The organism is Streptomyces mabaensis, from assembly GCF_053763515.1.
The window spans coordinates 57672-170498 of the sequence record NZ_JBSOPZ010000011.1 but is presented as its reverse complement, the minus strand read 5'-3'; the positions used below and the strand labels follow the sequence as shown (position 1 = coordinate 170498).

Genomic DNA, 112827 nt, shown 5'->3' with positions numbered 1-112827 from the left:
AGGCATCGCAGGACCGAGGCCGCAGTAAACCCCTCCCCTTCTCATCGCCCTCACCACTTCCACGCCGGGACGTTCCAATGCGCCTGAGAAATCGCCCAACGAGGGCCGTCACCACAGCTTTCTCGGTGGTCTTCCTGACGGCCGCTTCGCTCACGCCCGCCGCCGGCTCGGCGGCCAACGGCGAAGAGACCCTGACCGCCGACCCGTTGAAGACCTGGCAGACGGACGGCACCGTCTGGTCGGTCGAGTACGTACGCGGTGTCGTCTACGTGGGCGGTACGTTCGCCAACGTCCGCCCCCCTGGCGCGAAGCCCGGCAAGAAGGAGGTCGCGCGCAGGAACTTCGCCGCGTTCGACGCCGTCACCGGTGAACTGCTGCCGTGCACCCATTCCTTCTCGGGCGCCGGTGGCACCGTACGGGCGCTGAAGGCGTCGCGCGACGGCCAAGTGCTGTTCGTGGGAGGTTCCTTCAGCAAGGTGGGTCGGGCCCGCGTGGCCAGTGCGGTCGCGCTCAACACGGCCGACTGCTCGCTGCGCAAGGACTTCCGGCCCGCCATGTCGGCCACCGTCCGCGCCATCGAGACCACCGATGGCGCGGTGTACCTCGGCGGCGACTTCACGTTCGTCAACGGCCAGGCCAGGAACCGCATCGCGGCGTTCACTCGCACCGGCTCGCTACTGCCGTTCAAGGCGGTCATCGACAAGACGGTCCGGGCCATTATGGCGGCACCCGAGCACGGAAAGATCCTCGTCGGCGGCGACTTCCACCAGGTCAACGGAGCGAAGACGTACGCGCTGACCGCACTGGATCCCTCGACCGGCTCGACGGTGTCCTCCTACCGCCACTGGCTCCCGAAGAACACGGCGGTGAAGTCACTGGCACGTGACGCCACCAACTTCTATGTGGGAGCCGAGGGGACGGGGTTGGGCATCTTCGACGGTCGCGTCGCCGGCCGTCTCTCCGATGACAAGATGCTGTGGAAGGACAACTGCCTGGGCGCCACCCAGGCCGTCGTCCCCTACAAGGGCGTTCTGTACAGCGCATCACACGCCCACAACTGCGGCTCCACACCGGGGGGCTTCCCCGAACACCACGACCGCCAGCATTTCCTGGCCAACTCGATCCGTGACAAGCGCATCCTGCACTGGTTCCCCGACACGGACGGAGGGCCCGGTGAAGGTGTGGGACCGCGGGCGCTGGAGATGGCCGGGGGAATCCTCTGGGCAGGTGGCGAGTTCACCACGGTCAACGACAAACCGCAGCAGAGCCTGACGCGCTTCGCGGCCGCCCCCGACACCGGGGCCCCGAAGGCAGCTCCCCGCCTCACGGTCACCGATTCGGGCGGCGGCAGGGTCACGCTCGACTGGCAGGCCGCCTGGGACCGGGACGACGCGGTGCTGACGTACCTGATCTACCGTGACGGCGTCCTCGTGGCCTCACGGACACAGCGGTCCACCTCGTGGGACCGCCCGGGCATGACGTACACGGATTCCGTCACCCCCGGCTCCCGCCATCAGTACACGATCGCCGTGACCGACGGCGAGAACACGTCGCGCGCGTCCGTTCCGCTCGAAGTGACCGCGGCCGATGGCAAGCGGTCGAACCTGAAGAAGCGGAACAAATAGGGCGTAGGCTGACCAGAACGTCGTACCGCACCGCGGGTGAACGAGGGAGGCGGCGCATGACCGACCCCCACGGCTTCCTCAAGATCCCCCGTCGGCCCGTCCCGGCGCGCTCCGTCGAGGAACGACTGAGCGACTGGAACGAGGTCTACGCGGGGCAGGCGCTGCTGCCGCTGGTGTCCGAACAGGCGGGGCGCTGCATGGACTGCGGCATACCGTTCTGCCACAGCGGCTGTCCGCTGGGGAATCTCATCCCCGAGTGGAACGCGTACGCGGCGCGGGGCGACTGGTCGGCCGCAGCCGAGCGGCTGCACGCGACGAACAACTTTCCGGAGTTCACCGGGCGGCTGTGTCCGGCACCCTGCGAGGACGCCTGTGTGCTGGCCATCAATGCCGATCCGGTGACGATCAAGAACGTCGAGCAGGCCATCGCCGACCAGGCCTGGGAGCGCGGGTACGCGTCACCGAAACCGCCCGAGCGGCTCAGCGGGAGGACCGTCGCCGTCATCGGCTCCGGGCCCGCTGGGCTGGCGGCGGCTCAGCAGCTCACCCGTATCGGTCACACCGTCGCCGTCTACGAGCGCGCCGACCGCATCGGCGGACTGCTGCGTTACGGCATCCCCGCGTTCAAGTTGGAGAAGCGGCAGCTGGACCGCCGCATCGAGCAGATGCGGGCGGAGGGCACCAAGTTCCGCACGGGCATGGACGTCGGCGGCGATCTGGACGCCACCGAGCTGGCACGGCGGCACGACGCGGTGATCGTCGCCGTCGGGGCCATGGAGCGGCGGGAGCTCGACGTCCCCGGCCGCCGGCTGGACGGCATCCACCAGGCCATGGACTACCTGACCCTCGCCAACCGGGTCGGCGAGGGCGACCACGCCTCGCCGCAGGTCACCGCCGAGGGCAAGCACGTAGTGATCGTCGGTGGCGGGGACACCGGCTCGGACTGTCTGGGCACCGCCCTGCGCCAGGGCGCGGCCTCCGTGATCCAGCTGGACATCAACCCGGAGCCGGGCGACACCCGGCCGGACACCGAGCCCTGGCCCACGTACCCGAAGGTGTACCGGATCTCCCACGCACATGACGAGGCCCGGGGGCGGGAGGGCTCCGATCCGAGGCTCTTCTCCTGTGCCACCCTCCGCTTCGAAGGGGACCCGGCCGGTCACGTGTACGCCCTGCGCCTGACGGAAGTGGAACGGGAGGGAAGAAGGCCCCGGCCGGACACCGAGCGGATGATCCCCGCGGATCTGGTCCTGCTGGCCCTCGGCTTCTCCGGTCCCCAGCGGGGCACCGGTCTGATCAGGCAGCTCGGGCTCGCGCTGGACGACCGGGGGAACTTCGCCCGGGACGCCGGCTTCATGGCCGAAACGGTGGAGCAGGCCCCCGGAACGACGGATCAGGCCGCGCGGACCGTCCGCAGGAGGGCCGAGGGGATCTTCGTCGCCGGCGACGCGGGACGCGGCCAGTCCCTTGTGGTGTGGGCCATCGCCGAGGGACGCGCCGCCGCGGCGGCCACGGACCGCTATCTGACCGGCTCCACCGCGCTCCCGTCCCCCATCACCGCGAGGGACCGTCCCTTCGCGGCGTGACGCCCGGGCCGGGCAGCGTGCATGGCGTCCACGACGCCCGAACCGCGTAGGGGTACGACGACGGGGCGCCGGGCGATCGGGCAGGGGGGGTGACGCGTCACAGGCCGGTGTCGCGGTGGGTGGGGCGGCCGTCGAGGACCGTGAGGAGCACCGGCAGGTCCGGCAGGTCGGTGGCGGCCGTGGTGAGCGGGCTGTCGGCGAACACGGTCAGATCGGCGCGGTAACCGACCGCGAGCCGGCCCGCCTCGTGCTCCTCGCCCGCCGCGTGCGCGGCGTTGACCGTCATGCCCTGAAGAGCCTCCAGGGCGGTGAGCGCCTGCTCGGGGCCGTGCGGGGCCTGGCTGAGATCGCGGCTCGGCCGGCGGTGGCGGGCGCCCGCCATGACGGCCAGCGGCGGGTACGGGGCGATGGGCCAGTCGGAGCCCAGGACGACGGTGGCACCGGAGTCCCACAGGTCGCGGCAGCGCCAGGCGCGCGAGGCGCGCTCCTCACCCAGGCGGCGCGACCAGTTGTCGGTGTGGTCGGCCCGTGTGAAGTCGCAGCAGTGGGTGGGCTGCATGGACGCGACGACGCCGAGCCCGGCGAAGCGGTGCAGGGTGTCGTCGGGCACGGTCTCGATGTGCTCGATCCGGTGCCGTACCCGGCCGCCCCCGCCGGCCAGGGCCCTCTCGACGGCGTCGAGCGCATGCCGTACTGCCGCGTCACCGATGGCGTGGGTTGCGGTGGCCACCCCGGCCCGGTGGAGTGCGCCGACGATGTGGGTGTACGCCTCGGGGTCGGGCCAGAAAGCGTGCGTGGACTCGCCGTGGCAGTCGGGGCGCTCCAGCCAGGCGGTGCCGTTGTCGATGGTGCCGTCCATGAAGAGCTTGACGCCCGCGGTCCGCCACAACGTGCCGCCGGTGCCCTGCTGCTCGATGAGCGCGTGCAGCGCGTCGGCGTCCGTGCCGGGCTGGCACCAGGGCGCGACCCGCAGCCGCACCGGCAGCTCACCGGCCTCGTCGAGCGCGGCGTAGAGCGCGAGGCTGTCCCCGTTGGCATCCATGGCGTGACCGCCGGTGAGTCCCGCGGCGGCCATGCCGCGCAGGGCGGCGGTGAGCCGGTCGCGGCGCTCCCCGGACGTGGGCCGGGGGGCGGCACGCTCGACGAGTTCGCAGGCGGCGTCCTCCAGCAGCAGGCCGGTGGGCCGGCCGGCGTCGTCGCAGACGACCTCGGCGGCCTGGGCGAAGGTCCGGGGCCCGTCGACACCGGCGAGTTCGAGCGCGCGCGGACTTCTCCCGGTACCTGCCGCGTACGACGTCCCCGAGGGCGATCGTGGGCTGGACCGCGCTCGGCGGCTTCCTGCCCAGCGTCATCGCCTGCTCCCTGGGCGCGTTCGCCGCGACCGCGGTCGACATGACCGACCCGCAGACCGCGCTGGAATGGCTCCTGCCCGGCTGGTTCAACCCCGTCTTCCTGCTCGCCGTGGTGCTCGGCGCGATCTCCATCAACGCCATCACCGCCTACAGCGCGGGCCTGGCCCTCCAAGCCGTCGGCATCCGCATCCGCCGCTCCCTCAGCGTGATCGTCGACGCAATCGTCGCCGTCTCCCTGACTCTGCACGCGCTGCTCGTGTCCAACTTCCTCGACACCGTCAGCAACGTCCCCCAGCCGACCCGTCGTCCTGCTCGGCCGCGGCGTGGCCGTCTACCTCTGATCTTGGCCAGCGCTCCGCCCTTCAGGGCGGGGGTGAAGGCCATCCTTGGCCAGGAGACGCGGAGCCGGAGTGCTCTGCGTCTCCGGGGTGACGGTCAGCCCGGACGCTGCTGGTTTTCGATGTACTGCTTGACGACGGTCAGGGGTGCCCCGCCGCATGATCCTGCGAAGTAGGAGCCGGACCAGAAGTGTCCGCCCCACAGGTACTGGCGGACGTGGCTGTCGTACTCCTGGCGGAGCCTGCGGGAGCTGACGCCCTTGAGGGAGTTGACCAGCTTGGAGAGCTGGACCTTGGGCGGGTAATGCACGAGCAGGTGGACGTGGTCCTGTTCGCCGTTGAACTGTTTCAGCTCGGCTTCGAAGTCGGCGCAGACCTCCCGCATGATCTCTTCGGTGCGGGTCAGCATGGCGTCGGTGAACGCATTCCGCCGGTACTTCGTGACAAAAACCAAGTGAACCTGCAGGTTGTAGACAACATGACGTCCTGTGCGTACATCGGGATTAGGATTCCAGCGAGGTGACATAAACCAATGCTATGCTCTCGGTCGTGAGTCAAGGCACCCTAATCAAGCGTCAGTTCGGACACCGTGCCCGGCTTTCGCTGTCTCCTGCCGAGGCTCGCACGGCGGATGATCAGGCGCACGCGGCCCGCACGATGTGGAATCTTCTGCACGCGTGGTGGCGGATGATGCCGAAGGAAATGCAGACTCTCGCGAACGCGGACGCCGCGATCCGCCAGGCCCGCAAAGAGATCGACTTCCTAGCCGTCCTCCCCGCCCAGGCCGCGCAGGCGGTACTCAAGACGTACGTCCGGGCGTGGAAGAACTGCTGGGACGGCCGCGCCGATGCCCCGACCTTCAAGGGCCGGTTCCGCACGGTGATGTCCGTCGACATCCCGCAGGGCCGGGACCTGAACATCGTCCGCGTTCACCGCCGCTGGGGCATGGTCAACATTCCCAAGGTTGGCCGGGTCCGCTTCCGGTGGACCAAAGACCTTCCGGTGGGCAAGCGTGCCAACGCGGAGAACCGGATCACCGGCGCGCGCCTCGTCAAGGACGCGCTCGGCTGGCACATTGCCTTCCGTGTTCAGGCCTTGGAGGTCAAGCCCGAGCTCCACCAGGGGCCGGACGTCGGCATCGACGTGGGCGTCACCGTGCCCATAGCCCTCTCGGACGGCAAGACGTACGAGCACGGCGAATGGCTGTCTGACAAGGAGAAGGCCAGGCTTCTGTACCTGGAGCAGCGCGCCGCGCAGCGTAAGCAGCACCGCAAGCCCGGCGAGCGCACCAGCCGCCGGCTGCGCCGCACCTACGACCAGATCGCAGGACTCCGCGCGAAAGCCAAGCGCAGGGCCTTGGACTGGCAGCATCAGACGACCACCGCCATTGCCCGCACATACGGCACGGAAGCACTCACCATCACGAACATGGTCAAGTCCGCCAAGGGAACGGTCGAGGAGCCGGGGAAGAACGTTGCCCAGAAATCTGGGCTGAACCGCTCCATCAGCGGGGAGGCATGGGGTCGCACGGTCACCATGCTGACGTACAAGACCGCCCGGCTCGGCGGCACCCTGTACAAGGTCCCCGCCCCCGGCACCTCCCAACGCTGCTCCGCGTGCGGCTTCACCACGCCCGGCAGCCGGGAGTCCCAGGCCGTGTTCGTGTGCAAAAACCCGGACTGCGGCTGGTCGGGCAACGCCGACCACAACGCGGCCCGGAACGTCTTGCACCTGTACTGGATGGGCCTCGCGCTCATCCCGGCTGCCGGGAGGGCAGTCGTCAGGCGCGCGAAGCGCGTCAAGCCCGCTGCCGCAAGGTAAGCAGGAATCTCCCGGCTTCAGCCGGGAGAGCACTTCAAGCCACGGACATCCTGCTGCGCCGGGGCCGCTACGACGGCCTCGCGCTCACGGACGAGACCCCTGGCAGCGCCTTCTGGTACACCGCGGGCGTCAACTGGGCGGGCGCCCTCGCGCTCGGCGCGGGCGTCGCCGCGGCCGCCCTCTGCGTCAACACCGTGTACACGGGCCCGATCGCCGAGGCCCTCGGCGGCGTGGACCTCGCCCTGCCCGTCGGCATCGTCGTGGCGTCGGCCGCCTACGCGATCCTCATGGGGTCACCGAAGACGCACCGGCCGCCGACGTAGGTGGCCTCGACGCGTAGCGAGGCGAGTTCGGCGGAGGCCACCGCGTACGGGTCGCGGTCGATGATGATCAGGTCGGCGAGGTGGCCGGGCCGCAGGACGCCGGTGTCCTCAAGGCCGTTGACGTACGCCGAGCCTGACGTATAGGCGGCGAGGGCGGTCGTCAGGTCGAGGCGCTGACCGGGCAGGAAGGGCGGCCTCTCGGCGCCGGGCAGGATCCGGTTGACCGCGACGTGGATGCCTTCCAGCGGGTTGGCGGAGCTGACGGGCCAGTCGCTGCCGGCTGCCAGCGGGGCGCCGGCACGGTGGAGGTCGCCGAAGGGGTACTGCCGGATCGCGAGGCCGTCGCCGAGGAAGGGCGTGGTGAGTTCGTCCAGCTGCGGTTCGTGGGCTGCCCACAGCGGCTGGATGTTGGCGATCGCCCCCAGCTGCGCGAAGCGCGGCACATCGGTGGGGTGGACGACCTGGAGGTGGGCCAGGTGGTGGCGGTTGCCGCGCGGCCCGTTGGCCGCGCGCGCGGCCTGGACGGCGTCGAGTGCTTCGCGGACCGCGCGGTCGCCCAGCGCGTGGAAGTGGACCTGGAAGTCGAGCGCGTCCAGCTCGGTGACGTAGCCGGTCAGCTTGTGGGGGTCGACGAAACTCAGGCCGGTGTTGGCCGTGGCGCAGCCGCAGCCGTCCTTGTAGGGGGCGGTCATGGCCGCGGTGTGGTTCTCGGCGATACCGTCCTGCATGATCTTGACGGTGTCGGCGCGGAACCGGCCGGCCCGCAAGGCCTTGCGGCGCTCGACGAGTTGGGGGATCTGTTCGGCGCCGGCGTCCCGGTCCCACCACAGAGCGCCGTTGACCCGGGCGGTCAGCACGCCGCGCTCGGCTGCGGTGAGGTAGGTGCCGGAGACGTCGGGGTGCCCGCCGTACTCGCCGAGCAGGGCGTCCTGCCAGGCGGTGATGCCGAAGGAGTGCAGCAGCCGCTGGGCGCGCAGCAGACCGGCCAGCAGATCCTCGCCGGTGGGCGCGGGGACGGCCCGGCCGACGAGTGCGACCGCGCCTTCCTGCAGCATGCCGGACGGGGTGCCGTCGGCTTCGCGTTCGATGCGCCCATCGGCCGGATCGGGGGTCGCGGCGCTCACGCCGGCCAGTTCCAGGGCCCGGGTGTTGACCCAGGCGCCGTGGTGGTCCCGGTTGACCAGCAGCGCGGGCCGGTCCGGCACGAGCTCGTCGAGCAGGTGCCGGGTCGGCAGGCCGCCGGGGAAGCTTTCCATCGACCAGCCGCCGCCGGTGATCCACGGCCGCTCCGGGTGGGCGGCCGCGTAGGCCGCGATCCGGCTGCGGTACTCGGCCAGGTCGGTCGTACCCGTCAGGTCGCAGGCCCCCAGCTCCAGGCCGCCGAACACGGCATGGACGTGGGCGTCCTGGAAGCCCGGCAGCAGCGCCCGCCCTGCCAGGTCTACCACCTGTGTGTCCGGTCCGATCAGTTCATGTACGTCCTCACCCCCGACCGCGGTGATCCGCTCCCCCGTCACCGCCAGCGCGGTGGCGCCGGTACGCGAGCCGGTACCCGAAGGGTCCATGGTGATCACGGTGCCCGAGGTGAAGACGAGGTCTGCGTGGTTCATCAGGGGTGCTCCTTGATTGGTCGGCGGACGTCACAGGCGACTGTGGCCGCAGCGTGGCAGGACCGCAGCTGCAGAGTCAACACTGTTGACAACCTTGTTGACCTGCGGATCGCCGGACATGGCGTGCCAGGGTGGATCTGGCGGCACAATGGAGCCGACCAGCGAGGGGAGTGCGCAAGTGGCGTCACGGACGGGGAAGCAGACCGCGGCAGCGAAGGGAAAGGCCGCCGCGTCGCGCCGTCCGCGGCCGTCGCTCAGCCCCCGGCTGGTCGTCGAGGCCTGCCTCGAACTGCTGGACGCCGAAGGCGCCGATGCCCTGACGTTCCGTCGGATCGGCGCCCAGCTGGGCGCCGATCCGACGGCGCTCTACCGGCACTTCCGCAGCAAGGACGAACTGCTGCTGGCGGTGGCCGACCGACTGCTCGAAGAGAGCCTGGAGGGATTCGAGCCGTCCGACGACTGGCGTCGGACCCTGCGCAGGCTGTGCGTCCGCAGCCGCAAGGTCTACCTCTCGCACCCGCGGGCCGCCGTGCTGGCCACGGTGCGCATCACCCGACGGCCGGCCGAGATGCGGGTGATCGAGATGATCCTCGCCGCGCTGGCCGACGCGGGCTTCCCGCCCGATCAGGCCGTACGGCACTACCGGGCCCTGGTCGACTTCATGCTGGGCTGGTCCTGCATGGAGGCCACATACTGCACCCTCGACGCCGGCACGCGCCGGAAGGACGAGTCCGCCTGGACCGGCGAGTACGCGGCCGTACCCGCCGGCACCCACCCCCATCTCGCGGCGGCGGCACCGCATCTGGCCTCGGTGGACGACGAGGCCAACTTCCACTTCGCACTGGACCTGATGCTGGACGCCATCGCCGCCCGCGCCCCCGCACAGCGGTGACACGCGGCGGAGCAGGCGGGAACACCGACTGTCACAGTTCGGGCACGAAGAGGTTGTGTAGCGTTCAACAGACGTACCGTGGGTCTCTCTGATCCACACGCGCCTCTGGGGGGCCCATGTCGCACAACCAACCGCCGGGACAGCAACCGCCGCAGGGCTGGGGCCAGCCCCAGCAGCAACCCGGTCAGCAATGGGGCCAGCAGCCGACCGGCCCCGGATGGGGCGGACCGCCACCGCAGCCGCGGAAGAGCAATACCGGCAAGGTGATCGGCTTCTCCTGCCTCGGCGTGGTCGGCCTGGTGGTGGTACTCGGCATCGTCGGCGCCCTCGTCTCGGGCGGTGACGGTGACAAGCCGGAGAGCAGCAGCGTCGCCACCAGCCCGGGCGGCGGGGCGCAGGAGGAGGCGCCGGCCGCGCCCGAGCAGAAGGAGCCCGAGGGCCCGGAGGGTGACGTCAAGATCACGTCATGCGATGTCGAGCCGACACTGAAGTGGCCTTCCGCATCGGTGACGATCACGAACCGGTCCAGCGACACGTCGAACTACATCGTCACCGTGGAGTTCCTGGACGCGCAGGGCGTACGGATCGGCGAGGGCCTGGCCGCGACGAACAACCTGGCCTCGGGCAAGGTCGCGAAGGAGAAGGCGCAGGGCACGGCGGACGCCACGGGCAAGATCACGTGCAAGGTCACGGACGTCACCCGCTACGCCTCGTAGCTCGCGTCGCACGGCCCCAGCTGCGGGAGCGGCGCCCGGAGGGAGAGGATGGGGGAGGCAGAACCACCAGCCGAGCCGCTGGCTCGGGTCGGCGCCGTGACACCTCTGGGTGCGGCGCTTGCGGTGAGGAGGTACCGGGATGTGTGCAGCCGAGTACTCCCCGGCCGGCCTCGAGACCGCGGCAGTCACTCCGAGCGCGTCCGGTGGCCTCCTCGATGTGCTGAGCGTGGCGGCCGTTCTCGTCGACGCCGAGGGCAGGATCGACCTCTGGAGCCCCCAGGCCGAGGACCTGTTCGGCTACAGCGCCGAGGAGGCCCTCGGCGAGTTCGCGGTGCGCCTGCTGGTCCATGAGGAGCACCACGAAGCAGTGCTCGACCTGTTCGCCCAGGTCATGCAGGGCCGCGGCAGCTGGGCCGGAGTCTTCCCCGTCCGGCACAAGGACGGCAGCACCCGGCTGGTGGAGTTCCGCAACATGCTGCTGCAGGACGACCAGCGGGACTACTACGCCCTGGGGCTGGCCACGGATCAGGCGACGCTGCGGCAGGTCGAACGAGATCTGGCGTTGTCCGCCCGTCTGGTGTCCCAGTCACCGATCGGCCTGGGTGTACTGGGCACCGACCTCCGGTACGTCTCGGTCAACCCGGCGGAGGAGCGGATGAACGGCGTGCCCGCCACCGAGCATGTGGGCCGGCACGTCCATGAGGTGCTGCCCTTCCTGGACGCGTCCTTCGAAGCGACCATGCGCGAGGTCCTGGCCACCGGCATCCCGGTCCTGGACCAGTACACCGTGGGCCGCACCCCGGCCGACCCGGACAACGAGCACGCCTGGTCGATCTCCTTCCACCGGCTCGAAGCCCCGAGCGGCAAGGTGCTGGGGGTGGTGACCTCCAGCGTGGACGTCACCGAGCGGCACCGCGCCGTCCAGGAACAACGCCGCACCGTGCTCACCCTCCAGCGCAGCCTGCTCCCCCACCCGCCCCCGCAGCGGCCGGGGCTGGCCGTCGCCTCCCGGTACCAGCCCGCCCAGGCGGCCAGCGAGATCGGCGGCGACTGGTTCGACGTCATCCCGCTCGGTGGCGACCACACCGCCCTCGTCGTCGGAGACGTCATGGGCAGCGGCGTCGGCGCCGCCGCCACCATGGGCCAGCTCCGCACCGCCACCCGCACCCTGGCCGGCCTCGATCTCGCCCCCGCCCAGGTCCTCCAGCACCTCGACCACATCACCGAGGACCTGGAGCAGGACATCATCGCCACCTGCGTCTACGCCGTCTACGACCCGCACGGCGCGCAGTGCCACATCTCCCTCGCCGGCCACCTGCCCCCGGCGCTCCTCCGGTTCGACGGAAAGCACCAGCTGCTCAACCTGCCCACCGGAACCCCGCTGGGCGTCGGCAAGTCCGACTTCCACACCACCACGCTCGCCCTGCACCCGGGCGACCAGCTCGTCCTGTACACCGATGGGCTGGTGGAGAGGCGCGATCAGCCCATCGACGTATGCCTGGACGCCCTGCTCACCCTCCTGGACGACCCCCACCGCTCCCTGGACGAGACCTGCGAGCTGCTCCTGCGCACCCTGCGCCACCCCGCCGGCCACGACGACGTCGCGCTGCTCATCGCCCGAGCCCTCCACTCCACGCCCAGCGACGACGCCCCCCGGCCGCCCCCGTGCGGCCGGCCCGTGCCCGCGTGATTCCGCCTCGTCCCATGCGCGCACGCCTGCAGTTCGACGGCTGGATCGCCGGGATCGGGACCGCCTCCGGTACCCGCATCGTGCTCGGGCACTGGACCCGGTCCTCGTTCGGGCCGTTCAGCGACGTGATGCTCGAGCGAATGAACGGCGAGCGTCTCCTGCTCGCACCAAGCCGGTCGATCGGTGACTTCGTCGCCGGCATTTACAGTTTCGATCACATGCGGGTCGTACCGGTGACGGTGGGCGTCGAGGGCAGGTCCTGGGCCGTCGAGGCCGGGCCGCTGGAGCTGCGTTTCACGGTTGGCCGGCGCGGCCCCCTGGGGCTGCTGCTGTGCGGCGTGCCCCATGCGCTCGCCGCCCGGCCGGCCTGGATCACCCTCGTGGACCTCCCCGCCCGACTGTTGCCCGGTGTACGAACCCGGGGCAGTGCCGGCCATACCCGCCGGGAGTGGTACGGCGCGCTGGACCTCTGGCCGGTCACCGCTGCCTCCGCCGCCTTCGAGGGGCATAGCCTCGGCCCCCTCGCCCCGGTCGATCCCCCCGTACGGTTCGGGTTCGGTTCGGTGCCCCGGCGTCCCGCCCTCGTACGCGTCACCTCCACGGTCGACCCGGGCAGCGGCCGGCCTCCTGGTTGAGAGGCAGGCCGGGCGTGTGGAGATCCGGGCCGGGGGTTGCCGCTGCGGCGGGAGGGCACCTGCCGGGTGTGACGTCGTTTTCGGCGGAGCAGCCGGTCGCGGTTCCCATGCTGACGGCGTGGTGGCTCAGCCAGACCTTCGTGCACTGGCCGTATCCCCCGGAGGAGATACAGGCCCTGCTGCCTGGCGGCCTTCAGGTGGATGTATTCCGCAACACCGCGTGGGTGAGCGTGACACCGTTCCTGATGGCGTCGGTGCGGACTTTCGGCATGGTCCCGGTACCGGGCCGGACTTTCCCTGAAACCAATGTGCGCACGTACGTGCGCCTTCCGGACGGCAGGGACGGCGTGTGGTTCCTCTCCCTTGAGGTCGGTAATCCCCTGATGCTGGCCGCCCGCGTGATCGGGGCCCCGTACCACCTGGCAAGCCTGAAGCTGAGGAAGGACGGCCCGGTCCTCCTCCACTACACGGGCGAACGGCGGGGTGGCGGAGCCGGCTACCGACTGACGGTGCGCACCGGCGCCGCGATCGACATGAGTGAACACGACGTCTGGCTGGTCTCACGTTGGCGCGCCTTCACCCGGAGCGCCGGCACCCTCTGGGAGACACCGGTCGAGCACGAGCCGTGGCCGTTGGCACGGGCCACCCTCGTCGATCTCCGGGAGACCCTGACCGCCCGGGCCGGTCTCTCCGCTCCCGCCGGCGAACCCGTCGTTCACTACTCCCCCGGGATCGGACCCGTACGGCTCGGAGCCACACGTCCCGCACAAGCCGCCGCGGCCATGGGGGCCCGCCGGCAACGAAAATCCGGGAGCCCACCGCTCCGGCACCCCTGACACGCCGCCGTGCTCCGAGTTACGAGCTCAACGCTGGGTAGGCGAACTGCGACACAGGATCCAAGAGGAGTACCGAGTTGACGGGGTGAATCGCATGTACGAGCCGAGCGTGACCGGCACTCCTGTTTCTTGCCGGACTCAGTTCACTTGCCGACCGCGGTATGCGGCCCAAGCCCGTGACACAGCAGCCGCCTTCCTCGCCAGCCTGCACCCCTCTCCGTCGGCAGACGCCGCGCAGGGCTTGCTGCTGGTGGTCTCCGAACTCGTCACCAATGCGCTGCGGCACGCGGGCGCTGTGTCGGCATTGCGCCTCGTCGCAGATCGCCGGAGTCTTCAGGTCCGTGTCGAGGACCCCAGTCCCGCTTGTCCTCAGGACCGCACTCCCGACCTGACGGGTCGCACGGGAGGTTTCGGCTGGCCCATGGTTCAGCGCTTGGCTCGCAGCGTGACCGTCCACACCGGGCCCCGCGGCGGCAAAGTCATCCTTGCCACCCTCCCTCGCTGACACCGAGCGCCTCGCCTTGGCCCTCGGCCCCGGCAGTGACAACGGACTCACGGCCCAGCAACACACGGAGCTGATGCGCAAAGCGGGCTTCGAGGCGGTCGGGTGCGTGTGGCAGTACGGGCACAGCTGCGTCCTGGTGGCCGTGCGCACGTGATGTCCCGTGGTGTCCCGCCGCACCATGGCAGGCGTGGCAGCGGGGTCATTCCTCGGGCGGCAGCAGGGTTCCCAGCGGACCGAGGTCCAGGTTGAGATCGCTCAGTGTCAGGTCGTACCGGGCGCAGAGGTCGCTCATTCGGTCGTGGAGGGCCATGAGGGTGGCCCCCAGACGCTCCTCCTGGGCCTCGGTGAGGTCTCCGGCGTCGACGCGGTGCAGGGCCTGGCGTTCCATGAGCTGCCGCAGGAGTTCGATGACGGTGAGGACGAGCTTCATCAGATCCCGTTCCACGGTCTCCGGGTCGGAGGTGATCCTGCGTGCCGGTGCTCGGGCCTGACCGGCGGGCGGGATGTCCTGGGGGGCGGCGGGGAGCAGGCGAAAAGCGCGTTCGGCGGTGGCGAGGGCTTCCTCGACATCGTTGACGAGGCGGCGGTCTTCCTTGCTCATGGCTCTCTCCGGGGTGGTGCTCCGGTGTTCCACGGAGAGGGGTTCTGTTCGCTGATGGAGACGATGAGCGCGCGCAGCGAGACTCGGACGAGGTCGATGTCGGCGATGGACAGCACCACGTCCCCGGTGAGGACCACGCCGGAACCGAGCAGCCGATCGAGCAGGTCGATCAGGGCCACCTGCCGGTCGGGCAGGGCCCGGTCCGGCAGGGCCCGGTCAGCCTCGGCCGGCAGTTCGTCCGCAGTCCTCATGGCGTGCCCTGCTCGGCCGCTTCGGGCTGGGGAGGTGTGGCGAAGGAGTAGGGGGCCCATGGGCCGGTGACTTCGACGCGTACCCCCGGCAGTCCTTCGGCTGCGTGAAGGACCTGGGCGCGGAAGTCCTCCGCATGCTCCAGCGGTACGAGGTACGCGTCGTTCGCGATGTTCTGCCCTTCTTCGTGGGCGAGTTCCCCCTGCTGGATTCGATGGCGGACCCGATCCACCGCGCGGCCGCGAGCGACTGCGTGGATACGTTCGGCTGCTCGCTCGGCCGCCCGGTAGGTGTCTTCTCGCGAGTGCTGCTGTGCTCTGCGGTGACGCAGGTAGGCCCGGCCGGGACTGAGGTCCGGGGGTGCGGCGGCCGGCTGCGCGTCGTCCTGTCCTTGTTGCGGGGCGACGTAGATCTTGACCCCCCATTCCACGTGGGAGTCCAGCCGGGACAGGCGGTCGGCGAATGCTTCCCTGCGGGCGTTGAGCATGCTCCGCACCCGGTCGTCATCGAGGTAGACGGTCGCCAGGCGCAGCGGCAGAACAGTGGTGTGTTCGGCCAGCGCCTCCACCACGCCGTGGTGGGCACGGGCGACCGACTCCAGCCAGTCCAGGTCCTCCAGGTGCGCTCGGAGAGCGTCCTCACAGAAGTCCTGCGAGGGTACGGCGCTCACTGCCGCCACCACGTCGTCGCCCTCGCCGGCCCGGACCAGGTGCACAGGCGTCCGCGCCACTCCGTGCAGGTCGGCCAGTACCTCGCTCAGTCCCGCGGCATCCCGTGCCACGGCGTAGGCGTAGGTGACCGGCTCGGTCATGACTCATCTCGCTTCTTGGGGCGGGCCCGAGACGCGGTTCCCTTGGCGCGTGGGCGCCGGGCGGGGGCGGGGCGGCGTTCTTCGGTCTCCTCGGGCTCTTCGGGCTCTTCGGTCTCCTCGGGCTCCTCGGCCGACGCCGTGAGGGAGGGCTGCTCGCGCAGTGCCTCGATCTCCGCGCGGAGGCGTTTGTTCTCTTCGGCCAGCGAACGGCCGTCGCCAGCCCGAGAGGACAACGAGGGGTCGTGTTCCCACCAGTCGATACCCATCTCCTTGGCCTTGTCGACCGACGCGACCAGCAGGCGCAGCTTGATGGTGAGGAGTTCGATGTCCAGCAGGTTGATCTGGATGTCGCCGGCGATGACGATGCCTTTGTCGAGTACTCGCTCCAGAATGTCGGCGAGATTGGCCGACGACCCCTGGCCGTAGGAGGGGGCCGGTCTGGAGGGGAAGGAGCCAAGCCTGTTGGCGACGGGTTCTGTCACGGCCTTCGACCTCCTCCGTCCCTCTCAGGTACCGCTGCGCCGCTGTGCGCGGGCCTGTGCGCGGGCCTTGATCTCCTCCAGCCGGTCGAGGAGCTCGTCTTCACGCCGGTCGAAGGCTTCCTCGTCGATGTCTCCTGCCAGCAGTGCCTTCTCGAGCTCGGCGAGTTCCCGTTCAACGGGTCCGGGGTCGTAGTACTCAGCCTCGGCGGCCTCCATGACACGTTCCACCACCCAGGCCACGCCGCGCACGGGAGCCAGGGGCAGGGTGGCTATCTGGCTGAGCAGACCCATGGGATCCCCCTAGACGAAGCTGTAGGCGGGCAGTGGCCCGTGCAGGCGGAAATCGAAGTCCTCGCCCAGTTCACCGACCAGACTCTTGTGCGCGGCAGTGAACCCTTCCTCGTTGTCGCGGTCCACCAGGAAGGACACCTTCAGAAAGTCGTTTCCACTTGCCTCTGACAAGCGCTCGTCGCGGGCGAAGGGGCGCAGGATGCCGAGAACCTCGACCGCCAGCGCGTCTTGGCGGAGCTGGACTTCACGAGCGACCAACTCGCCCAGGGCGAACTTCAGGTCGGGGGTGCCGCGGCCGCTCCTGATCTCGTCGTTGAGCCTGCGGGCCTCGTCCGATTCCGCGAGGATCTGCCGCAGCAGGGCGTCCTCGTCCTGGGCCGCGTTCAAGCGGTACTCCGCGCAGCCCTCCAGCTCGCTCAGCCGTTCGGCGTACTGTTCCGTGCGGTCATCCAGGGCCGCGCGCACCGCGTCGTCGTCCGGCGCCGTCATGCCGAACCGGAAGGGGAGGACCGAGCCGTCGGCCAGCAGACGTTCCTGCACGGCCTGGTGAGCACTGAGATCCCGGCGTTTGGGCCGGAGTTCTTCGGGTGCGTCACTGACGACGGCACACACCGCCCCGTTGGTCACGACCCGGACCACGGAGGGCGGGTCTCCCACACCCTCCAGGTCATCCAGACGCTGGGGATGCTCGGCCGAGATGATCGAGTAGACGTAGAGAGTCATGATCTGTCTACTCCTCCCGCCGCCGGGCAGGACGACGAGTCGCCCGCTCACGCTTCGGCTCGGGCTCCTTGTCATCTTCTCGTGTCCCATGGAGGGAGTCGGTCACGGCCTCCACGGCGCCGGTCAGAGCGCCCTTGCTCTTGCCGTGAGATCCCCCTTCGGTCACCTCGCCGACGAGGTCCGTCAGCTTGGAGGGCGCCTTTCGCCCGGCCTCCAGGTCCAGACGGTTGCACGCTTCGGCAAAGCGCAGATAGGTGTCCACACTCGCCACGACGACCCGGGCGTCGATCTTGAGGATCTCAATACCCACCAGCGACACCCTGACGAAGGCGTCGATGACGAGACCCCGATCCAAGATCAGTTCGAGAACGTCGTACAGATTGCCCGAACCCCCGCCGGTGGCGACACCGCCTCCGCCTCCGCTTTGCGGCACCACAGTCATGGTGCCTCCCTTCCTGGCCTGCCTGGGCCACCGCCCGGCGACGCGGACCGCCGCGTTTCGCCGTGCGAACTCGCCCGCGACCGCTCAGGTGCGCCGGTCGATCTGCCCCCGGGTGTAGCGGCGCGTCTGTTCGTACGCCACCAGCTCACCCTCGCCGTCCAACGTCACCCGGTAGCTCGCCATCACGCTCGTGGTCTCCGGAACCCGCTCCACCTCCACAACCTCGACATCTGCCAGCCAGCCGTCCTGGGTGGGCTTCACCGCCGAGACCGACTCCGGTACCCGCCCCAGGAGCTCCCCCAGCTGCTCAGCGGCATAACGCATGGCCCGTGGCGCCGAGACGCGGCGGACCTGCTTGGGCCGGCCCTCGCTCCGCCCGCTCACGCGCCGCACGTCGGCATGCTTGTCCGACTGGCCGGGGGACGGGCGCCGGGGACGCTTGATGTCATCGTCTTTCCCAACCACCGCTCACCATCCATATAGCCTACTTAATGACGATATAGGCTTACGTCGCAGCTGTGCCAGGAGGGCCTCGCGGTTTGCCCCGGCGTGGTGATCAAGGAAGCCTGGAGGCATGGACTGGGGCGACTTCCAGCAGGTGGCACCGGACATCGCCGCACGGGCACATGCCTCCTTTGAACGTTTCGGCTTCGCCCTGGTCGGAACCATCCGGCGGGACGGGACGCCCCGGATCAGCCCGGTTGAAGTCCATGTGGTCCGGCACCAGCTGATGCTCGTCATGATCGCCGGATCGCACAAGGCACGTGACCTTGCCCGCGACCCCCGTCTGGTGCTGCAAACTCCGGTCACCAACGCCGGCAACCCCGAGTGTGAGATCAAGCTGCACGGCCACGTGACGGAGGTGGATGAAACGCAACGCGAGGCGACCGCTGATGCCATCGAGGAAACGAGCGGGTGGCGGCCTCAAGGCACCTGGCACTTCTTCACCCTCACCCTCGACAGCGCAAGCTGCATCGAGTGGAACGAGGACGAAATGACCTTGAAGCGTTGGGACCAGGCGCACGGACTGCGACCGCCCGAGCGACGCCGCCTGGACATGGAAGCAAGCCGCTACCTGCCGATTGATGACTGAGGCGGGCCTTTGTCAAGCCCCGCGTTTTCCGGACATGACAGCCGCCCGCAGGTTCATGTCTGCTGGTCCGTAGGGGGGTGGATCGGTGGACCTTCACGAGCAGGACGGGACGGATCATGAATGAGACGCCAGGATCTGGGCTGCCGGAAGTGCTCACGGTGGAGAACGAACGCTTTGGTCCGGTGACGATCACCCTCCCGGTCAGGGGTGCGGGCATGGCACGCGTGGACGGCCCTCGGCTGCCGCAGGCCATGATGCTGCGCACCGGTATGGAACAGGACCATCCGCAGGCCCCCATCGGCACGCGCGACGCCGCCCGGCTGACCATGACGGTCGGCGGTGACGTGGCCGGGTTGACGCTCGGACCGGGACGGCTGACACGGTCCTCGTACAGCGCCGCCGTGGACCTCGCGGGCCGCTCCTACACGTTCGAACCGACGGATGCGAACACCAGCGTGCTGCGCTGCGAAGGGCACCCGGTGGCCTCGTTCACCTGGATCGGCGACAGCGAACCGGAGGCCCGCCGGCTGTCCGAGGAGGCCGCGTCTCCGACGCCCGAGGAGGCGGCCGCGGGGTACCTGCTGGCGACGGCGTTCGGTACGGGCGCCGCGAGCACCGGCTCGCTCGTCGTCGACGCCATCCTGCAGATGATCCCAGGAGTGTGAGGCATTGTGGACATACCAGCCACACCGTCAGAAGACGCCCTGATCACTCCGACGAGACCCAGCACACTGTCATCGCCGATGCCCTGCAGGGTGACCAGGTGTTTCGGTTGCGAGCAGGCGCAGGACCGTGCGGCGTGGCAGGGTTCGTGCAGCCGTGGCGAACAGGGCGTTCGACGTAGACGCCGCGCGCCTTCTGCTCGTGCCAGAGGGATTCGGAGAACGAGGTCACGAACGCTTTGGTGGCGCTGTAGACGCTCAGCTGCGGCATGGGGCGAAGGCGAGGGTGGAGGAGACGTTGACCAGGGCGTCGCCCGGGCGGGCGCCGGCGAGGAAGGCCTGGGCGAGGGTGACCAATGCGTGGCAGTTGAGGTCCAGCATGGCTGCGGCGGTGTCCAGCGGGAGCTGGGAGAACGGCCCGGCGGTCGCGGTCCCTGCGTTGTTGACCAGGACGTCGAACGGGGTCCGTTGCACGGCCTGGACCACGCGCTTGCGGCCTTCCTCGGTCGCCAGGTCCGCAACGAGAGCCGTGTGTCCTGGGCCCAACGCGTCGATGACCGCGCGCAACCGGTCCTCGCTGCGCGCCACACCGGTTACGGCGTAGCCGGCGGCGGCGAACTCGCGGGCGATTGCGCGGCCTATGCCTTCGCTCGCGCCGGTCACCAGGGCCCGTGGCGGGTTGGCGGACGCGGTCACTTCTCGGCCTCGGGCCTGGTGTCCGGCGAGAGGATGAACGAGATGCGCTCCATCACGGACTGGCGCTGGGTGTTGTGGAAGGCGGCGATGCGCCACTGCCCGTCTGCTTCGCGTACGAGGGTGGTCGTCTGCACCTTGGAGAGCTCTGATGCCGCCGGCTGGTCTGTGCCGGTGTAGGTGTCGCCGCGGCCGGTGACGACGGCGGTGTCCGCGGACAGGAAGCGGATGCCGAGGTAGGTTCCGGCCAGCCTGCTGTCTTCGAGGAACCCGTCGAGCAGGGCCTTGTGGGAGTTGACGATGTCGTCGCGGCCTTCGTAGTGGCTGCCGACGAAGGTGGTGTAGGTGGCGTCCTTGGTGAACAGGGCGCCGTAGGCAACGGCGTCTCCTCGCGACCAGGCTTCGGCCAGCAACGTCATGATCCCGCACACCGCGTCACGGTCACCGGACCGGGTCTCGGCGCCGGCACCGGTCGGGGTGACACTGGTGCACTGCGCCTCGCCGGTGTTGCTCACGTCGGAGGTGGCGTCGAGCCACAGGTACCCGCCACCACCCACGGCAGCGAGCGCGACAGCTGATATACCGAGCGCGGGCTTGAGCCGCCGACGGGGGCGACGGGGGCGACGGGGGCGACGGGCCGGTGACTGCTCATGGCCCGGATCGGTTGCGGCGTTGTGAGATGCGGATGTCCGGCCGGTGGTGCTGGTCATGTCGGTGAGAGTCCTTCGATAGGTGGATCAATGCGCCGCGGAGGGCGGCTGGGTCACTTCTGGGCGGCCGGGACTCATCCCTCTGGTCCCATGTGTCATGCCGTCCCCCTGTTCGCTAAACTGAAGCAGAACCTGCTTCAAAGCATTATCTGCTTGCTTGCAGATATAACGTTAAGGGGAACCCGGGACGATGGCAAACGAGACGCCCGACGATCCGCACGTGATCTTTCGCGAGTATCTGGACGCCGTGGGTCTGCACGGGATGGCAGGTGCCGAGGCGGCCGGGCTGCAGCCCACCGAGTGGTACGCGATCAGCCTCATCACCCTGGCGAGCCGCATCACCTCCGGCGACTTGGCCACCCGCACCGGACTCACCACCGGCGCCACCACACGGCTCATCGACCGCCTCGAGAAGGCGGGCTACGTACGCCGCACCACCGATCCGGCCGACCGCAGGCGGGTCCTGGTCGAAGCCTCGGCCGACACCTTCCCCGACATCGAGGACGTGGTCGCCCCAGCTCGACGCCGCATCGCCGAGGTCCTCGACCACTACACACCCGAAGAGCGCGAGATCCTTTTCGACTACTTCACCCGCGCCGCGCCCGCCTACCGAGCGGCCGCCGAAGAGATCCGCTCCGCCGCCGCACACCACCGCCGCCCCGGCCGGAAACCCAAGACCGATGCCGCGCGCCCGGCACCGCCGTCGAGCGAGTAACCGCGGCCGTCCGTTGCATGGCGGCGCCGATCGGCATCCGGCTGAAGTACTCCAACCCCATGCTGGTCGACGACGTCGCGGTGGACTTCCCGCAGCTGCGGATCGTCCTGGCGCACCCGTCGTTCCCCTGGCAGGACGAGGCGCTGGCCGTGGCCACGCACAAGGCATCGGCTCCTGGCCGGTGCGCCGGGCCCCGCAAGACCCCGGACCGGATCGCCGTTGTCCACGAGGACCGCACCTGGACCTATCGGGACCCCACCAGCGGGTGCTGCGCCTGGCTCACGCTCTGCGCGCCCTGGGCACCGGCCGCGGCGAACGGGTCGCGTATCTGGGGCCCAATCACCCGGTCTTCCTGGAAACGCTGTTCGCCGCCGGAGCGCTCGGTGCGGTCTTCGTGCCGCTCAACATCCGGCTGGCCGCCCCGGAGCTGGCTTACAACCTCCCCGGCCGGGGCCGGTGTCATCGGCTCCCACGCCAACATCGTCTGGAACAGCGTCAACGTCCTCGTCGCCACCGATCTGGCCGCCGACGAGGTGACCCTGGTCGTCGCCCCGCTGTTCCACACCGCCGGTCTCAACATGACCTGCCTGCCCACGCTCCTCAAAGGCGGCCGCGTGGTGCTGCTAGACGCGGGCTACGGTATGACCGATGCCTCGCCGGGGATCCTGGACATCACCGGTGTCTCCATGAGCGTCAACTACGGCCTGAGCAAGGTCCGCTGCCCCAGCCCCGTGCCGGTCGGCGCGAAGTTCCGCCTGCACGGCGCGGTCGGCTCCGTGGAGGAAGTCAGGGGCAACGGCGTGCAGATGCGGCTGACCTTCACCGTGGAGGTCGAGGGAAGCGACGAGCCCGCCTGCGTGGCCCAGGCGGTCTACCGGCACTACGCCTGAGCCCGGATGGCTCACCTCGCGACCGAGGTGGCGCGGGCCTAGGCTGGTGGTGCTGTTGCCTTGGTCGTCGTACGACAGGAGGCCATGCCGTGAGACCGACCCGCATTCGGCTGCGCCGGGCCTGCGTGGCCGTCGCCGCCGCAGGTGTGCTGATCGCCCCCGCTGTTGCGGGCTCCGCGTCCGGGGCGACCATCCTGGCGCAGCCCGTCCCCGCCGCTCCCTCCCCGGATACCGACACGGACTTCCCGCAACTCACCCCGGCAGTCGCGGCGAAACTGGACGCGGCCGTGCGCCAGGCCATGCGCGAGGCGCAGGTGCCGGGCGTGATCGTGGGGCTGTGGGCCCCCGGCAAGGGAAGCTACGTGAAGGCCTTCGGTGTGGCGGACAAGGCGACCGGCGCACCCATGGAGGCCGGTCTCAACATGCGCATCGGCAGCGAGACCAAGACGTTCACGGTCACCGCCCTCCTGCGGCTGGTCGACCAGGGAAAGGTCGGCCTGGACGACACCATAGGGACGTACATCACCGGCGTTCCGAACGGGGACCGCATCACCCTGCGCGAACTGGCGGGCATGCGCAGCGGACTCTTCAACTACAGCGAGGACGAAGGCTTCGACAAGGAGCTCACCTCTCACCCCAAACGCCCCTTCACGCCACAGCAATTGCTCGACTACTCCTTCAAGCACCCGGTGCAGTTCGCGCCGGGCGAGAAGTTCGAGTACTCCAACACCAACCTGATCCTGCTCGGTCTGGTGGTGGAGAAGGTCACCGGCCGGCCGCTCCACGAGGTCATCGAACAGGACGTCCTGGAGCCGGCCGGTCTGCGCCGCACCCTCTTCCCGACCGGGGCGGAGTTCCCCGACCCGCACGCACACGGCTACACCGACCAGTCGGCCTCGGGCAAGATCGTGGACTCGACCGGCTGGAACCCGTCCTGGGCCTGGGCCGCGGGAGCGATGATCTCCGACCTGCAGGACCTGCGCAGCTGGGCCCGCACCCTCGCCACCGGGACGCTGCTGACGCCCGCGACCCAGGCCGAGCGCCTGAAGACCACTCCGATAGGCATTCCCGGTGCCGGCTACGGGCTGGGCATCTTCAACGTCCAGGGCTGGATCGGCCACAACGGCTCGCTGCCCGGGTACGAGAGCCTGACCGTCTACCTGCCAGAGGCGCGGGCGACGATGGTCGTCCTCCTCAACACCGACGTCCTGCACAAGGGCCAGGAACCCAGCACGCTCTTCGGCGAGGCGATCACCAGCATCGTGACCCCCGACCACGTGTACCCCGGCCACAAACCATCCGTACCGCGTAGTGGCCCGACGGGCCGTAGCGGTCGAGCCACTACGCAACGGGACGGGTGTTCACCGCATCTGATGGGACGTGGGCTGTTTCAGCAACGGCCCCACCGATGAGATGAGTAGTCGTTGTCGTTCATGATCGCGTCGAAGTACTCGCCGCGCCTGACGCACTGCCAGCGATTGACGTAGTTGACGTCTCTGTAGAGCGAGACGTCTTGGGCCGTTGGGTGGGAATAGCCGTTGTTGTAGACGGACTCGGCACGATCTCCCCACCCGTCGTCGTGCCAGTTGGAGTCGTTTCCTGACCAGCCCTTCCAGGGGCCGCTGTAGCCGTCGTAGTCCCAGACGCACACATATCCCTGGGGGCAGTCGGCCATGGCGGCCGATGCCGGGGCGGCCGGCAGCGTCAGCCAGGCCGCAGTGACGGCAACGGCTGCGACAATGGTGCGGGCTCGTACTCGGCGCATGCGTTCTTCGCTCCTTTTTCTGTCCGTTGTTACTCAGGTGTTATTCAGGGGAGAAGCGGCGTCAGTCAAGTTCCGCTTCGGCTCGCGATATGGCTCTGCGCTCCATTTCGTTCAGGGTTGTCAATGAAGTGCGATACTTTGTGAGAATGCGGGGCCTGTGAACCTCTTCCAGCCTGCGGATCGTCGGTGACACATACCGCCGGGCGCAAGTGGCTTCGGTTTTCGCTGTTCGTATCTCGACTTGGAGAGCGGTACGCGTATTCATGCCCGTGGTACTTCGGGCCAGCTCTTCGCGTAGTCCGGCTGGGCCGTCGACGGCATGGCCGGCGGAATTCACGCAACGGGTCCACTTGGTCATGACCATCTTGAAGTCCCGTTCTTCGCGGACTCGTTGCTGGAGAAGGGGTTCGAGGGCGTCCACGGTTCTGCGTGCCGCGAACCAGCGGGGCATATCTCTGTACAGCACCGTACGAGCCTCGGCGACACAGCCCTTGTCGCTTGTGGCAAGCCGACCCCCGCCTGGGAGCTTCACCGATATCTGACGTCCCCTCCCCAGCAGAGTTCGACTCCAGGCGGCCTTCTGTTGCGATGTGAGTCGGGACAGGATGTTGTCGCCTTCTCTTCTTCGTTGCTCCAGCCGTTCCTCTTCCGCCGTCATGAATTGATCCCCGTAGCCGTACTCTGTCGCCCACGCGTCATCGTCGACGAGGTAGGGGAATACCCGTTCCTCATGCGCGCGTTCAGGGAACGAGAGCTTTTCGTAGGGCCAGCCGTGGTCGGTCATGCAGCGGTGGATCAGGTCTTCCTCGGCCCGGTGCAGGAGTCTTCGCTCCGCGAGGCTCACGGGCTTCGCGGCATCCGCGGAGGGAGGAGAATGATGCACGTCCGCGGTGCATGCGGTGAGCAGCATGGCGCTCACGGCCGCCAGCATGCCACCAAGAATTCGATTCATGGGTCTCCTGACATCTGGTGGGCCGGCGTCACGGACTGCTTCTCGGGATCAGTACCAACCGGTGCAGACGATCGTGCCACTGGCCTCGCCGCAGGCGCGCATCACGTAGCCTTCGTCGTCGTAGGCGGGCGTGTAGGTCCCGGTGGCCGTGCCGAGCATGGAGAACCCCAGTTGAGGTTCCCAGCGGCCGGCGCGCGCGTCAGCCAGTGAGTGCGCCCGGTCGACCCACAGACTGTCGTACTTCCGGCCGGATGAGATGCGGCCCCAGGCGCAGGCACTGCCGTCGTGGTATCGCAGTTCGAAGAGCGCTCCGCTCGGCGCCCGCACCGACTTTGCCGTCCTGGGATTGGCGAGCGAAGCAGGATCGCTGCCGTCCTGGCAGGCCCTCGCCTGTCCCGAGGGCGCCGCCTGGGCCTGCGGAACAAGGAATGCAGCGCCGACAAGGACGCTTCCGGCGAACGCGATTCCCGTCCTGCGCAGTGAGATGTTCATCGTCTTCGTCTCCTTCGTCCGCCCCGGCACCCGCAGACACCTCAGGCAGCAGTCACTGTCAGCACAAGGTTGGGCGACCGGCAGGAAGAGGAGCCAACATTTCCGTGATCGTTGAAATCACTGGGCACAGGGCGTCGCGTGTGCCTTGGAACGCTCCGGGCCATCTGGCCGACCGCCCAGGGCTGCTGAATCGTCAGCGCCCGCTCAGCAGCTCCACGAGCCTGTGGCCGGTCTCGGTGCGCCATAACGACACCTTCTTGCCGTCGCGGCTGCGCGCAGTGAGCCCGGCCTGTTCGAGCTTGAGACAGTGGTGCGTGACGGCGCTTGGGGCACAGTTGAGAAGGGCGCTCGCTTGGCCCATGGTCAGTCCGCGGTCAGCCATGCGCAGCAGTTCGGCCCGGAGCGGACCGAGCACGGTGGCCAAGGCGTCGCGAGGCGGGTGGGGCTGCGTGTGTGCGGTCCAGAGCTGGTGCAGGCCGGGGACGGGGTACCCGACCCAGATACTGTCGCGCTGGTCGAGGTTGAGCACGGAGGCCGAGACGCCGGAGACGAGCGGGAGCAGCACGACGCGCCGGTCTGCCAGGTCGACGGCGGTGGAGCACGGGTCGGGCAGCCGGAGCGACTGGTCCACCAGCGAGATGCGAGTGCCGAGCGTGGCCAGCACCGCCGCGAGTCCTCCGGTGACTGCGGCGGTGCCAACGCGTGCCGTTTCCCTCTCCATCAGGTCACTCGCCCGCTTCCAGGCCGGTTCAAACGCTTGCCAGATTCCGTGCAGGGTGCGGACATAGGAGTTCAGAAAGCGAGCCGGGCGGTCGATAACCCGCGACCACCGCTGCGGAACGCCGTCCGGGAAGTCCGCGACCAGGTCGGCGTAGAGCTGCTCGGATCTGGTCTGGACGATGCGGTCGAGCTGCGCATCGACGTCGGCGGGGTCCTGCGGCCGGGGAGAGATACAGTCGGGCACCCACAGCGTGTTCGGTGCGAAGGCGGGCGTGAGCACGTCGGCGGCGCCGTCCGGACACGCCGATCGCAACGCCCGCCGCCACTGCGGCGGCAGTCCCTGCGAAGTGGCACCGAGTACGTCCGCGGCAAGCGAAAGCACACTGACGGTCGGCTGGCGGACCACGGACACCCGCACGTCGTCCAGTCCGCCGAGCCGAGCGATCGAGACCTTCTGCACTGCTCCCCCTGTCCGTAACAGTCCGAGAAACAGGACGGCAGAGCCGAGCGTAAGGTTGCAGTCCGTACGTTCCGACGCCCCCTCGTGGGGCGTATGGACGGCGCGCGCTCCACTGACCTCAGCTTCCTTCACGCAGGGGCAGCATCGTCGAGAACGCTTCGCGATGTTCTGGCGGCCGGTGCGGGAGGCTGACAGATCACTGTCGGAGTGGTTAAGATGCCGACGATGATGACTTTCTCCTCGTATGGATTGGGGGAATCGTTCGCGCAGGGTGAGTGCTGATGGCATATCACCTCCCGAACGACTTCCCGGCCCGTCTTTTGATGTGGCAACGCGTGCGCGAGTACGCCGTGCCACCGTCCATGATCGAGGCCGCGACCGCGCGGCGCGAGGTCGGTGACTGGGCGGGGGCTTGTGCCGCCGCCCGGATCGACGTCGATTTCGATCTGCGCACCGTGCGCGACCGGCACGGCTGCGACCTCGTCACCCAACTCCGTGCAGATCTGCGCCGGCTGGCGCCGGACCTGCTTCGCTGGCACATGCCCCGGATCGCCCCCGACGGGCGGCTCCGGCCCGGCCTCACCATCTGTCTGGCCCGTTACCAAAGTTGGGGCACCACGCCGCTGCAACTGGTGGTGCGGACACCGCCGCCCTGGGCGGACGCCGGACAGCGGATGTCGCTGGCCCTGTGGGAGGGGGCGGGGCAGCACGCCCCCGGGCATCCGTATCCGCATCCCCATCCGGACCGACGTTTCCGACTCGACCTGCACCGGCACCTCTGGGACTCCGGGCGAAGCACCGAACTTGCGTGGCGGTGCGGGTCGGCCGGGGCACCGTCCATGACGCCGCCCGATCGGCAGGACCGGCTCGCCGTCCAAGGATCCCCCTGGGCTACGGCCAGGTGGGCCGCCGAGGCGGAACTGCTCTTGCGGGAGGAGGGACGTCCTCGCGGGGCCTTCACCGTGCGGCTCGGTGCGGGGAACCGGGTCGTGCTCGACCTCGTCGCCCCCGACGACAGCCATGCCCCGACGTTCCGGCCGCTGCGGGACGCGTTGCCCCCGCAGGAGGCCGCAAGGCTTCCGGTGCTACCGGAGGCGGCGGCCCGGGTCCTTCCAGACGGGGAACTACTGTCGGCCGGGCTCGTCGCGGCGGAGCGGCTGCATCCGCTCGTCGCCGCAGCACTGATGCCGTCAGGCCCAGTGAGGGCGGCCGAGCCCGTTCCCGAGCCCGGCGATCCGCACCGGGTGGAGTGCCGGGGCGCGGTCCACCGGATCGCGCTGCGGGACGGGGTGCTGACGGCGATCGATCACGACCCGGCCCAACTGCGCCGGGAGGAGCTGCTGGTGGCGCTCGGCGGGCCGGCGCTGCCCTGCCTGCGGGCGATCGACGCGGTGCACCGCAACCCGGAGGCCCTGCCCGCGGTCCGGGAGCGGCTCGGCCACGGTGACGTCGCCGGGGCGCTGGTCGTGGTCGAGGGGCTGCTCGGTCCCGGTGCGGTCCTGCGCGACGGGCCGCTCCGGGAGGAACTGGAGTCAGCTGCGGCCCGCCGCATCGACCACGGGCTCTTCCGCTCGGGACTGGTCGCCTCGGGACTGGTCGCCGCGCACCCCGGTGCCGGTGCGCCAGGAGGCGGGCACGCGTCAGGCGGGGGGCAGGCCACGGCAGGCCATCGTCCCCGGCTCGGCAGCCGTACGCCTCCCGAAATGCGCCGCAAGCGGAGCAGCCGGGCCCGTCCCCGCACCGGCCTGTCCTACTGACTGGCTGCTCTCACCGAAGCCCTACTCCGCTGCGTGTTCCGCGCCGCACGCCCACGACGTCCCGTACGGGCCGTTCCGTCAGCCCCCTACATCCCACTGAAGGTGATGCCCATGACTTCCCCTGCTCTCCTCACCGCCCCGGTCGCCGCCACGGACGCACCCATCCGCGTCGACGAGCCCGGCACCGGCACCAACCTCGACCTTGCCGACGACCTCCTGTCCCTGCTGCGGACGAGCACCACCGAGCCGCGCCCCGACGAGCAGCTCGAAGCGCTCACCCTGGCCGTCGCGGCCGACCTGCCCGTGCTGCTCTGGGGCGAGCCGGGCATCGGCAAGACCGCCGCCCTGACGCAGCTCGCCACCTCCCTCGACCTGCCGCTGACGACCGTGATCGCCAGCGTCCACGAGCCGTCCGACTTCTCCGGACTGCCCATTGTGGGCGACGACCCCGCGGTGAAGGGGGTGCCGATGGCGCCGCCACAGTGGGCCGTCGAGCTCGTACGGGCCGGACGAGGGCTGCTCTTCCTCGATGAACTCTCCACCGCCACCCCGGCCGTTCAGGCCGCTCTGCTCCGGGTCGTCCTGGAGCGGAGGGTCGGTGCGCTGCAACTGCCGCCGGGAGTACGGATCGTGGCCGCCGCCAATCCGCGCGCGTCAGCGGCAGACGGGTGGGAGCTCAGCCCGCCGTTGGCCAACCGGTTCGTACACCTGCAGTGGGTGCACGACCGGGAGGTGGTGGTGCGCGGGCTGGGCGGGGTCTGGCCCCGCGCGGAGCTGCCCCGGCTGGTGCCGGAGCGGCTGTCGGAGGCGGTGGCTTTCGCCCGGCGCGCGGTGTGCAGCTTTCTGGAAGCCCGGCCCACGCTGATCCACCGGCTGCCGAGCACTGAGACGCGGCGCGGCGGTGCCTGGCCCTCGCCCCGGAGCTGGGAGGCTGCGTTGACCCTGCTGGCCTTCGGCACGGCGGCGTCCGTCTCCCGGGAGGTCCTGGCGCTTCTGGTGAGAGGCGCGGTCGGGGACGGTCCTGGGCTCGAACTCCTCGCTCACCTGGACCGTATGGAGCTGCCGGACCCGGAGTCGCTGCTGGCCGATCCAGCCTCCGCCGACCTGCCGGTGCGGGGCGATCTGCGTCAGGCGGCGCTGGAGGCCGTGGTGGCCGCCGTCGGGGCGCGGCCGGAACGGGAGCGGTGGGAGGCCGGCTGGGCAGTGCTGGTCCGGGCGCTGGAGACGGGCGCCCCAGACCTGCTGGTCGCCCCGGCGACGGCGTTGGCCTCGCTGCGGCGCGATGACTGGGAAGTGCCTGAGGCGGTGGAGCGGCTGACCGGGGTGGTCGGTCTCGCCCGGCGTGCGGACCGGTCGGTGAGGCGGGCCGCAGCCGCGGCCGGCACCGGGCGTGGGGCGGGGGCGTCGCGATGACGGGGGCCGCGAAGCGCCCGGGGCCGCACCCGCTGCCACGCCCGATACCCCGGCCCTCGCCGCCACGCCCGGTACGGGCCACCACGCCGAGGCCGACCAGCTCCAGTGGGCCGGTCGGCGGGCCCGGAGCTCCGCTGGACAGGGAGAAGTTGCTGGCCGCCCGGCTGCACGCGGTGAAGGTCCGTCCCTACCTGGCCGGCGCGCTCTTCGCGCTGCACGTGGTGGAGGACCGCTCGGTACCGACGATGGCGGTGGACGCGCACTGGCGCTGCTACGTCTCCCCCGGCTTCGTGTCGCGCACCCCGGTGGAGGAGCTGGCAGGCGTCTGGGTGCACGAGGTCTCCCATCTGCTCCGGGACCACCACGGGCGGGGCGAACGGTATGCGCGGGAGCACGAGCAGCAGGGGCCGGGCGAGCGAGGCGAGATGGGGATCCCCCGGGCCGAAGGCTGGGGGAGGCTGCGGCGGAACATCGCCGCCGACTTCGAGATCAACGATGACATCTACGGTGACGGACTGCCCCTGCCTGCCGGAGCGGCACTGCCGTCGATGCTGCGGCTTCCCGACGGGCTGCTGATGGAGGAGTACCTGCGGACGGCGTCGATGTCCGGGCTCGCCGCGGATCTGGCCTGGCTGGACTGCGGCAGTGGTGCCGACGGGCAGGGCCGGCCGTGGGAGTTGGGGCCCGAAGGGGCGCACGGGTTGAGCAGGCAGCAGCGGGACGCGGTCCGCTTCCGGGTCGCCGAGGGGATCAAAGGTCGGCCGGGTGACACACCGGAGGGGTGGCGCCGGTGGGCGGACGAGGCGTTCCACCCCCCGCAGCCGTGGCGGCAGTTGCTGGGGGCGGCACTCCGCTCGGCGGTGGGTGCGCCGGGGGTGGGCGAGGACCACAGCTACCGGCGCCCGTCCCGGCGCTCGGCAGGTGTACCCGGGGTGCTGCTGCCGAGCCTGCGCCGTACGCCACCCCGGGTCTGCGTCGTGATCGACACCTCCGGTTCGGTGAGCGACGCCGAGCTGGGCAGCGCGCTGCTGGAGGTGGCGGCGATCTCGCGGGCGGTGGGCGGGCGGCGGGACCTGGTCTCAGTGATCTCGTGCGACGCTGCGGCCGGCATCGCCGTCCCGCTCTGCCGGGCCGAGAACATCGAACTGGTCGGAGGCGGAGGCACGGACCTGCGCTCCGGTTTCGCCCGGGCGCTCCGCTCCCAGCCCCGCCCGAACGTCATCGTCGCCCTCACGGACGGTCAGACGCCGTGGCCCACCACGCCGCCGCCCTGCCGCACCGTCGTCGGCCTCTTCCCCCGTCCCACCCGCGCCAGGGACGAGGAGAATCCCGACTACACCCCGGACACCCCGCCGCCCTGGGCGCGTGTCGTCACCATCGGCTGAGGAAGCTGTCCGGCCGGCGCCCCGAGGCGACGACGATGGGACTCCGGTGGGCGGGCACCGCGCGCCGCCGCTCGGCACCGAGGGGAGGGTGCTCGGTCTCTCGCTGACCACGTAGGGGAACAACACCCCAGGTCAGCGCACCCGTCCCCGGGGTTTCAGCGCTACCGGCGGCAGCGCCGGAGCGGGCAGCCGGGCGCCGTCGTAGCCCTTCACCTCGCCGAAGCGGGTGGTCTTCATCCAGTCCTCGCGGGCCGCTTCGATGTCCTCGTGGGAACGGCCGATGAAGTTCCACCACATGACGATCTCCTCTTCGAACGGCTCGCCGCCCAGCAGCATCAGCCCCGCGTCCGACTCCGCGCGCAGCCGCAGATCCGCGCGGCCGCAGCCGAGGTACAGCATCGAGCCGGGCAGTACCGGGACGCCGTCGACGTGGGCCTCGCCCGACATCGAGAGCACGGCGTACTCGAAGTCCGGGTCCAGGGGCAGGCTGGTTTCCGTGCCGGCCGTCAGGGCCAAATCGGCGCCGGTCAGCGGGGTGTACGTGGTGCCGGGCGAGGCCGCGCCGTCCAGTTCGCCGAGGATGACGGTGGCGGCGAGGCCGGGCGCGGTGACGACGGGCAGGTCGGCGTGGTGCTGGAAGTGCGGCTCGGTGTAACGGTGGGCTTCGGGCAGGGCGACCCATAGCTGGGCGCCGTGCAGGTAGCGGGCGTGCGGCCGGGGGCTCTCCTCGGAGTGGCTGATCGCCCGGCCCGAGGTCATCAGGCCCAGTTCCCGGGGACGGATCGTCTGGAGGCTGCCGACGCTGTCGCGGTGCAGGACCTCGCCGTCGTGCAGCCAGCTGACCGTCTGCAGGCCCATGTGCGGGTGCGGCGGGACCTGCATGCCCGGCTCGTCGGCGATGTCGTCGGGGCCGTAGTGGTCGACGAAGCACCAGGCGCCGATCATCCGTCGGCCGAGGTTGGGCAGCAGCCTGCGGACCTCGGTGGACTCGCCGAGCCGGACCTGACGGGCGGTGAGGAGTTCACGTACCGGCTCGGCGACGACGAAGCCGCGGCCGCCGCACACGGACAGCGAGGCCTGGCGATCGAGATTGCTCATGACGCACAACCTATTCCCGCGGGGGCGCGGGCCGTCGGCGGACCGCGCTGCGTGGAACTGTAGTGGAACGCGCAGGCACGGCGGCGGGCTCCCGACCGGTCAGGCGAGCAGCCACGTGATCAGCGACAGCGATGCCATGGACAACAGGGTGGAGAGCAGGACGGTGTCCCTGGCCAGGCCGGTGTCCAGCCGGTATTCGGACGCGAAGACGAAGGCGTTCTGGGCGGTCGGCAGGCCGGCGCAGAGCACGACGGCGAACAGGGCGTGCCCGTCCAGTCCGAACAGCCAGCGGCCGAGGGCGTAGGTTCTGTCCGGGCGATCAGGCTGGATCAGCGAGCGGCGTCTGGTGCGTGCAGCTGCAAGGCGGCCGGGTTCGCCCATAGCGGAGCTATGGGTGGATTCGGCCAACGCGGCAGATGTGCGTGCCTGGGGGCACCTCCCAGCGGTAGCTGGGGGAGACGGGAGCCCAGCATGATCGCCCGGACAGAACCTGGGCGAGCAGCGGCTGTGCGACGAGCTTCAGTGCCACCAGTACGTGCCGCTCGGTCCGGCCTTCGGCGTCGGACCGGGCGCGAGCGGCCAGCGACATGCCGAGGGCGAAGAGCGCCGCGGGCACCGCGGCGCCGCCCAGCATCTGCAGGGGCGCGGTCATCTCGGCGGGCAGCGGCCGGCCCAGCGCGGACACCGCCAGCCCGCCGGCCGACGCGGCGATGACCGGGTTACGGAACGGCAGCCGCAGCAGGCCCGCCCACCGCTCCCGGGCTCCGCGCCGCGCGTCGAGGTCGATGAGGACCAGGATCAGCGGCGTGATCAGCAGCGTCTGGAACAGTGCGGCGGCCACGACGAACGAGGTGTCGTTCAGGACGTGGACCGCCACCGGGATGCCGAGGTTCGCCGAGTTCACATAGGCCGCCGCCATCGCGCCTATGGTCCGGTCGGCGCGCCCGCGCCGGAACACCCAGCGGCCCAGCAGCAGGCCCACCGCGAACACCGCGAGCAGGCTGACCGCGAACACCAGCACACCCGGCTGGGCCAGCTCGGCCGGCCGTGACCGCGACATCGTCAGGAACAGCAAGGCCGGCATGGCGAAGGTGAACGCGAAGCGCCCGAGGACCGTCTGCGCGTGGGAGCCGAGCACGTTGAACCGGCCGGCCGCCCAACCGACAGCGGTGACCGCCCAGATGGGCAGAAACCCGGAAAGCACCGACCCCGTCACGCCGCCAGCATGCCGCAGCCGCCGCGCGCTGCATCGGCCGCCCCCGTCCGGTGCGGTTCTTCCGTACGGCCGGTGCTCGGTTAGCCTGAGCGCACGATGAACCGTTTGACGACGTCATGGGGCGACTTCACCCTCACCCGCTTCCCCGAGGACTCCCGCGACCCGCTGCGCGCCTGGGACGCCGCCGACGAGTATCTGCTGCGGCACATCGCGGGCATCGATGCCGCTCCCGTGGACCTGTCGGGCACCGTCGCCGTGCTGGGTGACCGGTGGGGCGCCCTGGTCACGGCGCTGGCCGGGCACCGGCCCGTACAGATCACCGACTCGTACCTGACCCAGCAGGCCACCCGGGCCAACCTGGCCCGGGCCGGCGTCGACGCGGACGCGGTACGGCTGCTGACGACCAGGGACACGCCGCCCGAGCGCATCGACGTCCTGCTGGTGCGCGTGCCGAAGAGCCTCGCGCTGCTGGAGGACCAGTTGCACCGTCTTGCGCCCCGGGTGCACGCGGGGACCGTCGTCGTGGGCACGGGCATGGTCAAGGAGATCCACACCTCGACGCTCCGGCTGTTCGAGAAGATCCTCGGCCCCACCAGGACCTCGCTCGCGGTGAAGAAGGCGCGGCTCATCTTCTGTACGCCCGACCCCCAGCTCGCCCGGGTCCCCAGCCCGTGGCCGCGCCGCTACGCGCTGCCCGCCGACGTCGCCGCCGCGCCGGGCCTGCCCGTCACCAACCACGCGGGCATCTTCTGCGCGGAACGGCTCGACGTCGGCACCCGGTTCTTCCTGAACCACCTGCCGCGCAGCCGGGGCCGGGAGCGGGTGGTGGACCTCGGCTGCGGCAACGGCGTGGTCGGCACGGCGGTGGCGCTGGCCAACCCGGAGGCCGAGCTGCTGTTCCTCGACGAGTCGTACCAGGCCGTGGCATCGGCGGAGGACACCTTCCGGGCGAACGCCGGCCCGGACACGAAAGCCGGGTTCCTGGTGGGCGACGGGCTGTCGGGGGTACCGGCCGGGTCGGTCGACCTGGTGCTGAACAACCCGCCCTTCCACACCCACCAGGCGACGACCGACGCGACCGCCTGGCGCATGTTCGCCGGCGCGCGGGACGCGCTGCGTTCCGGCGGGGAGCTGTGGGTCATCGGCAACCGGCACCTGGGCTACCACGTGAAGCTGCGCCGGCTGTTCGGCAACTGTGAAGTGGTCGCGAGCGACCCGAAGTTCGTCGTGCTGCGGGCCGTCAGAGACTGACGGCCCGCAGGACGGCGTCACGAGAGATCACGCGACATCACGAGACGTTACGAGACGTCGGACATCTTGGGCATGTCGCCCTGCGTCGTCGACATGTCGATGACGGAGAAGGCCGCGCCCTGCGGGTCGGTCAGCGCCGCGAACCGGCCGAACGGCGTGTCCATCGGCCCGAACTGCAGCTTCCCGCCCCGCTGCGTCGCCTTCGCCACCGCCTCGTCGCAGTTGTCGACCGCGAAGTAGACGTTGATGTACGGCGGGACCTCGGGCGGGAAGTCGGTACCCATCTTCATACGCCCGAGAACGGTCTTGTCCCCGAGGTTGAAGATCCTGAAGTCGACCTCGTCGTCCTCCATCCGCTGTGCGCGGTAGGAGAACACGGCGGGGAAGAAGGCGTCCGACTTCTCGGGCTCGCGGGTGAAGACCTCGGCCCAGGCGAACGAGCCGGACTCGCCCTGCTGCTCGAAGCCCTCGTGGGTGCCCGCCTGCCAGACGCCGAAGACGACACCGCTGGGGTCCCGCGCGATCAGCATCGAGCCGAAGTCGCCGACCTGCATGGGTTCCATCACCACCTGACCGCCCGCGTCACGGATCTTCGCGGCGGTCGCGGCCACGTCGTCGGACGCGAGGTACAGGCACCAGGCCGACTGGCTCTCCTGGCCGGGCATCGGCGGGACGACGGCGGCCACCGCCTTGCCGTCCTTGTACGCCTGGGTGTAGTTGCCGTACTCCGACGCGCTCTCGCCGAAGGTCCAGCCCAGCACGTCGCCGTAGAAGCTCTTCGCGCCCTCCACGTCCGTGAACATCGCGTCGATCCAGCACGGAGTGCCCTCGGGTTGTACGGCCATGACTCTTCACTTCCTCCTGCACGGGCGGATGGTCCGGTTTGTCACGCTAGCCAGTCCCTCCGGGATCCGCGCGCGGAACGCGCTACCGCGCCCGGTGACTCTCCGCCTGATTCCGGTAGGTCTCCAGCAGCCGCAGCCACACCTCACTGATCGTCGGGAACGCCGGTACCGCGTGCCACAGGCGCTCCACCGGTACCTCTCCGGCGACCGCCACGGTCGCGGAGTGCAGCAGCTCGCCGACGCCGGGGCCGGCGAAGGTGACGCCGAGCAGCACCTCGCGGTCGAGGTCGACGACCATCCTGGCCCGGCCGCGGTAGCCGTCGGCGTACAGCCCGGCGCCCGCGACCGACCCGAGGTCGTAGTCCACGGCCCGCACCCGGTGACCCGCCCGCTCCGCCTCGGCCAGGCTGAGGCCGACCGCGGCCACCTCGGGGTCGGTGAACACCACCTGCGGCACGGCGGCGGTGTCCGCGGTCGCCGCGTGCGCGCCCCACCGGTCCGAGTCCAGCAGGGGCACGCCCTGCGCGCGGGCGGCGATGGCCGCTCCCGCGATGCGGGCCTGGTACTTGCCCTGATGGGTGAGCAGCGCCCGGTGGTTGACGTCGCCGACCGCGTAGAGCCAGCTGCTGCCCTCCACCCGGCAGCTGTCGTCCACCGGCAGCCACGAGCCCGGCTCCAGGCCCACCGTCTCCAGGCCGATGTCCTCGGTGCGGGGGGCCCGGCCGGTCGCGAAGAGCACCTCGTCCGCCTCGATCCGCTCGCCGCCGGCCAGCACCACCGACACCGGGCCCGTTCCGTCGTCGCGTACGACCGCCTCGACCGGTGTGTCCGTACGGACGTCCGCGCCGGCCTCCCGCAGGCTCCGCGCGACCAGCTCACCCGCGAACGGCTCCATCTTCGGCAGCAGGCCCGGCCCGCGTACCAGCAGGGTCACCCGGGAGCCGAGCGCCTGCCACGCGGTGGCCATCTCGGTGCCGACGACCCCGCCGCCCACCACCACGAGCCGCTCCGGGACGTGGTGCGAGCTGGTCGCCTCCCGGCTGGTCCAGGCCTTGGCCCCGGCGAGGCCGGGCAGCTCGGGCAGTACGGCCCGGCTGCCGGTGCTCACCACCACGGCGTGCCGGGCGGCGAGCACGTGGTGCTCGCCCTCCGGGCTGGAGACGGTCACCTTCCTGGTCCCGTAGAGGCGGCCGTGCCCCCGGTAGAGGTGGGCGCCGATGGAGTCCAGCCAGCCGACCTGGCCGTCGTCCTTCCAGTGCGCGGCCTGCTCGTCGCGGTGGGCGAGGACGGCCGCCGTGTCGAGCGGCCCCTGTACGTACCCGTTCAGCCCCGGGACCCGCCGGGCGTCGGCCCGTGCGGTCACCGGGCGCAACAGGGCCTTGCTGGGCATGCAGGCCCAGTACGAGCATTCGCCGCCGACCAGCTCGCTCTCCACGACCGCTGTGCTCAGACCGGCGGCGCGGGCGCGGTCGGCGAGGTTCTCCCCGACCGGCCCCGCGCCCAGGACGACGACGTCGTACTCCACGGCTTCAGTCATGCAGTCAGTCTGGTGCCGGGTGTGCGCCGGGGCCACATGGGAAGCCGGAATAGGAAAGTGCCGAGGGCCGTTGTGCCGGACGGCTTCACCCGCAGGCCAGGAAGAGAGACCACGTAATGGCCACTGTTGAGCTCACCAAGGAAAACTTCGACCAGGTCGTCACGGACAACGACTTCGTCCTGATCGACTTCTGGGCTTCCTGGTGCGGCCCGTGCCGGCAGTTCGCGCCGGTCTTCGAGAAGTCCTCGGAGGCCCACCCGGACCTCGTTTTCGCGAAGGTCGACACGGAGGCCCAGCAGGAGCTGGCGGCGGCCTTCGAGATCCGGTCCATTCCGACCCTCATGATCGTCCGCGACAACGTGGCGGTCTTCGCGCAGGCCGGGGCGCTGCCGGAGGCGGTACTGGAGGACGTGATCGGGCAGGCGCGCGCTCTGGACATGGACGAGGTCAAGGAGAAGATCGCCCAGGAGTCGAAGTAGGGCGGGTCGGCGCGACAGGCCCGGGTCCGCGCCTGGCAGGGCGGCGGACCCGGGCCTTGTGCAGCACAGCAGGCCGCTGATCGGCCGCGGCTCAGAAGGGGCGCTGCTCAGAAGGGATGGCCGGCCGGGTCGCGGCGGACCGTCGTCCAGCGCAGCTCGGTGAAGGCGTCCAGGTTGGCCTCGCCGCCGAACCGGGCCCCCGTGCCGGAGGCGGCGACGCCGCCGAAGGGCGCGACCGCCTCGTCGTTGACCGTCTGGTCGTTGATGTGGACGATGCCGGTCGGGATGCGGTCGGCGAGTTCCAGGCCGAGTGCGGTGTCGCGGGTCACGATGCCGAGTGACAGACCGTACGGGCCGGCCGCGGCGAGGGCCACCGCCTCGTCCAGGGTGGTGAAGGAACGTACCGGCGCGACGGGGCCGAAGACCTCCTCGGTGTACGCGGGGGTGTGGTCGTCGGCGCCGGCGATCACCGTGGGCCGGTAGAAGAGGTCGCGGTGGGTACCGCCGGCGACGAGCTTGGCGCCGTGTGCCGTGCTCGCCTCGACCAGGCCCTGGATCTTGTCCAGTTGGCCGCGGTCGATGACCGGGCCGAGGTGGACCGTTTCGCGGTGCGGGTCGCCGACGGCGAGGGAGTCGGCCTTGGCGGCGAGCCGTTCGACGTACTCGTCGTAGAGCGAGGCGTGCACGAGGTGGCGGCCGGTCGTCATGCAGATCTGGCCCTGGTGGAAGAAGGACCCCCAGGCGGCCTGTCCGACGGCCTCCTCCGGATCGGCATCCGCGAGGACGACGAGCGCGGAGTTGCCGCCCAACTCCAGGTGGACGCGCTTGAGATGGCGTCCGGCCGCCTCGCCGACCGCGCGGCCCGCTGCAGTGGATCCGGTGAACGAGACCACGGACACGCAGGGCTCCTCGACCAGCGCCCGGCCGGTCGCGGCGGCGCCGGGCAGGACGTGCAGCAGATGCTCGGGCAGCCCCGCCTCGGCGAAGACGGCGGCGAGGCCGAGACCGCCGCAGACCGCGGTGCGCGGATCGGGCTTGAGCAGGGCGGCGTTGCCGAGCGCGAGGGCGGGTGCCACGGATCGTATGGACAGGATCAGCGGGGCGTTGAAGGGGGCGATCACACCGACGACCCCGGCCGGGACGCGGCGGGTGTACGACAGCCGTGGAGCCTCGCTGGGCAGCACCTGGCCGGTGGGGCGGGAGGCGAGGGCGGCGGCCTCGTAGCACTCCTGGGCGGCGACGTGCAGTTCGAAGTCGGCCTTGCCGGGGACGGAACCGGATTCCCGGACCAGCCACTCGCGCAGCTCCGGGGCGTGCGTGGTGAAGAGGTCGCCGGCGCGCCGCAGCACCGCGGCCCGCTCGACGTGGGGGGTACGGGCCCAGGCCGCCTGCGCGGCGCGCGCGGCCCGGGCGGCGGGGCCGACGTCCGCCGGGCCGGCCAGGGTGACGGTGGCGAGGGTCTCCCCGGTCGCGGGCTCGACGACGGCGGACTCACCCCCTGACAGCGGGTGCGGCTGCCAGGTCTTCGGGTCGAGCAGAGGCATGGGCGGTCTCCGATCCGTCATGAGCCGAGGAAGTCCCGTGCGGCGTGCCTGCGGTGGTGCACGCTCGCCGCCGGGTGGGCGCCGGCGGCGATGTACGCCGTACAGGAGCATGCCGTCCGGCAGCACCCTACGTGGGCCGAAGTACCCTCGGGCGACGGGGAGTTGAAATGGGCCAGGGGCTGTCCGGCGTATCAGGGCCCTGAGCCGCCGGACAGCCCCTGGGTCCCGGTCAGCGCTCCAGGACCAGGGCCAGCCCCTGGCCGACGCCGATGCAGAGCGCGGCGAGTCCGGTGCCGGAGCCGGCCGCGGCGAGCTGGTGGGCGACCGATCCGGCGAGGCGGGCGCCGGAGGCGCCGAGCGGGTGGCCGATGGCGATGGCACCGCCGCGCGGGTTGACCACGGCGGGGTCGAGGTCGGGCCATTCCGCGAGGCAGCCCAGGGACTGGGCGGCGAAGGCCTCGTTGAGCTCGAAGGTGGCGAGTTCCGCGAAGGACCGGCCGGCCTTGCCGAGCGCACGCTGCACGGCCTCGACCGGTCCGAGCCCGAAGTGCTGCGGCTCGATGCCGGTGACCGCGGAGGTGCGGATCCGGGCCAGCGGTTCCCGGCCGGTCTCCCGCAGCCCGTCCTCGTCGACCAGCAGCAGGGCAGCCGCGCCGTCGTTGAGCGGGGAGGCGTTGCCCGCGGTCACCGTGCCGGACTCACGGAACACCGGCTTGAGCTTGGCGAGTGCCTCCATCGTGGAGGACTCCCGGATGCACTCGTCGCGGACGAGATCCGCACCGGCGTACGGTACGACCTCGCCGTCGTACAGACCGGCCGCCCAGGCCGCGGCGGCCTTGCGGTGGCTCTCCAGCGCGAAGGCGTCCTGCTGTTCGCGTGTGATGCCGTGCTTGTCGGCGATCAGTTCGGCGCCCTCGCCCAGGGCGACGGTCCACTCCTCGGGCATGCGCGGGTTGGTCATGCGCCAGCCGAGGGTGGTGGAGTGCAGCTGCTGGTGTCCGGCCGGGAACGCGCGCTCCGGCTTCTGCATCACCCAGGGCGCGCGTGACATCGACTCGACGCCGCCGGCGATCGCGACGGAGGCGTCTCCGAGTGCGACGGCACGGGCCGCCTGGATCACGGCTTCGAGGCCCGATCCGCACAGCCGGTTGACGGTGACGCCGGGAACGGTGACCGGGAGGCCGGCGAGCAGGACGGCCATGCGCGCCACGTCGCGGTTGTCCTCCCCCGCGCCGTTGGCGTCACCGAACACGACGTCGTCGATCCTGGCCGGGTCGAGCGCGGGAGTGCGGTCCACCAGGGCGCGTACGACGTGAGCCGCCAGGTCGTCCGGACGTACCGAGGCGAGCGCGCCCCCGAACTTGCCGATCGGGGTGCGGACGGCGTCGACGATGTAGACGTCGCGGATGCTCATCGGTTCTCTCCTGGGGCGGGCCGGCGGACACCATGTCCGTCCGGGGTTCAAGCAGAACTGTGGTCCATACACTCGATGCGCTCGAAGTCTCTGCTCACCGCACCGGCGTGTCAACGGGCGTCAGCTGGACTCCCGGGGGACCGCCCTGGCCGCGATGAGGGCGTGCTGCTCTGGCGCCGCGCCCGGTTCGCGTACCGCCCGGTCGACCAGCGCCGCCAGCCGGTCTCCCGTGGTCATCTCCACCTGTACGGTGCTCAGCCGCGGCCGCAGCAGGGTGCCGAGCAGCAGATCGTCCGCGCCCATCACCGCGGTCTCGCCGGGGATGTCGATGCCGGCGTCCTGAAGGGCGCGCATGAGCAGCATCGCGTACTCGTCGTTGTACGCGAACACGGCGTCCAGCCCGAGATCGCGCCAGCGTCCGGCGAGGGCGGCCGCCGATTCCTCCGTATAGCTCATCGCCAGTGGCTCGATTCTTGCGCCCCGGCCGGCCGCGGCCTCCCGTACGCCCTCCAGCCGGGGGCCGGAGAACATCTCCAGGCCCGGCTCGGCGGGCATGATCACGCCGAGCCCGCGGTAGCCGCGCTCCAGCAGATGTTCCGCCGCGCAGCCGCCGATCTCGCGCTGGTCCATGAGCAGGGCGTGCGCGCCCTCCACCCGGGTGGCGCCCAGCGTGATCACCGCGCGGGCACCCGAGCGCTTGAGCACCTCCACGTTCTGTGGGCTCAGGGCGATCTCGCCGAGGGAGATCACCGCGACGGGCCGCAGCTCCGCCCAGGCGCGGGCGGCCTGGTCACCGCTGAGGCCCAGGCTGCCGTACTGGACGACGGTGTAGTCGAGCCGGCGCAGGGCCCACTGCAGTTCGTTGAAGAACCGGCTGAAGAGGGGGCCGACCGGCACGTGGGAGGTGGGCAGCAGCACGATGCGGGTGTGACCCGCGCGGAGGCTGCGCGCGGCCGCGTGCGGCACATAGCCGAGCTCCTCGGCGGCCTCGCGGACGCGCCGGCGGGTGGCCTCGCTGATCCGTACGGCCGAGGTGTTGTTCAGGACGTACGACACGGTTGCCCGGGACACGCCCGCCAGGCGCGCGACATCGGCACTGGTCGGGACGGGGCGGGCAGCCGGCGGCTTCGGTGACTGAGACATTGCGCTGGCATCCTTCCAGACCGGGCGGAGCCGGGGTCTGGCGGATGGCCGGAAACGAACCCTGAGCGAACCCTGTCGGTGACCTCCTCATGGTGACACGATTCAGTTGCCGCTCGGCCTCCTCGCCACGACGGTCCGCCGCAGTGCATGGCCGGAAGGCCTCCGCCCGGCTAGGGTTCTTACCTACCGAGCGGTAACGGGGAGGTCCGGTGTCGGAAAAACGTACTGCGGGTCTGGTCACCACGGTCCGGCTGCTCGCCGACGGCCAGGTGTCCGCACGGGAGTTGACGGAACAGACACTGGCCCGGATCGAGGCGTCGCAGCCCACGCTCAACGCCTTCCGGATCGTCCGCGCCGAGGCGGCGCTCGCCGAGGCGGACGCCGCCGACCAGCTGCTGGCCGCGGGCGAACGGCTGCCGCTGCTGGGCGTGCCGATCGCCGTCAAGGACGACATGGACGTGGCCGGGCTGCCCACCGCCTTCGGCTGCGCCGGGGTCTTCCCGGCCAAGACCGCCGACAGTGAGGCGGTACGCAGGCTCAGGGCGGCCGGCGCCGTCATCGTCGGCAAGACGAACACCCCCGAGCTCGGGCAGTGGCCGTTCACCGAGGGCCCGGCCTTCGGTGACACCCGCAACCCCTGGGACCTCGGCCACACACCTGGTGGCTCGTCGGGCGGGTCCGCCGCCGCGGTGGCCGCCGGCCTCGTACCCGCGGCGCTCGGCTCGGACGGTGCGGGGTCCGTCCGGATCCCGGCGGCCTGGACCCATCTCGTGGGCATCAAGCCGCAGCGCGGCCGCATCTCCACCTGGCCGGACGCCGAGTCGTTCAACGGAATCACCGTCAACGGCACCCTGGCCCGTACGGTCGCCGACGCCGCGCTGCTGCTGGACGCGGCGAGCGGACAGCACGCCGGGGACCTCCACCGGCCGGACGCCATCGACGCGGTGGCGGCGGCCGGCCGCGAGCCGCGCCGGCTGCGGATCGCGCTGTCGTTCCGGATGCCGTTCACGGCGACGCCGCACAAGCAGCTCGACCCCGAGGTGCGCGCGGCGGTGGAACGGCTGGCCGGCCGGCTGGAGGCACTGGGCCACGAGGTGGTACCGGCCGACCCCCGGTACGGGCAGATCGGCCTGGCCTTCGTACCGCGCGCGACCGCGGGCGTGCGCCAGTGGGCGGCCCGGGTGCCGGACCCCGCGCTGCTCGATCCGCGCACCCGCGACGCCGTGCGGCTGGGCGGTCTGCTGGGCGGCGGCCCCCTGCGGGCGGCGCGCCGGGTGGAGGCGGTTCTCCAGCGCAGGGTCGGCGAGATCTTCGGCCGCTTCGATGTGGTGCTGACCCCGACCACGGCCACTCCCCCGCCCCTCATCGGCGCCATGTGGCGGCTGAACGGCCTGCGGACGGACCGGGCGATGATCGCGGCGTGCCCGTACGCGTGGACGTGGAACGTACTGGGCTGGCCGGGGGTGAACGTGCCGGCCGGTTTCACCCGGGCCGGCCTGCCCCTGGGCGCGCAGCTGCTCGGCCCCGCCGCGAGCGAACCGCTGCTGATCTCGCTGGCCGCCCAACTGGAGGCGGACCAGCGGTGGTTCGAGCATTGGCCGACGCCGGCGGGCGAAGGCGCCGCGGACCGGAACCCGGACCGGAACCCGGACCGGGACTCAGTCAGCGGCTGACTCCGCGAGAGGTTCGAAAACGGGCAGCCGGAACGACAGCAACCGGCCCTCGGCGCGGAAGCCGGCCGCCCTCAGGGCATCCGGGGAGGAGTCCCAGCCCTCGCCGGAGAGCGTGGTCACTCGCCGGACCTGGGGGTGGCGGGCGCGCAGCTCGTCGAAGAGATGAACGGCGAGTGCGGTGGTCTCCACGTCGCTGATGCCGGCCCGGACGAACCACATCGACACCCGCGGTCCCACCTCGACCGCGTGGACGACCCCGCGCAGGGCGCGGCCGTCCCACAACCCGGCGGCGAGCCGGGGGGTGTCCGGGCCGCTCAGCTCCGCGGTCACCCGGGTGTCGTCCCAGCCTCGCCCCTGCGCGTGGCGGTAGAGATCCACGTACGCGTGCAGCAGGTCGCCGGTGGGCGGCAGGGTCAGCCGGATCGGTGCGCCCGGGGAGACCGGGTGCGCGGTCCCCCAGGTGGCGGGCTCGGCCACCCAGAAGTGACCGCTCTCCCGCGCGGAGGCGCCCAGCTGCGAGGCGACCCGGGCGTTCACGTCATCGGGTGTGCCGAGCCAGCCGAGTCCGGTGCGGCCGAGCGCGCGCACCTCCGCGACGGCGGTGCGGATCAGGTACGCGTGGGTGGCGTCGTCGTCGGGGGCGGTGACCACGACCGCCATGATCGTGTCGGGGCCCTCGTGCTCGGTGTCGCCGTCGAGCATCGCCCAGCCGACGGGTTCGGCGTCCTGGTACGCGATCAGGGTGGGCAGCTGCGTGGGGCCGGTCCAGCGGGCGCGGAAGACCGGGAGGTCCACCGGCTCCGCCGCCCAGGCCAGCATCTTGGCGTGCAGGGCGGGCCGTGTCTGTGCCGCCTCCGCCAGGTCGTACACGACGCGCAGGGTCATCTCGCCTCGGGGCACGGTTCCTCCAAGGGCCACGGCCCTCCAGGGGCTGGGGGCCTTGAGGCAATTGTGTCTCCGCGGCCCGCTTCCGGCGCGGGGCGGTCGCGCCGCAGGCGCGGCCGGCGTGACGGCCGGCGGGGCGGCCGGCGGGACTACGGTGACCGGGTGACGACCTCTCTCGATGCTCCCGGCTCCTCCGACTCCCCCGGCCGCAGCGGACCGGCGGCGACGACCGAGGCCGACCCCCGCGACGTGGGCCCGGTACGCACCTCGTACGCCCCGGACCGCGACGGCGACCCCGACCCGGGCGAGATCGTGTGGACCTGGGTGCCGTACGAGGAGAACGACGGGCGGGGAAAAGACCGGCCGGTGCTGGTGGTGGCGCGGGAGGCGGCCGGTACGTTGCTCGCCGTGCAGCTCTCCAGCAAGCAGCACGATCACGACCGCGAGTGGGTCGCGATCGGAGTGGGCCCGTGGGACCGCGCCGGACGGGAGTCGTGGGCCGGTATCGACCGGGTGCTGCGGCTGCACGAGGCCGGAATGCGGCGGGAGGCGTGCGCCCTCGACCGGCCGAGGTTCGACCGGGTCGTCCGGCGGCTCGCCGAGCGCTACGGGTGGGCCTGATCCGCGAAGGCGCCGGCGAACGCCACCCGAGTGGGTGAACCGGTCCGGCGGTCCAGTACGCCGAGGACGCCCCCCTCAAGGTGCCCGGCGAACCGGCCGTCCCCGGTGAGCAGCGGCGGCGGGGCGGGCTCCGGCCCGAACGTCCTGGTGCCGGCCTCGGTGGCGGCCATGGCCTCCGGGAGAGGCACCTCGCGCCCGGAGGGGGGACCGGTATCCCCCGACCGCTCACCCGGCCTCCCCTGACCGTTCATGCGAAAATCGTCGGAGATCGACTCCGGCGGACGCACATGGGTTTCCAGGAGCGAAGGACACTCTTGTGCGATCCGGCGGCAGTGGCTTAGGTGGGTCGGAGCCGTGCGCCCCGGCCCGGGGCGAGTCCGGTCATGGTCTTCGACAGGAGGATCCGGCCATGCAAGAAGGCGACTGTACGGAGCAATCAACCCCGGTCACCGAGGCCGGAGTGGAGGCACTGCTCCGGTGCATCTGCTTCAAGACAGGCCCACCGCGCACCCTCGGGGTCGAGCTCGAATGGCTCGTCCACGAACTGCGGGGCCCCCAGCTCCCCGTCTCGTCCGCCCGCCTCGAAGAGGCCTACCACGCTCTGCGGGGCGTGCCCCTGCAGTCACCCCTCACCGTCGAACCCGGCGGGCAGCTGGAGCTCAGCTCGCTCCCCGCCGACTCGCTGATGGCATGCATCAGCTCCGTCTCCACCGACCTGGACACCGTGCGCGGCGTCCTGCGCGGCCTGGATCTCACCCTGGCCGGCCTCGGTCAGGATCCCTGGCATCCGCCGCGCCGGCTGCTGCACAAGCCCCGTTACGACGCGATGGAGGCGCACTTCGACCGGACCGGCCCGGCGGGCCGCGCCATGATGTGTTCCTCCGCCTCCGTCCAGGTCTGTCTGGACGCCGGTTTCGAGGAGCCGGGTCCCCTCGGCCACGGGCGCCGGTGGCGGATGGCCCATCTGCTGGGCGCGGTGCTCGTGGCCGCGTTCGCCAATTCGCCGGTGCACCGCCGGCGCCGTACCGGCTGGCGCTCCACCCGGCAGGCGCTCTGGGCCGAGATCGACCCGGTACGGGCCCTCGCGCCGCCCCTGGACGAGGAACCGCGGGCAGCCTGGGCCAGGCATGTCCTGGACGCCCCGGTGATGTGCGTGCGGGCGGCGGAGGGTCCCTGGACCGCTCCGGACGGGCTCACCTTCCGGGAGTGGATACGCACCGGCGGGCCGCGTCCGCCCACCCGTGAGGACCTCGACTACCACATGACCACGCTCTTTCCGCCGGTCCGCCCGCGCGGGCATCTCGAACTGCGCATGATCGACGCGCAGTCGGGCGAGAACGGCTGGATCGTCCCGCTCGCGGTCACCGCGGCGCTCTTCGACGACGCCGAGGCGGCGGAGACGGCCTACCGCACCGTCAAACCGCTGGCGGAGACGGCGGGCCCGATGCAGGCTCCGCGCAACCCGCTGTGGATCAACGCGGCGCGGTACGGCCTGGCCGATCCCGAGCTGCACGCGGCGGCCGTCAGCTGCTTCGCCGCGGCCATCGAGGCGCTGCCCCGCCTGGGCGCGTCCGACGAGGTGCGAGACGCCGTCGTCGCCTTCACCGACCGCTATGTGGCGCGCGGCCTGAGCCCTGCCGACGACCCGTACTGGAAGGACGTCCGACCGTGACCGACCCCGACGTGACATCCGCCGCGATCCCCGACGCCTCCGCCGACGGGCTGCGGCAGCGGGCCCTGCACGCGCTCAGCGCGGCACGGGACCGCACCGGCGCGCTGACGGAGTGCGTGGACGAGCCCGATCTGACCGCCCAGCACTCGCCGTTGATGTCCCCGCTGGTCTGGGACCTCGCGCACATCGGCAACCAGGAGGAGCTGTGGCTGCTCCGGGCGGTCGGCGGACGCGAGCCCATGCACCCCGAGATCGACCCGCTGTACGACGCGTTCGAGCACCCCCGCGCCATGCGGCCCTCGCTGCCGCTGCTCGCCCCCGCCGAGGCCCGGGGGTACGCCGCCGAAGTACGCAGCCGGGTCCTGGACCTCCTGGAACGCAGCCCCCTGGAGGGCGGACCGCTGCTCGACGCCGGCTTCGCCTTCGGGATGATCGCCCAGCACGAGCAGCAGCACGACGAGACGATGCTGATCACGCACCAGCTGCGGCGCGGGGAGCCGGTGCTCGGCGCGCCGGAGCCGCCCGCGCCGGAGGGCGCTCCGGTACGCGCCGGCGAAGTGCTGGTGCCGGGCGGCCCGTTCGCCATGGGCACCTCCACCGAGCCGTGGGCGCTGGACAACGAGCGGCCCGCCCACCACCGCTTCGTCCCGTCGTTCTTCCTCGACACGCTGCCGGTGACCAATGGCGCGTACCAGCACTTCATCGCCGACGGCGGCTACGAGGAACCGCGCTGGTGGGCCCCGGAGGGCTGGGAGCAGATCCGCAAGCACGGCCTGGGCGCGCCGCTGTTCTGGCGCCGCGAGGGCGGCCAGTGGCTGCGGCGGCGCTTCGGGGTCGTCGAGCCCGTACCGGAGGACGAGCCGGTACTGCACGTCAGCTGGTACGAGGCCGATGCCTACGCGCGCTGGGCGGGCCGGCGGCTGCCGACCGAGGCCGAGTGGGAGAAGGCGGCGCGGCACGACCCGGCGACCGGCCGCTCGATGCGCTACCCGTGGGGCGACGGGGACCCGACGCCCGAGCGGGCCAACCTCGGCCAGCGTCATCTGCGGCCCGCCCGGGCCGGCAGCTATCCGGCGGGTGAATCGCCGCTCGGCGTACGGCAGTTGATCGGCGATGTGTGGGAGTGGACGTCGAGTGACTTCCTGCCCTATCCCGGTTTCGCGGTGTTCCCGTACCGCGAGTACTCCGAGGTCTTCTTCGGCAGCGCTCACAAGGTGCTGCGCGGCGGGTCCTTCGCGGTGGACCCGGTGGCGTGCCGCGGCACGTTCCGCAACTGGGACCTGCCGGTACGGCGGCAGATCTTCGCCGGCTTCCGGACTGCGAGGGATGCCTGATGTGCCGTCATATCGCTTATCTGGGACCGGCGGTGCCGCTGGGCGAGCTGCTCGTGCAGCCGGCGCACAGCCTGTTCCGCCAGTCCTGGGCGCCCCGTCGGCAGCGGTACGGCACGGTCAACGCCGACGGGTTCGGCGTCGGCTGGTACGCCGGGGACGACCCGGTCCCAGGCCGCTACCGACGCGCCGGGCCCGTGTGGGCCGACCCGTCCTTCGCCGACCTGGCCCGGGTGGTCCGCAGCGGCGCGCTGCTGGCCGCCGTACGGGACGCGACCGTGGCGGGCGCCGACCAGGAGGCCTCCGCCGCGCCCTTCGCCGACGGGCGGTGGCTGTTCAGCCACAACGGCGCGCTGCGCGGCTGGCCCCGGTCGGCGGAGCAGCTCGCCGCGGCGCTGCCGACGGCAGCGCTGCTGTCCCTGGAGGCACGCAACGACTCGGCACTGGTCTGGGCGCTCGTACTCCATCGGCTGCGGGCGGGCGACGAGGCCGGACAGGCGCTCGCCGACACCGTGCGCGACCTGGCCGCGGCCGCCCCCGGTTCGCGGCTGAACCTGCTGCTCACCGACGGCGAGACGATCACGGCGACCGCCTGGGGCGACAGTCTCTGGTTCCTCGCCGAGCCGGGCCGCCGCACGGTGGTCGCCTCCGAGCCGTACGACGACGATCCGCACTGGCGCGAGGTGCCCGACCACACCCTGCTCGCGGCCACCCGCACCGACGTTCTGCTGACCCCGCTCAAGGAGCCTTCCGCGTGAGCCCGTTCCTGATGACCCGCACCCTGCCCGAGCACGCCACCGAGGCCGATCTGCGCGCCGACGTGCTGCACGGGCTGACCCGCACCCCGAAGGCGCTGCCGCCCAAGTGGTTCTACGACGCCCGGGGCAGCGAGCTGTTCGAGGAGATCACCCGGCTCCCCGAGTACTACCCCACCCGCGCCGAGCGGGAGATCCTGCTCGCGCGGGCGCCCGAGATCGCCGTCGCGACCGGGGCGCGCACGCTCGTCGAGCTGGGCTCCGGATCCTCCGAGAAGACCCGGCATCTGATCGAGGCGCTGCCGGACCTGCATTCCTATGTGCCGGTCGACGTCAGCGAGAGCGCGCTCACCGGCGCGGCCGAGGCGCTGCTGTCCGACCACCCGGGGCTGTCGGTGCACGCGCTCATCGCCGACTTCACCCGTGGTCTCGCGCTGCCGGGGACCCCGGGGCCGCGGCTGGCCGCGTTCCTCGGCGGCACGATCGGCAATCTGCTGCCCGCCGAGCGGTCCGCGTTCCTGAAGTCCGTACGGTCCCTGCTGTCGCCCGGCGACGCCCTGCTGCTGGGGACCGACCTGGTGAAGGACGAGGCCACGCTGGTGGCCGCGTATGACGACGCGCAGGGCGTCACGGCCGCCTTCAACAAGAACGTGCTGGCCGTCATGAACCGGGAACTCGACGCCGATTTCGACCCGGACGCCTTCGACCATGTGGCCGTGTGGGACCGCGACCAGGAGTGGATCGAGATGCGGCTGCGGGCGCGCGGCGCGCTGACCGTGAAGATCCGGGAGCTGGACCTGGTGGTGCACTTCGAGGCCGGCGAGGAGATGCGGACCGAGGTGTCGGCCAAGTTCCGTCAGGAGGGCGTACGCACCGAACTGGCCGCCGCGGGGCTGGCGCTGAGCCAGTGGTGGACCGATGAGGCGGGCCGGTTCGCGCTGTCGCTGGCGACCGCTGTCTGAGCCGCCCGCGCGAGGGAGCGGCGGTCGGCGTGCCGGCCGGCCGGGATCCGGGGCAGCAGCGTGATCTCGGCGACCAGTCCGCCGGCCGTCGCGACCCGCCACAGGGACGCGAGCAGGGTGTCCTCGCCCACGAAGGCCGCGGCCGAGGCCGTGGCCGAGGCGGGCCCCGTACCGTCCAGCCGGTAGCTGATCCGTACCGGCTGGACGGGCGCCCCGGCGTCCAGTGCGGCCTGGAAGGCGGCGGGCCGGAACCGGCCATGCTGCCGCCCGCACCAGGTACTGCCCTCCGGGAAGACGACCACCCGGGAGCCGTCCCGCAGCGCCCCGGCGATCCGGGCGACGGTGGCGGGCAGGGCGCGCAGCCGGTCGCGGTCGACGAAGAGGGTGCCGCCGCGGGCGGCGACCGGGCCGAGCACCGGCCACCGGCCGATCTCGCTCTTGGCCAGCATGCGGCCCGGCTGGACGGCCGCGATCAGCGGGATGTCCAGCCAGGAGATGTGGTTGGCCACCACCAGCATCCCGGCTTCCGTCCCGGTGCCGGGCCGGTTCGCCGGGCGCCCGAGGACCCGGGTCCGTACCCCGAAGGCCCGGACGACGGCCGCGGCCCAGGCCCGGGTGAGCCGGTCGCGGCGGGCCGCGGGCAGCCGTCGTACAGCCGGGCAGAGCAGCACGCCCGCCAGCACCAGCGTGATCGCCGCCAGCAGCCGGGCCACCGCGTGCGGCACGGCGGCCGCCGGGCCCCGGTGCTGCGCGCACAGCCGTGGGGTGCACGGCGCGCTGGGCAGCCAGGCGCTCATCGCGCCGGGGCGAGGGAGAGGAAGTGCCGCAGGTAGCGCGGGTTGGTGCGGCGCAGCGAGAGCAGGACGTACAGATCGGCCACGCCGAACTCCGGGTCGTGCGCGGGCTCTCCGCAGACCCAGGCGCCGAGCCGCAGATAGCCGCGCAGCAGCGGCGGGAGCTCGGTGCGGGCGGGGACGGTGATGCCCTCCGGGGTCCACGGCCGGTGGGGGGTGACGCGGTACTCCTCGGGCGCGAGGTTCTTGGCCAGCACCGTGGCGCGGGTGCCGGCGGCCAGGGTGCCGCCGTCCGCGAGCGGCAGGGAGCAGCAGCCGGCCAGCCAGTTGTGGCCGGTGCGCACCATGTAGCGGGCCAGGCCCGCCCAGATCAGGCCGATCACGGCGCCGTTGCGGTGGTCGGGGTGGACGCAGGAGCGGCCGACCTCGACGAGGTCGTCTCGTATCCCGGCGAGCCGGCCGAGGTCGAACTCGCCCTCGGAGTAGAGCCGCCCGGCCACCGCGGCGCGCTCGGGGGGCAGCAGCCGGTAGGTGCCGACCACCTGTCCGGTGCGCTCCTCGCGGACGAGCAGGTGGTCGCAGTACGCGTCGAAGGCGTCGGAGTCCAGGCCCGGCTCGGGGCCGGTCAGCCGGGCGCCCATCTCGTCCGCGAACACCAGGTGCCGCAGCCGCTGGGCGGCGCGGACATCGGCTTCGTCGCGGGCGAGTTCGACGACGTACCCGGGGAGGGCGGCGCCGGGCGCCGGGGCGGCGGCCGAGGTGGGGGCGGCCGGTGCGGCAGGGGCGGGGAGGGTGGCGTGAGCGGTTGTGACGGTCATGGCGGTCTCCTGGGCCGGGCGGGTGCCAGGCCCGTGGGGTGACGGCCTGGCTCCCTACTTCTTCCGTCACCGGCTGGACTCGACGTGACCTTTTCGCGGAGCGCGGATGTGCGGCTGTTGAATGGCTCGGGATTCAGCACGTCCCGGTCACGCCCCCGGTGGCCGGGGGGGCGGTGCCAGGGCACGCGAGCCCGGCTTGATCCAAACGAGAGGCCCTAGGCTGAAGGGGCAGCGCACGCCTCGTACGACCGACGCCCCCACCGGACCGATCAGGGAGGGCCCCGCCCATGAGTTCGTCGTCCGTCCACGTCGCCGACTGCGACGGCCTGATCATCCCCTTCGCGCGCCGGGCCGACGCCGAGGCCGTCGCCGCCCAGTGGAACATCGACCACGCCGCCGCTCCCTCCGAGGGCCGGCGCCGGCCGGCCACGGTGGTGGAGGTCGACGCGTGGCACGGAGAGGGCAAGGTGTGGGACCGCATCCCCGGATACGGGCTGATGTGGGCGGCGACCGTCTCGTACCTCCCGGACGGCGAGTGCGTCCGGGAATGGCCGGTGTCGGGCCGATGGGCCTGGGAGTTCGAGGAGAACGACTACACCACCGCCGACGCGGAGTGGGTCACCCTGTACCGCCCCGGACCGGACGCGGTCACCGACGCGCACGCACGCGGCAGCGACCGCGACGCCGTGGCGGAGGCGTACACGATCGCCCGTGCCGAAGCGCTGCGCCTGTGCGGCGGCCACCCGGGTGCCGCAGCTCCCTAGGTCCAGCGCCGGCCCCGCGCCGGCGCGGGGCTCAGAACCGCGCGTGCGCGGTGATGTCCGCGCGGAACTCGTCGATCATCGCCGGTGTCACGGTCGGCCGGCACTGGGCGATCGCGGCGAGATAGTCGCCGGTGCTCGCTCCGAGCGGCGCCGAGGCGCTGTCCCCGCTGCCGATCGCCTCCAGGTCCCGTTCGAACGAGGCCTGCGCGGCGATGCGCGCGGCGTGCTCGATGTCGGCGGGGGTGAACAGCTCGCTGGCGGCGACGAGTTCCGCCACGTCCACATCGGCCCTGCCGTCCGTGTAGCGGGACCAGATCGCCGACCGGGCGGCGGTGTCCGGTGTCCCGATCGGGATGAGGTAGTCGAACCTCCCGGGCCGCAGGAACGCCGGGTCGAGCGAGCGGATGGAGTTGGTCGCGCACACCAGCAGCCGCTCGTCCCGCTCCCGGAAACCGGGTATGAGCTTGAGCAGTTCATTGGTCACCCCGTGCATCCCGCCGGGCTGTGCGGGCTCGGTGCGCACCGGCGCGATCTCCTCCACCTCGTCGATGAAGACGAGCACCCGCTCCAGTTCGGCGATCCGGGCGAAGGCGCTGCGGAGGGCTGCCGCGAGATTGCCCTCGTCGGCGAGCCGGGAGGGCAGCAGCTCGACGAACGGCCAGCCGAGCTTGGAGGCGATGCCCCGGGCGAACGTCGTCTTGCCGGTTCCGGGCGGACCGAAGAGGGCGATGGCCCGCGGCGGCCGGACGCCGTGCCGGGCGGCCCGCTCGGGCTCGGCCAGCGGGAGTACGACACGCCGTTCGATCAGGTCTTTCTCCGCCTCCATGCCGGCCACCTTGGCCCACAGGTCGCTCGGCAGGAACCGGCCGCCCAGGTCGTCCAGCAAGCTGGCCGCCGGTCCGTGCAGCGGCTCCACCTTCTCGAAGTACGCCACGGCAGGCTGCCGGGTGTAGCCGGCGTTCAGCAGGCCCTCACCGAGCAGCTCCTCCTCGGGCAGCACATACGCGATCCGGCCGACCCGGGCAGCGACGAGCCGCCGCTCCAGCTCCACCAGCAGTGCGCTCGCCAGGCCGCGGCCGCGCCAGGCCGAGGAGATGGCGATCCGCATCACCCAGGCCCGCTCCCCGGCCACGCAGGCGAGCGCCGCGCCGATGGGGACGCCCTGGTGGACGGCGACCACGGCGGGCTGCCGGGAGGTCAGCGCGCTGATGCATTCGGCGAGCGAGAAGACCGACTCCTGTCCGAGCTCGGCCGTGGTGTCGATCAGGTGGACCACTGCGGCGAGATCGCTCTCGCGGTAGTCGTGGATCAGCCAGTTCACCGGTACCGCCCCTCATCTGTGCTGTTCCGGCGAGGCTAGGGGCGACGCCCCGGCCGCTCCCCCCTCCACCGTGCACAATCGCGGGGCGGAAACCCTACAATCCGTCGGTAGCCACAAGCGGCGATTGTCCTGTGGAGCATCGCGCCGCTGCGGTACGGTGGGGCCGGTTCGGCTCAGGAGAAACCAGTTGGGGAACTGGCCACCGAGAGAGCCGCCGCGCCTGGGGGGCGACATGACGCACTTTCTCGATACTCTGCCGTTCGATTTCTCGCAGCAGCCCGCGCAGGAAATGCTGGACTTTCTGGCCGAGACGTATGACCTCGAGCCGTCCGTACGAGATATAGCCAGGGCGGCCGGCCTCAAAATGAGCGCGATCACTTTCGGTCAGTCGATGCGTCTGGTATGGGCCGACATTATTCAGAAGAGTCGAAATCAGAACAAGTTACGCACCCTGCTCCAGGTCATCAGGGACAGGGAGGACGCCGCGACGGCGGCGAAGATCGACGAGTGGCTCGGCCCGGAACCGCCGGTGACCGCTCCACAGCCTGCCGGAGCCCCCCGGTGGAAGGGCTTCGGCGATGGTTTCGAACGCCAGATCTTCCCCGAGCCGACCCTCCTGGACGTCGCCTTTCTGCGGCGCGGCACCGAACTGGCCGCGAGCGTATGCCGCTTGCGGGTCACGGTGGGACCACACGACTATCTCGGCACCGCGTTCCGCATCAGCGAGAACCTGGTGCTGACCAACCACCACGTCCTGTTCGACCGAGCCACGAAGGCGACCGCGGTCGAGGCCTGGTTCGGTTACGAACGCACCTTGGCCGGCGCTCAGGCCGCCCACAAGGTCGTGTGGGGCCGGCCCCTGTCAATCCGGGGCGCGGCCGATCACGACTGGGCGGTGGTCGAACTCGACGGCATGCCCCCGGAGACGCCGGTCATCCCGCTCGTCGGGGCACCGCCCATCACCCCGGGCCACCGGGTGTACATCATCCAGCACCCCGGCGGCGCGCCGAAGAAGATCGGGATGATCCACAACGAGGTGCGTCACGTCGACGAGGACGTCGTCCAGTACTGGACCGACACGGAGGGCGGATCCTCGGGGTCCCCGGTGTTCGACGAGCAATGGCGCCTGGTGGCACTGCATCACTGTTCCGTGGCCCAGCCGGTCCGCGGAGGAGTGGAGTACCGCAATCAGGGGGTGCGTATCGAGCGCGTCGCGGAGGCGCTGTCGGACCTGGGGCTGGTGTGAGTGGTCTTCCTGGTTGATTCTGCCGAATTCTCCCTCGCCGACGCGGGCGCCCGCCGCCTGGTCGAGTTGCTGGCGAACGCCTACCCCGAACCAGAAGCCATCAAGGCGCTCGCCGAGCGAGTGGAAATCCCGAGAACACGCATCGACTTCAGCGGCCCCGTCGACCAGATCTGGCCGAGGGTGCTTCGGTACGCGGCGGCGGCCGGCAGACTGCGCCTGATCGTGGAGGAGGCAGCGGCCGACCGACTCCAAGAGGCGTACCGCGAGAGGTTCGACGAGTTCTTGGCGGAATTCGCCGACGACGGGTCGGCTCAGAACGACTGGCACCACGCGGCGGCCCGCGCCCTGGCGCACCCGGTGCCGGCCCGGTCACCGGTCCTCATCGCGCTCGACACCGAGACGGAACCCCTGTCCGGACCGGAGTTCCTGACGGTGGAACACCATCTCGTCGTCACGCTGGACCCGCGGCAGGTCGAGCGCATGGAGCGCACCGCGGGAAAGGCTCTGCGCACGGGGGCGTCGATCGGCGAGATCATCGCCGCCGGCTCCCTGATCTGGAAGGTCCTCACGGCCGCACAGCCGCGTCTGGACGAACTGCGCCGCCGTGGGGCCGAGGACGGTCTCGCTCAGCCCGTGGCCTGGTGCGGCCGAAGCGGGCTGCTGGACCGACTGCGGCCGGCACTCCTCATCGCTCACACCGGCACCGAGGGCGCGGACGGCTTTCTCTCCGTCGGCAGCGGGGGGCATTACTTCACGCCGCTCGACGGCCCTCGGGAGAGCCGGACCATGAAGAAGCGCTCCGACGCCGCACGGCCGGACGTGCGCTGCGTCGATCTCCGCAACGCCGAGCCGGAGAGCCATGCCAGGCTGCTGCGCGGCGTGGCATCGGCGGAGGCCGCCCTCGTGCTGTCGTTCGACGCGCCGGAAGCCGTCGTCTCGTCGCTGGTCGACCTCGTACGGGGCGAACGCGCCAGCCCGACGCGCGCGGTGGTCGCCTTCGGACCCACGCCGCCGGGCGCCGGTGGGATCGACGAGCTGCTGAACACGCTGCCGTTCGTCAGCGTCGCCGACACTGCGCTGGCCCGGACCGATCTGCTCGACGTGCTGGAGGACGCGCTGCGCGACTACGCCGGGACGCGCGCGGCCCCTTGTGTCGTGGCCGCCGTGCGCGCCGCGTGGATCCGGCGTTCGCTGGCCTGTGCCGACGTGGCCGGCTTACGGAGCGGACTCACCTGGAGCTCATGGGCATGGATCGGCCTGCCGCTGTTCACCCAGCAGTACGACACCGTCGTACCGACCGAGTTCCCGCATGTGACGGCTCTGCGGTCCCTCACCTCCGACGGCAGGTACTTCAAGCGCGATAAGGGCATTCCGGACATCTATAAACCCGGCGAACTGGCGCGCGCCGATCTGCCGAACGAGGAGCGGAAGAAGTTCCACTTCTACCTGTCGGGGGCGGGCGGCAGTGGGAAAAGCTGCCTCCTCCACTTCGTGCACGACGAGATCCGGACCCGCTCAAACGCGATCCCCGTGTGGTACCGGGTGGACGCACCCAGTTCACAGTGGAGGGACGTGGAACGACGCATCCGCGAGGAGACCGTCCGTGCCGTACGTGCGAGCAGGAGGTTCGCCGGGGTCGCGGACGAGGTCATGGGACCCGACGGAGCTTCGCTTGCCGCGTTCCTGCGCGAGACGGCGCAGCGTCTGCGCAGCATGGATCCGGACTTCGATGAGATCGTGATCTTCATCGATCAGCTGGAGCGCACGTTCGAGTCGGGCGACGAGCCGGACTACGAACGGCTGGACACCATTTCCCGGGATGTGATCCAGCTGCTCAGAACCGTCGGGACGGGTCAGGGAGTCCGTGTCTTCATCGCCTCCCGGAAGCAGTACCTCCCCGACTTCCTCGGGTCATCGAGGACGGCCGAGGAATGCGGACTCGAGTTCAATATCCTGCAGTCCCTCACGGACAGCACCGAGTGTGTCGAATTCGTACGAAGCCTCATCGACTGGTGCCGTGAGAAGAAACTCGTCGACGAGAATCTGGCAATCCAGCCCGCGGCGGCGAAAGCCCTGGTGGACGGCACCAAGGGAAATCCGCTCAACATCACCCTGGCACTCATCCAGCTTCTTTCCGCCAACCCCAAAGGAAAGATCACGGAAAAGCACATCACCGATCAGCGGCCATGGGAGCAGCTCTTCGCCCTCGACCTCCAGTCCGCTGCCCGGGACGACCTGGACTGGTACTTCCTGCTGGCGATGGCGCACGCGCGCACCGAGATCGTGCCGTTCGAGGACGTGTGGTGGCGACTCCGCATGGTCAAGCCACAGCTCACCGAGCGCGTCGACAGTCTCCTTCGGCGCGGCGTTCTCGAACGTCTCTGGCTGATCGGCCACCTGGGCCGGACCATCCACGCCCGCCGCTGCGACGGGGACCCGGAGCGTTTCGTGGAGTTCTTCCACGCGAACCTCCGTGACTATCTGCTCCGCGACGTCATGGCGCGCGGCCGTCCCGGCCTCGACACCGAAGTACCGGCCACCGAAGGTCCCGGCGCCGGAACGCCGCCCGCCTGGCGGGCCCTGGACCGGCTGGCCGACCACGCGCACGACTGGGACCAGATCCAGCAGTTGCTCCAGCCCGAGGACATCCGTGCTCTCATGGCACACCGGGCAGCGGTGGTCGAGCCCTACCCCACTGCTGACGGGGGCAGGCGCCTGCCGTTCCAACTGCTGTTCAGACGCAGTCGCGGCAGGGAACGCGAGAAGCTGATCGATGCGGCCAGGGAGTGCTTCGTCCTCTCGGCTCTCGTGCACGAGGACGCCGGACGCTGGGCGTTCGAGGAGCTCTTCCCGGACGTCGCGCTGCGCGTGGCGACCTGCATGGCCTGGCTGCGCGACTGTTCGCCCGGGCACCGGACCGCCGTCCTGCGCTACCTCGTCGAGGTGCAGAGCGACGAGGCCCGCAGCGCCGTGGTCTCGTGGGTGCTGGACGAGGTGACCGAGGTCCGCCACGACGTGGTGCAGACGCTGACCGACGTACTGCGGGAACCCTTGTACGCGGGCAGGTACCGGAACGAGGTCATGGCCGCACTGCTCCGGACCGCGCTGCCCGCGGTGCACGGCGACCCCGAGCGGCTGCCGCCTCGGGTGAGGTCGTTCGCCGTGGCGGCGTGCGAGGCCGACGGAGTCACCCTCCGGCGGACGCTGGCCTACTGCGCGGAGCGGCTGGGCGATGTGGACGACACTCGGATGCGGCACATGGTGCCCCTGCTGACCTCGGCGTCCGTGGTCGAGCAATGGCTGGCGGAGGCGGCGGTGTCCGGCGACTACAGCAGTGACCGCACTGGTGACAGGCCGGTCAGCGCCACCGGGTCGCTGCTCGACATCGCTGTGGGCAGCAACCTCCGGGCCGTCGTCGACGAGGCGCGGGTGGCGGACTGGTCGGAGGCGCTGCGCGGCCGGATCGGCGTGCGGCTGCCCGATCTCCAGGTGGTCACGGGCGACTGCGAGGCCGACGAGATCGAGTTCAGTTCTCTCCGGGAGCGCATCTCCAGCAACACCTTTCATCCGGACCGGCGCTGTGTGCTGAAGCGCCAGTGGGAGGCGTCCGGCAGCGCCGGCCCGTCGGACGCGCTCGACGGCTACGACGACGCCGTGGGCGAGGATGTCCTCTGGCTGCCGGCGGCCGCGCTCCCCGACCATCTGCCGTTCGCCGCACGGGAATTCGACGCCGCCGTCCTCGACTGGCTCGAAGCGCACTGCCGGCGCTCCTTCCACCGGATCTTCGACAGCGCGTTGTTGACGACGCTGTACCGGGAGCTGGAAGCGCTGTCGGCGGGCCGCCCCCTGGTGGAGGTGGAGCCCTTCCGGGCCGTGATCGCTGATCTCGTGGAGGAAGGCGCGCTGTTCCCCTCCCGGCGTCGCGCGATGCTCGAGGAACTCGCCCGGCTCGACCCCGCGGATCACGTGTTGCCCGAGCTGCTGGGCCAGAAGCTCAGGGAGCACATGCGCGCGGACCTCTGCCGTTCGGTCGCCGACACCTCCATGCAGGTCACGGCGCTCTATCTGGCCGACACCCTGGAACAGGCACTCGCCGACCGCAGGGGGTCCGCGGACGGGCGGAGGATTCTGGTCCTGAGCCCGGCCGACGCCGAGATGGTGTCCGCGGCGGTGCGGCGCCAGTTCCTCGCCGTACTGAACGACGCCAGGCGGCCACCACCGATCCTCGCCACCACGCCCGATCTTCGCCATCCCCTGGCCAAGCTGCTGCACCGCTTCGACCCGCGCCTTCGCGTGCTCAGCTTCACCGAGCTGGATCATCCCGCGCTCATTCTGGTGCCGGCCGACTACCCGGTCGGCGTGCCGAGGGCGCTGGAGGCTCCGGCGTGAGCCCCCCGCCCGCAGACCTCCCGCCCTCGGATCCGTACGCGGAGTTCCTGGCCAGTGCGGACGTGGCGACGTGGCGGGACTGCCTCGACCGCGCGGTGCTGCGGATGGCGGAGCTGCGGGACGACGGCCGGCGTCCCGCTCTGCTCGCACAGGCGCTGTGCATGACGATCTATCTGCAGTGGCTCAGCAGGTTCAGCGGCGATCTGCGCGCCGAGCGCGAGGCGCGGCGGTGCCACGAAGAGCTCAGAGCGGAGCTCTCCGCCCGTTCCGGGACCCACCCGGCCCCCACTTGGAACGTCTGCTGGGGCCTGGTGCTGGGGTGGGACGGTTACCGGGGCCGGGCGGCGCTGCTCCTCGACCAGGACGGCCGGATCGCTCCCGAGCATGTGCCGATCATCCTCGACGAGACCGACATCGGTTCCCTCGCGCAGCTGCGTCCGCTGTTCCGGGGCCCCGCGCGATGCGGTTTTCTCCCCGTACTGCACATGTACGGGGAGAGGCTCGTGGCCGTGGGCGCTGTTCGTGAGGCACTGAACCTCATCGAGAACCACGACCTGGGCGGCACGGACCCCCTTCTGCTGGAGGTGCGCGGGTCCGCCAGCGAGCGGCTGGGGCGGTGGGACGACGCACACGCGGCGTACTCCAGGTCACCGTGGCCGGTCCATCGGGTCCGCGCCGCGATGGTGGGCGCCATCGCGGGAATGTCGGAGAAGCCGGCGGACGATCTGGTGCTGGACGAGCCCGTACGGCAGGTGATCGGCGACAGCGACCGTGAACTCGACCAGAGTGAGATCACCCGGCGCTCCGCCTTTCTGCACGCGTGCCTCCAGCAGTCGGGCACCAGCTGGCTGGTCGAGCTGGAACTCGGCAAGCTGAGCTCTCGGCGGCGCCGGTACGCCGAAGCGGACCTGCACTTCGACCAGGCCCTGAGAAACGCCCCCCAGGACGCGCGGTACGCCATTGCCCAGCTTCGCTTCAACAACCTGACCTGGGTGAGTGACGAGCGGTCCTACTCCCTGGTGCAGATGCTGCCGGAGACCTGTACGGCGGGATGGGAAGCCCTGGCACTGAACTCCGACCCCGTGGAAACAGTGGGCATCCGCATCTGGATGGCGTACGAGTCCGGGGACCTGGGGCTGATCCCGGCCTCGTTGAGCGGCTTGTCCCCGCGCGAGCGGGGTGAAGCGTACGACACGGTCCTCGACATCGGCCGTGCCCTGGACGCATGGCTGGAGAGCCTGGCCATCGGCTACTCGCACCGCTGTGCGTCAAGTGTGCTGAAGACGCTGGGCAAGGCCGGCTTCAGCCGCTCCGCCCTTCATCTCGCCGGCCTCGTCCTGAGCGAGTCCGCGGACGACTTCTTCGTCCTGTGGGAAACCGCTGAAGCAATCGAGGATCTGGGGCCCGACGACCGGCCCGAGACGGAGACGCGTGAACTCCTGGATGTGAAGAAGCGCTTTCACCAACGGATCGTGGAGCTCAGCCAGTTCGACTTCAAGAACGCGATACGTGCGTACGAACTGGTGGCGCGGGTCGGCCATCACGGTCAGGCCGAGGACCTGCTCCTGCGGGCGGCGAAGCAGGCGGAGAGCGTTTCCGAACTCTTGGCGGTCGCCGCACTTCGCCGGCGGGTCAGGGCTGCCCCCACCCGCCAGGAGGGCCTGCGGTGCCTCACCCGTGCCCGGCGCGAGGCGCGCCACCGCCTCGAACGGCTGCAGGTCGCGTACGAGTTGTTCCGCTACGGACAGATCCGGGATGCCCGCGCCCTCCTCGTGGACGAGGAAGTGTTCGCGGGCGACCAGCCGCTCACCCACGTCGAGATGATCGTCGTTCTGCAATGCCGTCAGTGGCTCACCAACCGAGAAATCGATGATCTCGTCCACAGAGCGGTACACCGGCTCAACCTCGACCACCGGTCCGGAGAGCTGGGTGAGTTCGGCCGGCAGTACGGAGAACGGCTCCTCGCCGTGTTCGAAGACTCCGCCCCACTGAGCGAACGCATCAGCCGCGAACTCGACAGTGCGCTGGTCGATCCCCTGACCGGGATCACATGGCCCGGCGGGGCGGACGACGACTGGGAGGCTGTCCGGGAACGCATCGACAGGGCCGTGGACGACCAGCAGGACGAGCGGGCCCTGGATGTCACCGCATGCCTCGGTTCCGCCGACCGGGCGCAGTCGTTCGGGCTGCGCTTCGCGGTCTGCGACCACCTGCGAGAGCGTATGCACGAGCTCCTCGCCCAGCTCCGGCGGGCTGCTCCCGCGCTGCCCACCGAGGAGACCCCGGTCTACAAGCGGCATGATCCCGGGATCGGTTCCCGGACGATCCAGTTGTGCGATTTGTGGCGTGCGCGCCTCACCGCGGCTCCGGGAGACGACGAGGAGCAGGCCGTCTCCGCGCTTCAGGCGTTCTTCGACACGGAGCAGGCCCTGCTGAAGCAGTGGGAGAGCCAGCGGCGGCAGACAAGCGCGCCGAAGCTGCGACGCACGCTGCGCGTGGCCGAGGCGCTGCGGGACTCCTTGGGTACGCTGCTCGGCTCCTCCGAGCGCGAGCACGCCCACCCGGTACTTCGGTCCCTCTTCCGGCACATCGACCTGGACGTTGCCGCGTTCTCCGCCGAGGTCGCGGAGCGCATCGAGGAAATTCGCCGCGAGCTGGCGGACGTGCCCGCCACGGAGTCCGGGGGGAACGCATGACGGAGCGCTCATCGGGTCCGGCCCACGATCCCCTGACCGGGCGGTGGCGCGATCTGCTCAACAGGACGGGTCCCGTCTGTGAGGGCCGTCCGGTGGAGAGCACCGACCGGAGGGTCGCGAGTCCGGGTCCGGACCCGGAGCAGGAGCGTCACCTCGGCATCCGCGAGGTGGTCGTGGACGTGGGAAGTGCCCCTCGGTCCCGGCTCGATCTCCTCTGTGTCGCACTGCTCGAACGGCAGGCGCAGGCCGGCCCGCGGGGCGTTCCCGAGCTGGTCGTCATCGGAACCGAGACGCTGCGCGCACAGAGTTCGCCCACCATCTCGGCCGACCCGGACACCGTTCTCCCTCTGGGTGCCATGGGTGCCGGCTCCCTCACGGTGTCGCTGGCTCTCTTCCGGATGGAACGTCGGTCACGCCTGCGCGACATCGTCAACTCCATCGAGGATCTGGGCCGGCTGCTCGACTATCACGGTGACGCCACCGGTTCCACGGCCGTGGCGTGGAACCTCGTCCGCCGGCTCGAGGCGCTGTCGGCGGCGCCGGGAGTGACGGTGCCCGTCGCGGGCACCGCACGCTTCCCGGCGGGCCAGGACGGCCCGGAGACCTACCAGTTGCTGGTCGGCTCGGCCAGGTCGGATGAATCCCCGTGGTCGTCGGGGCCCGGCCTCGAGGTACGGGACGGAACGGTGACACCGGCGGGACCCGCCGCCGGGAGCGGGGCCGGCTGGCGGGGTGCGGACTTCGTGCTCCTGCGTGCGGGCCGGCCCGCCGCCGCGCCGCGCGCCGACGTGCGCACCCTGCAACAGCGCAGCCGGGACCATGGTTTGACGGTGGTCCGGCGGGGTGCGGAGGTCGTCTACGACGAGGAGAGCTGGAGCTCTCGTGCCGCCCGGGTCCGGCAGACCTCGCGAGCCGGCCGCATCGTCAGGCTGGCGGTGGCGGGCGAGGCGGCGGCGGCCCGTACCGAGTACCGGGCCGCCCTGGCTCAGCCAGGAGCCGACGGCCCGCTCATCGAGAGTCTGACGAGCCGGATCACGACCCTGCACGAATACTGGCTGGTGGACGACGTGCTGGGAGGTGCCGAGCAGGCGGACGCCGGGGAGGCACCCCCCGAGTCCGCCACCGCCCGGCAGTTGCGCGACCGCCTCGGCGCACGCCTGGACCATCTGCTGGGCCTGGTGCCGCAGCCGTCGGCGCAGACTCCGGAGCAGTTCCTGCCGGTGGTCACGCCGATCGTCTACGAGATCGGTGATGCCCTGGTGCCCCTCGCGGACTCCAGGCAGGACGGCGGCCGGTTCCTGTACGAGCTCATCCCTGCCATGAAGGACCGCATTCTGGCGGACACGGGGGTTCGGGTGCCGGGGGTCCGGGCACGTGGCACCGTCTCCCTCTCGGCCCACGAGTACGAGATCCAGGTCGACGAGGTGCCTGTGCTCAGCGGCTTCGTCGCCCCCGATGCGCGGTACGTGGTCGGGCAGGCGGGGCGCGAGGCGCCGGACCGGTACGCGGAACCGACGAGCGTGCACCCGCTGACCGGAGCGCGCGGCTCGTGGCTTCTGTATCCGGCCGGCCATGACGACGACGGGGAAGGCGACGACGGGGAGGGCGAGCGCGTCACGGCCGCCGAGTACCTGATTCACCGGCTGGAACTGGCCCTGAGAACCCACCTCGTGCACTATCTCGGCCCCCAGGAGGTGGACGGCCTGGTCGAAGGCTGGACCAAGGAGGACAACGACGGGCTCGTCGGCTCGGTACTGACGGACCGGGCCGCCGTGCTGAAGCTCACCTGGGTTCTGCAGGCGCTCGTGGCGGACGGTGTACCGATCGCCGACTGGCGGTCGGTGCTGCGCGCGCTGCGGGAGGCGGGCGGGATGACGGCTCCGACGCGCACCTTGTGCCGGGCCGCGCGGGAGGGGCTGCGGCACCGCCTCGTGGCAGCGGGGGCCGGGCAGCGGAGCATCCGGGTCCCCGCCGAGCACGAGGCGGCCCTGCTGGGCCGGCGGAACCCGCCCGCGGCCATGGAACGCGGGGCGGCGCGCATCCGGTTCCTGCACTGGCTACGGCAGGTGGCCGAGCCGGACGGCCCGGCGCTGTCGCTGGTCACCGGTTCGCAGGACGCCCGAGAACTGCTGGCTCCGCTCGTACGTGCCGCGTATCCGTTCGTCCTGACGTGGTCGGAAGAGGAGTTGACACCGGATGACAACTGATGGTCCGGCACTCACGGTCACCGTGACGCTGGCTCCGCCGGTGTTCGATGCCGCCGACGACACGGTCCGCCGGCGGGTCGCGGCGGAGCTGAGCGGGCCGGCCGCGGAACTCGGTTCCGCCGGGGCGTCCGGCGTGCACTTCCTGCGAGGCGATGCGGACGGGCCGGCGGAACCGCCGGTCCGCGTGTCGGTCGATGGACGACGCTGCCATGTCCCGGACACGGCAGTCGGCGAAGCGCTCTCCTACGTCGATGCCAGTCCCCTGGTCGGCACCCGGACGGACTCCGACGCGGTGCTGCGCGGTTCGGGGGCGGCGGGCGCGGGCACGGACTCCGGCCGGCTCGGGGAACTGCTGGCGCTCGTCTGCCGCGCCGCGCTGCTGGACCACCTGGCGGTTCACGACGGGGCGACGGAGCAGGGGCCGGGGCAGGGGCAGGAGCAGCCGGTCGACATCCTCATCGATCCCGTCTACCTGCGGGACCTGACGGCGGAGCACGTGGACACCGGTCTCTTCTCCGTCCTGCGGGAGGGGCTGTTCACCGAGCTGGGTCTCGTCCTCCCGCCCTTCCACGTCCAACCCGATCGGTCGCTGCGCGAGGCCGGCTTCGCCTTCCGTGTCCAGGGGATGCGTACGCCGCCCCGGATCGGCCTCACGAAGGGGACCGTCCTGGTCGACGACACCGTGGAGCGGCTTGCCCTGATGAACCTGGCCGCCCAGGCGACCACGCTTCCCGAGACCGGACGGCCGGCGGCGGTCGTGGCCGCGGAACACGGCGAGATCCTCGAGGCGGCCGGCCTCACCACGTGGGACCCGCTCAAGTATCTCGTTCTCAGCCTCACCGGCACGCTGCGGTCCCGGGCCCACTCCCTGCTCACCCCAGGTGTCGCGGCTCGCATGCTCGACGACCTCGGCAGCATGTTTCCCCTGGTCACGGAAGCCGCCCGCAGCCATCTCCCGCCCGGTCTGCTGGTGGCCGTGCTGCGGGAGCTGCTCCGCGACGGGGTGTCGGTCCGCAATCTCCGGCGGATCGTGGAACTGATGCTGCGTTACGTGATGGAGCAGGAGCCCTCGCCCCGTACCGACGGCGGTCCCGACGGCTGCGTCGCGTTCGTTCGGGCCGGACTCGCGGACCACATCGCGTCGAAGGCGGCTCGTGGCTCCGGGACCATCGTCGTGTTCCTGCTCTCCCAGGAGCTGGAGGACGCCGTCGCCGAGGAATTCCGCGCACCGGTGAGCGACCGGTCCGAGGAGGTGGCGGAGCGCCTGGGTGCGGCCCTGGAGGCGGAGCTGGCGCACCGCTCGCCCGCGGCCGGCCTGCCGGTCGTCCTCACGCAGGACGACCGGCGGGTGCCGGTGCGTGCCGTACTGCGCCACCGGCTGCCGCGGCTCACCGTCCTGGGCTACAGCGACATCCCTCCGTACTACAACATTGAGCCGATCGCCCGCGTCTCCTGACGCGGGCGGGGACCGGAGTCACGCGTGCGCCTCCGGCAACCCCCGGGCGCGCATCACGTCTTCGACCGCCTCCAGCACCACGGCCCGGTAGACCCGGGAGCCGCACAGCGGGCATCCGCCCTGGTCAACGCCCTCCAGCAGCACGGGCGTACCTTCGACGGTCATGCGTACCTCGACGGTCCGGCGCTCGTAGCGACCGGTACAGGGACAGCGGTCGTAGCGGGAAGCGGAAGGAATCGCCATGGGGCCAGCGTAGGGCGAGGGCTGCCCGCGGGGACCGGAAACGGTCGCCCTGCTCCCGTCCGACGCCTCGCGGAGTGCCGCGCGGTGGGGCACGGTGGAATGACGCAGCAGCCTCACCCCCGCTGGGAGAGCCTCATGTCCAACCACACGTACCGCGTGACCGAGATCGTCGGGAGCTCCACCGAGGGGGTGGACCAGGGGATCCGCAACGGCATCGCGCGCGCCTCGCAGACGCTGCGCAATCTCGACTGGTTCGAGGTCGTCCAGGTGCGCGGGCACATCGAGAACGGCCAGATCGCGCACTACCAGGTGACGATGAAGGTCGGCTTCCGCCTCGACGACGAGGGCTGACGGGGCGCCGGGGCGCCGGGGCCCACCTCAGCGGTCCGGGTCCCGCCTCAGGTCCTGCCCTCCCGCTCCTGCGCGTCCTTCAGCGCCTCGGACGTGGCCGCCCAGTCGGCGCGTACGACCCGGAAGCCGGCCCGCTCCGCCGCCTCGCACACCAGCTCGTCGTCATCGACCAGCATCCGGACCTCACGGCCCCGGGCCAGCCGCCCCAGTACCTCCAGCTTCGTGTGACGGGCCGGGCGGCGGTCGTCGTTGCGGCGCATCCACACCCGGCCCTCGGGCAGGCCGTGCGCGGTGAGCCAGGCCAGCGTGTCCCGGCGGCACCGCTCCGGCCGGCCCGTGAGGTACGCGACCTCGCACTCCGCGGCGCTCTCCAGCGCCATCCGCACCCCCTTCTCCAGCGGCGGGTCGGCCATGGCCGCTCCGAAGAAGCCGGTCCAGTCCCGGGGCCGCCGCTCCAGGAAGTGCTGGCGGTGTGCGGTGTCCGCGAGTGTCCCGTCCAGGTCGAACACGGCCAGCGGCCGCTTTGTCTCGATCACGCCCCTTACCCTAGGGACCCACTCCGCGCCGGGAATCCCCGGCCGGCGGGGACGTTGAACGGGGTGTGACCACTGCGCTCGCGACCACCCGGTTCTCCGTACTCGACCGCTCCCGCACCCGCCGGGGGCAGGACGCTCCGCAGGCCCTGCGCGACACCGTGCGGTTCGCCCGGCTGGCCGAGGAGCTCGGCTATCACCGCTTCTGGGTCTCCGAGCACCACAGCGTGCCGGGCGTCGCGGGCTCCGCGCCGACGGTGCTGGCCGCCGCGGTCGCCGCGGCGACGTCCACGATCCGGGTCGGCACCGGCGGCGTGATGCTGCCCAACCATCAGCCGCTGGTGGTGGCGGAGCAGTTCGGCGTGCTGGCGGCCCTCTTCCCCGGCCGGATCGACATGGGGCTGGGCAGGTCGGTCGGCTTCACCGACGGCATCCGCCGGGCGCTGGGGCGGGACAAGGAGGACGCGGAGGACTTCGGCGCGCAGCTCGACCAGCTCCTCGGCTACTTCGAGGGCACCCAGACGGCCCATCCGCAGGTGCACGCGCATCCGGCCGAGGGGCTGCGCGTGCCGCCGTTCGTGCTGGCCACGGGCGAGGGCGCCCGGATCGCCGCCCGCGCGGGGCTTCCGCTGGTCATCGGCGACCTGCGCGGGCAGGACCGGATGCTGCGGGCGATCGAGGACTACCGGACCGGGTTCCGGCCCTCGCTCTGGTCGGCGGAGCCCTATGTCGTGGTCTCGGGGACCGTGGCCGTGGCCGGGACCCCCGAGGCAGCCCGGCGGCTGCTCGTCCCGGAGGCGTGGTCGCTGGCGTACTCGCGCACCCACGGCACCTTCCCGCCGCTCGCCCCGGCCGAGGAGACCGAGGCGCGCACGATGACCGCCAAGGAGCGTGAGTTCTACGAGACGGCGCTGCGCGGGCACGTGTACGGCACGGAGGAGGAGGTCGCCGCCGGCCTGGAGAAACTCATCGGGCGCAGCGGCGCCGACGAGGTACTGGTCACTACCAGTACGTACGACCGCGAACAGCTGGCGGACTCCTACCGCCGGCTGGCGGCCCTGTTCGGCAGGGCCGGGCCCTGTCCGGGCGATCAGGCTGGATGAGCGAGCGGCGTCTGGTGCGTGCAGCTGCAAGGCGGCCGGATTCGGCCATAGCGGAGCTATGGGTGGATTTGGCCAACGCGGCAGATGTGCGTGCCTGGGGGCACCTCCCAGCGGTAGCTGGGGGAGACGGGAGCCCAGCATGATCGCCCGGACAGGGCCTAGAGCCAGCCCTTCCGGGCGGCCTGCACACCGGCCTGGAAGCGGGTCTCCGCGCCCAGTTCCACCATCAGTTCGGTGAGTCTGCGGCCGACGGTCCGCTCGGTGACCCCCAGGGCCCGCGCGATCGTCCGGTCCTTCATTCCCGACGCGAGCAGGGACAGCAACTGGCGGTCCCGGGCGGACGGTCCGCACTCCGCGTGCGGCGCGTCGACGGGCGTGGCCCGTGCCCACAGGCTCTCGAAGCAGTGCACGAGGATGTCGACGAGCGCTGACCCGTGCACGAGCAGGCGCGCGTCCGGGTCGGGGTCGGCGTAGGAGACGGGCAGCAGCGCGGTGGTGCGGTCCGCCACGACCATCTTCAGGGTGATGTCCGGCAGGATCCTGGCCTGTTCACCGGCGTCCGCGCACCGCCGCATGGCCGCCACGTGCTCCGGCGACGCCAGCGCCTCATGGGAGTAGATGAACCGGTACGCCACTCCGTCCGCGAGGCGGCTGAGTTCGAGGTCGTTGGGGTTGCTCTGGCCGCCTATGTACGGCGGGCAGTCGACGGCGATGATCTCCTCGCGCGCCTGGAGCTGGATCCTGGCGACGGCGGCGAGGACGGCGTCCTCCCCTTCGAGCCGCTCGACCACGGGAACACCCCGGCGCGTGGCGGCGGCACGCGCGCGCATCCGCTCCGCCAGCTCCTCGGCGTGCATCTGCATCCGGGCGAGGTCGGCCCGCTTGCGTTTGATGAGCGCGGCCAGGGCCTCGTCGGGCGGGACGGGTGCGTAGACGGCCGGTGTGAAACCGAGTTGCTGGACGAGGCCGTCATCGAGGAGCCGCTGGACCGCGCGCCGTATATCCACGACGGACACACCGGCGCTTTCGGCCAGTTCGCCCTCATTCGCTCTTTTGAGTTCCAGCAGGGCGACGTATGCGTCGTTCTCGATCCGCCCGAGGCCGACCGGCTCCAACAGGAACACGTGAACCTCCCGACGCCGAGGGTGGGGGGCTCGGACGCATCGGGACTTTAAGTTGCAATTCAATCAGGCGTCAAGATCCGGCCATGGGAGCCATCTATCGCGAAGTAGCGGCTATTGAGAATTTTGTCCGCCTCGCTCCCAATCATCCCTGCACATTCGGACATTGTCCGAGACCGGAAACGCACAGCAATTTACAGGCAGTTCGAAACTGGCGAATCCTTGTCCGGAATCCGCTGCGGCCGGTCCCACCCGTTCGAGCGGCTTCTCCTGCCATCAACCCCCCACGGGCCAAGGCCGACCCGGTCAGCGTGATGGCACCACCCAAGGAGCGCACTGATGCGTAAGAGATCCGGACTGCCTGCGAAGAAGATAGTCGGCATGGCCCTGGCCGCAGGCATGGCCGCCGCCGCACTGGCCGTCGTGCCGGGCACGGCGACCGCCGCCGAGGGAACCATCCTCGGCGACGGTGCCCGCAACGCCATCAAGGACAGCTACCTCGTCGTCCTGAAGGCGGGCACTACGGCCCAGGGTGTCGACGACCGGAAGGCCGACCTCTCGCGCCGCTATGGCGGCAAGCTCAAGCACACGTACCGCACCGCGCTCAAGGGCTTCTCGATCACCATGACCGAGAAGCAGGCCAGGCGGCTCGCCGCCGACCCGGCCGTCGCCTATGTCGAGCAGGACACCAAGGTGTTCCTCGAGGCGGTCTCCTCCTGGGGTCTGGACCGCGTGGACCAGGCGAGCCTGCCGCTCAACAGCACCTACAGCGCCCCGAACACGGGCTCGGGCGTCACCGCGTACGTCATCGACACCGGCATCCGCACCTCGCACTCGGACTTCGGCGGACGCGCGTCCTGGGGCACGAACACCATCGACAGCAACAACACAGACTGTCATGGGCATGGCACGCATGTGGCGGGCACCGTCGGCGGCGCCTCGTACGGCCTGGCCAAGGCCGCCAAGCTCGTCGCAGTCAAGATCTTCAACTGCGACGGCGGCAGCAGCGCGACGGCGATGGCCGCCGGCATCGACTGGGTGACGGCCAACGCCGTCAAGCCCGCCGTCACCAACATGAGCTTCAAGGGCAGCAGCACCGCCGTCTCGACGGCCGTGAGCACCTCCGTCGCGTCCGGCATCGTCAACGTCGCCGCCGCGGGCAACGACCACGGCTACGACGCGTGCAACATCATCCCGGCCAAGGTCCCCGAGGCCATCACTGTCGGGGCGAGCACGCGCACCGACGCCAAGTCCAGCTTCTCCAACATCGGCACGTGCGTGGACATCTTCGCGCCCGGCTCGGACATCGTCTCCGCCGGCATCACGAGCGACACCTCCTCCGACACGATGTCCGGCACGTCAATGGCCGCGCCGCACGTGGCGGGCGCCGCCGCGCTCTACCTCTCCGCCAACCCGACGGCCACGCCCGCCCAGGTCCAGACCGCGCTCAAGGACAACGCCACCAAGGGCAAGCTGACCGGCATCGGCACGGGCTCGCCGAACAACCTGCTCTACACCGGCTTCATCGGCGGTGGCACCACGCCGCCCACACCGGCCGGCTGCACCGGCACCAACGGCAACGACGTGGCCATCCCCGACGCAGGCGCCGCCGTCACCAGCACCATCACCATCTCCGGCTGCACCGGCAACGCCTCCGCCACCAGCAAGGTCGAAGTCCACGTCAAGCACACCTGGCGCGGCGACCTCACCGTCGACCTCGTCGCCCCCGACGGCAGCACCTACCGCCTGAAGGACGCCTCCGGCAACGACAGCGCCGACAACATCGACCAGACCTACACCGCGAACCTCTCCTCCGAGGTCCGCAACGGCGCCTGGAAGCTCAAGGTCCAGGACACCGCCGCACAGGACACCGGCTCCATCGACACCTGGACCCTCACGCTCTGATCCCCGGCTTGTCCCCGAGCTGATCCCCGGCTGATCCCCGGCTGATCCCCGAGGGGCTGTCCGTGAAGAGGGCCGGACAGCCCCTCGGCACCCAAGCACCGTTCGCACCCCCACGTTGCACCCCCACGTTGAATGCTGAGGTCCCTGTGCAAGCGAAGTTCACCTACTGGCTCGTCACTGCCGCCACCGCGGCCGCCGTCGTGGCCGGAACCGGATACGGCATGGCGGCGCCGCCCGAGAAGGCCGCCCCCACGGACGACCGCGCGTACGTCTACCGCATACCCGGCGGCGCGAACGTGCCGCAGAAGAAGCTCGCCGGCTTCGACCTGATCGAGGACCGCGACGGTGACGACCTGTTCGTCCTCGGCGACGCCGCCACCGCCATGGAGCTCAAGGCAGCCGGGCTGCACCCGAGCGTGGAGCAGAAGCTGACGCCCGCTCCCTGGGAGCCGCCCAAGCGCAGCGGCCAGGCCACGGCACTGACGGATGCGGTCGCCGAGGAGACGTACAACGGTGGCTACCGCACCGTGAACGCCCAGTACGCGCACCTCGACCAGGTGGCGGCGGACCACTCCTCGCTGGCCACCGTCTTCGACGTGGGCGACTCCTGGCGCAAGTCCACGAGCAAGCCGAACGGTTACGACCTCAAGGCGATCTGCATCACCAAGAAGCAGACCGGCGACTGCCAGTTGACGCCCAACTCCACCAAGCCGCGCTTCTTCGTCCAGGCCCAGGTCCACGCCCGGGAACTGACCACCGGTGAGATGGCGTACCGCTGGATCGACTACCTGACCGACGGCTACGGCACGGACGCAACGGCGACGAAGATCCTCGACACCCGCGAGATCTGGGTGGTGCCGATCGGCAATCCTGACGGCGTGGACATGGTCCAGCAGGGCTTCATGGGCGGCAACACCGGCCAGCAGTGGCACCGCAAGAACGCCAACCACAGCCACTCCACCACCACCTGCTCGGAAGGCCCGAGCAGCGGCAGCGGCGTCGACCTGAACCGCAACAACAGCAGCCACTGGGGCGGCGCGAGCACCAGCTCGAACCCCTGCGACCAGGTCTACAAGGGTCCCTCCGCGGACTCCGAGAGCGAGAACAAGGCCCTCCAGGCGCTGTACCGGAAGCTGTTCCCGGACACCCGCGCCACGGGTGACACCGCAGCGGCCGCGGCCGACACCAAGGGCATGTTTGTCACCATGCACAGCTACTCCAACATGGTGCTGTTCCCCTGGGGCTTCAACGCGGCGACCGACGCCGGCAACGACGCCCCGCTGCGCCAGATGGCCAAGGAGATGGCCACGCTGGCCGGTGGCTGGGAGTACGGCCAGCCCGGCGAGATCCTCTACGACGCCAGCGGCGGCCACGACGACTGGGCGTACGACCAGCTCGGCGTACCCAGCTTCACCTGGGAGGTCGGACCGAGCAGCGGGACGTGCGGCGGCTTCCACCCGGCCTACTCCTGCCAGAACACGTTCTGGAACCAGGTCAGGCCGATGCTGACCTACGCGGCCGACAAGGCGGGCAACCCCTACGGCGGCGGCACGACACCCGCGCCGTCCGGCTGCACCGGCACCAACGGGAACGACGTGGCCGTCCCCGACCTCGCCACCGTGACCTCCAGCGTCACGATCGCGAACTGCACGGGCACCGCCTCGTCGTCCTCGACCGCCGAGGTGCACATCAAGCACACCTACATCGGCGACCTCGTGGTGAAGCTGATCGCCCCCGACGGCAGCGCCTACACCCTGCACAACAAGGCCGGCAGCGGCGCCGACAACATCGACCAGACCTACACCGTCAACCTCTCCTCCGAGACCAGGAACGGCACCTGGAAGCTCAGCGTCCAGGACACCGCGGCCCAGGACACCGGCACGATCGACACCTGGACCCTCAAGCTCTGACCGCGACCACCTGACGACAGGGGCCCCGGCACGCACCCCACGCGTGCCGGGGCCCCGGCGGCCCGTCCAGGGGCAGGTCGACTGGGACGCCCAGGACGTCAGCGGCTGACCTTGCGGGCCGCGCGCAGCCACTCCTTGTTCATCGCCGCGATGGACGGCAGCGGTATGCCCTTCGGGCAGGCCGTCGCGCACTCCCCCGTGTTGGTGCAGCCGCCGAAGCCCTCGGTGTCCATGGTGGCCACCATGTCGAGCACCCGGGTCTCGCGCTCCGGTGCCCCTTGCGGGAGGGAGTTCAGGTGTACCACCTTCGCCGAGGTGAAGAGCATCGCCGAGCCGTTGGGGCAGGCCGCGACGCACGCGCCGCAGCCGATGCACTCGGCATGCTCGAACGCCATGTCGGCGGCCGGCTTGGCCACCGGGGTGGCGTGTGCCTCCGGGGCGCTGCCGGTGGGGGCCGTGATGTAGCCGCCGGAGCCGATGATGCGGTCGAACGCCGAGCGGTCCACCACCAGGTCCTTCACGACCGGGAAGGCCGCGGCACGCCAGGGCTCGATGTCGATGGTGTCGCCGTCGGTGAAGTGCCGCATGTGGAGCTGGCAGGTGGTGGTGCGTTCGGGGCCGTGGGCCCGGCCGTTGATGACCATGCCGCAGGCGCCGCAGATGCCTTCGCGGCAGTCGTGGTCGAAGGCGACGGGTTCGTCGCCGCGCAGGATGAGTTCCTCGTTGAGGCTGTCGAGCATTTCCAGGAAGGACATGTCCTCGGAGATGTTCCTGACTTCGTACGTGGTCATCGCGCCGGCCTCGTCGGGCCCGCTCTGGCGCCAGATCCTGAGGGTGAGGTTCATGCGTAGCTCCGCTGGGTGGGGTGGACGTACTCGAAGACGAGGTCTTCGCGGTGCAGGACAGGTGCGGTGCCGGCGCCGGTGCTGTGTTTTCCAGGGGCGAAGCCCCCGGCCCCCCATTCCCACGCGGCCACGTACGAGAACTCCTCGTCGCGGCGCTCGGCCTCACCGCCCTCCGTCTGCGACTCCTCGCGGAAGTGGCCGCCGCAGGACTCGGTGCGGTGCAGCGCGTCCAGGCACATCAGCTCGGCGAGTTCGAGGTAGTCGGCGATGCGGTTGGCCTTCTCCAGCGACTGGTTGAGCTGCTCACCGGTGCCGGGGACCTTGATCCGGCGCCAGAACTCCTCGCGCAGGGCCGGGATCCGCTCCAGGGCCTTGCGCAGGCCGGAGTCCGTGCGGGCCATGCCGCATTCGTCCCAGAGGAGTTCGCCGAGTTCGCGGTGGAAGGAGTCGGGGGTGCGGTCGCCGTCGACCGAGAGGAGGAGGTTCAGCCGGTCCTCCGTCTCGGCCACGGCCTCCAGCACGGCCGGGTGGCCGGGCGGGACCTCGTCGTGCGGGTTCCGGGCGAGGTAGTCGTTGATGGTGGCCGGCAGGACGAAGTAGCCGTCGGCCAGGCCCTGCATCAGGGCGGAGGCGCCGAGCCGGTTCGCGCCGTGGTCGGAGAAGTTCGCCTCGCCGATGGCGAAAAGGCCCGGCACGGTGGTCTGGAGGTCGTAGTCGACCCACAGGCCGCCCATCGTGTAGTGGATCGCCGGATAGATCCGCATGGGAACCTCGTACGGGTTCTCGGCGGTGATCCGCTCGTACATCTCGAAGAGGTTGCCGTACTTCTCCTGGACCGCCGGCCGGCCCAGCCGGGCGATGGCATCGGCGAAGTCGAGGTAGACGCCCTGGCCGCCGGGCCCGACTCCGCGCCCTTCGTCGCAGACGTTCTTGGCGGCACGCGAGGCGATGTCGCGCGGCACCAGGTTGCCGAAGGCCGGGTAGATCCGCTCCAGGTAGTAGTCGCGCTCGTCCTCGGGTATCCGGTGCGGCGGACGCTGGTCGCCGCGCGCCTTGGGCACCCAGATCCGGCCGTCGTTGCGCAGCGACTCGCTCATCAGCGTCAGCTTGGACTGGTGGTCGCCGGAGCGCGGGATACAAGTGGGGTGGATCTGGGTGAAGCAGGGGTTGGCGAAGTAGGCGCCGCGCCGGTGGGCGCGCCAGATGGCGGTGGCGTTGGAGTTCTTGGCGTTGGTGGAGAGGTAGAAGACGTTGCCGTAGCCGCCGGTCGCGAGGACGACGGCATCGGCGAAGTGGGTGGTGATCCGTCCGCTGATGAGGTCGCGGGCGACGATTCCGCGGGCCCGCCCGTCGATGACGATCAGGTCGAGCATCTCGGTGCGCGGGTGCAGGGTCACGTGTCCGGCGGCGACCTCCTTGGACAGCGCCTGGTAGGCGCCGAGGAGGAGTTGCTGTCCGGTCTGCCCGCGGGCGTAGAAGGTACGGGAGACCTGGACGCCGCCGAAGGAACGGGTGTCGAGCAGGCCGCCGTACTCGCGGGCGAACGGCACGCCCTGGGCCACGCACTGGTCGATGATCTCCACCGAGACCTGGGCGAGGCGGTGGACGTTGGACTCGCGGGCCCGGAAGTCGCCGCCCTTGACGGTGTCGTAGAAGAGCCGTCGTACCGAGTCGCCGTCGTTGCGGTAGTTCTTGGCCGCGTTGATGCCGCCCTGGGCGGCGATCGAGTGGGCCCGGCGGGGCGAGTCCTGGTAGCAGAACTGCACCACGTTGTAGCCCTGTTCGGCGAGCGTGGCGCCCGCCGCGCCGCCGGCCAGGCCGGTGCCGACGACGATCACGGTGTGCTTGCGGCGGTTGGCCGGGTTGACCAGCCGGGCCTCGAAGCGGCGGCGGTCCCAGCGCTCCTCGACGGGGCCGGCCGGGGCCTTGGTGTCGGCGAGCGGTTCGCCGACCGTGTACGCGGTGTACTCGGTGCACTTGGTGTGCGCGTTCATGTCAGCCCACCCATCCGGTCATCACGGCGACCGGAACGCTCAGGAATCCGATGGTCAGTACGGCGGAGAGAGCCGCCGCCGCGGTCTTCAGTGCCTTGTCCCGGGAGGCGTTGTTCGCGCCCAGCGTCTGCGCCGCGCTCCAGAACCCGTGGTGGACGTGCAGGCAGAGCGCCAGTACGGCCACGATGTAGATCCCGCCGCCGTACCAGGTGGAGAAGGAGGCGACGACGTTCTCGTACGCCCGGCCGTGCTCGGCGTTCGGGTTCACCGTCAGCGTCGTGAGGTCGAGGATGTGCCAGACGATGAAGAGCCCGAGGATGACCCCGCCCCAGCGCATGGTCCGGGTGGCGTAGCTCGCGCGCTTCCGCTTCCGCCGGTACGGCGTGGGCCGGGCGGCGAGATCCCGGCGGCTGAGCTGGTACGCGGCGACGGCGTGCAGTACCACCGAGGCGACCAGCGCCACCCGGACGATCCACAGGAACCACTCGTGGTGCAGGACCGGCGAGCCGATGCTCCGCAGCCAGGCCGCGTAGCCGTTGAACTCCGCCGCCCCGAAGAAGATCTTGAGGTTGCCGAGCATGTGGGCGACGAGGTAGCCGAGCATCACCAGACCGGTGACGGCCATGACCGTCTTCTTGCCGACGGTCGAACGCCACAGCATCCGGACGAGGGATGGCCGGGCGGCGCCCGGCGGTGGTGTCGGCTCGATCGGCTTCGGGGGTCGGGGGCGGGTCGCGAGTGCCATGGACAGGACGCTAGGGCCCGGGCAGCCAAGAGGTCCAAGACATGATCCGGCTCATCTTGATAGGTGCAGACTATGCTGCCCCTACACTGGCCGGGTGCAGTTCCAGCAGCTCCTCTATTTCGTGGCGGTCGCCGAGACCCGGCATTTCACCCGGGCCGCCGAGCGCGTCCATGTCGCGCAGCCCTCTCTCTCCCAGCAGATCAGAGCGCTGGAGCGGGAGCTGGGGGCCGAACTGTTCAGCCGGGCGCGCGGCAATATCGCGCTGACCGAGGCGGGCGAGACCCTGCTGCCGCTGGCCCGCCGGATTCTGGCGGACGCCGACAACGCCCGCCACGAGGTCCAGGAGCTGGCCCAGCTGCGCCGGGGGCGAGTCCGGCTCGGCGCGACGCCGAGCCTGTGTACGGGGCTGCTGCCGGAGGTGCTGCGGGCCTTCCACACCCTGCACCCGGGAATCCGGCTGCTGATCGAGGAGGGCGGTTCGCACGATCTCGTACGCCATCTCGCCCGCGGCTCCCTGGACCTCGCGCTGGTCGTCCTGCCGCTGCCTCCGTCGGCCCCGGCGCTGACCACGGTCGAGCTGCTCCAGGAGGACCTGGTGGTGGTCTCCGCGGCCGCCGCCCCGCGCCCCGGCCGGGGCGGCACGGTACGGGTCGCGGACCTGCGGGACGAGCCGCTGGTGATGTTCCGGCACGGCTACGACCTGCGGGAGCTGACCGTCGCGGCCTGCCGGGCCGAGGGTTTCGAGCCGTCCTTCACCGTGGAGGGCGGCGAGATGGACGCCGTACTGGGCTTCGTCCGGGCCGGCCTGGGCCTCGCCGTGGTGCCCAGCATGGTCGCGGCCAGGGCCGGCCACGAGCTCCGGGCAACACCGCTGGCCCGGCCGGGACTGCGGCGGACGATCGCGCTCGCCCACCGCACCGACGTCGCCCCGCCCCGGGCCGCCCGGGAACTCCAGCGCGTCCTGCTGTCCCGTCAGACGGCGTCCGCCAGCACCAGCGAATGAATCCGGTCGGGCGCGCCGGGCCTGGCGTAGTACCAGCCCTGGGCCGTGTCGCAGCCGAGGGCGCGCAGCTGCTCGGCCTGCACCCCGGTCTCCACCCCCTCCACCGTCACCGCCAGCTCCAGGCTGTGCGCGAGCGAGACGATCCCTTCGACGATCTTGACGTCGACCGGGTCGGCGGGATGCTGCTGCATGCCGCGGGTGAACGACCGGTCCAGCTTGAGGACGCTCACCGGCAGCCTGCGCAGATTGGCCAGGTTGGAGTACCCGGTGCCGAAGTCGTCGAGAGCGATGTCCACGCCCATCTCGGCGAGCTGGCGCAGTGGCTTGAGCAGATCGTCGTCCGCGCCGATCAGCGCGGACTCGGTGACCTCCAGGCAGAGCGCTCCCGGTTCCAGCCCGGCCCGCTCCAGCACCCGCACGGTGTCGGAGACGAGACCCGGGTGGTGCAGCTGGGTCGGCGAGAGGTTCACATTGATGCGCAGCGGCCCGCCGTCGGCATGCCGCTGCTGCCAGAACCTGGCCTGCCGTACGGACTCCTCGAGCACCCAGCGGCCGAGCGGCACGATCAGTCCGGTGTGTTCGGCGAGCGGAATGAACCGGTCCGGACCGAGCACGCCGTGCTGCGGATGGCACCAGCGGACCAGCGCCTCGGCCCCGTGCACGCTCCCGTCCGAGAGGTGGACGAGCGGCTGGTACTCGATGAAGAACTCACCGCGCTCCAGGGCGGCGGGCAGGGCGGTGGTGAGGCCGTGCCGGGTGATGGCGCGGGCGTCGGCCTCGGCGTCGGCGAGCTCGAAGCGGTTGCCGCCGGCCGACTTGGCGCGGTACATGGTGATGTCGGCACTGCGCAGCACCTCCGCCGGTCCCCGTTCGCCCGCGGGCCCCTCGACGATGCCGATGCTCCCGCGCACGGTGATCTCACGGCCGTCGAGCCGGATGGGCGCCGAGAGCGCCGCCAGGATACGGGCGGCGAGTTCGTCCACCTCGCGCTCGGTGTGCTGTCCCGTGGTCAGGGCCACGAACTCGTCGCCGCCGAGCCGTGCCACCATCTCGCCGGGTGCGGTGGCGCAGCTCTGCAGCCGGTCCGCGACCTCGACCAGCAGCCGGTCGCCGGCCGAGTGGCCGAGGCTGTCGTTGACGGCCTTGAAGCCGTCGAGATCGAGGTAGCAGAGGCCGAAGCGCATCCCGTCACCGGCCGAGAGGGCCTTCTCCAGCCGCTCGAAGAACAGCGTCCGGTTGGGCAGCCCGGTCAGCGCGTCGTGGGTGGCCTCGTAGCGCAGCCGCAGGTTGAGCAGCCGCCGCTCGGTGGTGTCCTCCATCAGCGCCAGCTGGTACTGCGGACGGCCCTCGGCGTCGCGCAGCAGCGAGACGGTGAGGTTGGTCCACAGCACGGTGCCGTCGCCCCGGTAGTACGGCTTCTCGACCCGGTAGTGGTCGCGCTCGCCCCGCACCAGTTCGCCGTACAGGTTCCACACGTGCGGCGCGTCCTCCGGATGGCCCCAGTCGCTCACGTTCCTGGTGCGGACGGCGGAGTCGAGGCCGCCGAACATCTGCATCAGCGTGTCGTTGACCTCCAGGACGTTGCCTTCGAGGTCCGCGATCCCTATGCCGACCGCCGCGCCCTCGAACACCGCCCGGAAACGCTCCTCGCTGGCGTGCAGCGCCTGCTGGGCGTCACTGCGGGCGGCCATGGCGGAGCGGGCGATGGCCTCCTGCTCGGTGAGCGTGCGCTCGCGCAGGGCGCGCGCGAAGCCGGCGGCGAGCGCGTGCTGAAGGCGGGCGCAGCGGGCCCGGCACTCGTCGGGGGCGAGTCCGCCGCCGGGGCCGCCGGGGCCGCCCGAGTCGCCGCAGTACAGCACGAGGTAGGCGTCGACGACGCCGAGCGTCCGGCTGAGGGCGTCCGGGTCGGTGCAGTGCATGCCGACCAGCCCCGCGCCCACCTCCTGGGCGGGCGAGGGGTCGAAGGGGCGCGCGTGCAGCGCCCCGCTCAGGGTGCGGGCGAGGGGCAGCAGACGTTGTTCGAACTCGGGGCGGGTCAGGGACGTGGCGGTGGCCGGGAAGATGGCCCGGCTCCAGATCGTCGCGAACCGTCTGAGTCTGCCCTCGGGTCCGTCCGGTTCCTCGGCGGCGGAACCCGCTGCGCCCGCCGCCTCCGCTGGCGTGCTCACGCCTTGCGTCCCACCCCTGCGAAGCCGGAGAAGGCGTACGGGTCCTCCTGGGCGGCGGGCGTGTCGGGCCGCCACAACGGCATGGAGACCAGACCGGGTTCGACCATCTCGAACCCGTCGAAGAAGGCGGCGATCTCGTCGCGTGGACGCATGATCAGCGGATTGCGGATGCTCCTGTACACGCTGACCGCTCCGTCGGCCGTCTCCTCGGGCAGCGGAATCCCTTCGAACGAGGCGTGGGTGAGGATGAGCAGGCTGCCGGGTGCGAGCGCGTCCCGCAGCTCCGCCACGGCGGCGCGCGGGTCGTCGGCGTCCTCGATGAAGTGGAGTACGGCGACGAGGAGCAGGGCCACCGGCCGGTCGAGGTCGAGGAGCTCGCCCACCACGGGGCTGGTCAGGATCTCCCGCGGCTTGCGCAGATCGGCGGCCGCGATGCCCGCCCGTTCGTTGCCCTCCAGGACGGCCCGGCTGTGCGCGACCGCGACCGGGTCGTGGTCGACGTACACCACGCGTGCCTCGTCGCTGGCCGCCTGGGCGACCTCGTGGACGTTGCCGAAGGTGGGGATGCCGGAGCCGATGTCCAGGAACTGGGTGACGCCCTGGTCCACCGCGAAGCGCACGGCCCGGCGCATGAACGCCCGGTTGGCCTGCATGATCTTGGGCAGGCCCGGAATGGATGCCATCGCCTTGCGGGCGGCTTCCCGGTCCACTTCGAAGTTGTGCGAACCGCCCAGGTAGTAGTCGTAAATGCGGGAAACGCTCGGAACCGATATGTCGATACCGGGCGGGGCCCAGGCGGGACGCTCCATCTATCTCTCCAAGGCGTAGGCGTAGGCGTAGTCGTTGTCCGAGCCGAGGCTACTGATCGTTCGCCAACAGAGCGAGCCAAAACGGAAATTGGCGATCCGTTCTTGGTCACAGGACAACGGCACGTGCACACACCCGAACGGCCCGTCACACCCGAGGAATCGGGGTGACGGGCCGCCCGGCCGGTGCGCACGCGGCGTGGGGACACCGCATCCATGTCGCTCTACTTGGGCGCTCCGACCAGCTTTCCGTTGGGCGATACGGCGTACCAGGTGCCGCCCACGCCCTGCCCGTTGGTGTCGCCGGGCTTCGAGTCGCCCGAGAAGGTGTAGATCGGCCAGCAGTCGATGGTCTGCTGCTTGATGCCGTCGGGGCGGTCGAAGGTCACGAAACCCTTCTTCAGGATGGCCGCGTCGATGCTGTTCTTCTCGACCGGCTCGACGACCGGCCACTTCTCCAGGCAGGCGCCGGTGCACGCGGTCTTCATCGGCCAGGCGGAGTCCTTCTCGAACCGGTAGACCGTCATGCCGTTCTTGTCGACCACGATCTCGCCGAGCTTGGGGTCGTTGCGGACGGAAAGGCCGGCCTTCTCGACCGCGTCGCCGCCGGCTTCCTCGCCGCCTTCGCCGCCCTCGCCGGCCTCGTAGTCACCGCCACCGCCGCCGCCGGCCGCGCCGGGTGCCGCCTTCTTCCCGTCGGGGGCGGACGCGAACCAGGTGCCGCCCACGCCCTGGCCGTTGGTGTCGCCGGCCTTGGTGTCCTTGGCGTACCGGTACATGGGCCAGCCGTCGATGGTCAGCTGCTTGCTGCCGTCGGCCCGGGTGACCTCGCCGAGGAGTGTGGCGTCGGTGCCGGGCGCGGCCTTCGCGTCGCCCGCCGCGACCACGGGCCACGTCTTCGCACAGTCGCCCTCGCAATTCGACTTGGGCGGGTTGGGCGTGTCCTTGTCGAAGCGGTAGAGCGTGAAGCCCTCGCTGTCGGTGAGCACCTTGCCGAGCTTCTTGCTGTCCAGCACCGCGAGCTGCCCCGCCGCCTTCGGCTTGGTGGCGGCGCCGGAGTCCGAGCCGTACGCGCCGCCGGAACCGTATCCGTTCTCCGCGGGCTGCTGAGCGGGGTTGGCGGCTCCCACGGCCTGGCCGTTGGGGGACTGCGTTCCGTTCTCCTGACCGCACGCCGTCGTCAGCGTCATCACAGCCATTGCCGTCACCGCGAGCGAGGCGCTCCGCCAGGCCCGGGAGGCACTCCCAAATTGATGCGGCATGTCAACTCCTGCTGATCGCATATCGGTTCGGCGCGTCTTGCGCCGTACTTGGTCCTAGGTACGCGTGGCAGCGGTGGATGCGTTCAACGAGTTCCAAGAAATCTTTTCGCCCCATGCCCGAGTGTCCTCAAACGCAAAGCGGAAGAACTCCCACCATCAGGCGAATCGGGTACTGCTCCGGCGTGCCGCGCACCGCGCCGGATCATGCTCCCGCTCGTGTACCGACCCTTTGTCAGGCGGCTGTTGACGGTTTCCGCCCTCGTCTGGGCAGTGCTCGCCGCCACCCCCGCGGTGGCGGACAACTGCTCCCGCGCCTCGATCTCGCTGAACGGCGAGGCCCCGCCCGGCGACCTGGTGGCCATCGCGGGCAACTGCACCGCCGGCCCGACCCGCCGCCCGCCGCCTCCGCCACCACCACCTCCGCCGCCCCCGCCACCGCCGGTACGGGAGCCACCACCGCCGCCTCCTCCCCCTCCCCCTCCCCCTCCTCCGCCGCCGCCGGCGCCCTCGCCGACCCCGACGGTGCGCCCGACGCCCTCGCCCACTCCGGTCGCCCGGCCGGCGTACCGCAAACCGGCTCGCAAGGTGCCGCAGAGCGGGCCGTCCCTGGTGTCGCTGACGCTGCTCGTCACCGCGCCCGCGGTCCTCGCCGTGGCGGCGCTCCGCCCCCGCTAGTCCCCTGGTCCCTGGTCTTCGGTCCCTGGTCTTCGGAGGTTCCTCTTGTCGGAATGGATTGTTCTGTCCCTCGCGATGGCCGCCGCCTGCGCGGTCGTCCTCACCATCGCCGTCATCAACAACCGCCTGGTCAGCGAGGACGACGACCCGTCCGAGACGCCGGACGTCATCGAGTACATGACGATGATGATCGGCGTGGTGTACGCCATCGTCCTCGGTCTCGCCATCGCGGGCGTCTGGGAGGCCCGGAGCGCCGCACAGGAGTACGTACGCCAGGAGGCGCAGGCCCTGCACGAGGTCCACGCCCGCTCCGAGGTCTACCCGCCCGCGGTCCGGGCCCGGATCCGGGCCGACGTGGACGCCTATGTCACCCATGTCGTCGACACCGAGTGGAAGGTGATGGCGGAACACGGCCGGCTCACCGAACGGGGCACCGAGCTGCTTCAGCAGGTCCGGCGTGACGTCACCGACTACGAGCCGAGGACCGACCACGAGGGCCAGGCCTACCAGCCCCTGGTCGACCAGGTGGCGGCCGCCGACGACGCACGGGGATCCCGTGGCGAGAGCGTCGGCGCCACCATGCCGGGGGTCGTCTGGTTCGGCCTGATCGCCGGTGCACTGGTCACGGTCGGTCTGATCTTCACCCTGCAGATCCGCAGGTCCTTCCGCGAACTGCTGCTGGCCGGCCTGTTCAGCGCGCTGATCGCGTTTCTGCTCTTCCTGATCTGGAACTTCGACGCCCCGTACGGCCGGGACGTCTCGGCCCCGGACGGCCCCTTCGCCGAGCTGTTTCCCTTCGTCCGGGACCACGTCCTGTCCATCGGCGGTCCGATCCCCTGACCGGCGGACCCGTGTGACCCATTCGCGCGACCCCGATCGCGGGTGAGCGGGCGCACACCTAGCGTTTCCGGCATCGAGGTGCATGACAGCCATATGCGGAAAAAGGTTCCGCAGCTGCTCCTCGGGGACCCGGAGGACCACATGCGCGCGATACGTGTCGCGTCGGCCGCTCTGCTCGGCCTCGCCGCTCTCCCACTCACCGCTCCGCCCGCGACGGCCACCGACGCCAAGGTCACGTCGTTCGGCTTCAGCCTCAGCCCCGCGTCCATCGCCCCGGGCGGCCAGGTCACGCTCGGCGTGACGAACTGCGGCGCTCCCACGGCCAGCGCCTCGTCCAGCATCTTCGACACTGTCACGATCCCCAACAACGGCAGTGTCAGAGTCACGATCGACGGCGACGCCAGGCGCGGGGCCCTGTACTCGGTGACGTTCACCTGCAGGGGCGAGGCCGGCATGATCGACCTCGCCATCGCCGGTGGCGCCACACCGGCCCCGAGGCCGCCTGTCCCGGCCACCACCGCGCAGGGAGTCCGGGGCGGGCTGGGCGGCAGCGTCGGCGGGGTCAACGCCACCGAGATCGCCGCGGGTGGCGCGCTCTTCGTTCTCGCGGTCGCCGGCACGGTGTACGTCGTACGCCGCCGCGCCGGCCACCGGCACCACTGATCCAGCAGTTTCCCGAACCCAGTCCCTGAACCGCCCGTCGGGGGGAAGGAGGGAGAGGGAGAGGGGGGGGGGGGGGGGGGGGGGGGGGGGGGGGGGGGGGGGGGGGGGGGGAAAAACAACCAAAGAAGAAAACAAACCCCCCCCCCCCCCCCCCCCTCCCCCCCCCTCTCCCCCCCCCCCCCCCCCCCCCCCCCCCCCCCCCCCCCCCCCCACCCTCCCTTCTTCCGACGGGCGGTTCAGGGACTGACCTGGAGGTTCGGCCGGTCAGACCCGACCACCGACTGCGCGGCGGCGGCGCATCACGTACACGCCACCACCGATGGCCGCCGTGGCGACCAGTCCGGCGCCGACCGCGACCTCGGTGGTGGTCGGGCCGAGCGAGCCGCCGATACCGCCGGCGGCGCCGCGGGCCGACAGCACGGTGAACTGGGCGGTCGCGAAGCGCGAGCCGTTGCCACCGCGGCCGTCGTTGTTCCCGTTCCCGCCCCGGCCGTCGTTGTTCCCGTTCCCACCACGGCCGTCGTTGTTCCCGTTCCCACCACGGCCGTCATTGCCGTTCCCGCCCCGGCCGTCGTTGTCCCCGTTCCCACCACGGCCGTCGTTGTTCCCGTTCCCACCACGGCCATCGTTGCCATTACCCCCGCGGCCGTCGTTGTCCCCGTTACCGCCACGGCCGTCATTGCCGTTACCCCCGCGGCCGTCGTTGCCGAAGCCATTGCCGCCGAAGCCGTTACCGCCAAAGCCGTCGCCGCCCCGGCCGTCACCGCCGAAGCCGTTGCCGCCCCGGCCATCACCGCCGAAGCCGTTGCCGCCCCGGCCATCTCCGCCGAAACCGTTGCCGCCCCGGCCATCTCCGCCAAAGCCGTTGCCATCCCTGCCGTTACCGCCCCGGCCGTCACCGCCGAAGCCGTTGCCCCCGAAACCGTCACCGCCCCGGCCGTCACCGCCGAAGCCATTGCCCCCGAAACCATTGCCCCCGAAGCCGTCGACACCGAGGCCATTGCCCCCAAGCACAAAGCCGTCACCGCCAAGGCCGGTTCCGCTGCCGCTACCGCCCCCGACGAAGCCGTCGGCGAGCGGGCCGTTGCCGCGCGAACCGTTGCGGCTCACGCCCTCGTGGCACTGAACGGCCAGCGTGTGCTGCCCCGGGGACGCGAAGTCGTTGATCCGGACCCTGGCGAATCCGACCCGGCCCGAGGACAGTTCGGCGCGGGGAAACGTCCCGTCATTGGACAGCACGTAACCGCCACGGTCACAGCCGGTGGCACTCACCTGAAGCGTGCCGCCCTGGAACACCTGCCGGGGATTGACAGTGATATTGCTCGGCCCGCCGTTTCCACCGCTCGGTGACGCACCGTTCGGGGCATTGGTGCCCGTCGCCACCGGGGCGGAGAGCGCGACCGCGGCGCAGGCGGCGGCGATCACCGGGAAAGCGCGTGAAGCACGCATGTGAACCTCCATAAGGGAAGCGCCCCAGGGCGGTGCCCCGGGAGAGATTCGACGAGAGCGCGTCCCATGACGAACACTCACCGGAGTGGGTATTCACCGCATTCCGGCACAGGATCACCGGCTGCAGCGACACGCCGACGCGGAGGCCCCGGACACTGACGGACGCGCAGGTCACACACCGTCAGGATGCTTGTCGTATCAATACTCGGATGGCTGCACCCGGACCGGAGCCGCCACCCGTTCGCCCTTCTCTCCTCGCCGCCCCTCTCGCGCGCGCTTAGCGTGCGTGGTGGGGCAGTGAACGCGGGGACGGACCGCGTCGGGCCGGGAAGGGAGAACCATGACCGAGGACGAGACCGGCATGGAGCGCAGGAGGCGCTCCCCCTGGGGTGTCCTGGCTCTGGTCATGCTCACCGGGCTCGCGATGATGCGGAACGGTGCGGACGTGCCCCTCGGGCCGCCCCAGCCTGCCGCCGCCGCGGCCGTGGGCAAATCCGACTCCCTCGCCGCGGCCGCGCCGACGCCGCCCTCGAGTCTGGCGCCCCTGATGCACTCCTCGGTCCAGGGGGTGCGCATCCCCACGATCAATGTAGACGCGCCCGTGATGACGGTGGGGCTCGACAGCCAGGGATGGATCGAGGCACCGCCGCCGGGGGACGCCAATCTCGCCGGCTGGTACCTGAACGGCATCGCGCCGGGGCAGCGGGGCACCGCGGTGATCGTCGGGCATGTCGACAACTCCTCCGGCCCGGCGGTCTTCTACAACCTCGGAACGCTGCGGAAGGGCCACCGGATCGAGGTCACCCGGTACGACGGGCGGGTCGCGGTCTTCGAGGTGTACGGCGTCGAGGTGTTCAGCAAGAACAACTTCCCCGGCGCCCGCGTCTACGGCGACAACGGCTACCCGGAGCTCCGGGTGATCACCTGCGGCGGCGGCTACTCGAAGACGGGCGGCTACGACGGGAACGTCGTCGTCTTCGCCCGGATGGTCGCGACCCGCTGACCGCTCAGTACCTCGGCAGGGCGGGGAGGGTGATGCCGTATCCCGCGTCCAGCAGCTCCGGCAGGTACCGGCGCAGGGCCCTGACGCTCTGCGAGCGGTCGCCGCCGGCGTCGTGCGAGAGGACCACCACGCCCGGGCCGGCGCCTTCCCGTACCCGCTCGACGATGGTCCTGGTGCCCGGCTCGGTCCAGTCCAGGGTGTCCACGGTCCAGGCGAGCGGTTCCATGCCGAGTTCCGCGCCGATCTCGAACGTCCACCCGTTCCAGGCCCCGTACGGCGCCCGGAACCAGACCGGCGGTGCTCCGGTCGTACGCGCCACCATGTCGCTGGTGCGGCCCAGTTCGGCGGCAACCGCCGGCCGCCGGAGCCTGGTGAGGAGCGGGTGCGACCAGGAGTGGTTGCCGACGATGTGGCCGTCGTCGGCCATCTCGCGCAGCAGATCCCGGTTGTCGGCGGCCATCCCGCCGCAGACGAAGAACATCGCCCGGACGTCGTGGCGGCGCAGGGTGCGCAGGATGGCGGGCGTGTACCGCGGGTCGGGTCCGTCGTCGAAGGTCAGCACCATGCTGCGCTCCTGCGGGGGCAGCCGCAGGATCGGCCTGCGCCGCACCGGCGGCAGCCCCGGCCGGTACTTCTGCGATGTGTGGGCGGTCATGGGCAGGAGCCGGTACGAGGCGGGGCCGAGCGGGCGGACCGCCCGCGCCCCCGGACCGGGGCCCGCGCCAGGGCCAGGGCCCACGCCCGCGCCTGCCCCGGGGCCGGCGGCGGGCGCGCCGGGCGAGGGCGCGCCGGGACCCGGACGGCCGGTCTGTTCCCTGGCCAGGACCCCGGCGGCGCAGAGGGCGCCGAGGCAGACGGCCGCGCGCAGCAGCGCTCGACGCTCGAAAAGCGGTTCATCCTCTTTCATGACTAATGGCTCGCATGGGGGGCGTCCCGCCTGCCCGCCCCACACCGGTCACGGCGGGGAATGCACCCGATGGGACGAGCCCGCCCGACCTTTCTCAGCTGACGGCGTCGAGCAGCAGTTTCGCGGCCACCATCGCTCCGTCGGTGCGGACCGTACCGGCCACGGTCTTCGCCCGGGCGCCGGTTTCGGGGTCCAGGGCCGTCTTGAGCGCGGCTGACAGGGACTCGACGGTCGGAACCGGACCGTCGTGGGCGACGCCGATGCCCAGCTCGGCCACCCGGCCGGCCCAGTACGGCTGGTCCGCCAACTGGGGCACCACCACCTGAGGAGCGCCGGCCCGAGCGGCCGTCGTCGTCGTGCCCGCGCCACCGTGGTGCACGACGGCAGCCACCCGTCCGAACAACTGCTGGTGGTTGACCTCGCCGACGGCGAAGCAGTCGTCCCGGTCGTCGATGAGGCCCAGATCCGCCCAGCCGCGCCCGACGATTACCCGGCGGCCCTTCGCGCGAACCGCCTCAATGGCCACCCGGGCCGCATCCTCCCCTGCGCGCACTGCCATGCTGCCGAAGCCCACGTACACGGGCGGCGCGCCGGCGTCCAGGAAGGTCACGAGCTCCGCCGGGAGCGGCCGCTCGTCGGGCAGCACCCACGCGCCGGTCTGTACAACGTCGAGGTCCGGCGTCTCCAGCCACGGGTCCAGCGCCGGGTCCGTCGCCAGCCACGGCCGGTCGCCGAAGGCGTAGTCGCGGACGTTGTCCACCGGGGGCAGGCCGATCGACGCCCGGCTGGTGTTGAGCGCCTCACCGAACAGCGCATTGATGCTCTGGGCGTCCAGCTCCCACAGTGCCCGGTTGTCGGTCACCTCCGGCGGGAACGGCCGCCCCGGGTACGCCAGCGGCGGGCGCCGCGGCGAGGGCAGGGTCAGCTGCTGGAAGATCACGGACACGTAGCCGATGCCCAGCTTCTCGGCCACCGACCGCGCCCCGGCGACAGCCGGCATCGCGCCCGTCGCCACCAGCACGTCGCACCCCTCTCCCGCCGCGGGTATCACCTCGAACTGACTGGCAATCAATTCGGCCGCACGCTGCGGCAGATTCCCCTTCGACGGCGGCGGCGCCGCGGTCGTCAGCGCGCGCGCCGACTGCCCGACGCCCACCATGGACACGCCGACCCCGGCCAGCCGCTCCGCGAAGTCCTCGTCCGGCGGCGCGCACACCCGCACCTCCGCGCCGAGTTCCCGCAACCGCACCGCGAGCCCAACCAGCGGTTCGACGTCCCCACGCGACCCATACGTCGACAACAGCACACGCACTTCGTGAATCTCCAATTTCCGTGGTTTCTTGGTTCGGCGGCAGGACCAGGGTCTGGCCGGCCGAGACCCTCCCTGTACGGCCGTCGCAGGTCACCTCAAGGACGCCCGCGTAGACCGTCCAGACCTGTTCACGTCCCGGACGGTGGGATGATCGGGGCGGCCCATTCGACCAGTTGGATGACAACCCCGTTCGGGTCGGTCATCTGAAACAGCCGCTCACCCCAGGGCTCTTCCCTGAGGGGCATGGTGATGGGGGCGCCCGCCGCGCGCAGACGGGCTTCCTCCGCGTCCAGGTCGGTGACCGTGAGCGCGACGATCATGCCGGCCGCCTCCTGGTGCCGCTGCTCCGCGGGGAGGACTTCGGTACCCCTGCGGAGCAGGACGATGTCGACGGCGGCGTCCTCGCGGGTGAGGGAGGCGAAGCCGTCGTCGGCCATGGCCACCTTGTAGCCGAGGTGGGTGCAGAGGAAGTCACGGGACGCGTCCACGTCGGCGACGGTCAGGGACAGGGTGGAGGCGGAGACGTTCACGGCAGCTCCTCGGAAGGTATGCGGTGCGGTGGGCGGGTCGGAGGCGTCAGCAGGTTTCTCAGCTGGTGATGGTCAGGCCGGAGTCGAAGGAAGGCTTCGCCCGGGCTGTCGGCCGCCGCTTCGACGATCAGACTGCGCCGGTCCTCGGTACGGCAGGCCGCCACGACCGCGGACAGCAGGCGGGAGCCGGCTCCCCGGCGCCGGTGCGCTGGGTCGACTTGGAGTTCCATCTCGGCGAGGTGGTCCCTCCCGGGGGAGGTGAACAGCCGCAGGCCCGCGACTCCGACCGGGACGCCGTCCGCCCCGGTGGCCAGCCAGGTCAGCCGGTGGCTGTCCAGGGCGGGCTTGGTGAGCTGAGCGTGGATCTGCCCTGGGCCGGGGGGCGGTACGCCCGGCAGGTCGTGGGCCATCGAGGCGGCGACGAGCTGGTGCCACGCGGCGGCGTCGGTGACGGAGATGTGGTGGAGCTGGGTGAGGCGGACGTGCTCGGACAAGGCGATGACTCCCGCGATTGACGTTCCCGAAGTGATCCAACCACTCCGAAGATCATTTCGTTAGGAGTTCTTAGAGGGCATCTGATCAACATTCAGGCCGAATTTGCCGATTCGCCCGTTTCGATTCGCCAGGTTGGGGTGGATTCTCCGGTGAGCTCGCGGCTCATTCTGTTAGCCATCGCCCAGTGGATCATTGTCAGGGACCTTTGAGGCAGAGTTTCGTAGTCCCGCGCCAGGCGCCGGTGCTGCATCAGCCAGCCGAAGGTCCGCTCGATCACCCACCTCTTGGGCAGCGGCTGAAAGCCTTTCGCTGTCGGCCGTTTTACCACCTCGACGTCGATGCCCAGGCCGGCCCCGTGCTGGAAGACGCTGCTCTGGTAGCCGCCGTCGGCCCAGACCTTGCTCACGCCGGGATGCGTGGCGGCCAGCTCGTCGAGAAGTAGTTTCCCGCCGGTCGAGTCGTGCACCGAAGCAGCCGTGACGATGACGGCCAGGACCAGGCCGAGGGTGTCAGTGATCAGGTGACGCTTGCGTCCCTTGATCTTCTTGCCCGCGTCGATGCCCTGGCTTGCCTCGGCCACGTTTGCCGAGGTCTTCACGCTCTGGGCATCCACCACGGCTGCCGACGGTTCCGTGGCTCGACCGTGTGCGCGGCGAGTCTTGTCCCGCAGCAGATCATGGACCTGCTGGGTGGTGCCGTCAGCCTCCCACTTCGCGTAGTAGTCGTAGACGCTCTTGTACGGCGGGAAGTCGTGCGGAAGGTACTCCCACGGGATACCGGTGCGGTTGACATACAGGACCGCGTTCACGATCTCCCGCAGGTCATGCACCCGCGCGGCTACACCGGGCCCGGTCCGCGCGGCACGCCACGCGGTGAACACCGGCTCGATCAAAGCCCACCGGGCATCGGACACATCACTGCTGTACGGACGACGAGCGCTCACCCACTGTGCAACGACGCACCATCGCCAGCAGTCACAAGAACATCCCAAAACACCAATTACCTAGATCAGATGCCCTCTTAGGACCTGTCCGGCGGATCAGGCCCTGGAGCCGTTCACCGCACCGTTCGACCGCTCGTCGCACCTGCTGCGGGGTCCGTTCGGCCGCTGGGCGCTGAACTGCCGCCCGCACGCCGACCGGCGGACATCTCCGCGGGGACCCTGGGGCCAGTCCCCGGTCACCGCGGCAGCCGCGGTCGACGGCCAACCGGTCTCCCGAAGGAGCGTTCACGGTGTCTACCTCCCGCCAGCAGCACCCCGGCCCGGCCGCGACGCCGCCGCGCACCGACGAGCGGGCCCTGGCCGAGCTCCAGCGGGAGCACGGCACGGCCCTCTTCGGCTTTCTGCTCGGCCTGACCTACGGCGACCGGCAGCGTGCCGAGGACCTGGTGCAGGAGACCCTGGTACGTGCCTGGCAGCACCCGGAGGCGCTGGAGAGCGACCACGAGTCGATGCGCCCCTGGCTGTTCACCGTGGGCCGCCGGCTGGCGATCGACGCGCGCCGGGCCCGGCAGGCCCGGCCCAGCGAGGTGGGCGCGGACGCACTGGAACAGTCCGCCTCCCCCGAGGACCACATGACCCGGTCGGTCACCGTGCTCGACGTACGCGAGGCGGTCCGGGCGCTCAGCCCCGAGCACCGCGACGTGCTGGTACAGGTCTACTTCCGCGGCCGGTCGGTGGCCGAGGCTTCGGAGGCGCTGCGCATACCGCCGGGCACGGTCAAGTCCCGCTCCCACTACGCGCTGCGCACCCTGCGCAAGGAACTCCGCGGCTACGGCTTGGCAGGCTGACGGCGGCCGGTAGGCTCGGCCGCGCGCGGCCGTACGCCCGGTCTCGCGCGCGGCCCGCGTGAACACGTGGCGTACAGAAAACGAAACCACAGCGACGAATTGAGTAAAGCCCGTCCCTCGCGCGTGTCTGAGAGTGAAGGCTCGTCAGTGACGGCACGGCGTGCGAGGAAGACCGGGAGAAGGTGGATCGGTTGCGGCCCGAGAGCACGAACGGCACCAGCGGGGGCGAACTGGCGATACCCATGGCGTGGCTGTACGCCGAGTACATCGCCGACGAGCTGCTGCGCACCGGCAACCTGATCCCGCCCGGCACCCTGGAGTTCCGCTCCGGCAGACAGACCCTGGCGCTGACCATCTACCTCTCGGACAGCGCCGGTGAACTCTCCGGCATACGGGTCATATCGCGGCTCGACGAGTGGCTCTCGCTCACCGCGTACGGCCACCCCTGGCAGGACTGGGTGCGCGAACGCTTCGACCGGATCGACGAGGAGCGCGCCGACGGCTGCGGCACCGACCCGGACCTCGAACTCGCCCGCTCGACCTGGCGCTGGCTGGAGCGCACCGAACTGCTGGCCACGGACCTGGACACGGCGAACCCCTGGCACCAGACGGACTTCACGGTCGACGAGAGCAACCAGGTATGGACCCCGGCCTGGCAACTGGGCCTACCCCTGGGCCACCTGGCGATCCATCTGTTCTGAGCGGCTCCACTCACGGCTGCGGGTGCACTCCCGCGCGGTACTTCGGGAAGCGGACCGTGACCTTCATGCCCGCCCCCGGGCCCGTCTCGATGACCAGGCCGTAGTCGTCCCCGTACACCTGGCGCAGGCGTTCGTCGACGTTGGAGAGCCCGATTCCGGAGGACGCGGTGCTCTCCCCCGCCAGGATTGCGCGGAGCAGTGCCGGCTCCATGCCGACGCCGTTGTCCTCGATGGTCACCGTCGCCTCGGCTCCCGCGTCCTGGGCCGCGATGGTGATGCGGCACTCGTCGACGGAATCCTCCAGTCCGTGTTTGACCGCGTTCTCCACCAGGGGCTGCAGACACAGGAAGGGCAGCGTCACGGGCAGGACCTCCGGGGCGACCTGCAGAGTCACCTTCAGGCGGTCGCCGAAGCGGGCGCCGGCCAGGGCGAGGTACTGCTCGATGCAGCGGAGTTCGTCCGAGAGGGTGGTGAAGTCGCCGTGCCGGCGGAAGGAGTAGCGGGTGAAGTCGGCGAACTCCAGGAGGAGTTCGCGGGCCCGCTCCGGGTCGGTCCGGACGAACGAGGCGATCGCCGCGAGGGAGTTGAAGATGAAATGCGGTGATATCTGAGCGCGCAGCGCCCGGATCTCGGCCTCGATCAGCCGAGTGCGCGACCGGTCGAGCTCGGCGAGCTCCAGCTGTACGGAGACCCAGCGGGCCACCTCGGTCGCGGCCCTGACCAGCACGGCCGACTCGCGCGACCCGTACGCCACGAGCGCCCCCAGCACACCCTCCTCACCGGTCAGCGGCGCGATCACCGCCCAGCGCAGCGGGCACTCGGGGTCCTCGCAGTGCGTCCGGACGCTCTGGCTCCGCCCGGAGTCCAGCATCTCCGCCACGCGCGGCATCACCCGTTCCTGGTGGTGACCCCGCCCCGGCCCGTCCCAGGCGAGCACGCTCTCGCGGTCGGTCAGGCACAGCGCTTCCGTCCCCAGCAGCGAGCGGAGCCGGCGGGCCGCCTTGCGCGCGGTGTCCTCGGTGAGCCCGGCCCGCAGCGGGGGCGCGGCCAGCGACGCGGTGTGCAGGGTGTGGAAGGTGGCCCGTTCGACGGGCGTACCCAGATCGAGGTCCGCCCGGTGACCGCGCCGCGCCGTCAGCCGGCCGAGCACGAAGCCGGCGGCGAGGACCACGGCCGCGGCGGCGGCCAGCGCCGCGACGACGGTCGCGCTCATCGCTCCGCTCCCCCGCTCTGCTGGGCGAGGTTCTCCGGCAGGTGCAGGCGCGCCAGGGTGGCCGCGGTCCCGGCCGGTACGCGACTACGGGTGGCCAGCGACACCAGCACCATGGTCAGGAAGCCGAGCGGCACCGACCACACGGCGGGCCAGGCCAGCAACGTGTGCGGCCAGCCCCCGCCCGGGACGCCGGCCCGGGTGGCCATGACGGCGGTCAGCGCGGCTCCGCCGCCGACGACCAGCCCCGCCACCGCGCCGGGCGGGGTCAGCCCGCGCCACCAGATGCCGAGCACCAGCAGCGGGCAGAACGACGAGGCAGAGACGGCGAAGGCGAGACCCACGGCGTCGGCCACCGGCACGTTCGTCGTCACCGTGCTCAGCGCGAGCGGGACGCCCATGGCGATCACGGTCGCGAGCCTGAAGTGGCGTACCCCGCGCGTCGGCAGCATGTCCTGGGTCAGTACGCCGGCCACCGCCATGGTCAGCCCCGAGGCGGTGGAGAGGAAGGCGGCGAACGCGCCGCCGGCCAGCAGCGCGCCGAGCAGGTCCCCGCCGATGCCTCCGACGATCCGTTCGGGCAGGACGAGTACGGCGGCGTCCGCCTCGCCAGTGAGGGCCAGTTCGGGCACGTAGATCCGGCCGAGGGCGCCGTACACCGGCGGCAGCAGGTAGAAGGCGCCGACCAGGCCGAGGACGACGAGGGTGGTGCGGCGGGCAGCGTTGCCGTTGGGGCTCGTGTAGAAGCGGACGGCGACGTGGGGCAGCCCCATGGTGCCGAGGAAGGTGGCGAGGATCAGCCCGTACGTCGCGTACAGCGGGTGCTCCTCCAGGCTGCTGGACAGCGGCTGGGACCAGCTCGACCCGCCCGCCCCGGCCGGTTCGGCCTTCTCGGGCACCTGCGCGCGGGCCGGGAAGCGGAGGGTGGTGCCCGCCTCGATGAGGTGGGTGCCCGGGTCGAGGGCGAGCGGCTCGCCGTCGTACCGCTCCTCGTCGACGGACCCGGTGACGGTGATCCGCAGCGGTTCGTCGATCTCGATCCGGACGGTGTCCTCGATCCGTACGGCGGTGTGCTCGCGGAACGTCGCCGGTTCGGCGAAGCGGGCGCGCGGCGCGTCGTCGCCCAGCCAGGCCGGCACCAGGAACAGGGCGGGGACGAGCAGCGCGGTGAGCTTGAGCCAGTACTGGAAGGCCTGGACGAAGGTGATGCTGCGCATCCCGCCGGCCGCGACGGCCCCGGTCACCACGAGGGCGACCACCACCCCGCCGACCCAGTCGGGCGCGCCGGTGAGGATCTCCAGGGTCAGCCCGGCGCCCTGGAGCTGCGGCAGCAGATAGAGCCAGCCGATGCCGACGACGAAGAGGCTCGCGAGCCGGCGGACGTGCTGGGACTCCAGCCGCGCCTCGGCGAAGTCGGAGAGGGTGTACGCGCCGGACCGGCGCAGCGGCGCGGCGACCAGGACCAGCAGGACGAGGTAGCCGGCCGTGTACCCGACCGGGTACCAGAGCATTTCGGGGCCCTGCAGGAGGACGAGGCCGGCGACGCCGAGAAAGGACGCGGCGGAGAGGTACTCGCCGCTGATGGCGGCGGCGTTGAGGCCGGGCTTCACGCTGCGGGACGCGACGTAGAAGTCGGAGGTGGTACGGGATATCCGCAGGCCCAGCGCACCGAGAGCCACCGTGCCCAGCACGACGACGGTGACGGCGGGGACGGCGTACGCCTGGTTCACCGGCGTCAGCGTCCTTCGACGAGGCCGGTGAAGTCGCGCTCGTTGCGTTCGGCCCGCCGGACGTACCAGCGGGCTATCAGCAGCAGCACGGGATACACCGCGACCCCCAGGACTCCCCACAGGAGGGGCGCGGCGGACGGAAGCGTTCCGGAGGCGGCGCGCGGGAGCGCGAACAGCAGGGGCAGGGTGCCGACGAGCAGGACCAGCATGCCGAGGGCGAGCAGCGCGGTCCGCAACTGGCTGCGCATCAGTGACCGGACGTAGGTGGTGCCCAGCGTGGTCTGCTCGGTGATCTCGGACCGGGCCGGCGCATGTCCGGGGGGCCGCCGCCGGGCGTTGCGGGGCACGCCGGTGACGGTCTCGCGGCGGGGGGACTGCTCTGCAGACATCGTCGTCCGCTCCGGCATCTCTCGGCGGCTGGCGGGGCGCAGTGGAGTCTACGCAGCGACGATTAGCGTGGGGAGAGACGGGGAGCCGGCCGGTCCGGCGGCCGGGTGCGGAGGGGGGCCGCGGGTGCCGGGGGCCGGGCGGGGGCGTCAGCCCTGGGCGTGCCGCATCAGCAGGTCCCGCAGCTCCCGTGCATGGCGGCGGCTGACCGCCAGTTCGGCCTCGCCCACCCGCACGCTTGTCGTCCCCGCGTCCAGCCGCAGTTCTTCGATGCGTCCCAGCGCCACGAGATGCCGCCGGTGGATACGGACGAAGCCCCGCGAAGCCCAGCGCTCTTCGAGCGTGGAGAGGGAGATCCTGACGAGATGGCTGCCCGCGTCCGTGTAGAGCCGGGCGTAGTCGCCCTGCGCCTCGACATACGCGATGTCGCCGACCGGGACGAAGCGGGTGACCCCGCCCAGTTCGACGGGTATCTGGTCGGTGCCGCCGATCACCGCCGGCCCCGGACCAGTGGGCGGACCGCCGGTCCGGACCGTACGAAGGTCACGGGCCGCCTCGAACCGGTCGCACACCCGGCGCACCGCCTCGGCCAGCCGCTCTTCGCGGACCGGCTTGAGAACGTAGTCGACCGCCTTGAGGTCGAAGGCCTGGACGGCGAAGCCCTCGTGGGCCGTGACGAAGACGATGTGCGGGGGCCGGGCGAAACCCGCGAGCAGCCGCGCGACGTCGAGACCGGTCAGCCCGGCCATATGGATGTCGAGGAACACCACGTCGATGGCGTCCTCGCCGTCGGGTCCCGCGTCGAGCGCGCGGTTGATCCGGCGCAGTGCCTCGGTGGCGTCGGTCGCGCCCTCCGCGCTGCGTACCCTCGGATCGGCGCGCAGCAGGTACAGCAGCTCCTCGAGAGCGGGTCTCTCGTCGTCGACGGCCAGTGCTCGCAGCATGCAGCGGAGTGTAGGCGGGACTCCCACGGCCCGGAACCGCGTGTCCACAGGCGGTGAGCAGATGAGCCCTCGGCTCCGTACTCGTGGGTGACACCTCCCGCACACCCCGCAACGCGCAAGGAATGGCCCATGAGCCCGCAGCAGCCGCACCGAGACGCCGGCGCGTACGCGCTCGGCGTCCTGGATCCGGTGGAATCGTTCCGCTTCGAGGAGCACCTGGCCGACTGTGCCGTGTGCGTGCTACGGCTCAGCGAACTGGCCGGGGTCGAAACGCTGCTGGCCGCACTGCGCGACGGCGGACCGCCCGCCCGGCCGCACCCCGGCCTGCTGGACCGGCTGATGGACGAGGTCGCGGCGCGCCGGCGCAGGAGCAGCAGGCGCCGGCTCCGGCTGGTCGCCGCGGCGGCCGCGCTGATCCTCGCGGCACCGCTGGCGGCGCTGGGGCTGGCGGACCGTGGGGACGGCGGGCGGCAGCTCACCGCGACGGACGCGGTCACCGGGGTGTCCGCCGCGCTCGCCGTCGAGGAGAAGGAGTGGGGCACCGACGTGGGACTGCGGGTCGCGCACGTGCCGGGCCCGTCGACATGCTCGCTGGTCGCGGTGGGCCGGAACGGCGAGGAAGAGACCGTCACCACCTGGGCGGTGACCACCGGCTACGACGAGCCCCTGGTGGCACAGGGCGGCGCGGCGCTCGGCCGGGACGAGATAGACCACTTCGAGGTCCGCACCCCGGACGGCAGGCGACTGGTCACCATCGGCATGTGACCCGCGCGCCGGGCGGTTACTTCAGCAGGCGCGACAGCCTGCGGTCGGCCAACGGTTTCCCGCCGGTCTGGCAAGTGGGGCAGTACTGCAGTGAGGAATCGCTGAACGACACCTCCCGGATGGTGTCCCCGCACACCGGGCACGGCTCGCCGGTCCGGCCGTGCACCCGCAGCCCGCTCTTCTTCTCCGCCTTGAGCCGTCCGGCGGCCACCCCGCGGGAGCGTTCCACCGCCTGGCGCACCGTGTGCTCCATGGCCTCGTACAGCCGGCCCACCTCGTCGTCCGTCAGGCTCGCGGCGAGCTTGAACGGCGACATCTTCGCGGCGTGCAGGATCTCGTCGCTGTACGCGTTCCCGATCCCCGCGATCACGCTCTGGTCACGCAGGACGCCCTTGAGCTGCCGCCGTTCCCCGGCGAGCAGCGCGGCGAACGCCGCCCGGTCGAAGCCCTCGCCCAGCGGATCGGGCCCGAGCCGGGCGATGCCGGGCACCTCGGCCGGGTCCCGTACGACGTACACGGCGAGCCGCTTCTGCGTGCCGGCCTCGGTGAGATCGAACCCCTCACCGTTGTCCAGGACGACCCGCAGGGCCAGCGGGCCCTTGCCGGGCCGCGGCGGCGCGGCGGGCACCTGGTCCTTCCAGTGCAGCCAGCCCGCCCGGGCGAGGTGCGTCACCAGATGGAGGGCGCCCGCGCCACCACCGCCGCCCACGGTGATGTCGAGGAACTTGCCGTGCCGCTCGACGGCGCTGACGGTCTCGCCCTCCACCGAAGTGAGCGGCGGGTCGTACGTCTTGAGCACACTCACGGCGACCGGCATCGCACGGGCGACCGTCCGACCGACGAGGTGCTCGGTCAGAAAGTCCCTGAGCGCTTCGACTTCCGGCAGTTCCGGCATGTCTCCCAGCGTGCCTCAACCGGACCTGGTCCGCCTCACCTGCCACCGGACTCAGTCCATGCCGCCGTACTCAGTCCATGCCGCCGTACTCAGTCCATGATGAATTCGCACCAGACGCACTTGCCGCTGCCGCGTGACTCCACACCCCATACGTCGGCCACCCGGTCCACCAGCATCAGGCCGCGCCCCGAGACGCCGGACTCGCCCGCGTCCCGGCGGCGGGGCAGCACGCTGGAGCGGTCCTCCACGTCGACGCGCAGGCGGCGGTCCGGGCCGGTCAGGACGCGGATAGTGACGATCGCCGGCCCGTCGGTGTGCAGCAGGGTGTTGGTGATGAGCTCGTCCGCGACGAGTTCGACCTCGTACGCGCGCTCCTTCGGCCCCCACGCGCGGACCGCCGCGCGGATCATGTGACGGGCCGAGGTGAGGGCTTCCGGGTCGTTCTGGGCGACGTGCTGCTGGAGCCGGCTGCCGCTCTGCGGCGTGTCGACCGCGCGGCGGCGCATCAGGAGCAGCGCCATGTCGTCGTCGCCGCCGCGTTCGTCGCCGACCTCGCAGAGCCGGTCGGCGAGCTTCTGGAGATCCGCGGGCCCGCCGCTGACCAGGGAGGTGAGGCGCTGGACCCCGTCGTCGAGGTCGGCGCCCGGCTGTTCGACGAGCCCGTCGGTGCAGAGCAGGAGCATGTCGCCCGGGTCGAGTTCGACCGTGGTGACCGGGTATTCGAGGCGGCCGAACTCGGCGGACAGGCCGAGCGGCATACCGCCCTCAACCGGCAGCCGGCGGCATTCGCCGTACCGGCCGCGCAGCAGCGGATCGATGTGTCCGGCCCGCACGATCTGCAGGACGCCGGTCGAGAGGTCCGCCTCCACGTATGTGCAGGTGGCGAAGCGGTCGGTGTCCAGCTCGTGCAGGAAGACCGACGCCCGCGCCACCACCGTGGCAGGCGAGTGGCCTTCAGCGGCGTAGGCCCGCAGGACGATCCGGAGCTGGCCCATGACGGCCGCCGCGTGGGTGTCGTGGCCCTGTACGTCCCCGATCACCGCGCCAACCCGGCCGCCGGGCAGCGGGATCACGTCGTACCAGTCCCCGCCGATGTCGCGGCCCATCCGCGCCGCACGGTAGCGGACGGCGATCTCGGCGCCCGGCACGGAGGGGATGCGGCGCGGCAGCATCGCCTGCTGCAGGCCCTCCGCGAGATCGTGTTCCTGCTCCAGCAGCATGGCCCGCTGGAGGCTCTGCGCGATGCTGCTGCCGAGTGCGACCAGGAGGTTGCGCTCGTCCTGGGAGAAGCGCCCCTTGTCCTGGTAGAGCAGCCCGAGGGCGCCGATGGGGCGGGCCTGGGCGATCAGCGGCAGGTAGGCGGCGGCCGAGAAGTCCATCCACGAGATCCGCGACCACAGTTGCGGGTAGCGGGTGGAGAACTCCGCGCGGGAGTCGATGAAGCGGGGCTGCAGGGTCCGTACGACCTCGCTCATGGGGAACTCTTCGTCGATACGGGTGTACCGGGTGCCGGGGACGAAGCTGCCCGGCGGTCCCTCGGCGACCAGATGGATGCGGCCCGCTTCGACCAGGCCCATGAGGAGCCCCATCGAGCCGAGCCGTTCCATGCCGTGGTGGTCGCTGAGCGCGTCGATGACGTCCTGCACGGTGCGGGCATGGGCGAGCGCGGCGGTGGTGCCTTCGACGACGGAGGTCTGTCTGCGCCGCTCCTCGTCCACGCCGAGGCGTTCGGCGGAGTGCGAGAGCTCCTCGGTGGCGTCGCGGACGATGCCGATGATGCGGTGCGGGCGGCCGTCGTCGTGACGCAGGATGCGGCCCTGGGTGTGGGCCCAGCGCAGCCGCCCGTCGCGCCGGCGGATGCGGAAGTACGCGCCGTACGTGGCCGCGCCGTTCTTGAGGGCCTGGGAGACGAGCGCGTCGAGCCGGACGCCCTCCGCGGGCGGGACGCGGTGGGCGAGGGACTCCGGTCGGTCGTCGTACTCCTCGCGGCGCACGTCGAACACGTCGAGGGCGGGCGCGTCCATGTGCATGAGGCCGGAGGCCAGGTCCCAGTCGAAGCTGCCCATCCGGTTGAGGGCGAGACTCAGGTCCGGGTGTGCGGGCCAGTCGTCCGGCAGCGATACGGCGGTCGGCACCGATCCACCTTCGACACGAATCGGATCGGCCTAGGCCTCCTCCCGGAAGACGTCGCCGTAGCCCGTCCCGGCCTCCTCGGGCGGCAGGAACGGGTCGGCCGGCACGGGCTGTGCGGGCGGCTCTTGCGGCGGAGCCGCCGGCGAGGGGACGACGGGCTGGGCGGGCTGCACGGGCTGAGGCGGCTGAGCGGGCTGGGCCGGCTGAACAGGCTGCGCCGGCTGAGCGGGCTGGGCCGGCTGAACAGGCTGCGCCGGCTGAGCGGGCTGGGCCGGCTGAACAGGCTGCGCCGGCTGGGCGGGCTGCACGGGCTGCACGGGCTGCGCAGGCTGCTGCTGGGGTACGGCCGGCGCCCCGCTGGAGGCGCCCGCATCCGGCTGGTTGGTCAGGAAGCCGTCCTCGGGGCCGTACGCGGGCGGGATCTGCGGGAGCCGGTCCTGGGCCCCGTCGTCACCGGTCTTGCGTTCGAGCCAGGTGTTGTCCGTCATGTTGACGATCATCAGGCGGTCGATCACCCGTGCGGCGGGCTTGATGACGACGACTTGTACGGGCTCGTAGCCGATCCACGTGGGGCCCCGGTGGACCGTTGCCCCGGCGGTGTTCACGGGGGGCCGCAGCGGGTTCCCGCCGGCGCACCGGACCCGCGGCATCCCGTGGCCGTCGACCAGCACGGCGGTGCCGGCCTGGAGCACGGCCTGGTACGGCGTCACATCGCCGTCACGGAACCCGTGGCCGGTGACGCGCGCGTCCGCGCGCAGCAGGACCGGGGTCAGACCGCGCAGGTACTCCGCGACGATGGCCTCGGAGATCTCGCTCGTCCGCGCGAAGGCGCGCGCCTTGGCCGGATCGGTGGTCAGGAAGTGCACCTGCTGTTCGACATCGCAGCTGCCGAGGGATCGCGTACCGCCGTACAGGCCGGCGGTGGAGCCGGTGACGGTACGGACGACCTGCCCCTTGGCGGGGGACGGCGGGCTGCCCGCAGGGCCCGGCGGGCGTACCGGGGTCGCGTCCGAGGTCGCCGTCGACCCGGTGAACGGATCGGGGCCCTGATCCGCGACCGGCTGCAGCAGGATCTCCTGTGCGTCCGTCTTGTCCTTCGTGTCCTTGGCGGTGCTGCCGCCTCCGCAGCCCCCGACGCCGAGGACGAGCAGAGACACGGTCAGCGCGCCGGCCAGAGCGAAGGAGCGCATCGGTCGAGGCACAGGATTCTCCCGCCATGTTCTGTACGGCCGCGATCAGTACAAGTCGCCCCAATTGTCTCCAACACGCCCCGCCCCCCCGCAACCCAGAAGCGTCCGTCCGGACCCGCCGCCCGGCACCCGGGCGTTCACATCACGGCATAGAGTCCGATGCGGACCTGAGCGCGCCCCCAGCGGAGAGACGACGTGACCACCTACCCCGAACGCGGCGCGACCGCCCACCGCCCGCTGCCCGCCGGGTACAACCACCTCCACCACCGCACTCAGGTCGGGCACGGCCGCGCCGACTTCGAGGCCGCGGGGGCCGCGGTGACCAGCTTCCGGATGCACCGGCGGGCCGGCGTACGCGTCTGGGCCGACCGGGAGCGCGCCGAGCCTGGCGGCGCCGTCGAGGTCGCGATCGGGGGCGGGCCGGTGTGGGTCGCCGCGCCGTGCGAGGTGATCTGGGCGGTGCACGAGAGCGATCGGACCGGCTTCGCGTACGGCACCCTCGCCGGGCATCCCGAGTGCGGCGAGGAGTCCTTCGTCGTCCATCTGGCCGCAGACGGCTCGGTGTGGTTCTCGGTGATCGCCTTCAGCCGCCCGGCCCTCTGGTACACGCGGGCGGCGGGACCGCTGGTGCCGGTGCTGCAGCGGTTGTACGCCCGCCGCTGCGGGAAGGCGCTGCGGCGGATCGTCCGCGGCGGCTGATACTGGGAGGACCGCCGGGGGTGGTGGCGTCGAAGGAGCGCTCACGATGGAGTGGTTCACCGCACCCGACTACTGGCTGAGCCGACTGGTCTTCCAGCGCGCGCTGGCCGGCGTCTACCTCGTCGCGTTCCTCGCGGCGGCCCTTCAGTTCCGTGCCCTCATCGGCGAGCGGGGCATGCTGCCGGTGCCCGACTTCGTCCGGCGGGTTCCCTTCCGCAGGGCGCCCAGTCTGTTCCAGCTCCGGTACTCCGACCGCCTGTTCGCCGTCTGCGCATGGACCGGCGCGCTGCTCGCCGCCGCGGTGGTCTGCGGCGCCGCCGATGCCGTGCCGCTGTGGGCCGCGATGCTGATGTGGGCCGTCCTGTGGGCGCTGTACCTCTCGATCGTGAACGTCGGCCAGACCTGGTACGGCTTCGGCTGGGAATCGCTGCTGCTGGAGGCCGGGTTCCTCGCCGTCTTCCTCGGCAACGACCGCACCGCGCCGCCCGTCCTGGTCCTGTGGCTGCTGCGCTGGATGCTGTTCCGGGTCGAGTTCGGGGCCGGGCTGATCAAGATGCGGGGCGATCCGTGCTGGCGCAAGCTGACCTGCCTGGACTTCCACCACGAGACGCAGCCGATGCCCGGCCCGCTCAGCTGGTTCTTCCACCATCTGCCCAAGCCCGCCCACCGGGTCGAGGTCGCGGCCAACCATGTGACCCAACTGGTCGTCCCGGTGCTGCTCTTCACCCCGCAGCCGGTCGCCTCGGTGGCGGCCTGCGTGATCGCCGCGACCCAGTTGTGGCTGGTGCTCTCGGGAAACTTCTCCTGGCTCAACTGGCTGACCGTCGTGCTCGCGCTGTCCGCGTTCGACGGTTCACTGATCGCCGAGCCGCCGCCGCTCGCCGCTCCGCCGCTCTGGTACGAGGTGGTGGTGATCGCCGTCACCGCCCTGGTGCTCGTGCTCAGTTACCGGCCGGCCCGCAATCTGGTCTCCCGCCACCAGGCGATGAACCGTTCCTTCGACCCCCTCCACCTCGTCAACGCGTACGGCGCGTTCGGCAGCATCAGCCGGGTCCGGCACGAGGTGGTGGTCGAGGGCACGGACGAACCGGTTCTCCACGAGGGCACGGTGTGGCGGGAGTACGGATTCAAGGGCAAACCCGGTGATCTCCGCCGGCTGCCGCGCCAGTACGCCCCCTACCATCTGCGACTCGACTGGATGATGTGGTTCGCGGCGCTCTCCCCCGCCTACGCCGGCTCCTGGTTCGGCGCGTTCGTCGAGCGGCTGCTGGAGAACGACCGGGACACCCTGCGCCTGCTGCGGCACAACCCCTTCCCCGGCGCCCCGCCCACCTACGTCCGCGCCCGCGTCTACCGGTACCGCTTCACGACCTGGCGGGAGCTGCGCGCCACCGGAGCCTGGTGGCATCGGACCTATGTACGGGAGTTCCTGCCGCCCGCCCGTATCATGCGGCCGTGACCACGACGTGGACGGACCGCACCGCTGCAGACCTAGGGCCTGTCCGGCGGATCATGGCCGGGGCCACGACGCCTGGCACGGCACCTCGCCGCGTTGCCGAAATGCCCGAATAGCTCCGCTATTAGGGCACTCCGGCGCCTTGCGATGCACCGCACCAGACGCCGCGTCCTATCCGGCCCTGATCCGCCGGACAGGCCCTAGCCGCCGCCGTACGGGAGAAGCGGGTCACCCCGCGTGAGGTGGCCGCCCAGCACCTCGCCCGGATCAAGGAGTTGGACGGCCGGATCGGCGCCTTCCGTACGGTGCGGGCGCAGGCCGCCCTCGCCGAGGCTGACGCGCTCGCCTCGCGCACCGACCTGGACCGGCTCCCGCTGGCGGGCGTGCCGGTCGCGGTCAAGGACAACCTGGCGGTGCGGGGCGAGGCGAGGCGTAACGGCTCGGCCGCGAGTTCCACCGCGCCGGCGGACGAGGACCATGTGACGGTCGCCCGGCTGCGCGCGGCCGGGGCGGTCGTCGTGGGGCTGACGAACGTACCGGAGCTGTGTGTCTTCGGTACGACGGACGGGGTGCACGGCACGGCCCGCAACCCGTGGGACCTCTCGCGCACCGCGGGCGGCTCCTCGGGCGGCAGCGCCGCCGCCGTGGCCGCCGGGATGGTGCCGGTGGCGCTGGGGGGTGTCCGGTCGATCAGGCCGGATCAGCGAGCGGCGTCTGGTGCGTGCAGCTGCAAGGCGGCCGGATTCGGCCATAGCGGAGCTATGGGTGGATTTGGCCAACGCGGCAGATGTGCGTGCCAGACGACGGGAGCCCGGCATGATCGACCGGACACCCCCCGAGCAACGACGGGATGGGCTCGCTGCGCATCCCGGCCGCCAACTGCGGTCTGGTCGGCCTGAAGCCGGGTCTCGGCAGGGTGCCGGCCGGGATCGGCAACGGCGACTGGTTCGCGATGGCGGAGAACGGTCCGCTGGCGACGACAGTCGAGGACGCGCGGCTGATGCTGGCTGTACTCATGGGGCATACGGGGATCGCGGGGCCTGCGGAGTCCCCGGGGCGCGCGAACGAGGAACCGCGGTCCACGCCCGCGCCCGGACCCGCCGCACTCCGCATCGCCGTCTCCACCCGCAGCCCGCTGCCGGGCGTGACCGTCAGCCGCCCGTACGCCGACGCAGCCCGCGAGGCCGCCCGGGTGCTCGCCGGTACGGGCGCAGTGCAGACGGTCCGGCGCGCCGATCCGCCGTATCCGCTCAGTCTCGGCCCGGCCGTCCTCGCCCGCTGGACGGCCGGCACCGCGCAGGACGCGGAGGGCCTCGATCCGCGGCTGCTCACCCGCCGCACGCGCCGCCACGCCGCCGCCGGGCGGCTGGCCGCCCGTACGCCGCTGCTGCGCACCGATCACCGGGAGCGGCTGCGGCAGCGGCTGACGCCGTTCTTCGAGCGGTACGACGTGCTGCTCACCCCGGCCCTGGCCCGCCGGGGCCCGATGGCCGGGCCGTGGCACGAGCGCGGCTGGCTGCCCAACCTGCTGGTCAACACCCGTTACTCGCCGCTGACTCCGCCGTGGAACCTGACCGGCTGGCCCGCCCTCGCGCTGCCGTTCGGCACGCTCCCGGGCGGAGCACCGTGCTCCGTACAACTGGTCGCACTGCCCGGCGGCGAGGAGCGGCTGCTCGAGGTCGCGGCCCTGCTGGAGAAGGTGCGCCCCTGGCCCCGGACAGCACGGCTACCGGCACCGCCGCCGGCACCGCTGCACTGAGGGACACGGCCGGCGGTGTGGGACGCCTTCGTCAGACGACCCCGAGGACCTTGGCCTCCCTCTCCTGGTCGAGGCCGACCCGGGGGCGGTCCGGGCGCTGCGGGGCAACCCCGCCCAGCCCCTGCAGCCAGGTCCAGGTGTCGGCGACCGTCTCCTCGGCCGTGCGGCAGCGCAGCCCGGCCGCCAGTGCCTTGGACACATCGCCGCGGTGCATGGTGTCGTGCTGTTCCCCCGGCGGCAGCCAGACGGGCAGGTCCATCCAGGGCTCGATGCCGGCCGCGAGGATCACTTCCGGGTCGGTCCAGCGCAGTTCGGCGTCGGAGCCGGTGACCCGTACACACGCGTCGAGCAGCTCGCCCATGGTGGTGTGCCCCGGCGGGCCGACCAGGTTGTACGGGCCCGCGAGCCCGCGTTCGGCCGCGTCCAGGGACCATCGCGCCAAGTCGCGCACGTCGATGTACTGCACGCCCGACTCCCGGGGCCCGGGCGCCAGGACCGGCCCGCCGCGCGCGATACGACCCAGCCACCACGGCAGCCGTCCGATGTTCTCGCCGGGCCCGAGGATCAGGCCCGCCCGGACCAGCAGCGCCCGGTCGCCGAACGACGCGGCGGCGGCCAGCTCCCCACCGCGCTTGGCCTCCGCGTACCCGACCTCGCCGGCGTCGGGCGAGCCGTCCACCAAAGGGGCGTTCTCGTCGAGGCCCGCCGGGGTGGGGTACGCGTAGACCGACCTGCTCGACACGTACACGTACCGGCCCGCCCGGCCGGCCAGCAGCCGCGCGCTGTCCCGTACGGCCGACGGGGCGCCCGACCAGGTGTCGACCACGACGTCCCACTCCGCCGTGCCCGTGGCGAGGGCCGCCAGGCCGTCGGCGGCGGTGCGGTCGCCGCGCAGTGCGCTCACACCCGGCGGCGGCTGGTGATGACCGCGGTGGAACACGGTCACGTCCCAACCCCGGGCAAGCGCCTCCTCGGTGACGGCGCGCCCCACGAACTCCGTTCCACCCAGCATCAGCAGCTTCATGGCAGGCAGCCTGCCCGCCGTCCGGTGGTCCCGGAACCCCCTCATGCTCAGAGCGGAATCGGTGAACCCCTGCGGCTCGCGGGGCCGCAGGGGCGCCGGTTCACGGGTGCCGGTTCACGGGTGCCCGTTCACGCCCTTGGGAACTCAGTCGATCCCGGGCAGGATGTGCGGCTCGGCGAGGTCGTCCTCGTATCCCGCGAGCCGGATGGGTGCCGACCGTGCCCACACTTCGAGACTGCGGAGTTGTGTGGGCCGGCCGGCCCGTTCACCGCCCTCGTCGGGGGCCTTCTCGTCCTTCGTCATCTCTGGTGTCACCGCGCACTCCTCATGTGTCGCGTAACCCTTCGGACGTTCCCGCCGCGGCCTCTGCCGACCGCCGCGGCCGCCTGTCCGGGCAGGGGGGACATGCCTGTTCGCGGTCGCGGTGGCGCCGTTGTAATCCGTCGGATCCGGCCTTGTAGGGCTGTCCGTGGTCCTCAGAGTACCCATTTGAGCGGGGTGCCGCTCGATAGGGGCTCGAATCCGGACTGTCCGCTCCTCGACGCTCTCCGTTCAGATCGGTGTTCACCCGCCCGTGATCTGCTCGGCGTGTCGGCGGCAGGTCCGGGGAGGAGTCCGCGTGGAAGTACCCAGTACCGAAGTTCCCAGTACCGAAGTAAGCAGTACCGAAGGGCGCGGTGTCGATGTACGCAGTGTCGAGGAACTGATGTCCTTGCTGGACGCCTGCCGTGGCGTCCGGGACGCGCCCGGCCACAGCGGCGGCCCCGTCGATCTCCACGACCACGTCCTGCGAACGGCGCACCTGCTGCGCCGTTCGCACCCCGCCGACAAGGAACTCCAGGTGGCAGGGCTCGTCCATGGTCTGGGGGAGGTGCTGCACCCCGGCGACGGTCCGGGGCACGCCCATCATGCCGCCGACGCCGTGCGTGCGCTCCTCGGCGCGCGGGTCGCCCGGCTCGTCGAACTGCACGCGGCACTGCACGCGGAACCGTACGCACCGGACGTGCCCGCGGCGGCCTTCCGGGACGACCCGCACGCGGAGGCGGCGCTGACGCTGCGCCAGGCCGACGAGGCGGCGAAGACCGTCGGTCCGGAGAACGCGGGCGTCATGGAGGACTGGCGGCCGGTGCTGGAGCTGGTAAGCGCCGCGGCCGGCTCCGCCGGCTACCAGGCGGCGGGGGCGTAGTCCTTCAGGAAGCAGCCGAACAGCGCCTCGCCGTCCTCACCACGCACGATCGGGTCGTAGACGCGGGCGGCGCCGTCGACCAGGTCGAGGGGGGCGTGGAAGCCCTCCTCGGCCAGCCGCATCTTGTCCGGATGCGGGCGCTCGTCGGTGATCCAGCCGGTGTCCACCGCCGTCATCAGGATGCCGTCCGACTCGAACATCTCCTGGGCGCTGGTGCGCGTCAGCATGTTCAGCGCGGCCTTCGCCATGTTGGTGTGCGGGTGGCCGGCGCCCTTGTAACCGCGGCTGAAAACACCCTCCATCGCGGAGACGTTCACGACGTACTTGTGCCGGGCGGCGGCCGCGGCCATCGCCGGGCGGAGGCTGCTGATCAGGATGAACGGCGCGGTGGAGTTGCACAGCTGCACCTCGAGCAGCTCGACCGGGCTGACCTCGGAGACGGTCTGCACCCAGCTGTTGGTGTCGTGCAGGTCGGGGACCAGGCCGCCCGCGTCGATCGCCGTGCCGGCCTCGATCCGGGCGAGCGAGGCGGAGCCGGTGACCAGGGCCAGCTCGGTGACGTCCTGCGCGCTCAGTACGTTCTGCGCCCCGGACGGCAGCGCGGCCTGGGCGCCGCTGCCGAACGCGCCGATCACCTCGGCGGAGGGCAGCTCACCGGCGGGCAGCGGCGCCGACTCGGCGGCGACCAGCTCGCTGTACGCCTGCGGGGAGCGGCGCACGGTCTGCGCCGCGTTGTTGATCAGGATGTCGAGCGGACCCTCGGCGGCCACCGAATCGGCGAGGGCCACGACCTGGGCCGGGTCGCGCAGGTCGATCCCTACGATCTTCAGCCGGTGGATCCAGTCGGCGCTGTCCGGCATCGCCTTGAATCGGCGGATCGCGTCGTTCGGGAAGCGGGTGGTGATGGTGGTGTGCGCCCCGTCGCGCAGCAGCCGCAGCGCGATGTACATGCCGATCTTGGCCCGGCCGCCGGTGAGCAGTGCCCGCCGGCCGGTCAGGTCCGTACGCGCGTCGCGGCGGGCGCGGTTCTCGGCGGCGCACTTCTGGCACAGCTGGTGGTAGAAGGCGTCGACCTCGACATACCGGGTCTTGCAGATGTAGCAGGACCGGGGGCGCTGGGGTATGCCCGCGATCTCGCCGGTGACCGAGGAGGACGGCAGCAGGCCCTCCGTCTCGTCGTCGATCCGCTCGGCGGAGCCGGTGGCGGTCGCCTCCGTCACGGCCCGGTCGTGTGCGGTCTTCGCGGCCCGGCGCTCCTGGCGGCGGCGCTGCTTCACGGTCCGGTAGATACCGGCCGTGGCGCGCCGTACCGCGATCGCGTCCGGGTGGTCGACGTCCAGCTTGTCGAGCTCGTCGAGCACGCTGAGGCAGACGGCCAGGCGCTCGGGGTCGATTCCCGGCCCGTACGCCTGGATCTCTTCTGTCACCGTCATGGCCGCTGCAGTTCCTCGATCACTCGTGCCGCGCGCGTGCGGCGTGACGTTCCAAAAGCGGAACTTTACGGAGCCGAAGGGCCTTGCGCCAAACCGGTGAACTCAGGGCCTGCGGGACGGGCGGTCGGGCGGCCGGTCGGGCGGCCGGTCGAAGGCGCAGTCCCCGCACAGCCCGCCGCCCGGGCACCGGTAGTACAGACAGCAGCTGCGGCGGCGGTAGGACTGCGCGCCCTGCACGCCGGTGGACCGGAGGTCGGGGTGCGAGAACAGCTCCCGGGCCAGCGCCGCCGCGCGCTCCGCCACCTCGGGACGGCCCTGCCGCGCGGCCCATACCCCGAGTTCCCGGGCGGCGCCCGCGAGGGCCGAGCCGGCGTTGCCCCACAGCAGCCGCTCGGAGATCCGGCACTCGCGCCGCAGCGCCGCCGCGAGCGGTACGAGATGGCCGTACTGCACCGCCTCGCGGACCGAGTCCGCGGTGCCCGGCAGCACGCGCGGCGCCGCCAGCACCAGGTCGTCCGGGGAGGTCCGGTGCGGGTCCCAGAACAGGCCCGCCGGGTCGAGGTCGGGGATCTCGCCGTACAGCGCGGCCGGGCCCAGCGCGACGGACCAGAGCCGGGCGGCGAGGCCGAGGTGGGCGATGGACGCGGCGACGCGGCGCTCGGGTGCCCGCAGTCGTTCGGCAACCAGCTCAACCCGAACCCCCAGCGCCCCACGCCCGTCCCCCGGCTCGTCCCCGCGGCCAGGCCCGTCCCCCGGGCCCGGCTCCGGCGCGTACACGCGCGCCAGCGGTACGTACGGCCCGTCGCCGGGGCTGCCGGTTCGCAGTGCGAAGAAACCTCCGACCGAACCGGACTCCGTCAGGTCCACTCTCCCGTTCCCCCCACCCGTCGGTCCCCTCCGGACGATCACGCCGGGATCACCGTAACCGTCGCGTGTCCCTCACCCGACGGGGCCCGGCCGACCTTCTGGGGTACCACTCCGCCCCCGCTCGTACTGCGGAGGTAGTACGCCCGATCGCGTGCTCAAGGACGACGACGCCGGCCCCCTCCCGACGGCATCGTTGGGGCCATGGACGCCCACCGATCATCGCAGCGGAGAAACCCGTGAGTGCCCTCGCACTGGCGGTGCTTCTCTCACTCGTCTCCGCAGTCGCGTACGCGGCCGGGGCGATCCTCCAGGAGCGCGCGGCCGCCGGCGCGGCCCACGCCGCATACGCCCCGCTGCGGAACGGCGGCTGGTGGGCGGCGGTCGCGCTCAACTGCGTCGGCGCGTTGCTGCATGTGGCGGCACTGGCGTACGGCCCGCTCAGTCTCGTCCAGCCCCTGGGCGCCCTCACCATCGTCTTCGCCCTGCCGATGGCCGCCCTGTTCGTGCCGCGCAAGGCCGGGCCGACCGCCTGGCGCGGCGCTGTCATGGCCACGGCCGGGCTGGCCGGCCTGCTGTCGCTGACCGGCCAGGCCGACACCCAGACTCTCGGCGGCGCGGAGCGGACCGGCCTCGCGCTGGCCACGTCCGGCGCCGTGGCCGTGCTCTTCCTGGCCGCCCGCCGCGTGCACCGCCCGGTCGTGCGCAGCGTGATCCTGGCCGGCGCCGCCGGTGTCGCCTTCGGTATCGCTTCGGTGTTCACCAAGACCGTCGCGGTGGACTGGACGACGGGCGCCCCCCTGGCCGAGCTGCCGAGCGTGCTGGTGATCGCGGTGCTGGCGGGCGCCGGGCTGCTGCTCTCGCAGGCCTCCTACCGGGGCGCCGGGCTGGCCGCACCGCTGGCCACCGTCACCGTGGTCAATCCCGTGATCGCGGCAGCGGTCGGCATCACGCAGTTCGGCGAGACCTTCCGGTACGGCCCGACCGGCATGATGCTGGCGCTCGGCTGCGGCGTGCTCGCGGCGGGCGGCCTGATCCTGCTGACGACCGAGCGGCTGGCGGGGCAGAGCCTGGCGCAGCAGAGCCTCGCGGACGCCTCAGACCGTGACGCCGAGCGCCCGCAGGTAGGCGACGGGGTCGATGTCCGAGCCGTACCCGGGCCCCGTACGCACCTCGAAGTGCAGGTGGGGACCGGTGCTGTTGCCCGTGGATCCGGAGCGGCCGATGCGCTGTCCCCCGCCGACCTTCTGACCGTCCCGCACGGTGAGTGCGGAGAGGTGGGCGTACTGGCTGTACTTCCCGTCTCCGTGCCGGACGACGACCTGATAGCCGTACGCACCGGCCCACCCGGCCGAGACGACCTCCCCCGCGGCGACCGCCCGGACCGTGGTGCCGGTGGGGACGGGGAAGTCGACGCCGGTGTGATAGCCGCTGGACCAGGATGCGCCGGCCGCGCGGTACGGGGTACTGGGCCCTGCCTCGACGGGCGCGGAGAAACGGCCCGCCTGCACGGTCTTCTTCGCTGAGGACGCCGGGCCGGCCTGCTGTGCGGGCTTGGTCCGGGGCTGGGTCCTGGCCGCGGGGGCCTTCGTCGCCGGTGCCTCGGCGGCGGGCCGGGTCTGCGCGGGGCGCGACTTCGCCGGCTCGGTGGCGGGCTTGGTGGCCGCCTCCGTGGCGGGCTTGTCCAGCACCCGCAGGATCAGCCGCTGGCCCGGGTAGATCAGGTGCGGGTCGCTGCCGATGACCTTGCGGTTGGCGTCGTACAGCTGCCGCCAGCCGCCCCCGACCCGCTGCTCGTCGGCGATCCCTGAGAGGGTGTCACCGCCCGCCACGGTGTACGTCTTTCCGGCGGTGGGTGCCGAGGGCTGCTTCGGCGGCTGCTGCTGCCGGACCTGCTGCGTCTCCCGCGGCTGCTGATCCTGCCGAGGCTGCTGGGCCTGCCGGGGCTGCTCGGTTCGCTGGGGCTGCTCCGCCGCCCGCCGTCCCGGCTCGGGTGTGATGTCGGGAGCGTCCCCGCCCCGGGTGAGCCCGGCCCGTACCGAGCAGACCGGCCACGCCTGGGGGCCCTGCCCCTTGAGCACCTTCTCTGCGATCGCGATCTGCTGGTCCTTCGTGGCCAGATCGGCCCGTGGCGCGTAGACCGTGCCGCCGTACTCCTGCCAGGTGCTCTGGCTGAACTGGAGGCCGCCGTAGTAGCCGTTGCCGGTGTTGATCTTCCAGTTGTTGGTGGACTCGCAGGCCGCGACCTTGTTCCACACGTCCACCGACGCGGCGTCGGCCGGGGCAGCCGCGACGAGCGGCAGCACCATCCCGGCGCCTCCCGCCGTCACCGAGAGCGAAGCCCGGTTGATACTGCTCGGCTGGTACCGGCGGTGTCGACCCCGAACGGCCATGGGGAGCCCCCTCCAAGACATCAGGAGCCGCAAAACTAGACGCTGCGAACAGGCCATGACAAGACGGTCTTCGGCCACCAAACACCCGCCAAGTACAGCCAGTTGATCACCGGTGATCGCGCCGCGCGCCCGCCGCGGCCTGCGGAGCGGTAGCGTCGCGCGCGTACGCACCCCGACGGACCGCAGGAGCACAGCCATGAGCAAGACAGCCCAGATCGGTGTCACCGGGCTCGCGGTGATGGGCCGCAATCTCGCCCGCAACTTCGCACGCAACGGCTTCACGGTCGCCGTGCACAACCGCACCTCCGCGAAGACCCGGGCGCTCGTCGAGGAGTTCGGCGACGAGGGCACGTTCGTGGCCGCCGAGACCGCCGAGGAGTTCGTCGCGGCGCTGGAGCGCCCCCGGCGCCTGGTGATCATGGTCAAGGCGGGCGAGCCCACGGACGCCGTGATCCAGGAGTTCGCTCCGCTCCTGGAGCCGGGGGACGTCATCATCGACGGCGGCAACGCCCACTTCGCCGACACCCGGCGGCGCGAGCGGGAACTGCGCGAGCAGGGCATCCACTTCGTGGGCGTCGGCGTCTCGGGCGGCGAGGAGGGCGCGCTGCACGGACCGAGCATCATGCCCGGCGGCTCGGCGGAGTCGTACGAGTCGCTCGGTCCGCTGCTGGAGAGGATCGCCGCGAAGGCGGCGGACGGCAGCCCCTGCACCACGCACATCGGCCCGGACGGCGCCGGTCACTTCGTGAAGATGGTGCACAACGGCATCGAGTACGCGGACATGCAACTGATCGCCGAGGCGTACCACCTGCTGCGAGCCGTGGCCGGCTACAGCCCCGCGAAGATCGCCGAGACGTTCCGCACCTGGAACACCGGACGGCTCGACTCGTACCTGATCGAGATCACCGCGGAGGTGCTGGCCCACACCGACGCCGCCACCGGCAAGCCGTTCGTCGACGTCGTCGCGGACCAGGCCGAGCAGAAGGGCACCGGCCGGTGGACCGTGCAGATCGCGCTGGACCTCGGCGTGCCCGTCTCGGGCATCGCCGAGG

Annotated in this window: 103 protein-coding genes and 8 pseudogenes (1 of these 111 cut by a window edge); 54 read left to right on the top strand and 57 right to left on the bottom strand. The window is 71.4% G+C overall.

The window, feature by feature from the left end; genetic code table 11:
- Positions 1-125: 125 nt before the first annotated feature.
- Positions 126-1625 carry a fibronectin type III domain-containing protein gene (locus ACWV17_RS12585; RefSeq protein WP_455359733.1) on the top strand — a complete coding sequence of 500 codons (1500 nt, stop codon included), beginning with the start codon at positions 126-128 and terminating at the stop codon, positions 1623-1625.
- A 56-nt stretch (positions 1626-1681) separates the two neighbouring features.
- Complete coding sequence (locus ACWV17_RS12580; RefSeq protein ID WP_455359732.1) at positions 1682-3211, top strand: glutamate synthase subunit beta; 1530 nt, start codon at positions 1682-1684, stop codon at positions 3209-3211.
- Positions 3212-3308: 97 nt separating this feature from the next.
- Here ACWV17_RS12580 and ACWV17_RS12575 read toward each other — a convergent pair.
- A pseudogene (locus tag ACWV17_RS12575) lies at positions 3309-4481 on the bottom strand (amidohydrolase); the annotation flags it as partial.
- On the opposite strand from ACWV17_RS12575, the pseudogene ACWV17_RS12570 reads away from it, so the two are divergent.
- Positions 4475-4898 (top strand): annotated as a pseudogene (locus ACWV17_RS12570) (cytosine permease); the annotation flags it as partial. The pseudogenes ACWV17_RS12575 and ACWV17_RS12570 sit on opposite strands and share 7 nt — an antisense overlap.
- Before the next feature lie 100 nt (positions 4899-4998).
- Here the strand turns inward: ACWV17_RS12570 and tnpA are convergent.
- Entirely contained in the window at positions 4999-5427 is a 429-nt protein-coding gene (tnpA, locus tag ACWV17_RS12565; protein WP_455359731.1) for an IS200/IS605 family transposase, read from the bottom strand.
- An 11-nt stretch (positions 5428-5438) separates the two neighbouring features.
- On the opposite strand from tnpA, the gene ACWV17_RS12560 reads away from it, so the two are divergent.
- Both ACWV17_RS12560 and ACWV17_RS12555 read left to right on the top strand, forming a co-directional pair.
- Positions 5439-6722 carry an RNA-guided endonuclease InsQ/TnpB family protein gene (locus tag ACWV17_RS12560; protein ID WP_455359730.1) on the top strand — a complete coding sequence of 428 codons (1284 nt, stop codon included), beginning with the start codon at positions 5439-5441 and terminating at the stop codon, positions 6720-6722.
- Positions 6723-6751: 29 nt separating this feature from the next.
- Positions 6752-7045 (top strand): annotated as a pseudogene (locus ACWV17_RS12555) (nitrate reductase); the annotation flags it as partial.
- Here ACWV17_RS12555 and ACWV17_RS12550 read toward each other — a convergent pair.
- Positions 6997-8655 carry an amidohydrolase gene (locus ACWV17_RS12550; RefSeq protein WP_455359729.1) on the bottom strand — a complete coding sequence of 553 codons (1659 nt, stop codon included), beginning with the start codon at positions 8653-8655 and terminating at the stop codon, positions 6997-6999. The pseudogene ACWV17_RS12555 and the gene ACWV17_RS12550 overlap by 49 nt on opposite strands.
- 178 nt (positions 8656-8833) lie before the next feature.
- On the opposite strand from ACWV17_RS12550, the gene ACWV17_RS12545 reads away from it, so the two are divergent.
- From ACWV17_RS12545 to ACWV17_RS12520, 6 genes are all read left to right on the top strand, one after another.
- The gene (locus ACWV17_RS12545) at positions 8834-9547 is read left to right on the top strand and encodes a TetR/AcrR family transcriptional regulator (RefSeq protein ID WP_455359728.1); all 714 of its coding nucleotides are present in this window, start codon (positions 8834-8836) and stop codon (positions 9545-9547) included.
- Between the two features lie 116 nt (positions 9548-9663).
- Positions 9664-10263: an FxLYD domain-containing protein gene (locus ACWV17_RS12540; protein ID WP_455359727.1), complete on the top strand. Its 600-nt coding sequence runs from the start codon at positions 9664-9666 to the stop codon at positions 10261-10263.
- Between the two features lie 139 nt (positions 10264-10402).
- Positions 10403-11953 carry a SpoIIE family protein phosphatase gene (locus ACWV17_RS12535; protein ID WP_455359726.1) on the top strand — a complete coding sequence of 517 codons (1551 nt, stop codon included), beginning with the start codon at positions 10403-10405 and terminating at the stop codon, positions 11951-11953.
- A 14-nt stretch (positions 11954-11967) separates the two neighbouring features.
- Positions 11968-12588, top strand: coding sequence for a hypothetical protein (locus tag ACWV17_RS12530; protein WP_455359725.1), 621 nt, complete (start codon positions 11968-11970; stop codon positions 12586-12588).
- Between the two features lie 68 nt (positions 12589-12656).
- Positions 12657-13424 carry a YqjF family protein gene (locus ACWV17_RS12525; protein WP_455359724.1) on the top strand — a complete coding sequence of 256 codons (768 nt, stop codon included), beginning with the start codon at positions 12657-12659 and terminating at the stop codon, positions 13422-13424.
- 94 nt (positions 13425-13518) lie between these two features.
- Positions 13519-13929 carry an ATP-binding protein gene (locus tag ACWV17_RS12520; RefSeq protein ID WP_455359723.1) on the top strand — a complete coding sequence of 137 codons (411 nt, stop codon included), beginning with the start codon at positions 13519-13521 and terminating at the stop codon, positions 13927-13929.
- A gap of 199 nt (positions 13930-14128) precedes the next feature.
- Here ACWV17_RS12520 and ACWV17_RS12515 read toward each other — a convergent pair whose 3' ends face one another.
- From ACWV17_RS12515 to gvpO, 8 genes are all read right to left on the bottom strand, one after another.
- Positions 14129-14530 carry a gas vesicle protein K gene (locus tag ACWV17_RS12515; RefSeq protein WP_455359722.1) on the bottom strand — a complete coding sequence of 134 codons (402 nt, stop codon included), beginning with the start codon at positions 14528-14530 and terminating at the stop codon, positions 14129-14131.
- Positions 14527-14781 carry a gas vesicle protein gene (locus ACWV17_RS12510; protein WP_455359721.1) on the bottom strand — a complete coding sequence of 85 codons (255 nt, stop codon included), beginning with the start codon at positions 14779-14781 and terminating at the stop codon, positions 14527-14529. Before ACWV17_RS12510 ends, ACWV17_RS12515 begins: the two co-directional genes overlap by 4 nt.
- Positions 14778-15590 (bottom strand): GvpL/GvpF family gas vesicle protein, encoded by an 813-nt coding sequence (locus ACWV17_RS12505; protein WP_455359720.1) that lies wholly within the window; start codon positions 15588-15590, stop codon positions 14778-14780. Before ACWV17_RS12505 ends, ACWV17_RS12510 begins: the two co-directional genes overlap by 4 nt.
- Positions 15587-16072 (bottom strand): gas vesicle protein, encoded by a 486-nt coding sequence (locus ACWV17_RS12500; protein ID WP_455359719.1) that lies wholly within the window; start codon positions 16070-16072, stop codon positions 15587-15589. The genes ACWV17_RS12505 and ACWV17_RS12500 overlap by 4 nt, the downstream gene beginning before the upstream one ends.
- 24 nt (positions 16073-16096) lie before the next feature.
- Positions 16097-16363, bottom strand: a complete 267-nt coding sequence (locus ACWV17_RS12495; RefSeq protein WP_455359718.1) for a gas vesicle protein GvpG — start codon at positions 16361-16363, stop codon at positions 16097-16099.
- A gap of 9 nt (positions 16364-16372) precedes the next feature.
- Positions 16373-17086, bottom strand: a complete 714-nt coding sequence (locus ACWV17_RS12490) for a GvpL/GvpF family gas vesicle protein (protein WP_455359717.1) — start codon at positions 17084-17086, stop codon at positions 16373-16375.
- 7 nt (positions 17087-17093) lie between these two features.
- On the bottom strand, positions 17094-17528 hold the full coding sequence (locus ACWV17_RS12485) for a gas vesicle structural protein GvpA (protein ID WP_455359716.1): 435 nt from the start codon (positions 17526-17528) through the stop codon (positions 17094-17096).
- An 84-nt stretch (positions 17529-17612) separates the two neighbouring features.
- Positions 17613-17921, bottom strand: a complete 309-nt coding sequence (gvpO, locus tag ACWV17_RS12480) for a gas vesicle protein GvpO (RefSeq protein ID WP_455353289.1) — start codon at positions 17919-17921, stop codon at positions 17613-17615.
- A 181-nt stretch (positions 17922-18102) separates the two neighbouring features.
- Here gvpO and ACWV17_RS12475 point away from each other — a divergent pair, with 181 nt between their 5' ends.
- Positions 18103-18621 (top strand): pyridoxamine 5'-phosphate oxidase family protein, encoded by a 519-nt coding sequence (locus tag ACWV17_RS12475; RefSeq protein WP_455359715.1) that lies wholly within the window; start codon positions 18103-18105, stop codon positions 18619-18621.
- Positions 18622-18737: 116 nt separating this feature from the next.
- Positions 18738-19286 carry a hypothetical protein gene (locus ACWV17_RS12470; RefSeq protein ID WP_455359714.1) on the top strand — a complete coding sequence of 183 codons (549 nt, stop codon included), beginning with the start codon at positions 18738-18740 and terminating at the stop codon, positions 19284-19286.
- A gap of 255 nt (positions 19287-19541) precedes the next feature.
- Here ACWV17_RS12470 and ACWV17_RS12465 read toward each other — a convergent pair whose 3' ends face one another.
- Together ACWV17_RS12465 and ACWV17_RS12460 are read right to left on the bottom strand one after the other, a co-directional pair.
- The gene (locus tag ACWV17_RS12465) at positions 19542-19979 is read right to left on the bottom strand and encodes an SDR family NAD(P)-dependent oxidoreductase (protein WP_455359713.1); all 438 of its coding nucleotides are present in this window, start codon (positions 19977-19979) and stop codon (positions 19542-19544) included.
- Positions 19976-20686: an SgcJ/EcaC family oxidoreductase gene (locus ACWV17_RS12460; RefSeq protein ID WP_455359712.1), complete on the bottom strand. Its 711-nt coding sequence runs from the start codon at positions 20684-20686 to the stop codon at positions 19976-19978. Before ACWV17_RS12460 ends, ACWV17_RS12465 begins: the two co-directional genes overlap by 4 nt.
- A 190-nt stretch (positions 20687-20876) precedes the next feature.
- On the opposite strand from ACWV17_RS12460, the gene ACWV17_RS12455 reads away from it, so the two are divergent.
- From ACWV17_RS12455 to ACWV17_RS12435, 5 genes and pseudogenes are all read left to right on the top strand, one after another.
- Complete coding sequence (locus ACWV17_RS12455) at positions 20877-21401, top strand: MarR family winged helix-turn-helix transcriptional regulator (RefSeq protein ID WP_455359711.1); 525 nt, start codon at positions 20877-20879, stop codon at positions 21399-21401.
- A gap of 32 nt (positions 21402-21433) precedes the next feature.
- Positions 21434-21571, top strand: a pseudogene (locus tag ACWV17_RS12450) (amidohydrolase family protein); the annotation flags it as partial.
- Positions 21572-21582: 11 nt separating this feature from the next.
- Positions 21583-21777 (top strand): annotated as a pseudogene (locus ACWV17_RS12445) (p-hydroxycinnamoyl-CoA synthetase); the annotation flags it as partial.
- A gap of 7 nt (positions 21778-21784) precedes the next feature.
- Positions 21785-22291, top strand: a complete 507-nt coding sequence (locus tag ACWV17_RS12440; RefSeq protein WP_455359756.1) for an AMP-binding protein — start codon at positions 21785-21787, stop codon at positions 22289-22291.
- Between the two features lie 89 nt (positions 22292-22380).
- The gene (locus tag ACWV17_RS12435) at positions 22381-23703 is read left to right on the top strand and encodes a serine hydrolase domain-containing protein (protein ID WP_455359755.1); all 1323 of its coding nucleotides are present in this window, start codon (positions 22381-22383) and stop codon (positions 23701-23703) included.
- Here the strand turns inward: ACWV17_RS12435 and ACWV17_RS12430 are convergent.
- The 4 genes from ACWV17_RS12430 to ACWV17_RS12415 all read right to left on the bottom strand — a co-directional run bounded on the left by ACWV17_RS12430 (position 23682) and on the right by ACWV17_RS12415 (position 26812).
- Complete coding sequence (locus ACWV17_RS12430) at positions 23682-24056, bottom strand: peptidase inhibitor family I36 protein (protein WP_455353296.1); 375 nt, start codon at positions 24054-24056, stop codon at positions 23682-23684. The two genes, ACWV17_RS12435 and ACWV17_RS12430, sit on opposite strands and share 22 nt — an antisense overlap.
- A 61-nt stretch (positions 24057-24117) precedes the next feature.
- On the bottom strand, positions 24118-25008 hold the full coding sequence (locus tag ACWV17_RS12425) for a hypothetical protein (protein WP_455359710.1): 891 nt from the start codon (positions 25006-25008) through the stop codon (positions 24118-24120).
- 48 nt (positions 25009-25056) lie between these two features.
- Complete coding sequence (locus ACWV17_RS12420) at positions 25057-25500, bottom strand: hypothetical protein (protein WP_455359709.1); 444 nt, start codon at positions 25498-25500, stop codon at positions 25057-25059.
- Positions 25501-25693: 193 nt separating this feature from the next.
- Positions 25694-26812 carry an ArsR/SmtB family transcription factor gene (locus tag ACWV17_RS12415; protein WP_455359708.1) on the bottom strand — a complete coding sequence of 373 codons (1119 nt, stop codon included), beginning with the start codon at positions 26810-26812 and terminating at the stop codon, positions 25694-25696.
- Between the two features lie 149 nt (positions 26813-26961).
- Between ACWV17_RS12415 and ACWV17_RS12410 the strand changes: the two genes are divergently transcribed.
- The 3 genes from ACWV17_RS12410 to ACWV17_RS12400 all read left to right on the top strand — a co-directional run bounded on the left by ACWV17_RS12410 (position 26962) and on the right by ACWV17_RS12400 (position 31235).
- Entirely contained in the window at positions 26962-28437 is a 1476-nt protein-coding gene (locus tag ACWV17_RS12410) for a hypothetical protein (RefSeq protein ID WP_455359707.1), read from the top strand.
- Positions 28438-28542: 105 nt separating this feature from the next.
- The gene (locus ACWV17_RS12405) at positions 28543-29850 is read left to right on the top strand and encodes an AAA family ATPase (protein ID WP_455359706.1); all 1308 of its coding nucleotides are present in this window, start codon (positions 28543-28545) and stop codon (positions 29848-29850) included.
- The gene (locus ACWV17_RS12400) at positions 29847-31235 is read left to right on the top strand and encodes a vWA domain-containing protein (protein WP_455359705.1); all 1389 of its coding nucleotides are present in this window, start codon (positions 29847-29849) and stop codon (positions 31233-31235) included. Before ACWV17_RS12405 ends, ACWV17_RS12400 begins: the two co-directional genes overlap by 4 nt.
- 132 nt (positions 31236-31367) lie before the next feature.
- On the opposite strand, the gene ACWV17_RS12395 is transcribed toward ACWV17_RS12400, so the two are convergent.
- From ACWV17_RS12395 to ACWV17_RS12385, 3 genes are all read right to left on the bottom strand, one after another.
- Positions 31368-32333, bottom strand: a complete 966-nt coding sequence (locus ACWV17_RS12395; protein WP_455359704.1) for a pirin family protein — start codon at positions 32331-32333, stop codon at positions 31368-31370.
- 99 nt (positions 32334-32432) lie between these two features.
- Positions 32433-32714 carry an AEC family transporter gene (locus ACWV17_RS12390; RefSeq protein WP_455359703.1) on the bottom strand — a complete coding sequence of 94 codons (282 nt, stop codon included), beginning with the start codon at positions 32712-32714 and terminating at the stop codon, positions 32433-32435.
- Positions 32715-32721: 7 nt separating this feature from the next.
- Positions 32722-33549, bottom strand: coding sequence for an AEC family transporter (locus ACWV17_RS12385; protein WP_455359702.1), 828 nt, complete (start codon positions 33547-33549; stop codon positions 32722-32724).
- A gap of 96 nt (positions 33550-33645) precedes the next feature.
- Between ACWV17_RS12385 and ACWV17_RS12380 the strand changes: the two genes are divergently transcribed.
- Positions 33646-34800, top strand: coding sequence for a methyltransferase (locus ACWV17_RS12380; RefSeq protein ID WP_455359701.1), 1155 nt, complete (start codon positions 33646-33648; stop codon positions 34798-34800).
- A 47-nt stretch (positions 34801-34847) separates the two neighbouring features.
- Here ACWV17_RS12380 and ACWV17_RS12375 read toward each other — a convergent pair whose 3' ends face one another.
- Positions 34848-35645, bottom strand: a complete 798-nt coding sequence (locus ACWV17_RS12375) for a VOC family protein (RefSeq protein WP_455353306.1) — start codon at positions 35643-35645, stop codon at positions 34848-34850.
- Positions 35646-35727: 82 nt separating this feature from the next.
- Positions 35728-37182 carry a dihydrolipoyl dehydrogenase family protein gene (locus ACWV17_RS12370; RefSeq protein ID WP_455359700.1) on the bottom strand — a complete coding sequence of 485 codons (1455 nt, stop codon included), beginning with the start codon at positions 37180-37182 and terminating at the stop codon, positions 35728-35730.
- A 116-nt stretch (positions 37183-37298) separates the two neighbouring features.
- Here ACWV17_RS12370 and trxA point away from each other — a divergent pair, with 116 nt between their 5' ends.
- Positions 37299-37661 carry a thioredoxin gene (gene trxA / locus ACWV17_RS12365; protein ID WP_455353308.1) on the top strand — a complete coding sequence of 121 codons (363 nt, stop codon included), beginning with the start codon at positions 37299-37301 and terminating at the stop codon, positions 37659-37661.
- 107 nt (positions 37662-37768) lie between these two features.
- On the opposite strand, the gene ACWV17_RS12360 is transcribed toward trxA, so the two are convergent.
- The 3 genes from ACWV17_RS12360 to ACWV17_RS12350 all read right to left on the bottom strand — a co-directional run bounded on the left by ACWV17_RS12360 (position 37769) and on the right by ACWV17_RS12350 (position 41762).
- The gene (locus tag ACWV17_RS12360; protein ID WP_455359699.1) at positions 37769-39205 is read right to left on the bottom strand and encodes an aldehyde dehydrogenase family protein; all 1437 of its coding nucleotides are present in this window, start codon (positions 39203-39205) and stop codon (positions 37769-37771) included.
- A 229-nt stretch (positions 39206-39434) separates the two neighbouring features.
- Positions 39435-40619: a thiolase family protein gene (locus ACWV17_RS12355; protein WP_455359698.1), complete on the bottom strand. Its 1185-nt coding sequence runs from the start codon at positions 40617-40619 to the stop codon at positions 39435-39437.
- Positions 40620-40739: 120 nt separating this feature from the next.
- Complete coding sequence (locus tag ACWV17_RS12350) at positions 40740-41762, bottom strand: LacI family DNA-binding transcriptional regulator (RefSeq protein ID WP_455353311.1); 1023 nt, start codon at positions 41760-41762, stop codon at positions 40740-40742.
- A gap of 209 nt (positions 41763-41971) precedes the next feature.
- Between ACWV17_RS12350 and ACWV17_RS12345 the strand changes: the two genes are divergently transcribed.
- A complete protein-coding gene (locus tag ACWV17_RS12345) occupies positions 41972-43435 on the top strand; it encodes an amidase (protein WP_455359697.1) in 1464 nt (487 codons plus the stop codon).
- Here the strand turns inward: ACWV17_RS12345 and ACWV17_RS12340 are convergent.
- Positions 43421-44335, bottom strand: a complete 915-nt coding sequence (locus ACWV17_RS12340) for a hypothetical protein (RefSeq protein ID WP_455359696.1) — start codon at positions 44333-44335, stop codon at positions 43421-43423. The genes ACWV17_RS12345 and ACWV17_RS12340 overlap by 15 nt on opposite strands.
- Positions 44336-44482: 147 nt before the next feature.
- On the opposite strand from ACWV17_RS12340, the gene ACWV17_RS12335 reads away from it, so the two are divergent.
- Complete coding sequence (locus ACWV17_RS12335; protein ID WP_455353314.1) at positions 44483-44941, top strand: type II toxin-antitoxin system PemK/MazF family toxin; 459 nt, start codon at positions 44483-44485, stop codon at positions 44939-44941.
- Here ACWV17_RS12335 and ACWV17_RS12330 read toward each other — a convergent pair.
- On the bottom strand, positions 44926-45111 hold the full coding sequence (locus ACWV17_RS12330; protein WP_455359695.1) for a hypothetical protein: 186 nt from the start codon (positions 45109-45111) through the stop codon (positions 44926-44928). The two genes, ACWV17_RS12335 and ACWV17_RS12330, sit on opposite strands and share 16 nt — an antisense overlap.
- A 239-nt stretch (positions 45112-45350) precedes the next feature.
- Here ACWV17_RS12330 and egtA point away from each other — a divergent pair, with 239 nt between their 5' ends.
- From egtA to egtD, 4 genes are read left to right on the top strand one after another with little or no spacing between them, the layout of a single operon-like run.
- Entirely contained in the window at positions 45351-46613 is a 1263-nt protein-coding gene (gene egtA, locus ACWV17_RS12325; protein WP_455359694.1) for an ergothioneine biosynthesis glutamate--cysteine ligase EgtA, read from the top strand.
- Entirely contained in the window at positions 46610-47947 is a 1338-nt protein-coding gene (gene egtB / locus ACWV17_RS12320; protein WP_455353316.1) for an ergothioneine biosynthesis protein EgtB, read from the top strand. The genes egtA and egtB overlap by 4 nt, the downstream gene beginning before the upstream one ends.
- Positions 47947-48702, top strand: a complete 756-nt coding sequence (egtC, locus tag ACWV17_RS12315; protein WP_455359693.1) for an ergothioneine biosynthesis protein EgtC — start codon at positions 47947-47949, stop codon at positions 48700-48702. Before egtB ends, egtC begins: the two co-directional genes overlap by 1 nt.
- The gene (gene egtD, locus ACWV17_RS12310) at positions 48699-49661 is read left to right on the top strand and encodes an L-histidine N(alpha)-methyltransferase (protein ID WP_455359692.1); all 963 of its coding nucleotides are present in this window, start codon (positions 48699-48701) and stop codon (positions 49659-49661) included. Before egtC ends, egtD begins: the two co-directional genes overlap by 4 nt.
- Here the strand turns inward: egtD and ACWV17_RS12305 are convergent.
- Positions 49556-50458 carry a lysophospholipid acyltransferase family protein gene (locus ACWV17_RS12305; RefSeq protein WP_455359691.1) on the bottom strand — a complete coding sequence of 301 codons (903 nt, stop codon included), beginning with the start codon at positions 50456-50458 and terminating at the stop codon, positions 49556-49558. The genes egtD and ACWV17_RS12305 overlap by 106 nt on opposite strands.
- Positions 50455-51273: a GNAT family N-acetyltransferase gene (locus tag ACWV17_RS12300; protein WP_455359690.1), complete on the bottom strand. Its 819-nt coding sequence runs from the start codon at positions 51271-51273 to the stop codon at positions 50455-50457. Before ACWV17_RS12300 ends, ACWV17_RS12305 begins: the two co-directional genes overlap by 4 nt.
- Positions 51274-51560: 287 nt before the next feature.
- Between ACWV17_RS12300 and ACWV17_RS12295 the strand changes: the two genes are divergently transcribed.
- A complete protein-coding gene (locus ACWV17_RS12295) occupies positions 51561-52037 on the top strand; it encodes a hypothetical protein (protein WP_455353321.1) in 477 nt (158 codons plus the stop codon).
- 31 nt (positions 52038-52068) lie between these two features.
- On the opposite strand, the gene ACWV17_RS12290 is transcribed toward ACWV17_RS12295, so the two are convergent.
- Positions 52069-53358, bottom strand: coding sequence for an ATP-binding protein (locus ACWV17_RS12290; protein ID WP_455359689.1), 1290 nt, complete (start codon positions 53356-53358; stop codon positions 52069-52071).
- Positions 53359-53515: 157 nt separating this feature from the next.
- Between ACWV17_RS12290 and ACWV17_RS12285 the strand changes: the two genes are divergently transcribed.
- From ACWV17_RS12285 to ACWV17_RS12265, 5 genes are read left to right on the top strand one after another with little or no spacing between them, the layout of a single operon-like run.
- Positions 53516-54604, top strand: a complete 1089-nt coding sequence (locus tag ACWV17_RS12285) for a trypsin-like peptidase domain-containing protein (protein WP_455359688.1) — start codon at positions 53516-53518, stop codon at positions 54602-54604.
- Entirely contained in the window at positions 54605-58993 is a 4389-nt protein-coding gene (locus tag ACWV17_RS12280; RefSeq protein ID WP_455359687.1) for an FHIPEP family type III secretion protein, read from the top strand.
- The gene (locus ACWV17_RS12275; RefSeq protein WP_455359686.1) at positions 58990-61689 is read left to right on the top strand and encodes a hypothetical protein; all 2700 of its coding nucleotides are present in this window, start codon (positions 58990-58992) and stop codon (positions 61687-61689) included. Before ACWV17_RS12280 ends, ACWV17_RS12275 begins: the two co-directional genes overlap by 4 nt.
- Positions 61686-63896: an FHIPEP family type III secretion protein gene (locus tag ACWV17_RS12270; protein ID WP_455359685.1), complete on the top strand. Its 2211-nt coding sequence runs from the start codon at positions 61686-61688 to the stop codon at positions 63894-63896. The genes ACWV17_RS12275 and ACWV17_RS12270 overlap by 4 nt, the downstream gene beginning before the upstream one ends.
- The gene (locus ACWV17_RS12265) at positions 63886-65352 is read left to right on the top strand and encodes an FHIPEP family type III secretion protein (protein WP_455359684.1); all 1467 of its coding nucleotides are present in this window, start codon (positions 63886-63888) and stop codon (positions 65350-65352) included. Before ACWV17_RS12270 ends, ACWV17_RS12265 begins: the two co-directional genes overlap by 11 nt.
- Positions 65353-65370: 18 nt before the next feature.
- Here the strand turns inward: ACWV17_RS12265 and ACWV17_RS12260 are convergent, their stop codons facing one another.
- Entirely contained in the window at positions 65371-65595 is a 225-nt protein-coding gene (locus ACWV17_RS12260) for a hypothetical protein (RefSeq protein ID WP_455359683.1), read from the bottom strand.
- Between the two features lie 135 nt (positions 65596-65730).
- Between ACWV17_RS12260 and ACWV17_RS12255 the strand changes: the two genes are divergently transcribed.
- Positions 65731-65946 (top strand): dodecin, encoded by a 216-nt coding sequence (locus ACWV17_RS12255; protein ID WP_455353326.1) that lies wholly within the window; start codon positions 65731-65733, stop codon positions 65944-65946.
- Between the two features lie 47 nt (positions 65947-65993).
- Here ACWV17_RS12255 and ACWV17_RS12250 read toward each other — a convergent pair whose 3' ends face one another.
- Complete coding sequence (locus tag ACWV17_RS12250; RefSeq protein WP_455353327.1) at positions 65994-66482, bottom strand: phosphatase domain-containing protein; 489 nt, start codon at positions 66480-66482, stop codon at positions 65994-65996.
- A 65-nt stretch (positions 66483-66547) separates the two neighbouring features.
- Between ACWV17_RS12250 and ACWV17_RS12245 the strand changes: the two genes are divergently transcribed.
- Complete coding sequence (locus ACWV17_RS12245; RefSeq protein ID WP_455359682.1) at positions 66548-67582, top strand: LLM class flavin-dependent oxidoreductase; 1035 nt, start codon at positions 66548-66550, stop codon at positions 67580-67582.
- A 158-nt stretch (positions 67583-67740) separates the two neighbouring features.
- Here the strand turns inward: ACWV17_RS12245 and ACWV17_RS12240 are convergent, their stop codons facing one another.
- The gene (locus ACWV17_RS12240; RefSeq protein WP_455359681.1) at positions 67741-68706 is read right to left on the bottom strand and encodes a helix-turn-helix domain-containing protein; all 966 of its coding nucleotides are present in this window, start codon (positions 68704-68706) and stop codon (positions 67741-67743) included.
- 336 nt (positions 68707-69042) lie between these two features.
- Between ACWV17_RS12240 and ACWV17_RS12235 the strand changes: the two genes are divergently transcribed.
- Both ACWV17_RS12235 and ACWV17_RS12230 read left to right on the top strand, forming a co-directional pair.
- On the top strand, positions 69043-70608 hold the full coding sequence (locus tag ACWV17_RS12235; protein WP_455359680.1) for a S8 family peptidase: 1566 nt from the start codon (positions 69043-69045) through the stop codon (positions 70606-70608).
- A 146-nt stretch (positions 70609-70754) separates the two neighbouring features.
- The gene (locus ACWV17_RS12230; protein ID WP_455359679.1) at positions 70755-72518 is read left to right on the top strand and encodes a M14 family zinc carboxypeptidase; all 1764 of its coding nucleotides are present in this window, start codon (positions 70755-70757) and stop codon (positions 72516-72518) included.
- Between the two features lie 98 nt (positions 72519-72616).
- On the opposite strand, the gene ACWV17_RS12225 is transcribed toward ACWV17_RS12230, so the two are convergent.
- Genes ACWV17_RS12225 through ACWV17_RS12215 form a run of 3 tightly spaced genes read right to left on the bottom strand, consistent with a single transcriptional unit; the run spans position 72617 to position 76018 of the window.
- The gene (locus ACWV17_RS12225; RefSeq protein WP_455359678.1) at positions 72617-73363 is read right to left on the bottom strand and encodes a succinate dehydrogenase/fumarate reductase iron-sulfur subunit; all 747 of its coding nucleotides are present in this window, start codon (positions 73361-73363) and stop codon (positions 72617-72619) included.
- Positions 73360-75357, bottom strand: coding sequence for a fumarate reductase/succinate dehydrogenase flavoprotein subunit (locus ACWV17_RS12220; RefSeq protein WP_455359677.1), 1998 nt, complete (start codon positions 75355-75357; stop codon positions 73360-73362). Before ACWV17_RS12220 ends, ACWV17_RS12225 begins: the two co-directional genes overlap by 4 nt.
- Position 75358: 1 nt before the next feature.
- A complete protein-coding gene (locus tag ACWV17_RS12215) occupies positions 75359-76018 on the bottom strand; it encodes a succinate dehydrogenase cytochrome b subunit (protein ID WP_455359754.1) in 660 nt (219 codons plus the stop codon).
- A gap of 178 nt (positions 76019-76196) precedes the next feature.
- Between ACWV17_RS12215 and ACWV17_RS12210 the strand changes: the two genes are divergently transcribed.
- Positions 76197-77105 (top strand): LysR family transcriptional regulator, encoded by a 909-nt coding sequence (locus tag ACWV17_RS12210; protein WP_455359676.1) that lies wholly within the window; start codon positions 76197-76199, stop codon positions 77103-77105.
- Here ACWV17_RS12210 and ACWV17_RS12205 read toward each other — a convergent pair.
- The 3 genes from ACWV17_RS12205 to ACWV17_RS12195 form a co-directional block, all read right to left on the bottom strand.
- Positions 77075-79273 (bottom strand): putative bifunctional diguanylate cyclase/phosphodiesterase, encoded by a 2199-nt coding sequence (locus ACWV17_RS12205; RefSeq protein WP_455359675.1) that lies wholly within the window; start codon positions 79271-79273, stop codon positions 77075-77077. The two genes, ACWV17_RS12210 and ACWV17_RS12205, sit on opposite strands and share 31 nt — an antisense overlap.
- Positions 79270-80082: an SAM-dependent methyltransferase gene (locus ACWV17_RS12200; RefSeq protein WP_455353335.1), complete on the bottom strand. Its 813-nt coding sequence runs from the start codon at positions 80080-80082 to the stop codon at positions 79270-79272. Before ACWV17_RS12200 ends, ACWV17_RS12205 begins: the two co-directional genes overlap by 4 nt.
- Positions 80083-80303: 221 nt before the next feature.
- Positions 80304-81341, bottom strand: coding sequence for an SCO0930 family lipoprotein (locus ACWV17_RS12195; RefSeq protein WP_455359674.1), 1038 nt, complete (start codon positions 81339-81341; stop codon positions 80304-80306).
- Between the two features lie 216 nt (positions 81342-81557).
- Here ACWV17_RS12195 and ACWV17_RS12190 point away from each other — a divergent pair, with 216 nt between their 5' ends.
- From ACWV17_RS12190 to ACWV17_RS12180, 3 genes are all read left to right on the top strand, one after another.
- Positions 81558-82016 (top strand): hypothetical protein, encoded by a 459-nt coding sequence (locus tag ACWV17_RS12190; RefSeq protein ID WP_455359673.1) that lies wholly within the window; start codon positions 81558-81560, stop codon positions 82014-82016.
- Positions 82017-82061: 45 nt separating this feature from the next.
- Positions 82062-82856, top strand: a complete 795-nt coding sequence (locus ACWV17_RS12185) for a bestrophin-like domain (protein WP_455359672.1) — start codon at positions 82062-82064, stop codon at positions 82854-82856.
- A gap of 141 nt (positions 82857-82997) precedes the next feature.
- Positions 82998-83519, top strand: a complete 522-nt coding sequence (locus ACWV17_RS12180) for a hypothetical protein (RefSeq protein WP_455359671.1) — start codon at positions 82998-83000, stop codon at positions 83517-83519.
- A 264-nt stretch (positions 83520-83783) separates the two neighbouring features.
- Here the strand turns inward: ACWV17_RS12180 and ACWV17_RS12175 are convergent, their stop codons facing one another.
- Positions 83784-84944: a hypothetical protein gene (locus ACWV17_RS12175; protein WP_455359670.1), complete on the bottom strand. Its 1161-nt coding sequence runs from the start codon at positions 84942-84944 to the stop codon at positions 83784-83786.
- Between the two features lie 364 nt (positions 84945-85308).
- Here ACWV17_RS12175 and ACWV17_RS12170 point away from each other — a divergent pair, with 364 nt between their 5' ends.
- Positions 85309-85971: a class F sortase gene (locus ACWV17_RS12170; protein ID WP_455359669.1), complete on the top strand. Its 663-nt coding sequence runs from the start codon at positions 85309-85311 to the stop codon at positions 85969-85971.
- Positions 85972-85975: 4 nt separating this feature from the next.
- Here ACWV17_RS12170 and ACWV17_RS12165 read toward each other — a convergent pair whose 3' ends face one another.
- From ACWV17_RS12165 to ACWV17_RS12145, 5 genes are all read right to left on the bottom strand, one after another.
- Positions 85976-86878 carry a polysaccharide deacetylase family protein gene (locus ACWV17_RS12165; protein ID WP_455359668.1) on the bottom strand — a complete coding sequence of 301 codons (903 nt, stop codon included), beginning with the start codon at positions 86876-86878 and terminating at the stop codon, positions 85976-85978.
- Positions 86879-86972: 94 nt separating this feature from the next.
- Positions 86973-88190: a glycosyltransferase gene (locus ACWV17_RS12160; RefSeq protein WP_455359667.1), complete on the bottom strand. Its 1218-nt coding sequence runs from the start codon at positions 88188-88190 to the stop codon at positions 86973-86975.
- 128 nt (positions 88191-88318) lie between these two features.
- On the bottom strand, positions 88319-88720 hold the full coding sequence (locus tag ACWV17_RS12155; protein WP_455353342.1) for a VOC family protein: 402 nt from the start codon (positions 88718-88720) through the stop codon (positions 88319-88321).
- A complete protein-coding gene (locus tag ACWV17_RS12150; RefSeq protein WP_455359666.1) occupies positions 88717-89214 on the bottom strand; it encodes an N-acetyltransferase family protein in 498 nt (165 codons plus the stop codon). Before ACWV17_RS12150 ends, ACWV17_RS12155 begins: the two co-directional genes overlap by 4 nt.
- 92 nt (positions 89215-89306) lie before the next feature.
- Complete coding sequence (locus ACWV17_RS12145; RefSeq protein WP_455359665.1) at positions 89307-90158, bottom strand: IS5 family transposase; 852 nt, start codon at positions 90156-90158, stop codon at positions 89307-89309.
- Positions 90159-90448: 290 nt separating this feature from the next.
- Between ACWV17_RS12145 and ACWV17_RS12140 the strand changes: the two genes are divergently transcribed.
- Positions 90449-91006, top strand: coding sequence for a sigma-70 family RNA polymerase sigma factor (locus tag ACWV17_RS12140; RefSeq protein ID WP_455359664.1), 558 nt, complete (start codon positions 90449-90451; stop codon positions 91004-91006).
- Between the two features lie 242 nt (positions 91007-91248).
- Positions 91249-91707 (top strand): hypothetical protein, encoded by a 459-nt coding sequence (locus ACWV17_RS12135; protein WP_455359753.1) that lies wholly within the window; start codon positions 91249-91251, stop codon positions 91705-91707.
- A 10-nt stretch (positions 91708-91717) separates the two neighbouring features.
- Here the strand turns inward: ACWV17_RS12135 and ACWV17_RS12130 are convergent, their stop codons facing one another.
- From ACWV17_RS12130 to ACWV17_RS12115, 4 genes are all read right to left on the bottom strand, one after another.
- Positions 91718-92920, bottom strand: coding sequence for a histidine kinase (locus ACWV17_RS12130; RefSeq protein WP_455359663.1), 1203 nt, complete (start codon positions 92918-92920; stop codon positions 91718-91720).
- Positions 92917-94647 (bottom strand): sodium/solute symporter, encoded by a 1731-nt coding sequence (locus ACWV17_RS12125; protein ID WP_455359662.1) that lies wholly within the window; start codon positions 94645-94647, stop codon positions 92917-92919. The genes ACWV17_RS12130 and ACWV17_RS12125 overlap by 4 nt, the downstream gene beginning before the upstream one ends.
- 5 nt (positions 94648-94652) lie before the next feature.
- Complete coding sequence (locus ACWV17_RS12120; protein ID WP_455353349.1) at positions 94653-95036, bottom strand: hypothetical protein; 384 nt, start codon at positions 95034-95036, stop codon at positions 94653-94655.
- A gap of 147 nt (positions 95037-95183) precedes the next feature.
- Positions 95184-95978 (bottom strand): LytR/AlgR family response regulator transcription factor, encoded by a 795-nt coding sequence (locus ACWV17_RS12115; protein ID WP_455359661.1) that lies wholly within the window; start codon positions 95976-95978, stop codon positions 95184-95186.
- Between the two features lie 129 nt (positions 95979-96107).
- On the opposite strand from ACWV17_RS12115, the gene ACWV17_RS12110 reads away from it, so the two are divergent.
- The gene (locus ACWV17_RS12110) at positions 96108-96743 is read left to right on the top strand and encodes a zf-HC2 domain-containing protein (protein ID WP_455353351.1); all 636 of its coding nucleotides are present in this window, start codon (positions 96108-96110) and stop codon (positions 96741-96743) included.
- Between the two features lie 16 nt (positions 96744-96759).
- On the opposite strand, the gene ACWV17_RS12105 is transcribed toward ACWV17_RS12110, so the two are convergent.
- The 3 genes from ACWV17_RS12105 to ACWV17_RS12095 form a co-directional block, all read right to left on the bottom strand.
- Complete coding sequence (locus ACWV17_RS12105) at positions 96760-97638, bottom strand: Fpg/Nei family DNA glycosylase (RefSeq protein WP_455359660.1); 879 nt, start codon at positions 97636-97638, stop codon at positions 96760-96762.
- An 89-nt stretch (positions 97639-97727) separates the two neighbouring features.
- Positions 97728-99773, bottom strand: coding sequence for a SpoIIE family protein phosphatase (locus ACWV17_RS12100; protein ID WP_455359659.1), 2046 nt, complete (start codon positions 99771-99773; stop codon positions 97728-97730).
- Positions 99774-99803: 30 nt separating this feature from the next.
- Complete coding sequence (locus ACWV17_RS12095; RefSeq protein ID WP_455359658.1) at positions 99804-100961, bottom strand: DUF6777 domain-containing protein; 1158 nt, start codon at positions 100959-100961, stop codon at positions 99804-99806.
- A gap of 195 nt (positions 100962-101156) precedes the next feature.
- On the opposite strand from ACWV17_RS12095, the gene ACWV17_RS12090 reads away from it, so the two are divergent.
- From ACWV17_RS12090 to ACWV17_RS12075, 4 genes and pseudogenes are all read left to right on the top strand, one after another.
- Positions 101157-101660 carry a DUF1990 family protein gene (locus ACWV17_RS12090; protein WP_455359657.1) on the top strand — a complete coding sequence of 168 codons (504 nt, stop codon included), beginning with the start codon at positions 101157-101159 and terminating at the stop codon, positions 101658-101660.
- 46 nt (positions 101661-101706) lie between these two features.
- A complete protein-coding gene (locus ACWV17_RS12085; protein ID WP_455359656.1) occupies positions 101707-103119 on the top strand; it encodes a lipase maturation factor family protein in 1413 nt (470 codons plus the stop codon).
- A gap of 197 nt (positions 103120-103316) precedes the next feature.
- Positions 103317-103793: pseudogene (locus tag ACWV17_RS12080) on the top strand (amidase family protein); the annotation flags it as partial.
- A gap of 164 nt (positions 103794-103957) precedes the next feature.
- Positions 103958-104875 (top strand): annotated as a pseudogene (locus tag ACWV17_RS12075) (amidase family protein); the annotation flags it as partial.
- A gap of 31 nt (positions 104876-104906) precedes the next feature.
- On the opposite strand, the gene ACWV17_RS12070 reads toward ACWV17_RS12075, so the two are convergent.
- Positions 104907-105899, bottom strand: a complete 993-nt coding sequence (locus tag ACWV17_RS12070) for an SDR family oxidoreductase (RefSeq protein WP_455359655.1) — start codon at positions 105897-105899, stop codon at positions 104907-104909.
- A gap of 144 nt (positions 105900-106043) precedes the next feature.
- Positions 106044-106214 carry a hypothetical protein gene (locus ACWV17_RS12065; RefSeq protein ID WP_455359654.1) on the bottom strand — a complete coding sequence of 57 codons (171 nt, stop codon included), beginning with the start codon at positions 106212-106214 and terminating at the stop codon, positions 106044-106046.
- A 391-nt stretch (positions 106215-106605) separates the two neighbouring features.
- Here ACWV17_RS12065 and ACWV17_RS12060 point away from each other — a divergent pair, with 391 nt between their 5' ends.
- Positions 106606-107085 carry an HD domain-containing protein gene (locus tag ACWV17_RS12060; protein ID WP_455359752.1) on the top strand — a complete coding sequence of 160 codons (480 nt, stop codon included), beginning with the start codon at positions 106606-106608 and terminating at the stop codon, positions 107083-107085.
- Here the strand turns inward: ACWV17_RS12060 and ACWV17_RS12055 are convergent.
- A complete protein-coding gene (locus ACWV17_RS12055; RefSeq protein ID WP_455359653.1) occupies positions 107064-108518 on the bottom strand; it encodes an SDR family NAD(P)-dependent oxidoreductase in 1455 nt (484 codons plus the stop codon). The two genes, ACWV17_RS12060 and ACWV17_RS12055, sit on opposite strands and share 22 nt — an antisense overlap.
- A 102-nt stretch (positions 108519-108620) precedes the next feature.
- A complete protein-coding gene (locus tag ACWV17_RS12050) occupies positions 108621-109385 on the bottom strand; it encodes a (2Fe-2S)-binding protein (RefSeq protein ID WP_455359652.1) in 765 nt (254 codons plus the stop codon).
- Positions 109386-109621: 236 nt separating this feature from the next.
- Between ACWV17_RS12050 and ACWV17_RS12045 the strand changes: the two are divergent.
- A pseudogene (locus ACWV17_RS12045) lies at positions 109622-110446 on the top strand (DMT family transporter); the annotation flags it as partial.
- A 33-nt stretch (positions 110447-110479) separates the two neighbouring features.
- On the opposite strand, the gene ACWV17_RS12040 reads toward ACWV17_RS12045, so the two are convergent.
- Positions 110480-111775, bottom strand: coding sequence for a transglycosylase family protein (locus ACWV17_RS12040; RefSeq protein ID WP_455359651.1), 1296 nt, complete (start codon positions 111773-111775; stop codon positions 110480-110482).
- Between the two features lie 196 nt (positions 111776-111971).
- Here ACWV17_RS12040 and gndA point away from each other — a divergent pair, with 196 nt between their 5' ends.
- Positions 111972-112827: the 5' portion of an NADP-dependent phosphogluconate dehydrogenase gene (gene gndA, locus ACWV17_RS12035; protein WP_455359650.1), read on the top strand. Its footprint extends 587 nt past the window's final position; 856 of the gene's 1443 nt are visible here — the first part of the coding sequence; it begins with the start codon at positions 111972-111974; its stop codon lies beyond the right edge, outside the window.

Bases quoted from the DNA above. Each gene is read 5' to 3' on its own strand.
- ACWV17_RS12135 (WP_455359753.1), top strand. From the start codon at position 91,249: ATGGCGTGGCTGTACGCCGAGTACATCGCCGACGAGCTGCTGCGCACC.
- ACWV17_RS12370 (WP_455359700.1), bottom strand. From the start codon at position 37,182: ATGACTGAAGCCGTGGAGTACGACGTCGTCGTCCTGGGCGCGGGGCCG.
- ACWV17_RS12380 (WP_455359701.1), top strand. From the start codon at position 33,646: ATGAACCGTTTGACGACGTCATGGGGCGACTTCACCCTCACCCGCTTC.
- ACWV17_RS12220 (WP_455359677.1), bottom strand. From the start codon at position 75,357: ATGAACGCGCACACCAAGTGCACCGAGTACACCGCGTACACGGTCGGC.
- ACWV17_RS12485 (WP_455359716.1), bottom strand. From the start codon at position 17,528: ATGACTGTGGTGCCGCAAAGCGGAGGCGGAGGCGGTGTCGCCACCGGC.
- ACWV17_RS12070 (WP_455359655.1), bottom strand. From the start codon at position 105,899: ATGAAGCTGCTGATGCTGGGTGGAACGGAGTTCGTGGGGCGCGCCGTC.
- ACWV17_RS12405 (WP_455359706.1), top strand. From the start codon at position 28,543: ATGCCCATGACTTCCCCTGCTCTCCTCACCGCCCCGGTCGCCGCCACG.
- ACWV17_RS12040 (WP_455359651.1), bottom strand. From the start codon at position 111,775: ATGGCCGTTCGGGGTCGACACCGCCGGTACCAGCCGAGCAGTATCAAC.
- ACWV17_RS12505 (WP_455359720.1), bottom strand. From the start codon at position 15,590: ATGACCGAGCCGGTCACCTACGCCTACGCCGTGGCACGGGATGCCGCG.
- ACWV17_RS12515 (WP_455359722.1), bottom strand. From the start codon at position 14,530: ATGAGCAAGGAAGACCGCCGCCTCGTCAACGATGTCGAGGAAGCCCTC.
- ACWV17_RS12170 (WP_455359669.1), top strand. From the start codon at position 85,309: ATGACCGAGGACGAGACCGGCATGGAGCGCAGGAGGCGCTCCCCCTGG.
- ACWV17_RS12305 (WP_455359691.1), bottom strand. From the start codon at position 50,458: ATGAGCGCCTGGCTGCCCAGCGCGCCGTGCACCCCACGGCTGTGCGCG.
- ACWV17_RS12215 (WP_455359754.1), bottom strand. From the start codon at position 76,018: ATGCTGTGGCGTTCGACCGTCGGCAAGAAGACGGTCATGGCCGTCACC.
- ACWV17_RS12085 (WP_455359656.1), top strand. From the start codon at position 101,707: ATGGAGTGGTTCACCGCACCCGACTACTGGCTGAGCCGACTGGTCTTC.
- ACWV17_RS12510 (WP_455359721.1), bottom strand. From the start codon at position 14,781: ATGAGGACTGCGGACGAACTGCCGGCCGAGGCTGACCGGGCCCTGCCG.
- ACWV17_RS12105 (WP_455359660.1), bottom strand. From the start codon at position 97,638: ATGCCGGAACTGCCGGAAGTCGAAGCGCTCAGGGACTTTCTGACCGAG.
- ACWV17_RS12165 (WP_455359668.1), bottom strand. From the start codon at position 86,878: ATGAAAGAGGATGAACCGCTTTTCGAGCGTCGAGCGCTGCTGCGCGCG.
- ACWV17_RS12270 (WP_455359685.1), top strand. From the start codon at position 61,686: ATGACGGAGCGCTCATCGGGTCCGGCCCACGATCCCCTGACCGGGCGG.
- ACWV17_RS12540 (WP_455359727.1), top strand. From the start codon at position 9,664: ATGTCGCACAACCAACCGCCGGGACAGCAACCGCCGCAGGGCTGGGGC.
- ACWV17_RS12400 (WP_455359705.1), top strand. From the start codon at position 29,847: ATGACGGGGGCCGCGAAGCGCCCGGGGCCGCACCCGCTGCCACGCCCG.
- trxA (WP_455353308.1), top strand. From the start codon at position 37,299: ATGGCCACTGTTGAGCTCACCAAGGAAAACTTCGACCAGGTCGTCACG.
- ACWV17_RS12060 (WP_455359752.1), top strand. From the start codon at position 106,606: ATGTCCTTGCTGGACGCCTGCCGTGGCGTCCGGGACGCGCCCGGCCAC.
- ACWV17_RS12265 (WP_455359684.1), top strand. From the start codon at position 63,886: ATGACAACTGATGGTCCGGCACTCACGGTCACCGTGACGCTGGCTCCG.
- ACWV17_RS12355 (WP_455359698.1), bottom strand. From the start codon at position 40,619: ATGAGCATCCGCGACGTCTACATCGTCGACGCCGTCCGCACCCCGATC.
- ACWV17_RS12330 (WP_455359695.1), bottom strand. From the start codon at position 45,111: ATGGCCGCCACCGAGGCCGGCACCAGGACGTTCGGGCCGGAGCCCGCC.
- ACWV17_RS12225 (WP_455359678.1), bottom strand. From the start codon at position 73,363: ATGAACCTCACCCTCAGGATCTGGCGCCAGAGCGGGCCCGACGAGGCC.
- ACWV17_RS12110 (WP_455353351.1), top strand. From the start codon at position 96,108: ATGAGCCCGCAGCAGCCGCACCGAGACGCCGGCGCGTACGCGCTCGGC.
- ACWV17_RS12410 (WP_455359707.1), top strand. From the start codon at position 26,962: ATGGCATATCACCTCCCGAACGACTTCCCGGCCCGTCTTTTGATGTGG.
- ACWV17_RS12115 (WP_455359661.1), bottom strand. From the start codon at position 95,978: ATGCTGCGAGCACTGGCCGTCGACGACGAGAGACCCGCTCTCGAGGAG.
- ACWV17_RS12425 (WP_455359710.1), bottom strand. From the start codon at position 25,008: ATGAATCGAATTCTTGGTGGCATGCTGGCGGCCGTGAGCGCCATGCTG.
- ACWV17_RS12560 (WP_455359730.1), top strand. From the start codon at position 5,439: ATGCTCTCGGTCGTGAGTCAAGGCACCCTAATCAAGCGTCAGTTCGGA.
- ACWV17_RS12550 (WP_455359729.1), bottom strand. From the start codon at position 8,655: ATGAACCACGCAGACCTCGTCTTCACCTCGGGCACCGTGATCACCATG.
- ACWV17_RS12470 (WP_455359714.1), top strand. From the start codon at position 18,738: ATGAATGAGACGCCAGGATCTGGGCTGCCGGAAGTGCTCACGGTGGAG.
- ACWV17_RS12530 (WP_455359725.1), top strand. From the start codon at position 11,968: ATGCGCGCACGCCTGCAGTTCGACGGCTGGATCGCCGGGATCGGGACC.
- ACWV17_RS12535 (WP_455359726.1), top strand. From the start codon at position 10,403: ATGTGTGCAGCCGAGTACTCCCCGGCCGGCCTCGAGACCGCGGCAGTC.
- ACWV17_RS12235 (WP_455359680.1), top strand. From the start codon at position 69,043: ATGCGTAAGAGATCCGGACTGCCTGCGAAGAAGATAGTCGGCATGGCC.
- ACWV17_RS12520 (WP_455359723.1), top strand. From the start codon at position 13,519: ATGTACGAGCCGAGCGTGACCGGCACTCCTGTTTCTTGCCGGACTCAG.
- tnpA (WP_455359731.1), bottom strand. From the start codon at position 5,427: ATGTCACCTCGCTGGAATCCTAATCCCGATGTACGCACAGGACGTCAT.
- ACWV17_RS12430 (WP_455353296.1), bottom strand. From the start codon at position 24,056: ATGCGCCGAGTACGAGCCCGCACCATTGTCGCAGCCGTTGCCGTCACT.
- egtA (WP_455359694.1), top strand. From the start codon at position 45,351: ATGCAAGAAGGCGACTGTACGGAGCAATCAACCCCGGTCACCGAGGCC.
- ACWV17_RS12260 (WP_455359683.1), bottom strand. From the start codon at position 65,595: ATGGCGATTCCTTCCGCTTCCCGCTACGACCGCTGTCCCTGTACCGGT.
- ACWV17_RS12580 (WP_455359732.1), top strand. From the start codon at position 1,682: ATGACCGACCCCCACGGCTTCCTCAAGATCCCCCGTCGGCCCGTCCCG.
- ACWV17_RS12300 (WP_455359690.1), bottom strand. From the start codon at position 51,273: ATGACCGTCACAACCGCTCACGCCACCCTCCCCGCCCCTGCCGCACCG.
- ACWV17_RS12120 (WP_455353349.1), bottom strand. From the start codon at position 95,036: ATGTCTGCAGAGCAGTCCCCCCGCCGCGAGACCGTCACCGGCGTGCCC.
- ACWV17_RS12095 (WP_455359658.1), bottom strand. From the start codon at position 100,961: ATGCGCTCCTTCGCTCTGGCCGGCGCGCTGACCGTGTCTCTGCTCGTC.
- ACWV17_RS12395 (WP_455359704.1), bottom strand. From the start codon at position 32,333: ATGAGCAATCTCGATCGCCAGGCCTCGCTGTCCGTGTGCGGCGGCCGC.
- ACWV17_RS12375 (WP_455353306.1), bottom strand. From the start codon at position 35,645: ATGGCCGTACAACCCGAGGGCACTCCGTGCTGGATCGACGCGATGTTC.
- ACWV17_RS12200 (WP_455353335.1), bottom strand. From the start codon at position 80,082: ATGGAGCGTCCCGCCTGGGCCCCGCCCGGTATCGACATATCGGTTCCG.
- ACWV17_RS12295 (WP_455353321.1), top strand. From the start codon at position 51,561: ATGAGTTCGTCGTCCGTCCACGTCGCCGACTGCGACGGCCTGATCATC.
- ACWV17_RS12460 (WP_455359712.1), bottom strand. From the start codon at position 20,686: ATGACCAGCACCACCGGCCGGACATCCGCATCTCACAACGCCGCAACC.
- ACWV17_RS12130 (WP_455359663.1), bottom strand. From the start codon at position 92,920: ATGAGCGCGACCGTCGTCGCGGCGCTGGCCGCCGCCGCGGCCGTGGTC.
- ACWV17_RS12055 (WP_455359653.1), bottom strand. From the start codon at position 108,518: ATGACGGTGACAGAAGAGATCCAGGCGTACGGGCCGGGAATCGACCCC.
- ACWV17_RS12420 (WP_455359709.1), bottom strand. From the start codon at position 25,500: ATGAACATCTCACTGCGCAGGACGGGAATCGCGTTCGCCGGAAGCGTC.
- ACWV17_RS12490 (WP_455359717.1), bottom strand. From the start codon at position 17,086: ATGACTCTCTACGTCTACTCGATCATCTCGGCCGAGCATCCCCAGCGT.
- ACWV17_RS12360 (WP_455359699.1), bottom strand. From the start codon at position 39,205: ATGCCTCTGCTCGACCCGAAGACCTGGCAGCCGCACCCGCTGTCAGGG.
- ACWV17_RS12255 (WP_455353326.1), top strand. From the start codon at position 65,731: ATGTCCAACCACACGTACCGCGTGACCGAGATCGTCGGGAGCTCCACC.
- ACWV17_RS12495 (WP_455359718.1), bottom strand. From the start codon at position 16,363: ATGGGTCTGCTCAGCCAGATAGCCACCCTGCCCCTGGCTCCCGTGCGC.
- ACWV17_RS12180 (WP_455359671.1), top strand. From the start codon at position 82,998: ATGCGCGCGATACGTGTCGCGTCGGCCGCTCTGCTCGGCCTCGCCGCT.
- ACWV17_RS12390 (WP_455359703.1), bottom strand. From the start codon at position 32,714: ATGGGCGAACCCGGCCGCCTTGCAGCTGCACGCACCAGACGCCGCTCG.
- ACWV17_RS12195 (WP_455359674.1), bottom strand. From the start codon at position 81,341: ATGCCGCATCAATTTGGGAGTGCCTCCCGGGCCTGGCGGAGCGCCTCG.
- ACWV17_RS12455 (WP_455359711.1), top strand. From the start codon at position 20,877: ATGGCAAACGAGACGCCCGACGATCCGCACGTGATCTTTCGCGAGTAT.
- ACWV17_RS12350 (WP_455353311.1), bottom strand. From the start codon at position 41,762: ATGTCTCAGTCACCGAAGCCGCCGGCTGCCCGCCCCGTCCCGACCAGT.
- egtC (WP_455359693.1), top strand. From the start codon at position 47,947: ATGTGCCGTCATATCGCTTATCTGGGACCGGCGGTGCCGCTGGGCGAG.
- ACWV17_RS12475 (WP_455359715.1), top strand. From the start codon at position 18,103: ATGGACTGGGGCGACTTCCAGCAGGTGGCACCGGACATCGCCGCACGG.